General features: G+C 39.6%; 117 protein-coding genes and 1 tRNA gene (1 of these 118 running past the window's edge). 74 read left to right on the forward strand and 44 right to left on the reverse strand.

All coding sequences use genetic code 11. The features are described 5' to 3' along the window. Nucleotides 1–439: 439 nt before the first annotated feature. Nucleotides 440–1,078, reverse strand: a complete 639-nt coding sequence (locus ACE1TH_RS00005; protein WP_375078174.1) for a DedA family protein — start codon at nt 1,076–1,078, stop codon at nt 440–442. Between the two features lie 72 nt (nt 1,079–1,150). Beyond that, entirely contained in the window at nt 1,151–1,861 is a 711-nt protein-coding gene (locus ACE1TH_RS00010; RefSeq protein WP_099302062.1) for an MgtC/SapB family protein, read from the reverse strand. A 114-nt stretch (nt 1,862–1,975) separates the two neighbouring features. Between ACE1TH_RS00010 and ACE1TH_RS00015 the strand changes: the two genes are divergently transcribed. The 4 genes from ACE1TH_RS00015 (at nt 1,976) to ACE1TH_RS00030 (ending at nt 3,840) form a co-directional block, all read left to right on the forward strand. Next, a complete protein-coding gene (locus ACE1TH_RS00015; RefSeq protein ID WP_099302061.1) occupies nt 1,976–2,350 on the forward strand; it encodes a fluoride efflux transporter FluC in 375 nt (124 codons plus the stop codon). Further along, nucleotides 2,350–2,706, forward strand: coding sequence for a fluoride efflux transporter FluC (locus ACE1TH_RS00020; RefSeq protein WP_099302060.1), 357 nt, complete (start codon nt 2,350–2,352; stop codon nt 2,704–2,706). Before ACE1TH_RS00015 ends, ACE1TH_RS00020 begins: the two co-directional genes overlap by 1 nt. Nucleotides 2,707–2,782: 76 nt before the next feature. Further along, nucleotides 2,783–2,950 (forward strand): PLP-dependent transferase, encoded by a 168-nt coding sequence (locus ACE1TH_RS00025; RefSeq protein WP_306345943.1) that lies wholly within the window; start codon nt 2,783–2,785, stop codon nt 2,948–2,950. Nucleotides 2,951–3,012: 62 nt separating this feature from the next. Beyond that, a complete protein-coding gene (locus tag ACE1TH_RS00030; RefSeq protein WP_375078175.1) occupies nt 3,013–3,840 on the forward strand; it encodes a trans-sulfuration enzyme family protein in 828 nt (275 codons plus the stop codon). A 53-nt stretch (nt 3,841–3,893) separates the two neighbouring features. Here the strand turns inward: ACE1TH_RS00030 and ACE1TH_RS00035 are convergent, their stop codons facing one another. Further along, nucleotides 3,894–4,037, reverse strand: coding sequence for a hypothetical protein (locus tag ACE1TH_RS00035; protein WP_176554320.1), 144 nt, complete (start codon nt 4,035–4,037; stop codon nt 3,894–3,896). 204 nt (nt 4,038–4,241) lie between these two features. Between ACE1TH_RS00035 and ACE1TH_RS00040 the strand changes: the two genes are divergently transcribed. The 6 genes from ACE1TH_RS00040 (at nt 4,242) to tsaD (ending at nt 7,980) form a co-directional block, all read left to right on the forward strand. After that, nucleotides 4,242–4,315: transfer RNA gene (locus ACE1TH_RS00040), tRNA-Met, on the forward strand. Nucleotides 4,316–4,376: 61 nt separating this feature from the next. Next, entirely contained in the window at nt 4,377–5,351 is a 975-nt protein-coding gene (gene thiL / locus ACE1TH_RS00045; protein WP_375078176.1) for a thiamine-phosphate kinase, read from the forward strand. Between the two features lie 13 nt (nt 5,352–5,364). Beyond that, nucleotides 5,365–5,838, forward strand: a complete 474-nt coding sequence (gene tsaE / locus ACE1TH_RS00050) for a tRNA (adenosine(37)-N6)-threonylcarbamoyltransferase complex ATPase subunit type 1 TsaE (RefSeq protein WP_375078177.1) — start codon at nt 5,365–5,367, stop codon at nt 5,836–5,838. Further along, nucleotides 5,816–6,562 (forward strand): tRNA (adenosine(37)-N6)-threonylcarbamoyltransferase complex dimerization subunit type 1 TsaB, encoded by a 747-nt coding sequence (gene tsaB / locus ACE1TH_RS00055; RefSeq protein ID WP_099302057.1) that lies wholly within the window; start codon nt 5,816–5,818, stop codon nt 6,560–6,562. Before tsaE ends, tsaB begins: the two co-directional genes overlap by 23 nt. Then, nucleotides 6,516–6,986, forward strand: a complete 471-nt coding sequence (gene rimI / locus ACE1TH_RS00060; RefSeq protein WP_099302056.1) for a ribosomal protein S18-alanine N-acetyltransferase — start codon at nt 6,516–6,518, stop codon at nt 6,984–6,986. The genes tsaB and rimI overlap by 47 nt, the downstream gene beginning before the upstream one ends. Next, a complete protein-coding gene (gene tsaD / locus ACE1TH_RS00065) occupies nt 6,964–7,980 on the forward strand; it encodes a tRNA (adenosine(37)-N6)-threonylcarbamoyltransferase complex transferase subunit TsaD (protein WP_099302055.1) in 1,017 nt (338 codons plus the stop codon). The genes rimI and tsaD overlap by 23 nt, the downstream gene beginning before the upstream one ends. Nucleotides 7,981–8,010: 30 nt before the next feature. Here the strand turns inward: tsaD and ACE1TH_RS00070 are convergent, their stop codons facing one another. Beyond that, nucleotides 8,011–9,927: an ABC transporter ATP-binding protein gene (locus ACE1TH_RS00070; RefSeq protein WP_375078178.1), complete on the reverse strand. Its 1,917-nt coding sequence runs from the start codon at nt 9,925–9,927 to the stop codon at nt 8,011–8,013. Between the two features lie 169 nt (nt 9,928–10,096). Here ACE1TH_RS00070 and ACE1TH_RS00075 point away from each other — a divergent pair, with 169 nt between their 5' ends. The 7 genes from ACE1TH_RS00075 (at nt 10,097) to ACE1TH_RS00105 (ending at nt 15,254) form a co-directional block, all read left to right on the forward strand. Then, complete coding sequence (locus ACE1TH_RS00075) at nt 10,097–10,732, forward strand: redox-sensing transcriptional repressor Rex (protein WP_099302053.1); 636 nt, start codon at nt 10,097–10,099, stop codon at nt 10,730–10,732. Between the two features lie 18 nt (nt 10,733–10,750). Further along, nucleotides 10,751–10,939 (forward strand): twin-arginine translocase TatA/TatE family subunit, encoded by a 189-nt coding sequence (gene tatA, locus ACE1TH_RS00080; protein WP_035395357.1) that lies wholly within the window; start codon nt 10,751–10,753, stop codon nt 10,937–10,939. A gap of 7 nt (nt 10,940–10,946) precedes the next feature. Then, nucleotides 10,947–11,696, forward strand: coding sequence for a twin-arginine translocase subunit TatC (tatC, locus tag ACE1TH_RS00085; RefSeq protein WP_375078779.1), 750 nt, complete (start codon nt 10,947–10,949; stop codon nt 11,694–11,696). Nucleotides 11,697–11,939: 243 nt separating this feature from the next. Then, the gene (locus ACE1TH_RS00090) at nt 11,940–12,536 is read left to right on the forward strand and encodes an ABC transporter permease (protein ID WP_255223846.1); all 597 of its coding nucleotides are present in this window, start codon (nt 11,940–11,942) and stop codon (nt 12,534–12,536) included. A gap of 18 nt (nt 12,537–12,554) precedes the next feature. Continuing rightward, nucleotides 12,555–13,559, forward strand: coding sequence for an ABC transporter ATP-binding protein (locus tag ACE1TH_RS00095; RefSeq protein ID WP_099302052.1), 1,005 nt, complete (start codon nt 12,555–12,557; stop codon nt 13,557–13,559). Further along, complete coding sequence (locus ACE1TH_RS00100; protein WP_375078179.1) at nt 13,556–14,326, forward strand: ABC transporter permease; 771 nt, start codon at nt 13,556–13,558, stop codon at nt 14,324–14,326. Before ACE1TH_RS00095 ends, ACE1TH_RS00100 begins: the two co-directional genes overlap by 4 nt. 13 nt (nt 14,327–14,339) lie before the next feature. Next, nucleotides 14,340–15,254: an ABC transporter substrate-binding protein gene (locus ACE1TH_RS00105; RefSeq protein WP_099302050.1), complete on the forward strand. Its 915-nt coding sequence runs from the start codon at nt 14,340–14,342 to the stop codon at nt 15,252–15,254. A gap of 42 nt (nt 15,255–15,296) precedes the next feature. Here the strand turns inward: ACE1TH_RS00105 and ACE1TH_RS00110 are convergent, their stop codons facing one another. Continuing rightward, complete coding sequence (locus ACE1TH_RS00110; protein WP_099302049.1) at nt 15,297–15,476, reverse strand: DUF4305 domain-containing protein; 180 nt, start codon at nt 15,474–15,476, stop codon at nt 15,297–15,299. Beyond that, entirely contained in the window at nt 15,476–16,387 is a 912-nt protein-coding gene (locus ACE1TH_RS00115; protein WP_255301151.1) for a CPBP family intramembrane glutamic endopeptidase, read from the reverse strand. The genes ACE1TH_RS00110 and ACE1TH_RS00115 overlap by 1 nt, the downstream gene beginning before the upstream one ends. Nucleotides 16,388–16,614: 227 nt before the next feature. On the opposite strand from ACE1TH_RS00115, the gene groES reads away from it, so the two are divergent. The 3 genes from groES (at nt 16,615) to ACE1TH_RS00130 (ending at nt 19,131) form a co-directional block, all read left to right on the forward strand. Continuing rightward, nucleotides 16,615–16,899: a co-chaperone GroES gene (groES, locus tag ACE1TH_RS00120; RefSeq protein ID WP_099302048.1), complete on the forward strand. Its 285-nt coding sequence runs from the start codon at nt 16,615–16,617 to the stop codon at nt 16,897–16,899. A gap of 44 nt (nt 16,900–16,943) precedes the next feature. Beyond that, nucleotides 16,944–18,584 (forward strand): chaperonin GroEL, encoded by a 1,641-nt coding sequence (gene groL, locus ACE1TH_RS00125; RefSeq protein WP_099302047.1) that lies wholly within the window; start codon nt 16,944–16,946, stop codon nt 18,582–18,584. Nucleotides 18,585–18,774: 190 nt separating this feature from the next. Next, entirely contained in the window at nt 18,775–19,131 is a 357-nt protein-coding gene (locus tag ACE1TH_RS00130) for a hypothetical protein (RefSeq protein ID WP_099302046.1), read from the forward strand. An 89-nt stretch (nt 19,132–19,220) separates the two neighbouring features. Here ACE1TH_RS00130 and ACE1TH_RS00135 read toward each other — a convergent pair whose 3' ends face one another. Beyond that, nucleotides 19,221–19,895 (reverse strand): queuosine precursor transporter, encoded by a 675-nt coding sequence (locus tag ACE1TH_RS00135; RefSeq protein ID WP_255223842.1) that lies wholly within the window; start codon nt 19,893–19,895, stop codon nt 19,221–19,223. Nucleotides 19,896–20,057: 162 nt separating this feature from the next. Then, on the reverse strand, nt 20,058–20,876 hold the full coding sequence (locus tag ACE1TH_RS00140; RefSeq protein WP_099302044.1) for an alpha/beta fold hydrolase: 819 nt from the start codon (nt 20,874–20,876) through the stop codon (nt 20,058–20,060). Between the two features lie 146 nt (nt 20,877–21,022). Between ACE1TH_RS00140 and ACE1TH_RS00145 the strand changes: the two genes are divergently transcribed. After that, the gene (locus ACE1TH_RS00145) at nt 21,023–22,462 is read left to right on the forward strand and encodes a 4-hydroxyphenylacetate 3-hydroxylase family protein (RefSeq protein ID WP_375078180.1); all 1,440 of its coding nucleotides are present in this window, start codon (nt 21,023–21,025) and stop codon (nt 22,460–22,462) included. Here ACE1TH_RS00145 and moaC read toward each other — a convergent pair whose 3' ends face one another. The 3 genes from moaC to ACE1TH_RS00160 are packed head-to-tail and all read right to left on the reverse strand — an operon-like array spanning nt 22,463 to nt 24,028. Continuing rightward, nucleotides 22,463–22,975 carry a cyclic pyranopterin monophosphate synthase MoaC gene (moaC, locus tag ACE1TH_RS00150; protein WP_099302042.1) on the reverse strand — a complete coding sequence of 171 codons (513 nt, stop codon included), beginning with the start codon at nt 22,973–22,975 and terminating at the stop codon, nt 22,463–22,465. A 1-nt stretch (nt 22,976) separates the two neighbouring features. Next, nucleotides 22,977–23,543, reverse strand: coding sequence for a molybdenum cofactor guanylyltransferase (locus ACE1TH_RS00155; protein WP_099302041.1), 567 nt, complete (start codon nt 23,541–23,543; stop codon nt 22,977–22,979). Beyond that, nucleotides 23,540–24,028 (reverse strand): MogA/MoaB family molybdenum cofactor biosynthesis protein, encoded by a 489-nt coding sequence (locus ACE1TH_RS00160; protein ID WP_255223839.1) that lies wholly within the window; start codon nt 24,026–24,028, stop codon nt 23,540–23,542. Before ACE1TH_RS00160 ends, ACE1TH_RS00155 begins: the two co-directional genes overlap by 4 nt. 104 nt (nt 24,029–24,132) lie before the next feature. Here ACE1TH_RS00160 and moaA point away from each other — a divergent pair, with 104 nt between their 5' ends. From moaA to moaD, 5 genes are read left to right on the forward strand one after another with little or no spacing between them, the layout of a single operon-like run. Further along, the gene (gene moaA, locus ACE1TH_RS00165; RefSeq protein WP_255223838.1) at nt 24,133–25,146 is read left to right on the forward strand and encodes a GTP 3',8-cyclase MoaA; all 1,014 of its coding nucleotides are present in this window, start codon (nt 24,133–24,135) and stop codon (nt 25,144–25,146) included. Between the two features lie 16 nt (nt 25,147–25,162). Next, nucleotides 25,163–26,437 (forward strand): molybdopterin molybdotransferase MoeA, encoded by a 1,275-nt coding sequence (locus tag ACE1TH_RS00170; protein WP_099302038.1) that lies wholly within the window; start codon nt 25,163–25,165, stop codon nt 26,435–26,437. Nucleotides 26,438–26,481: 44 nt separating this feature from the next. Next, complete coding sequence (locus ACE1TH_RS00175; RefSeq protein WP_255225399.1) at nt 26,482–26,925, forward strand: molybdopterin-guanine dinucleotide biosynthesis protein B; 444 nt, start codon at nt 26,482–26,484, stop codon at nt 26,923–26,925. Then, complete coding sequence (locus ACE1TH_RS00180; protein ID WP_255223837.1) at nt 26,903–27,361, forward strand: molybdenum cofactor biosynthesis protein MoaE; 459 nt, start codon at nt 26,903–26,905, stop codon at nt 27,359–27,361. Before ACE1TH_RS00175 ends, ACE1TH_RS00180 begins: the two co-directional genes overlap by 23 nt. Next, on the forward strand, nt 27,358–27,597 hold the full coding sequence (gene moaD / locus ACE1TH_RS00185) for a molybdopterin converting factor subunit 1 (protein ID WP_255223836.1): 240 nt from the start codon (nt 27,358–27,360) through the stop codon (nt 27,595–27,597). The genes ACE1TH_RS00180 and moaD overlap by 4 nt, the downstream gene beginning before the upstream one ends. Nucleotides 27,598–27,753: 156 nt before the next feature. Here moaD and ACE1TH_RS00190 read toward each other — a convergent pair whose 3' ends face one another. Next, a complete protein-coding gene (locus ACE1TH_RS00190; RefSeq protein WP_375078181.1) occupies nt 27,754–28,563 on the reverse strand; it encodes a formate/nitrite transporter family protein in 810 nt (269 codons plus the stop codon). 169 nt (nt 28,564–28,732) lie between these two features. Here ACE1TH_RS00190 and fdhF point away from each other — a divergent pair, with 169 nt between their 5' ends. Genes fdhF through fdhD form a run of 3 tightly spaced genes read left to right on the forward strand, consistent with a single transcriptional unit; the run spans nt 28,733 to nt 33,126 of the window. Beyond that, nucleotides 28,733–31,687, forward strand: coding sequence for a formate dehydrogenase subunit alpha (gene fdhF, locus ACE1TH_RS00195; RefSeq protein WP_255223834.1), 2,955 nt, complete (start codon nt 28,733–28,735; stop codon nt 31,685–31,687). Next, complete coding sequence (locus ACE1TH_RS00200) at nt 31,680–32,324, forward strand: helical membrane plugin domain-containing protein (RefSeq protein WP_099302032.1); 645 nt, start codon at nt 31,680–31,682, stop codon at nt 32,322–32,324. Before fdhF ends, ACE1TH_RS00200 begins: the two co-directional genes overlap by 8 nt. A gap of 1 nt (nt 32,325) precedes the next feature. After that, a complete protein-coding gene (gene fdhD / locus ACE1TH_RS00205; RefSeq protein WP_375078182.1) occupies nt 32,326–33,126 on the forward strand; it encodes a formate dehydrogenase accessory sulfurtransferase FdhD in 801 nt (266 codons plus the stop codon). Nucleotides 33,127–33,137: 11 nt separating this feature from the next. Here the strand turns inward: fdhD and ACE1TH_RS00210 are convergent, their stop codons facing one another. From ACE1TH_RS00210 to ACE1TH_RS00235, 6 genes are all read right to left on the reverse strand, one after another. After that, nucleotides 33,138–33,692, reverse strand: a complete 555-nt coding sequence (locus tag ACE1TH_RS00210) for a hypothetical protein (protein WP_375078183.1) — start codon at nt 33,690–33,692, stop codon at nt 33,138–33,140. Between the two features lie 96 nt (nt 33,693–33,788). Then, on the reverse strand, nt 33,789–33,971 hold the full coding sequence (locus ACE1TH_RS00215) for a hypothetical protein (RefSeq protein ID WP_099302029.1): 183 nt from the start codon (nt 33,969–33,971) through the stop codon (nt 33,789–33,791). Between the two features lie 92 nt (nt 33,972–34,063). Further along, on the reverse strand, nt 34,064–34,228 hold the full coding sequence (locus ACE1TH_RS00220) for a hypothetical protein (RefSeq protein ID WP_176554319.1): 165 nt from the start codon (nt 34,226–34,228) through the stop codon (nt 34,064–34,066). Nucleotides 34,229–34,345: 117 nt separating this feature from the next. Beyond that, the gene (locus ACE1TH_RS00225) at nt 34,346–36,931 is read right to left on the reverse strand and encodes a YfhO family protein (RefSeq protein WP_375078184.1); all 2,586 of its coding nucleotides are present in this window, start codon (nt 36,929–36,931) and stop codon (nt 34,346–34,348) included. Next, complete coding sequence (locus tag ACE1TH_RS00230; RefSeq protein ID WP_099302027.1) at nt 36,921–37,340, reverse strand: GtrA family protein; 420 nt, start codon at nt 37,338–37,340, stop codon at nt 36,921–36,923. Before ACE1TH_RS00230 ends, ACE1TH_RS00225 begins: the two co-directional genes overlap by 11 nt. After that, nucleotides 37,324–38,280 carry a glycosyltransferase family 2 protein gene (locus ACE1TH_RS00235; RefSeq protein WP_375078185.1) on the reverse strand — a complete coding sequence of 319 codons (957 nt, stop codon included), beginning with the start codon at nt 38,278–38,280 and terminating at the stop codon, nt 37,324–37,326. The genes ACE1TH_RS00230 and ACE1TH_RS00235 overlap by 17 nt, the downstream gene beginning before the upstream one ends. A gap of 233 nt (nt 38,281–38,513) precedes the next feature. Between ACE1TH_RS00235 and ACE1TH_RS00240 the strand changes: the two genes are divergently transcribed. The 8 genes from ACE1TH_RS00240 to ACE1TH_RS00275 all read left to right on the forward strand — a co-directional run bounded on the left by ACE1TH_RS00240 (nt 38,514) and on the right by ACE1TH_RS00275 (nt 46,113). Further along, complete coding sequence (locus ACE1TH_RS00240) at nt 38,514–39,323, forward strand: DUF6612 family protein (protein ID WP_099302025.1); 810 nt, start codon at nt 38,514–38,516, stop codon at nt 39,321–39,323. A 365-nt stretch (nt 39,324–39,688) separates the two neighbouring features. Continuing rightward, nucleotides 39,689–40,564 (forward strand): ectoine/hydroxyectoine ABC transporter substrate-binding protein EhuB, encoded by an 876-nt coding sequence (gene ehuB, locus ACE1TH_RS00245; RefSeq protein ID WP_099302024.1) that lies wholly within the window; start codon nt 39,689–39,691, stop codon nt 40,562–40,564. Nucleotides 40,565–40,641: 77 nt separating this feature from the next. Continuing rightward, on the forward strand, nt 40,642–41,313 hold the full coding sequence (gene ehuC / locus ACE1TH_RS00250) for an ectoine/hydroxyectoine ABC transporter permease subunit EhuC (protein WP_099302023.1): 672 nt from the start codon (nt 40,642–40,644) through the stop codon (nt 41,311–41,313). After that, nucleotides 41,310–41,990: an ectoine/hydroxyectoine ABC transporter permease subunit EhuD gene (gene ehuD, locus ACE1TH_RS00255; RefSeq protein ID WP_255223830.1), complete on the forward strand. Its 681-nt coding sequence runs from the start codon at nt 41,310–41,312 to the stop codon at nt 41,988–41,990. The genes ehuC and ehuD overlap by 4 nt, the downstream gene beginning before the upstream one ends. A gap of 5 nt (nt 41,991–41,995) precedes the next feature. Further along, on the forward strand, nt 41,996–42,808 hold the full coding sequence (gene ehuA / locus ACE1TH_RS00260; protein ID WP_303709712.1) for an ectoine/hydroxyectoine ABC transporter ATP-binding protein EhuA: 813 nt from the start codon (nt 41,996–41,998) through the stop codon (nt 42,806–42,808). A 205-nt stretch (nt 42,809–43,013) separates the two neighbouring features. Further along, nucleotides 43,014–43,592 (forward strand): nitroreductase family protein, encoded by a 579-nt coding sequence (locus tag ACE1TH_RS00265; RefSeq protein WP_373454095.1) that lies wholly within the window; start codon nt 43,014–43,016, stop codon nt 43,590–43,592. 223 nt (nt 43,593–43,815) lie between these two features. Then, a complete protein-coding gene (locus ACE1TH_RS00270; RefSeq protein WP_255223828.1) occupies nt 43,816–45,789 on the forward strand; it encodes a penicillin-binding transpeptidase domain-containing protein in 1,974 nt (657 codons plus the stop codon). A gap of 75 nt (nt 45,790–45,864) precedes the next feature. After that, a complete protein-coding gene (locus ACE1TH_RS00275) occupies nt 45,865–46,113 on the forward strand; it encodes a spore coat protein (protein WP_099302018.1) in 249 nt (82 codons plus the stop codon). 41 nt (nt 46,114–46,154) lie between these two features. Here the strand turns inward: ACE1TH_RS00275 and ACE1TH_RS00280 are convergent, their stop codons facing one another. Together ACE1TH_RS00280 and ACE1TH_RS00285 are read right to left on the reverse strand one after the other, a co-directional pair. Then, complete coding sequence (locus ACE1TH_RS00280) at nt 46,155–46,427, reverse strand: hypothetical protein (protein ID WP_176554316.1); 273 nt, start codon at nt 46,425–46,427, stop codon at nt 46,155–46,157. A gap of 70 nt (nt 46,428–46,497) precedes the next feature. Beyond that, nucleotides 46,498–47,448 (reverse strand): metallophosphoesterase, encoded by a 951-nt coding sequence (locus tag ACE1TH_RS00285; RefSeq protein WP_099302016.1) that lies wholly within the window; start codon nt 47,446–47,448, stop codon nt 46,498–46,500. Between the two features lie 150 nt (nt 47,449–47,598). On the opposite strand from ACE1TH_RS00285, the gene ACE1TH_RS00290 reads away from it, so the two are divergent. The 6 genes from ACE1TH_RS00290 to ACE1TH_RS00315 all read left to right on the forward strand — a co-directional run bounded on the left by ACE1TH_RS00290 (nt 47,599) and on the right by ACE1TH_RS00315 (nt 57,260). Next, the gene (locus ACE1TH_RS00290; RefSeq protein ID WP_375078187.1) at nt 47,599–48,165 is read left to right on the forward strand and encodes a thioredoxin family protein; all 567 of its coding nucleotides are present in this window, start codon (nt 47,599–47,601) and stop codon (nt 48,163–48,165) included. A gap of 211 nt (nt 48,166–48,376) precedes the next feature. Beyond that, nucleotides 48,377–49,324: an AAA family ATPase gene (locus ACE1TH_RS00295; protein WP_255225398.1), complete on the forward strand. Its 948-nt coding sequence runs from the start codon at nt 48,377–48,379 to the stop codon at nt 49,322–49,324. A gap of 77 nt (nt 49,325–49,401) precedes the next feature. After that, nucleotides 49,402–50,496, forward strand: a complete 1,095-nt coding sequence (locus ACE1TH_RS00300) for a DUF58 domain-containing protein (protein ID WP_375078188.1) — start codon at nt 49,402–49,404, stop codon at nt 50,494–50,496. After that, entirely contained in the window at nt 50,486–52,666 is a 2,181-nt protein-coding gene (locus tag ACE1TH_RS00305) for a transglutaminase TgpA family protein (protein WP_375078190.1), read from the forward strand. The genes ACE1TH_RS00300 and ACE1TH_RS00305 overlap by 11 nt, the downstream gene beginning before the upstream one ends. A 201-nt stretch (nt 52,667–52,867) precedes the next feature. Further along, the gene (guaA, locus tag ACE1TH_RS00310) at nt 52,868–54,415 is read left to right on the forward strand and encodes a glutamine-hydrolyzing GMP synthase (protein ID WP_099302012.1); all 1,548 of its coding nucleotides are present in this window, start codon (nt 52,868–52,870) and stop codon (nt 54,413–54,415) included. 1,186 nt (nt 54,416–55,601) lie between these two features. Further along, nucleotides 55,602–57,260 carry an alpha-keto acid decarboxylase family protein gene (locus ACE1TH_RS00315; protein ID WP_255223822.1) on the forward strand — a complete coding sequence of 553 codons (1,659 nt, stop codon included), beginning with the start codon at nt 55,602–55,604 and terminating at the stop codon, nt 57,258–57,260. A 32-nt stretch (nt 57,261–57,292) separates the two neighbouring features. On the opposite strand, the gene ACE1TH_RS00320 is transcribed toward ACE1TH_RS00315, so the two are convergent. From ACE1TH_RS00320 to ACE1TH_RS00335, 4 genes are all read right to left on the reverse strand, one after another. Continuing rightward, on the reverse strand, nt 57,293–58,744 hold the full coding sequence (locus tag ACE1TH_RS00320) for a carbon starvation CstA family protein (RefSeq protein ID WP_375078191.1): 1,452 nt from the start codon (nt 58,742–58,744) through the stop codon (nt 57,293–57,295). A 139-nt stretch (nt 58,745–58,883) separates the two neighbouring features. Then, nucleotides 58,884–59,618: a LytR/AlgR family response regulator transcription factor gene (locus ACE1TH_RS00325; protein WP_375078192.1), complete on the reverse strand. Its 735-nt coding sequence runs from the start codon at nt 59,616–59,618 to the stop codon at nt 58,884–58,886. Continuing rightward, entirely contained in the window at nt 59,618–61,369 is a 1,752-nt protein-coding gene (locus ACE1TH_RS00330) for a LytS/YhcK type 5TM receptor domain-containing protein (RefSeq protein WP_375078193.1), read from the reverse strand. Before ACE1TH_RS00330 ends, ACE1TH_RS00325 begins: the two co-directional genes overlap by 1 nt. 138 nt (nt 61,370–61,507) lie before the next feature. Beyond that, nucleotides 61,508–61,756 (reverse strand): YuzB family protein, encoded by a 249-nt coding sequence (locus ACE1TH_RS00335; RefSeq protein WP_099302007.1) that lies wholly within the window; start codon nt 61,754–61,756, stop codon nt 61,508–61,510. Between the two features lie 179 nt (nt 61,757–61,935). On the opposite strand from ACE1TH_RS00335, the gene ACE1TH_RS00340 reads away from it, so the two are divergent. Both ACE1TH_RS00340 and ACE1TH_RS00345 read left to right on the forward strand, forming a co-directional pair. Then, nucleotides 61,936–62,898 (forward strand): Gfo/Idh/MocA family protein, encoded by a 963-nt coding sequence (locus tag ACE1TH_RS00340; protein ID WP_375078780.1) that lies wholly within the window; start codon nt 61,936–61,938, stop codon nt 62,896–62,898. A 62-nt stretch (nt 62,899–62,960) separates the two neighbouring features. Further along, nucleotides 62,961–63,143, forward strand: a complete 183-nt coding sequence (locus tag ACE1TH_RS00345) for a CsbD family protein (RefSeq protein ID WP_375078194.1) — start codon at nt 62,961–62,963, stop codon at nt 63,141–63,143. Nucleotides 63,144–63,239: 96 nt separating this feature from the next. On the opposite strand, the gene ACE1TH_RS00350 is transcribed toward ACE1TH_RS00345, so the two are convergent. Continuing rightward, a complete protein-coding gene (locus ACE1TH_RS00350; protein ID WP_375078781.1) occupies nt 63,240–63,599 on the reverse strand; it encodes an SCP2 sterol-binding domain-containing protein in 360 nt (119 codons plus the stop codon). A 211-nt stretch (nt 63,600–63,810) separates the two neighbouring features. Here ACE1TH_RS00350 and ACE1TH_RS00355 point away from each other — a divergent pair, with 211 nt between their 5' ends. The 4 genes from ACE1TH_RS00355 (at nt 63,811) to ACE1TH_RS00370 (ending at nt 67,601) form a co-directional block, all read left to right on the forward strand. After that, nucleotides 63,811–64,908, forward strand: coding sequence for a Gfo/Idh/MocA family protein (locus ACE1TH_RS00355; RefSeq protein WP_375078195.1), 1,098 nt, complete (start codon nt 63,811–63,813; stop codon nt 64,906–64,908). A 126-nt stretch (nt 64,909–65,034) separates the two neighbouring features. Further along, on the forward strand, nt 65,035–65,985 hold the full coding sequence (locus ACE1TH_RS00360; RefSeq protein ID WP_099302003.1) for a ribose-phosphate diphosphokinase: 951 nt from the start codon (nt 65,035–65,037) through the stop codon (nt 65,983–65,985). 39 nt (nt 65,986–66,024) lie between these two features. Further along, complete coding sequence (yidA, locus tag ACE1TH_RS00365; RefSeq protein ID WP_375078196.1) at nt 66,025–66,837, forward strand: sugar-phosphatase; 813 nt, start codon at nt 66,025–66,027, stop codon at nt 66,835–66,837. A 101-nt stretch (nt 66,838–66,938) separates the two neighbouring features. Further along, nucleotides 66,939–67,601, forward strand: coding sequence for a type 1 glutamine amidotransferase domain-containing protein (locus ACE1TH_RS00370; protein ID WP_099302001.1), 663 nt, complete (start codon nt 66,939–66,941; stop codon nt 67,599–67,601). Between the two features lie 41 nt (nt 67,602–67,642). On the opposite strand, the gene ACE1TH_RS00375 is transcribed toward ACE1TH_RS00370, so the two are convergent. Both ACE1TH_RS00375 and ACE1TH_RS00380 read right to left on the reverse strand, forming a co-directional pair. Then, the gene (locus ACE1TH_RS00375; RefSeq protein WP_099302000.1) at nt 67,643–68,491 is read right to left on the reverse strand and encodes a metallophosphoesterase; all 849 of its coding nucleotides are present in this window, start codon (nt 68,489–68,491) and stop codon (nt 67,643–67,645) included. 18 nt (nt 68,492–68,509) lie between these two features. After that, nucleotides 68,510–69,013 carry an Rrf2 family transcriptional regulator gene (locus ACE1TH_RS00380; RefSeq protein ID WP_099301999.1) on the reverse strand — a complete coding sequence of 168 codons (504 nt, stop codon included), beginning with the start codon at nt 69,011–69,013 and terminating at the stop codon, nt 68,510–68,512. A 102-nt stretch (nt 69,014–69,115) separates the two neighbouring features. Here ACE1TH_RS00380 and ACE1TH_RS00385 point away from each other — a divergent pair, with 102 nt between their 5' ends. Next, nucleotides 69,116–69,868, forward strand: coding sequence for an MBL fold metallo-hydrolase (locus ACE1TH_RS00385; RefSeq protein WP_375078197.1), 753 nt, complete (start codon nt 69,116–69,118; stop codon nt 69,866–69,868). Nucleotides 69,869–69,959: 91 nt separating this feature from the next. Here the strand turns inward: ACE1TH_RS00385 and ACE1TH_RS00390 are convergent, their stop codons facing one another. Genes ACE1TH_RS00390 through ACE1TH_RS00405 form a run of 4 tightly spaced genes read right to left on the reverse strand, consistent with a single transcriptional unit; the run spans nt 69,960 to nt 73,020 of the window. Further along, nucleotides 69,960–70,649: an ATP-binding cassette domain-containing protein gene (locus ACE1TH_RS00390; RefSeq protein WP_375078198.1), complete on the reverse strand. Its 690-nt coding sequence runs from the start codon at nt 70,647–70,649 to the stop codon at nt 69,960–69,962. After that, a complete protein-coding gene (locus ACE1TH_RS00395; RefSeq protein ID WP_099301996.1) occupies nt 70,636–71,022 on the reverse strand; it encodes a GntR family transcriptional regulator in 387 nt (128 codons plus the stop codon). Before ACE1TH_RS00395 ends, ACE1TH_RS00390 begins: the two co-directional genes overlap by 14 nt. A gap of 12 nt (nt 71,023–71,034) precedes the next feature. Further along, nucleotides 71,035–72,195, reverse strand: a complete 1,161-nt coding sequence (locus tag ACE1TH_RS00400; RefSeq protein WP_375078199.1) for a hypothetical protein — start codon at nt 72,193–72,195, stop codon at nt 71,035–71,037. Next, entirely contained in the window at nt 72,196–73,020 is an 825-nt protein-coding gene (locus ACE1TH_RS00405) for a hypothetical protein (RefSeq protein WP_375078200.1), read from the reverse strand. Between the two features lie 314 nt (nt 73,021–73,334). Between ACE1TH_RS00405 and ACE1TH_RS00410 the strand changes: the two genes are divergently transcribed. Continuing rightward, nucleotides 73,335–74,168, forward strand: coding sequence for an NYN domain-containing protein (locus tag ACE1TH_RS00410; RefSeq protein ID WP_099301993.1), 834 nt, complete (start codon nt 73,335–73,337; stop codon nt 74,166–74,168). 509 nt (nt 74,169–74,677) lie between these two features. On the opposite strand, the gene ACE1TH_RS00415 is transcribed toward ACE1TH_RS00410, so the two are convergent. The 8 genes from ACE1TH_RS00415 to ACE1TH_RS00450 all read right to left on the reverse strand — a co-directional run bounded on the left by ACE1TH_RS00415 (nt 74,678) and on the right by ACE1TH_RS00450 (nt 82,550). Continuing rightward, complete coding sequence (locus ACE1TH_RS00415) at nt 74,678–75,430, reverse strand: SDR family oxidoreductase (protein ID WP_099301992.1); 753 nt, start codon at nt 75,428–75,430, stop codon at nt 74,678–74,680. A gap of 90 nt (nt 75,431–75,520) precedes the next feature. Then, nucleotides 75,521–76,813: a glycoside hydrolase family 18 protein gene (locus tag ACE1TH_RS00420; RefSeq protein WP_375078201.1), complete on the reverse strand. Its 1,293-nt coding sequence runs from the start codon at nt 76,811–76,813 to the stop codon at nt 75,521–75,523. Between the two features lie 118 nt (nt 76,814–76,931). Then, nucleotides 76,932–77,123 carry an SE1832 family protein gene (locus ACE1TH_RS00425; protein WP_099301990.1) on the reverse strand — a complete coding sequence of 64 codons (192 nt, stop codon included), beginning with the start codon at nt 77,121–77,123 and terminating at the stop codon, nt 76,932–76,934. A 109-nt stretch (nt 77,124–77,232) separates the two neighbouring features. Beyond that, nucleotides 77,233–77,859: a hypothetical protein gene (locus tag ACE1TH_RS00430; protein ID WP_099301989.1), complete on the reverse strand. Its 627-nt coding sequence runs from the start codon at nt 77,857–77,859 to the stop codon at nt 77,233–77,235. Between the two features lie 175 nt (nt 77,860–78,034). Then, nucleotides 78,035–79,012, reverse strand: coding sequence for a class 1b ribonucleoside-diphosphate reductase subunit beta (nrdF, locus tag ACE1TH_RS00435; RefSeq protein ID WP_099301988.1), 978 nt, complete (start codon nt 79,010–79,012; stop codon nt 78,035–78,037). Between the two features lie 36 nt (nt 79,013–79,048). Further along, a complete protein-coding gene (gene nrdE / locus ACE1TH_RS00440; RefSeq protein ID WP_375078782.1) occupies nt 79,049–81,193 on the reverse strand; it encodes a class 1b ribonucleoside-diphosphate reductase subunit alpha in 2,145 nt (714 codons plus the stop codon). Further along, nucleotides 81,114–81,506 (reverse strand): class Ib ribonucleoside-diphosphate reductase assembly flavoprotein NrdI, encoded by a 393-nt coding sequence (nrdI, locus tag ACE1TH_RS00445; protein ID WP_099301758.1) that lies wholly within the window; start codon nt 81,504–81,506, stop codon nt 81,114–81,116. The genes nrdE and nrdI overlap by 80 nt, the downstream gene beginning before the upstream one ends. Before the next feature lie 258 nt (nt 81,507–81,764). Beyond that, nucleotides 81,765–82,550, reverse strand: a complete 786-nt coding sequence (locus ACE1TH_RS00450; protein ID WP_375078202.1) for an SGNH/GDSL hydrolase family protein — start codon at nt 82,548–82,550, stop codon at nt 81,765–81,767. Nucleotides 82,551–82,681: 131 nt separating this feature from the next. Here ACE1TH_RS00450 and ACE1TH_RS00455 point away from each other — a divergent pair, with 131 nt between their 5' ends. The 7 genes from ACE1TH_RS00455 (at nt 82,682) to ACE1TH_RS00485 (ending at nt 91,138) form a co-directional block, all read left to right on the forward strand. Continuing rightward, on the forward strand, nt 82,682–83,707 hold the full coding sequence (locus ACE1TH_RS00455) for a glycosyltransferase family 2 protein (protein WP_375078203.1): 1,026 nt from the start codon (nt 82,682–82,684) through the stop codon (nt 83,705–83,707). Between the two features lie 137 nt (nt 83,708–83,844). After that, a complete protein-coding gene (locus tag ACE1TH_RS00460; RefSeq protein ID WP_255223807.1) occupies nt 83,845–85,233 on the forward strand; it encodes a sugar transferase in 1,389 nt (462 codons plus the stop codon). A 70-nt stretch (nt 85,234–85,303) separates the two neighbouring features. After that, on the forward strand, nt 85,304–86,482 hold the full coding sequence (locus ACE1TH_RS00465) for a CDP-glycerol glycerophosphotransferase family protein (RefSeq protein WP_375078204.1): 1,179 nt from the start codon (nt 85,304–85,306) through the stop codon (nt 86,480–86,482). Between the two features lie 3 nt (nt 86,483–86,485). After that, nucleotides 86,486–87,274 carry a CDP-alcohol phosphatidyltransferase family protein gene (locus ACE1TH_RS00470; RefSeq protein WP_099301754.1) on the forward strand — a complete coding sequence of 263 codons (789 nt, stop codon included), beginning with the start codon at nt 86,486–86,488 and terminating at the stop codon, nt 87,272–87,274. A gap of 3 nt (nt 87,275–87,277) precedes the next feature. Next, a complete protein-coding gene (locus tag ACE1TH_RS00475; protein WP_099301753.1) occupies nt 87,278–89,062 on the forward strand; it encodes a CDP-glycerol glycerophosphotransferase family protein in 1,785 nt (594 codons plus the stop codon). A 22-nt stretch (nt 89,063–89,084) separates the two neighbouring features. After that, entirely contained in the window at nt 89,085–89,477 is a 393-nt protein-coding gene (gene tagD, locus ACE1TH_RS00480; protein ID WP_375078205.1) for a glycerol-3-phosphate cytidylyltransferase, read from the forward strand. Between the two features lie 59 nt (nt 89,478–89,536). Further along, nucleotides 89,537–91,138, forward strand: coding sequence for a glycosyltransferase (locus ACE1TH_RS00485; RefSeq protein ID WP_176554295.1), 1,602 nt, complete (start codon nt 89,537–89,539; stop codon nt 91,136–91,138). Between the two features lie 99 nt (nt 91,139–91,237). Here the strand turns inward: ACE1TH_RS00485 and ACE1TH_RS00490 are convergent, their stop codons facing one another. The 3 genes from ACE1TH_RS00490 to ACE1TH_RS00500 form a co-directional block, all read right to left on the reverse strand. Beyond that, a complete protein-coding gene (locus ACE1TH_RS00490) occupies nt 91,238–94,726 on the reverse strand; it encodes a CDP-glycerol glycerophosphotransferase family protein (protein WP_375078206.1) in 3,489 nt (1,162 codons plus the stop codon). A gap of 223 nt (nt 94,727–94,949) precedes the next feature. Beyond that, entirely contained in the window at nt 94,950–99,101 is a 4,152-nt protein-coding gene (locus tag ACE1TH_RS00495) for an SH3 domain-containing protein (RefSeq protein WP_375078207.1), read from the reverse strand. Between the two features lie 214 nt (nt 99,102–99,315). Continuing rightward, a complete protein-coding gene (locus ACE1TH_RS00500; RefSeq protein ID WP_375078208.1) occupies nt 99,316–100,356 on the reverse strand; it encodes an LCP family glycopolymer transferase in 1,041 nt (346 codons plus the stop codon). A 445-nt stretch (nt 100,357–100,801) separates the two neighbouring features. On the opposite strand from ACE1TH_RS00500, the gene ACE1TH_RS00505 reads away from it, so the two are divergent. Genes ACE1TH_RS00505 through ACE1TH_RS00530 form a run of 6 tightly spaced genes read left to right on the forward strand, consistent with a single transcriptional unit; the run spans nt 100,802 to nt 106,998 of the window. Further along, nucleotides 100,802–101,278: an Lrp/AsnC family transcriptional regulator gene (locus ACE1TH_RS00505; RefSeq protein WP_255223800.1), complete on the forward strand. Its 477-nt coding sequence runs from the start codon at nt 100,802–100,804 to the stop codon at nt 101,276–101,278. 34 nt (nt 101,279–101,312) lie between these two features. Continuing rightward, the gene (locus ACE1TH_RS00510; protein ID WP_099301745.1) at nt 101,313–102,335 is read left to right on the forward strand and encodes an ABC transporter ATP-binding protein; all 1,023 of its coding nucleotides are present in this window, start codon (nt 101,313–101,315) and stop codon (nt 102,333–102,335) included. Further along, nucleotides 102,322–103,254, forward strand: a complete 933-nt coding sequence (locus ACE1TH_RS00515) for an ABC transporter ATP-binding protein (protein WP_099301744.1) — start codon at nt 102,322–102,324, stop codon at nt 103,252–103,254. Before ACE1TH_RS00510 ends, ACE1TH_RS00515 begins: the two co-directional genes overlap by 14 nt. Before the next feature lie 4 nt (nt 103,255–103,258). Continuing rightward, nucleotides 103,259–104,221, forward strand: coding sequence for an oligopeptide ABC transporter permease (gene opp4B / locus ACE1TH_RS00520; RefSeq protein WP_099301743.1), 963 nt, complete (start codon nt 103,259–103,261; stop codon nt 104,219–104,221). Nucleotides 104,222–104,242: 21 nt separating this feature from the next. Then, nucleotides 104,243–105,145, forward strand: coding sequence for an ABC transporter permease (locus ACE1TH_RS00525; RefSeq protein WP_255301140.1), 903 nt, complete (start codon nt 104,243–104,245; stop codon nt 105,143–105,145). A gap of 17 nt (nt 105,146–105,162) precedes the next feature. Beyond that, nucleotides 105,163–106,998 (forward strand): ABC transporter substrate-binding protein, encoded by a 1,836-nt coding sequence (locus ACE1TH_RS00530; protein ID WP_375078209.1) that lies wholly within the window; start codon nt 105,163–105,165, stop codon nt 106,996–106,998. A gap of 45 nt (nt 106,999–107,043) precedes the next feature. On the opposite strand, the gene ACE1TH_RS00535 is transcribed toward ACE1TH_RS00530, so the two are convergent. Further along, nucleotides 107,044–107,646, reverse strand: coding sequence for a trimeric intracellular cation channel family protein (locus tag ACE1TH_RS00535; protein WP_099301741.1), 603 nt, complete (start codon nt 107,644–107,646; stop codon nt 107,044–107,046). Nucleotides 107,647–107,720: 74 nt separating this feature from the next. On the opposite strand from ACE1TH_RS00535, the gene ACE1TH_RS00540 reads away from it, so the two are divergent. Further along, nucleotides 107,721–108,338 carry a pyroglutamyl-peptidase I gene (locus tag ACE1TH_RS00540; protein ID WP_375078210.1) on the forward strand — a complete coding sequence of 206 codons (618 nt, stop codon included), beginning with the start codon at nt 107,721–107,723 and terminating at the stop codon, nt 108,336–108,338. Here ACE1TH_RS00540 and ACE1TH_RS00545 read toward each other — a convergent pair. After that, on the reverse strand, nt 108,311–108,949 hold the full coding sequence (locus ACE1TH_RS00545; protein ID WP_099301739.1) for a YigZ family protein: 639 nt from the start codon (nt 108,947–108,949) through the stop codon (nt 108,311–108,313). The two genes, ACE1TH_RS00540 and ACE1TH_RS00545, sit on opposite strands and share 28 nt — an antisense overlap. 242 nt (nt 108,950–109,191) lie before the next feature. On the opposite strand from ACE1TH_RS00545, the gene ACE1TH_RS00550 reads away from it, so the two are divergent. From ACE1TH_RS00550 to flgK, 9 genes are all read left to right on the forward strand, one after another. Next, on the forward strand, nt 109,192–110,322 hold the full coding sequence (locus tag ACE1TH_RS00550; protein ID WP_099301738.1) for a sensor histidine kinase: 1,131 nt from the start codon (nt 109,192–109,194) through the stop codon (nt 110,320–110,322). A 30-nt stretch (nt 110,323–110,352) separates the two neighbouring features. After that, nucleotides 110,353–111,060, forward strand: a complete 708-nt coding sequence (locus ACE1TH_RS00555; RefSeq protein WP_081762106.1) for a response regulator transcription factor — start codon at nt 110,353–110,355, stop codon at nt 111,058–111,060. A 110-nt stretch (nt 111,061–111,170) separates the two neighbouring features. After that, nucleotides 111,171–112,010: a DegV family protein gene (locus ACE1TH_RS00560; protein ID WP_099302165.1), complete on the forward strand. Its 840-nt coding sequence runs from the start codon at nt 111,171–111,173 to the stop codon at nt 112,008–112,010. A 22-nt stretch (nt 112,011–112,032) separates the two neighbouring features. Further along, the gene (locus ACE1TH_RS00565) at nt 112,033–113,388 is read left to right on the forward strand and encodes an ATP-dependent helicase ComFA (RefSeq protein WP_375078211.1); all 1,356 of its coding nucleotides are present in this window, start codon (nt 112,033–112,035) and stop codon (nt 113,386–113,388) included. Further along, complete coding sequence (locus ACE1TH_RS00570; RefSeq protein ID WP_375078212.1) at nt 113,385–114,092, forward strand: ComF family protein; 708 nt, start codon at nt 113,385–113,387, stop codon at nt 114,090–114,092. Before ACE1TH_RS00565 ends, ACE1TH_RS00570 begins: the two co-directional genes overlap by 4 nt. 14 nt (nt 114,093–114,106) lie before the next feature. Beyond that, nucleotides 114,107–114,529, forward strand: coding sequence for a hypothetical protein (locus ACE1TH_RS00575; protein ID WP_099301735.1), 423 nt, complete (start codon nt 114,107–114,109; stop codon nt 114,527–114,529). A 12-nt stretch (nt 114,530–114,541) separates the two neighbouring features. After that, nucleotides 114,542–114,805, forward strand: a complete 264-nt coding sequence (locus ACE1TH_RS00580) for a flagellar biosynthesis anti-sigma factor FlgM (RefSeq protein WP_099301734.1) — start codon at nt 114,542–114,544, stop codon at nt 114,803–114,805. Next, nucleotides 114,802–115,197 carry a flagellar export chaperone FlgN gene (gene flgN, locus ACE1TH_RS00585; RefSeq protein ID WP_099301733.1) on the forward strand — a complete coding sequence of 132 codons (396 nt, stop codon included), beginning with the start codon at nt 114,802–114,804 and terminating at the stop codon, nt 115,195–115,197. Before ACE1TH_RS00580 ends, flgN begins: the two co-directional genes overlap by 4 nt. A 12-nt stretch (nt 115,198–115,209) precedes the next feature. Continuing rightward, nucleotides 115,210–115,343 carry the beginning of a flagellar hook-associated protein FlgK gene (flgK, locus tag ACE1TH_RS00590; RefSeq protein WP_375078213.1) on the forward strand. Its footprint extends 1,222 nt past the window's final position, so the window shows 134 of its 1,356 coding nt (coding positions 1–134); its start codon is at nt 115,210–115,212; its stop codon lies off the right edge, out of view.

The raw sequence follows: 115,343 nt of genomic DNA on the forward strand, positions 1-115,343 counted from the left end.
GGCAAGCAGAGAGACACCTGAATAGGTGTCTTTTTTTGTATAGAGAGGCGCAAAAGAGCTGCGCTTCGAAGAAGCGAAATGAAGAAGCAAGCACTCAGATTGAACAAAGCACGAATCCAAATCCATCGTGTTCCCCTGTGAGACGAAAGGGTCGTTTTCGTAGAACGTCGTGAAGGACCCATCGTAAAAAGAACGTGTGAAGCATCCCCGTAGGAAACGACCCTGAAGCACGGAGTTATGAATTTCGTAAGACGACATGGAATGCATCCTTGAAACCGCTTCGTGCGAAACGTCCCCGTAGGAAATCATGACGGAGCCAAAGGACGTTGCCAGGCAAGCAGAAAGACACCTGAAAAGGTGTCTTTTTTTTGTATAGAGAGGCGCAAAAGAGCTGCGCTTCGAAGAAGCGAAATGAAGAAGCGGCTACTAATGCTTCCGTCTATGAGATTGGATGATCCTCCTTTTGAGGCTGCTTCTTGTTAGTATGCAAGATATGCTTGTAAACAAGGTATGAAATGAGAGCACTTAGCAAGATAAACGATAATACAGCCATGTAGCGCATTTTATGTGCATAGATGTCCTCCTGAATCAAGAGCCACTGACCTCCTAGACCATAGCCAATATAGATGAAAAGGATTGTCCACAGTCCACTCCCGATTCCTGTAATAAGGACATACGTCTTGTAATGAAAACGAGTGATACCAGACACATATCCAATTAAATGTCTGATGCCAGGAATAAAAAAGCCAATTAACAGCAGCCATTTCCCATGCTGAATAAATAAGTTATGAACATAAAGCTGTTTTTTAGTTGAAAAATAAAAACGAGGACCATACTTTTCTAAGAAAGGAGCGCCTAATGTAGTGCCTAAAACATACGAGACAGACATCCCGCTCAGTGATCCAATAAAACAAATAAATAGGATAGTACTTAAGTGAAAGTATTCAATGTACGATAAATACCCAAGCGTAATAAGTAATATTTCGTCAGGTATAGGAAAGCCAGCAATCCCTGCTACTAATGAAAAAAAGACGCCAACATAGCCATATTGGGTAATAAATTCCTTTAAAATATCCATCGTTTCATTCCTAATAAAAGACTTTACTTACAGGATATACAACGGTCTAAAAAGATTCTATCCATTTATAAACTATTTTTGTTCAATTGCGACAGTTTGTACGTGATCAATCTTTTTCACAATATCATACAGTTGTGTCATGTACATAGTGCGTGGAATGGATAAGAGAATGTCTAGTTGTTGTTTATTGTCGTCAATGTCTCTAATTTTTACATCATGGATAATAATGTTTTTTTCTTTTCGCTTCTTCCAACCTTTTTCTTTTCGCTGGATGCTTTTAATTAAGTGGGTAGAAGTGGCTTCTTCAGCCATTACTACTTTTAGTGAAACATCAATTTGACTGAGAGAAGTAGGGCCAATGATTTTTAATAATGCAGGAATAACGTTAACGGCAATCAATATTAGTAAGACTGACAAGAATGCCTCTATATAAAAACCGGCTCCGATGGCAATGCCAATTCCTGAAGCTGCCCAGATCATGGCGGCAGTAGTTAATCCAGATATGACGTCGTTGCTTCGTCTTAAAATTACGCCTGCACCGAGAAAACCAACGCCACTAACAATTTGTGCTGCTAATCGCATAGGATCCATAGCAAGTCGTGCATTCTCTGTGCTTGAGAAATAGAGGTACGCTTCAACTGAAACAATCGTAATTAAGCAGCTAGCTATACAGATGACCATACTTGTTTTTAAACCTAGTGGTTTATGTTTAATTTGACGATCAATACCAATTAAAAAGCCAGAGAATAAGGCAATACTTAATTTTAGTAACACAATTCCCAATGAAATCACACCTTTCTTTATAGTCTATTTTTCTAGATAAACAAGAATGCTTAAGATCTTGTGGAAAGCGACTGCTTATAGTAAAATCAGTTTAACATTTCTAGGGGGTGAATCATGCGTCCCTTTTATACATGGTTTGCCGTTACGGCTGGTGGGGCGTTAGGTGGTCTAACCCGATTTGGCCTTACATATATCTTTCCAGGCCATGAGTGGGTCGGAATTTTCATTGCAAATCTTACTGGTAGCTTTATGATGGGGCTAGCTGTTCAAGCATTTAATGAGCGAATAAACGTATCACAAACTGTGAAAAAAGGCATCACAGTCGGATTTATCGGCGGATTCACTACAATGTCAACGTTTATAGCTGATTTCTTCTCGTTACTTACTGAAAATTCTCTATTAGCTAGTGTATACCTTCTTTTATCCGTGTGTGGTGGTATTTTATTAGCCTGGTTCGGGATGCGTATAATGAGTAAGAGGGCGATGTAATGATGTTCACACTCCTTCTTATATCGGTTGGTGGAGGCACAGGAGCGTTTCTTCGCTATACAATCGGTGAGATTTTAGCAAAGCGATTTAACTGGCCAAGTTTTTTTACGGTTATAACATTCGTGAACATCGTTGGAAGTGCGTGTTTAGGTATTGCTGTTGGATTCTCGTTTAACGAAATATTGGAATCTTTCATCATTTATTTTCTCGGCGGGTTTACAACGTTTTCGACATTTAGTATAGAGGCGGTACAATGTTTTAAAGATGGACACGCATGGAGAGGACTTTTGTACATTGCGTTAACGATTGTCGGGTCTGGTGTTGGCTTTTGGTTAGGGATCAATTTTATGCTATAAGAGAGAAAGGGTTTTGCATTGTGGAGAGAAAAAGGCATTTTATACGAATTCAGTACATTTTTACGGGAATGAACATATGAAAAACAAAAGTAAGGCAAAACCTATTTATCAAACATCTGCATTTGTGTTTGAGAGTCTTGATGGTATGGCATCGTATTTTTCCGGGGAAAAGGAATATTTATACTCACGCTATGGAAATCCAAATACCGATGATCTCGGCAAAGGTGTAGCGCTGCTAGAATAAGCAGATGACGGCATTGCAACCTCTTCAGGAATGTCGGCCATATTATGTGCAGTATTGCCCGTTTGTCGATCAGGCGATCATATGGCGGGACATATTCGTTATTTGAACAAGAGCTAAAAAATATGGGAATTGAAGTGAGCTTTGTTGAACCTCATACAGATTGGCAAAAAGCGGTGAAAGAGAATACAAGAGCGCTTTTCTGTGAGTCCGTTACAAATCCACATGTTCGCGTCGAAAGCATTGAAACTATGGTGCAATTTGCGCAAGAAAATCATCTGCATGTGATCGTTGATAATACGTTTGCAACCCCTTATTTCGCAAAACCATTGACGCTTGGAGCTGACCTGGTTGTTCATAGTGCAACGAAATATTTAGGAGGGCATAGTGATGTTACAGCAGGAGTCGTTGTTGGGTGTGAGCCACTTATTTCAAGAGTAAAACAACTTGTGATTACGATGGGAACGACGTTAAGCCCTTTTGAAGCTTGGTTAACATGCAGAGGCTTAAAAACATTAGGTGTGAGAATGGAAAGACAGTCTAGCAATGCGGCAATGCTTGCTGATTATCTGAAAAAACAACCGAAAGTTCAGCACGTTAACTATTCAGAGTCCTTATCTTCATTCGGGAATGGTGCAATTGTAACCATTCGTTTAAAGCAAGAGGTTGATATTCACGCATTTTTCTCTGGCTTTTCTTTTGTGAAGATTGCACCGACTTTGGCAGGGGTTGAGACATCAATCTCTTATCCAGTTGGAACATCCCATCGTTCCGTTCCTATTGAGAAAAGAGAAGCACTTGGGATTATTTCGCAAGATGTTCGCATATCTGTAGGAATCGAGGATCATCGAGATATTATAAATGATTTTGTAGATGCGTTAAAGAAAGCATAAAAAAACACCACCAAGTAGTGTGTGTATGACTTGGTGGTGTCAATAATAAGCTATTAAGATTTTTGGTTTCCTATAATAATAGACTCAATAAATTGAGAAAATAAAGCTACGTCTGTCACGAGGAATGCAGGTAATAGTAGCATGCCTAGAAGTAACCCCACTGGCGCAAGAACCATTAATCGAAATGCTTTTTTCATACGAACATCTCCTCAAAGATAACTAGTCTGTGTTTATTTTTCATATCATACTCCTCTTTCACAAGATTGACAAGAAGTTTTTTTGAGAAAAAAACTTGTATCATTTAAAAATATATGGTATATTTATTTTTGTTGTTAGGAAAACTACTTAAAACAACGCATTGATCTTATTTTAAAAAATAGATCGTGGTAATTTTATAACGACGCGGGGTGGAGCAGTCTGGTAGCTCGTCGGGCTCATAACCCGAAGGTCGGTGGTTCAAATCCGCCCCCCGCAATACCAATGAACCGAGATGCCCTCTCGGTTTTTTTATTTATCTAGAGGGAAGTGTACAGACCATGAGAGATGAATTTTCCTTTATTACGAGCATTACACCGAATCATTATTTTCAGAAGCAGTTATCAATTGGAATTGGTGATGACGCAGCGGTGTACAAAACGTCAAATGAAACGGAACAAGTCGTGTGTGTCGATGCAATGGTGGAAGGGATTCATTTCCGTAAAGATACACTAAGTTCCTTTCAAATTGGCAGAAAAGCCTTAGCAATTAACATAAGTGATCTTGCTGCAATGGGCGCAACTCCAGCATATTATCTTGTTACACTTGCGATTCCTCGGACGTGGACAGATGAAGAGTTACAAGAAATTTATAGAGGAATGAATCAAATTGCCGCTAGCTATCAAATGGATTTAATTGGTGGCGACACGGTTTCGAGTGATTCACAATTAATGTTATCTGTCACGGCGATTGGGACAGTTAAAAAAGGTCAAGCGTTAAAGCGAAGCACAGCGAAACCAAATGACGTTGTATTCGTAACAGGCCCTCTTGGTCGTTCCGCAGCTGGATTGCATCTATTACAACAAAAAAATAATAAACCATTTACGAATGAAGAATTAGTGTGTATTCAAGTCCATCAGGAACCCGAACCTCAGGTGGATAGTGGCATGCTTTTTTCGCAAGTGAACAAACGGATCGCATTAAATGATATTAGTGATGGATTATCAAGTGAAGCGATGGAGTTAGCGGAGGCGAGTAAACAGCAAATTGTTATTGAACACTCAAAGCTGACGCCGGTTTTGCCGAGTATTGAGACAGCAAGTTTGGAGCGTAAGCTTGATTGGCTGTTTAACGGTGGAGAAGATTTTCAGCTAATCGGTGCTACGTCTCGAGAAACCTTTCAGCAGCTACAAAAAAGTGCTCAAAACGACTTGTTTGAGATAGGGTATGTCCGGTCCGGTTCCCCGAGTGTGTTTATGCGAAATGGCGAAACCGAGTCTTTAATTTCTAAAAGTGGCTATAATCATTTTAATTAGTGGAGTGTTCGTTATGCAATCGTATCAATTAAGATCATATTCAGTAGAAGAGACGTTACGATGGGCGTCTTCATTTTCAACTGTTTTATTACCGAGTGACTGCTTGTTACTTGATGGCGATTTGGGTGCTGGTAAGACACATTTTGTCAAAGGCTTAGGCAGTGGATTACATGTGAAGCAAATGATTACAAGTCCAACTTTTACGATTATTAAAGAGTATGAAGGAACGTTGCCTCTCTACCATATGGATGTTTATCGTGTTGGAGAAACAGCAGAAGAATTAGGACTAGAAGAGTATATAGAGGGGGAGGGTGTCACGGTTATCGAGTGGGCTCATTTGATTGCAGACATGCTTCCAACTACTTATTTTTCATTGAAGATAGAAAAAGTGAGTGAGACAGAGCGTGTGTTAACGTTTAAAGCAAAAGGAGCTTCACATGTAAAGCGTTTAGAGGAGTGGTTAAATGACAACGATATTGGGAATTGATACGTCCTCTTACCGTCTAGGCGTATCGGTTTGTAAAGATGGACAAGTAATTGCGGAATATTCAACGTGGTTAAAGAAAAACCATGCTTTGCGATTAATGCCAGCAGTTGAACATGTTTTACAAGATGTGGACCTAAAGCCAGCTGATTTGGATGCGATTGCTGTTGCAAAGGGGCCAGGTTCCTACACTGGTGTAAGAATGGCTGTGACCACTGCAAAGTCGTTGGCTTGGGCGTTGAAAATTCCGTTAATCCCGCTATCGACATTAGCCGTCATGGCAGAAGCTGGTCGATACTTTAATGGAATGATTGTTCCTCTTATTGATGCAAGAAGAGGGACTGTTTTTGCTGCGTGTTATCAAGCAACAGAAGACGGGACGATTTCTGCAAAAGAAGCTGAAAAACATCAATCGCTTGCAGATCTTTTAGAACAGCTGAAAACGATGAATCAACGTATTTTGTTTGTTGGTGAAGATGTGTCTCTACATCAAGAGGCAATTCAAGCTGAATTAGGAGACCAAGCGATGTTTACCCCTGGTGCTTTACCGAGTGCGCGTGCAGGTGCATTATGCCTTCTTGCTTTACGTCAAGAACCTGTGGAGAATGTTCATGCATTTACGCCAGATTATCACCGACTGCCTGAAGCGGAGGTGAACTGGCAGCATGAACAACAGCGAAATGAAACCGAACGTTCAAGTAAGGAGAATGGAGTTCGCAGATATTGACGACGTTCTTGTACTCGAACGCGAAGCTTTTACAACTCCGTGGACAAGAGAAGCGTTTGAAGCCGAATTAACAAGAAACAATTATGCTTATTATTTTGTACTTCAAGAAAATGAAGCGATTATTGGCTACTGCGGCTTGTGGAAAGTATTAGATGAAGCGCAAATTACAAACGTTGCCATTCTCGAAGCACGACGAGGACATTCTTATGGTGAATACTTATTACGCTCGATAATGGAGTGGTTAAAAATGGTTGAGGCAAAAACGCTCTCACTTGAGGTAAGAGCATCCAATGAAATTGCACAAGGACTTTACGAAAAACTGGGATTTTCAAAAGCTGGGATTCGAAAAAATTATTATGCAGATAATCAAGAAGATGCATGGGTAATGTGGGTGATGTTAAATGACAATCATATTAGCAATTGAAACAAGCTGTGATGAAACCGCTGCGGCAGTCATTCAAAACGGAGACACGGTTTTAGCAAATGTTGTCGCAACGCAAATGGAAAGTCACGCAAGATTCGGAGGCGTTGTTCCGGAGGTAGCTTCCAGGCATCATGTTGAATCGGTGACAGCCGTTGTGGAAGAAGCGATGGAGCAGGCGGATGTAGGATTTGCTGATTTAACAGCTGTAGCAGTGACGGAGGGGCCTGGACTTGTTGGTGCGTTACTCGTTGGAATTCATACCGCTAAAGCGATTGCGTTTGCGCATCAACTCCCGTTAATTGGCGTCCATCATATTGCAGGTCATATCTATGCAAATCAATTAGTACAGCCAATGGAATTTCCGCTTCTAGCACTGGTTGCCTCTGGCGGGCATACGGAACTCATTTTGATGGAAAAAGATGGTCAGTTTGAACAAATTGGTCAAACGCGGGATGATGCAGTAGGGGAAGCCTACGATAAAGCTGCACGTGCCATGAAACTTCCGTATCCTGGCGGGCCGAACGTAGAAAAACTTTCATTAGAAGCCACTGAAGAAATTGAGCTGCCAAGATCTTGGCTTGAAAAAGGTAGCTACGATTTTAGCTTTAGTGGGTTAAAATCAGCTGTCTTAAATCGAATTCATAACGATCAGCAAAAAGGGATCGAAACGAATGTAGCAGCGTTAGCAAAAGGGTTCCAGGAAAGCGTCGTTGATGTATTAGTAACACGTACGGTGGCGGCTTATGAGCAATATGAGCCTAAGCAAGTGTTAGTTGCAGGAGGAGTAGCTGCAAATAAAGGGTTACGTAAAGGGTTGGAAGAACGCTTGGCACAGCGCGTAGACCTTGTGATTCCACCACTGCATTTGTGTACAGATAATGCAGCGATGATTGGGGCGTGTGCTCACCAAATGTGGATAAACGGTGCAAAAGGCCAACTTAATATGAATGGACGACCAGGAATGCCGTTAACGTCATTTTCGCAGTCATTATAGAAAAAAGAGAGTAGCGGCTACTCTCTTTTTTTACTGCAACGATTCCCATTCTTCCATTAAAGCGTCCATCTTTTGTCCATTTGATGCAAGTTGGTCTTGGATCTCTTTTGCTTTAACGTGATCTGAATAGACGTCAGGTTCGAGCATCTGTGTCTCAAGTTCTTGATTTTCAAGCTCTAGAGATTCGATCTGCTCTTCAATTGCAAGGAGGCGCCTTTCCTTTTGACGCTCCAAACGTTTCAGTTCTTTATCTTGTTGATAATTGGTCTTATCTGTTTGTTCAGCATGTGTTGCTTCAATCGTTTTCGTCGTTTCGTCGTTAAGTGCAGCTCGTTCAGCCATTTCTTTTTTCTTGTCTGAGTAGTAGGTATAGTCACCGAGGTAGCTTGTTGTTACCCCATTTTCTAACTCGACAACACGTGACGCGATTCGGTTAATAAAATAACGATCGTGCGAAACGAACAAAATGGTACCTGGATAATCGATTAGTGCGGCTTCCAACACTTCTTTTGAATCAAGATCTAAATGGTTGGTCGGTTCATCAAGGATAAGAAGGTTCGCTTTTACCATCATTAACTTCGCTAAAGCCACTCTTGCTTTTTCACCACCACTTAAGGAAGAGACAATCTTCAAAACATCATCGCCACTAAATAAAAACAGCCCGAGTAAACTGCGAATCTCTTTTTCCACGGTCCCGGGAAACTCATCCCAAACTTCTTGGAGCACCGTTTTATTGCTTTGAAGTTTTGCATGCTCCTGATCGTAGTAGCCAACGGAAACATTGCTACCAAACAAAATTTGCCCACTAGTATAATCGATTTGTTCTGTAACAGCTTTTAAAAGGGTCGTTTTCCCTGTACCATTATCGCCTAATAAACAGACCGATTCGCCTCGTGTGAGCGCAAGATCCATATTCGAGAAAACGGTATGATCGTCGTACTTCACTTCCAGTTCACGTATCGTAAGCACGTCGTTCCCAGATTGACGAACAATATCGAACCCAAACGAAGCTGATTTTTCATTTCCTTGAGGGCGTTCAAGGCGATCCATCTTCTCCAATTGCTTTCTCCGACTCTGCGCTCGTTTTGTTGTGGAAGCCCGGACAAGGTTTTTTGCAACGAAGGTTTCAAGTTTTTCAATTTCTGCTTGTTGCTTTTCAAATTGCTTTAGCTCTTGTTCATAACGCTTTGCTTTTTCCTCAAGATAAAAGCTATAGTTGCCGTGAAATGTTGTTGTTTGATGGCGCGAAAGCTCAACGACTTTTGTCGTTAGACGATCAAGAAAATAGCGATCATGGGAAACGACTAAAAGTGAACCTGGGTAATTGTTCAAATAATTTTCTAACCATGTAAGTGTCACCATGTCTAAATGGTTTGTGGGCTCATCAAGAACAAGAAGAGCGGGTTTTGATAAAAGAAGTTTTCCTAGAGCAAGCCTTGTTTTTTGCCCGCCGGATAACGAAGAAATCGGTGTTTCATAATCAAATTGTTGAAAATGAAGACCAGAAAGAACCCCTCGAATATCGGCTTCATATTGATAGCCGCCTTGTTCTTTAAAATCATTTTGCATTTGATCATATTCTTGCAAAAGCTTTGTGTACGCATGATCAGGCAGTGGATCTGCCATTTGTTGTTCTAGAGACCGCAACTGTTTTTCCATTTTAATAAGTGGTTCAAAAACAGTTACCATCTCATCCCAAATGGTTTTCGTTGATTTTAAGTCCGTATGCTGTGAAAGGTAACCCAGTTCAACGTTTTTTGGAATGACAATGTCGCCTGAATCAATACCCATGTCTCCAACGATCATCTTTAATAACGTTGATTTACCAGCACCATTTCGTCCGACTAATGCAACTCGCTCATTGGACTGAACTTCTAGTTTAACGTTTTCTAAAATTGGCTCGGCGCCAAACGACTTTGAGACGTTCACACATTGTAATACAATCATTTTTAGTCAACCTTTACAAACAAATTTCTATACTGTCATCAGTTTACATCAAATGACAAACAAACAACAACAAATCATTCTATGGGAGCTCTTTCATTTTACGAAAAATGGTGTACAATAGAGGGGAAGCAAGTTGCGAATGTAGCTTGATGCTCGGAAAGGGGCGGACATGAAATCAGACCAACTAAAGATTCCTCAAGCAACAGCAAAACGCTTGCCGCTTTATTATCGGTTTCTAGAGAATCTTCACACATCAGGCAAGCAACGGGTTTCCTCAACAGAGTTGAGTCAAGCGCTTAAAGTAGACTCAGCAACGATTCGCAGAGATTTCTCATATTTTGGAGCGTTAGGAAAGAAGGGATATGGGTACAATGTACAATATCTTCTCTCTTTTTTTCGAGATACACTCGATCAAGATGAGAGAACGAATGTTATTCTTGTCGGCGTCGGAAATTTGGGAACAGCCTTACTACAGTATAATTTCTCTAAAAACAATAGTACAGTCATGACCCATGCTTTTGATGTAGATGAAAAGAAGATTGGCACATCGATTGGCGATGTACCTATTTATGACTGGAATAAGATTGATGAGATTGGAATGAACGATACAGCGATCGCTGTGTTAACCGTACCAGCATCACAAGCGCAAAATAGTGCGGACAAGCTCGTTGAAGCAGGCATTAGCGGCATACTTAATTTTACACCGGTACGACTCTCAGTACCTGAACATATTCGCGTTCACCATATTGATCTTGCAATTGAATTGCAAGCGCTTGTATATTTCTTGAAACACTATCCACTTTAAAAAGGGAGGCATACACACATGCCATTATCAGGAGGAAGTTTAATTATCATTGCGATTGTAGCATTGATTATTTTTGGTCCAAAGAAATTACCTGAGTTTGGAAAAGCTGCAGGTAGTACGTTGAAAGAATTCAAAAATGCAACAAAAGGTTTAGCCGATGATGACGAGGATAACAAGCCAGCAAATGTTCAAAAAGAAAAAGCATAAAAAGAATATTCCTCTATCAGATATGTCGATTATGGATCACGCAGTGGAATTAAGACGCAGGGTTCTCGTAATCCTCGTCTTTTTTGTAGTTGCGCTGATTGGCGGCTTTATGCTAGCCGTCCCGGTTATTTCTTACTTGCAAACTGCCCCTCAAGCAGTCGATATGCCGTTTCACGCTTTTCGATTAACGGATCCTTTAAGAATTTACGTTAATTTTGCGATGATTGTTGCGTTTGTGCTCGTTATACCTGTAATTCTTTATCAACTTTGGGCATTCGTTGCACCTGGTTTAAAAGAAGAAGAGCAAAAAGCGACGCTTGCATATATTCCGATCTCATTTTTTCTTTTACTTGCAGGGTTTGCATTCGCTTATTTTATATTAATCCCGTACGTTATGTCGTTTATGAGTACGATGGCAGATCGTTTGGACATTAACGAAATGTACGGCATTAACGAATATTTTTCGTTTTTGTTTCAATTAACGGTACCATTTGGTATTTTGTTTCAACTACCAGTTGTCGTGATGTTTTTTACACGAATTGGTCTCGTAACACCACAATTGTTAACGAAAATTAGAAAGTATGCGTACTTTGTCTTACTTATTATTGCAGGCTTAATTACACCTCCAGAACTGATGTCACATTTACTGGTTACATTACCGATGCTCATTTTGTATGAGATTAGTATCGCCATTTCACGTGCAACTTACCGTAAATATACGAGACCTTCACCAGAATCACATAGTGAAGCACAGTAATGAAGCTTGGACAAAAGACGGTTAATTCTACTAAGGATTAATCGTCTTTTTTCTGTGTTTGTTATAATCAACTGTTTTTTTGGGGGAGGTAAGAAAAGAATCGAGATTTGAAAAATTTTGTCTCTTTTTGTTTCATTTGCTTTATAATAGGGTACTGATAGTTTACATGAAAAGGAGGGGGCTCACCTGAGAGAATTTATTGAATTTGTGCAAATTAATTCGACAAGTATGTTTAACTCAACAATGGAACACATCATGCTTGTTGGCCTTGCCATCATGATCGCCATTGCCATTGGTGTGAGTGTTGGGATTTATTTAACAGTAAACGAAACATTAGCCGAAACGGTTTTAGCAGCAGCCTCAATTTTACTAACGATTCCAAGCCTTGCTCTATTTGGCATTATGATTCCGTTCTTTTCCATTATTGGACAAGGAATTGGATTCGTCCCCGCATTAACGGCTTTAGTACTATACTCGCTCCTACCTATTATCCGTAATACGTATACAGGAATTAAAAACGTTGACCCAAATATTATTGATGCAGCAAATGGTCTAGGGATGAAAAAAATGCAGCGATTGATAAGGGTTGAATTGCCTAATGGACTACCTGTTATTATGGCTGGCATACGTACAGCCGTTGTTCTTAATATTGGTATCGGCGTGATTGCGGCGTTTATTGGAGCAGGAGGATTAGGGTCATTTATTGTACAGGGAATTTCTCGTGGCGACATGTATTCCATTGTTGCTGGTGCTGTGCTCGTTTCGCTTTTAGCCATTATTGCAGATACGTTATTGCTGTTTATACAAAAGTGGCTGACACCTAAAGGAATAACAGAATAAGAAGGGGGATGAAATGAGATGATTTCATTTAAACACGTAACAAAATCTTATGATGGAAATAAAAAAGCGGTCAATGATGTTTCATTTGAAGTTGAAAGTGGTGAAATTGTTATATTCTTAGGCCCTTCTGGCTGTGGGAAAACAACACTTTTGCGGATGGTAAATAAATTGGTCCATTTAAGTTCAGGGGAGATTTATGTTGATGGGCAGTCTATATCTGAATTAGACAATATTGAATTACGCCGAAAGATTGGCTATGTTATTCAAAGTAATGGATTATTTCCTAATATGAATATTGAAGATAATGTAATGGTAGTGCCTGACTTATTAAAGTGGGGAAATAAAAAGAAAAAAGCTCGTTATGAAGAATTAATGAATTTAGTTGGACTCGATCCTAAGGAATTTCGAAAGCGTTATCCAGGAGAATTATCTGGAGGGCAACAACAGCGAGTTGGTGTCGCTCGGGCACTAGCGGCAGATCCACCACTTATGTTAATGGATGAACCATTTGGTGCACTAGATCCATTAATTCGTGAACATATTCAAGATGAATTTTTAGAAATACAAAGAAAAGTAAAAAAGACAATTTTGTTTGTTAGTCACGACATTGATGAAGCCATTCGAATGGCTGATAAGATCGTTTTAATGCGTGATGGTGAAATCATGCAGTACGGAACGCCTTCAGAGATTCTAATGAAGCCAAATAGTGAGTATGTGTCTGACTTTATCGGTAAAGACCGTGCCATTAAAATGCTGAGTCTTCATACGATTCAAGAGTTAAATGACGCTATTGGCTTATTAGCATGTAAAGAAGATATTGCCGATTCCAAGCAAATCCATTTACATGCAGACCTCAAAAATACGTTATCCATGTTATTAAATCAAGAAGCGGAACAAGTTTGTGTATACGATGATGAAAACAAAATACGTGGAGCCATTACGATCGATCTCGTGCAACAGTTTCTACACGTTAAACTAGGGAAGCAAAGAAATGCCGTTCATGAGGCGGTGGTTACAGGTTGAATAGCAAAGTGATCATCACGTATGTCGTTCGAATTTTTTTGTTTGCCATTGTTGCGGCTTTTATCTATTGGACCGCTTCACAAGGTTTATACGTCCATATTTTTGAATCAACGAATGAATTTCTTACCTTGTTAGGAGAACATGTAGCGCTCGTTCTAGTGTCCTCTTTATTAGCAGTCATTGTCGCGTTGCCACTTGCGGTTTTTGTAACAAGGCCGAAGTTTCGCAAAGCAGAGTGGATCACATCGAATATTGCTAATTTAGCGCAAACCATTCCGAGTTTAGCTGTTGTGGCGCTAATGATTGGGATTTTGGGGATTGGATTTGTTCCTGCCGTATTTGCGCTATTCATTTATTCGGTTCTACCGATCTTTCGTAATGCAGTAGCCGGATTTAGTTCTGTTAACCCAGATTTGATTAATGCAGGGAAAGGGATGGGAATGAAGCCAGTTGAAGTCTTTTTTAAAGTTGAAGTTCCTAACGCTGCATATGCCATCATTGGGGGATTACGAACAGCGATTGTCTTAAATGTAGGTACTGCGGCTTTTGCCTATTTTATCGGAGGCGGAGGTCTAGGATTATGGATCTTTACTGGGATTGAACTTTTTGATAATGCCTATTTAATTTCTGGTGCAGTGCCAGTGACATTACTCGCAATCTTCTTTGATTATGCACTTCGAGGGGTAGAGTATTGGCTAACACCGAAGGGCATGCGCTCATCAAAAAAACAAGTAAATACAAAAACAGCGGCTACTGCTACTGCATAAGGGAGGGAAAACCATGAAGACAATACGTCATTATGCGTTAGGTTCTGTAGCGGTTACTGGATTGGCACTAAGTGGATGTGGCTACCTAGGCTTTGGAGATAGTATTACCATCGGTGCAAAGTCTTTTACCGAGCAGTATATTTTATCAGAGATGACTTACTTCATCCTCGAAGATGCGGGTTATCAAGTTCGGCAAGTGGAAAACCTCGGAAGCAATGTATTACGATCAGCATTAGAAAATGGTCAAGTCGATATTACGTGGGAATATACTGGGACAGCGATAGCGACCTATTTAAATATGGAACCAATAACGGACCCAGAAGAAGCCTATGCAACCTTGCAAGAAGTGGATGTTGAAAACGGACTGCACTGGATGAATATTTCAGAAGTGAACAATACGTATGCACTCATTATGAATCGAACACAAGCTGAAGACCTTGGGATTGAATCGTTATCGGATTTAGCGGATTATGTGAATGAAAATCCCGGAGAAATTAGCATGGGAACCGATGCAGCTTTTGCGAATCGAGCTGATGGATTACCTGGTTTAGAAGAGGCATACGGATTTGAATTTGGTAGCGGTAATATTGAATACATGGATGCGGGATTATTATATGAAGCGCTGTATAATGAAGAATTGGAAGTGGCAATGGGTTATGAAACCGATGCGCGAATTGATGATTATGATCAAGTCATTTTAGAAGATGACGAGGTGTTTTTTGCCCCATATAACGCCGCTGTTCATATGCGATTAGATGTATTTGAGGAAAATCCAGAGATCGAAGAATTGTTAAGGCCACTAGCGGAGACGTTAGATAGTGAGATTATGCGTGGGTTGAATTATCAAGTTGATATCGAAAGGCAAAGTGTCGCCCTCGTTGCTCATGATTTTCTTGTTGAGGAAGGGTTCATCGAAGGAGACAAATAAAAAGAAGAACCACCTCTAGCAAATGCAGAGGTGGTTGTCTTTTTATTTTTGAGGTGGGTTTGGTGGTCGCCTTAATGCTTGCCAGCCTAAATAAAAATCAAGCGCCGCAATAAAAACAAGCACGATAGGGAAAAAGCCCCAGCCGTTTGTTTCAACTTGGATATACGTTAAGTAAACGAATAAAAGACCAAGTAAAATGTAAAAGAAGCCAAACATTCTCATTAAATCATCATTCCTAACATGTTATAAATAAAGCTTGCTACATCCATCATCTCATTAATGTCGTCAATAAGGAGAACCTGAACAATTACGACAAATGAATTCAACGCAATATGGGCGATAATAGGCACGATAATTCGTTTTGTTTTTACATACAGAAAGGCAAATGCAAAGCCCATAGCACCGTAAATTAAAATATGTTGAAAATCAAAATGAATCACAGCAAAGATAACTGAACTAATCAAGCCGGCGATCCAGAAATTTGTCCGAACATAGAGCCAACCGAATATCGCTTTACGAAAAACAAGCTCTTCAATTATCGGTCCAATCACAGCAATCACTATAATAAACGGCAGGAATTCTTGCGCAATGGCGACTAAGTCCGCCGTATTCTCCGATCCTTGATCAATTCCAAAAATAAGGGTTTGGATTAAACCGGCAACGATTTGAGTACCAAAGACAAGAAAAACACCAATAATTGACCATGATACGGTTTCAAGTGGCGTTATTTTTGTTCCTCGTAACCCACCACCGAGCTGCTCATCCCGACGCAAAATGAGTAAGATGGCAACAAGTCCAACAGAAAAAGATAAAATGGACGATACCCCTATAAGTAATGCCTCGTCCGTAACGCCAAAAAAAGATTGTAACACTGTTGAAGCTACGAGCGCTAAACCAGTTTGCATGACAATATAAGCAAAGACGACAAGCGCGTATCTCATTGTTAACGTATTGCGTATTAACATTCGTGCTGTTACGAGCGCAATACCAATTGTTAATACTACGGAAAGAATCATGGAAAGTCCGCTATTCATATTCAGGAAACCTTGTAATACAACAACAAGCGTAAATGCCACGGCGATTTGCATGATCACAAAAAACAAAATCCCAACGCCATTATAAATAATTTTCACAAGCGAACTCCTTTACACATGTAGTCAGTCTAAATTCCCACCCATCATATCATATTATTCGTCTCGTTTCAGTTTCAGACCCCTTAAGAAAAAAACTGTCCAAAAAAGTCAGGCTAACCTCTTGCAAAACAGGTGCAGAATGATTATCATAGGAATTGTGTTAGCACTCATCATAACCGAGTGCTAATAATAAACACTACATACGTCTTCAAAGGAGGGTGTTTTCCTTGTTAAAACCATTAGGAGATCGCATCATTATTGAGCAAATCCAATCAGAGGAAAAAACAGCGAGTGGGATTGTACTTCCTGACTCTGCACAAGAAAAGCCGCAAGAAGGCAAGGTCGTAGCTGTCGGTACAGGTCGTGTGACAGATAACGGCGAAAAAGTAGCGCTTGAAGTAAAAGAAGGCGATTCAATCATCTTCTCAAAATATGCTGGTACAGAAGTTAAGTATGAAGGTACGGACTATCTTATTCTTCGCGAAAGCGATGTTCTAGCAATTATTGGCTAATGAAGAACAAATAAATACGAACCAACATACAGGAGGCAGATACAATGGCTAAAGATATTAAGTTTAGTGAAGAAGCACGTCGCTCCATGCTTAAAGGTGTAGATACACTAGCAAACGCTGTAAAAGTAACGCTTGGACCAAAAGGTCGTAACGTTGTATTAGAAAAGAAATTCGGTTCACCTTTAATTACGAATGACGGTGTAACAATTGCAAAAGAAATTGAACTTGAAGATGCATTTGAAAACATGGGTGCTAAGCTTGTTGCTGAAGTTGCAAGCAAAACAAACGATATTGCTGGAGACGGTACAACAACAGCAACTGTACTTGCTCAAGCGATGATTCGTGAAGGGTTGAAAAACGTTACTTCTGGTGCGAATCCTATGGGCATCCGTAAAGGGATTGAAAAAGCGACAGCAGCTGCTGTATCAGAGCTAGCAAGCATTTCTAAGCCTATCGAGAGCAAAGAATCCATTGCGCAAGTAGCAGCGATTTCTTCTGCTGACGAAGAAGTTGGCCAAATCATTGCAGAAGCAATGGAGCGCGTTGGCAACGACGGTGTTATTACGATTGAAGAATCAAAAGGGTTCTCTACAGAGCTTGAAGTTGTGGAAGGAATGCAGTTTGATCGTGGATATGCATCACCCTATATGGTTTCTGATTCTGATAAGATGGAAGCGGTTCTTGATAACCCATATATCCTAATTACAGATAAGAAAATCTCAAACATTCAAGAAGTTCTTCCTGTTCTGGAGCAAGTGGTTCAGCAAAGTCGTCCAATCTTGATCATCGCTGAAGATGTTGAAGGGGAAGCTCTAGCAACACTTGTTGTAAACAAATTACGTGGAACATTTAATGCTGTTGCAGTAAAAGCACCTGGTTTCGGTGATCGTCGTAAAGCAATGCTTGAAGATATCGCGATCCTAACAGGTGGAGAAGTGATTACAGAAGATCTAGGTTTAGATCTTAAAGCAGCAACAATTGACTCTCTTGGTCGCGCAAACAAAGTGGTTGTGACGAAAGAAAACACAACAATTGTTGAAGGTTCTGGTAATCCTGAACAAATCTCAGCTCGTGTTGGCCAATTAAAAGGTCAAGTGGAAGAAACAACATCTGAGTTTGACAGAGAAAAACTACAAGAACGTCTTGCGAAACTTGCAGGCGGCGTAGCTGTTCTTAAAGTTGGAGCTGCAACTGAGACAGAAATGAAAGAAAAGAAACTTCGCATTGAAGATGCTCTAAACTCTACACGTGCAGCAGTTGAAGAAGGAATTGTTGCCGGTGGTGGTACAGCGCTTATCAATGTTATTCAAGCAGTTCGAGCAGTCGAAGCTTCAGGTGATGAAGCAACAGGTGTAAACATTGTTCTTCGCGCACTTGAAGAGCCAGTTCGCCAGATTGCACATAACGCTGGTCTTGAGGGATCAATCATTGTAGAAAAATTGAAGACTGAAGAAGTTGGAATTGGCTACAATGCTGCTACAGGCGAGTATGTAAATATGGTCGACACTGGTATTCTTGATCCAGTTAAAGTAACACGTTCTGCACTTCAAAATGCGGCAAGTGTATCAGCAATGTTCTTAACAACAGAAGCTGTAATCGCTGATAAGCCTGAGGAAAACGAAGGCGGCGGCATGCCTGATATGGGCGGAATGGGCGGAATGGGTGGTATGGGCGGCATGATGTAAATCATGCTTTCATGTGAAAGGTGTTAAAAGCTTTTCACACCCATTTCGAACAAATAACCTACTTTCTCAAGAGGAAGTAGGTTATTTTTGTTTGTTCACCAATTTAGAAGCGAAATTCATTTCAGTCCCTTTTTTTGCTTATTTCTTGTATACTTTTAGAGAGGATTAATATGTGGAAGGAGGACTTATCATGGATGATGAATTGCTACAAAAGTTTTGCGAGGAGCATATGTCTTCTTTACAAAAACGATTAAGAGAGATTTATACGATTGAGACACCCGAAGTAATAAAAGAGGAAGACACCGGCGAAACGATTAATGTAAACGATAAGTTATCGGAATATCGCTTTATTGAAGCGGTCTATGCCAATATTGAACAAAGTAATCAAACGGAGGGGGAAGTGTACCAGCACTATCAATCAGCTCTTGATAATTTACGAGCAAAGAAACATTTTTTAATGGAATTAAAAGAAGAAATCGAAGAAAAAAATGAAGCAGATATTACGAATACCAAAATTATGATTAATGCGTTTCATAAAGAAATGTAAATACCATAAAAAATCTGTAGGCGTGATACACGTATCACGCCTACAGGTTTTTATTATGTTCTATCGTTCGTTAAGTGGAAGTGAAGCCTTTAATCTTGTAATGGTTTTATACTGCGTGCCCAATAAATGAAGGGCATAGCTAATAGCGAGACGATAAATTTCATGATATACGTCGTTAATGCAATTTCAAACCATACGCCCATGGAATAGACTCCTAAAAAGGCGATTGCACAAAAGATGAGTGTATCTAGCGCTTGTCCAAAAATACTTGAGACGATATTCCGCAACCAAAGCATGTTTGGAAAAAGCTTTTTAAAGAAAGCGAAGATGTAAATATTAATATGATTACTAATAAGAAATGCTGTTAAGCTTCCTAGTGCCACTCGAAGTGCAAAATCAAAGATAAATGCAAGATGGTCATGTGCTAAGTCCTCGCCATGAGGTGGGAATAGCAAGACAAATTGCATGATGATCGTCGAGACAAGAAGCGTTGAAAAACCAAGCCAAACCGCTTTTTTAGCGATTGCTTTGCCGTATTTTTCATTAAGAAGGTCAGTAGCAAGGAAGGTTGTGGCGTACATCACGTTCCCCATGGTAACAATCAGACCAAAAAGCTCAATGGTCTTCAACACTTGTAAATTAGCTAAAATGGCGGCAAAGCCAATCCAGGTAATAATGCCTGTCTTGCCAAATAATTTATAAAATAATACAAGGAATGAAAAATTTGCGATCGCAAAAAGTAAACCAAGAATTTCTGTCGGCATAAAAAAAACTCCTCTAGTTTTGATAGCGCAGGAAGGTCACGAACTGCGTGTCAGGAATGTACCGAAAAACTTTACCACAAGCGAGAAGGTTTGTACAGTCTTACATAAAAGAAAACCCTAGAAAACAAGCGTACTTATTTTCTAGGATTCGTCTATTCGTTCTTATAATTTTACCGGTTCAGAAATAAACTGGATGAGCGTTTCATTAAACTTCTCTTGCTCATCATGAAAGAGGCTGTGACCACTTTCTTCGAACGGAATAATAGTGGCATCTTCAATGCCTTTTTCCATTTGCTCTGCTAGATCAAACGGACATATGCCATCGTTTCGTCCATGTAGAATAGCTGTTGGGACTGAAATGGCTGCTAAATCATCGCGCAAATCAGCATCCCGGAGAGTGCGAGCAGAAGCAATGGTGGCATGAGGTCCTGCTTGCATTCCTAGTGAATGGAACCAGCTATTGTAATGCGTGCTCGGTTCTTTTCCAAAGAATAGTCCGCCAAAGTCTTTTAGCATATCTGCTCGATCTGTATAGGCTCCATCAATAAGGCCATCTACATTTTCTTTTGGTAATCCATACTCAAAATCATCTCTTTGCGTAAACACCGGAGCAGCAGCTCCTAATAGTGCTAAGCGTGCAATTCCTTTTTCTCCATGTTTCGCCATGTAGCGAATGGCAATTGCTCCTCCCATGGAGAAACCGCAAAGCACAGCATCCTTTAAACCTAATGTGTCAATGACAACACGTAAATCATCTGCCATACGATCATAATCATAGCCGTGAGCTGGTTTATCCGATTGTCCATATCCTCTTAAATCTACACCAATAAAGCGAAATCCTTGTTCAGGTAGTGTAGCCATCTGGTGTTCAAACATCTTATGGTTGACAGGCCAGCCGTGTAAAAAGATAACAGGTTGTCCACTGCCAATATCTTCAACAAATAATGTCGTTCCATGTTCGACTTCAATTCGATGTGCCATTTTAAATCGCGCTCCTTTTATCTAGTAAATGTTCTTGTCTCTTGTGTACCCAAATGATTTCTTTTAAAACGATGAGAATTATTTTCTGACACACATTCTTAGGCAAATGTGCATAAGGTATAGCGAGAAATGAAGGAGTGTGAAAAATGACAATTGCGACTGGTGCTGAATTTTTAAAGCGGATGGAGCGTTTGAAGAGTGATGTATGGATGGACGGAGCGCGCATCGAGCATCCTTACACTGAGGTTGAACCTTTCCGTTCGGTCTTACGTGCCAAGAGCGCTCTGTATGACATGGTTCACGATGAACGGTATTCGACTATTTTACAAGCGAAGGATAAACAATCAAATTTCTCTTTTGAAATCCCACGTACAAAAGAAGATTTAATCAAACGAAGAAAAGCAACGCAGTTATGGGCAAATCAAACGTTAGGTGTTCTTGGCCGCTCTCCAGATTATGTGAATACGATGATTACCATTATGGCGGGAGCAAAAGACTTTTTTTCTGAGAATGATCCAGCATTTGGAGAGCATATTGACCGTATCTATAGACGAGCAAAAGAGCACGATTTAACTTTTACACATACTTTCGTAAACCCCTCCATTAGCAGAAAGCCTTTTTATCCTGATGGTGAGGGGAAAGAGCAAGCGATTGCAACAAAAATTGTGGAAGAGACGGAAGAAGGCATCATCATTGACGGGGCTCGGTTATTAGCCACTCAAGGTGGGATTACTGATGAATTGCTTGTTGTCCCTTCAGCTGCGTTTATTGATAGTGACTATTTATTTGGTTGTACGGTTCCATCCGATGCAAAAGGACTCACGTTTATTAATCGACCTGCTTACAAAAAGGAAAGTGTGTTCGATTCGCCTTTGAGCGCTCAGTATGAAGAAGGAGATGCGATTGTCGTATTTGACCACGTGTTTATTCCATGGGAGCGTGTTTTCTTATATCGAGATGAGTGGCTAATGAATGAGTTATTTATGAAAACAGGGGTTGAATCATTTTTATTATATCAAGCTGTTAATCGCCAAGTTGTCAAAACGGAGTGGGTGCTAGGGATTGCTCAAGCGTTAGTAGCAACATTTGATATCGAACGGCATCAGCATATTCAAGGAAAACTTTCAGAGATCATCATTGCATTAGAAGCAATGATGGGTTTTGTCTATTCCTCCGAGGCTCAGGCGGAGTTAAACGACTATGGCATCATGGTTCCTAAATTGGAAACGTTAAAAGCGTGTGCGTCTTATTATCAGTCAACCTACCCACGATTAATTGAAATTATTCAGCTTTTAGGAGCAAGTCATTTTATTGCCGCTCCAAGTGAAAAAGATTTCAACTCAGAAATTGCGCCTCAACTTGAACGATTTGTAAAAGGTGAATACGTAAGTGCTTACGATAAATTTCAGCTTATTCAACTTGCTAGAGATCTTTCGATTACTGAGTTTGGTAGTCGCCAACTGCTTTATGAACGATACTTTTACGGAGATCCGATTCGTGTACTCTCTTCTTTAAACGGGCTGTATCGCCCGAAAAAAGAAGCACTACAAGAAAGAGTTCATAGGTTTTTAAAGAGAGAGAAGTGATTATTCGCTTCTCTCTTTTTCTAGAAGTGGATGATAAAAATCACCGTTTTTGCCTCCGGTTTTTTCAACGAGCAGTGTCTCTTCAATGATCATACTTTTATCGACCGCTTTGCACATATCGTAGAATGTTAAAGCGGCAGCGCTGACGGCGGTAAGAGCCTCCATTTCGACACCAGTATTGCTTTTCACAGTAACTGTGGCATGAATGATGAGTACATAATCATTGGATTCTTCACGTTGGGAGAAAGAAAATGTTAAATCTGTTCCTTGAATCGTAATGGGGTGGCACATAGGAATCCAATCTGCTGTTTTTTTTGCTGCCATGATTCCGGCAACTTGGGCAACGGAAAGGGGATCGCCTTTTTTTAATCCTTCCTCGTGAATCGCCTGATACAAAGCAGGTGATAAGCGGACTTTTGTACGTGCTGTAGCTGTGCGAGCTGTTTCGTCTTTATCGGCGACGTTCACCATTTTTGCCCGGCCTTCATTATTAAAATGTGAAAAAGAAGTCATATTAGTCTCTCCAATCCGTTATACGGTTAATATTCTTAAAATAAGGTACGTCATCTGCAAAGTTGATTCGCTTTGTGTCAACAGTTGAGTAAAGGGCGCGCATACTTGAAAAGTCGGGTAGTAACCTTTCAATTGTTGAAAGACAGTTGACGCTATACAACCCGTGTAAAGGTTGGTCGAGTCCTCCATGAACTGGAAGGAGAACGTCAGAATCAGGATAGCGATTTAGTTGTTGTTGCATAAACACCGTAAATGATTCATCTATATAGGGTAAATCACCTGCTAATACTTGAACATGGGTAAAGTGATGCTGTTGAACATAGTGCAAGCCTGTGTATAGTGCTGAGAGTGGTCCCTCATGGGGCGTTTGTTCAATAATAAAAGGATTTTTTTTGTTAAAATAGGCTGCAAGCTGTTCGTTTGTTACAATGTAATAAGAAAGGGGTGCTTGTTGAAGCGCACGAACACTTTTCAAAACAAGTGGGGCCCCTTCGTAATCAGCAAATAATTTTTGCGTACCATACCGACTGGATTTTCCACCTGCTAGGACTAGACCGGCAATGTTCATTTTCTAAGTTCTCCTAATAGATGAGGAATCATCGGGATAATAAATTCCTCCATGCCGAGTTTAACTGCATTTGAAGAACCAGGTAAGGCGAATATCGCAGTGTTGTTTACCACCCCGGCAATGGCGTTGCTGAAAAGTCCTCTTACGCCAATTTGTTCAAAACTTCTTTGCCTAAATTGTTCACCAAAGCCATGTAATTCCTTATCAATGAAGCTTTTTATGGTAGCATGAGTGTTATCACGTTTGCTTATCCCGGTTCCGCCATTACAAATAATGACATCAATAGCGTGATTTTCTTCTAAGGAACGCAGATTTGACGTTAAAAGTTGCGGGTCATCGGGTATAAGAATATATGATGCAATTTTATGGTGATCTTCTAGCAATTGTTGAATAAGTTGACCACTTTTATCTTCTGTTTTTGAACGAGAGTCAGATAACGTTAAAATGGCAACAGTGGCGTGATTGACGTCATGTAAATGGTGCATAGCCTTCTATCCCTCTACTTTCTATATACATAATGAATAAATAACGAACGATCTAACTAATTTCTCTCACTCTATAGTAAGTGAGTAGAAAGGAGCAGTAAAGTATGAACATGAATGTTGAAGATCAATTAAGTAGACCGCTACGAGATTTACGTATTTCGATCATGGATAAATGTAATTTCCGGTGTACGTATTGTATGCCTAAAGAAATATTCGGTAAAGACTATGTTTTTATGAAAGAAGAAGAACTGCTAACGTTTGCGGAAATCGTTCAGACAGCAAAGCAATTCGCCGCTTTAGGTGTAAATAAGCTCCGAATAACAGGTGGAGAACCACTTCTTAGAAAAAATGTCGATGAACTTATACAAGAACTAAATCAAATTGAAGGCATTGACGACATTGCTTTAACGACGAACGGCGTGATGCTGCCTAAGTTAGCGAAGTCGTTAAAAGAAGCAGGGCTTAAGAGAGTGAATGTAAGTTTAGATGCTTTGGATACGACTGTTTTTCAAGAAATGAGCGGGCGTGCAACAAAAGCCGATGTGGTCCTTCGAGGCATTGATGCCGCACTTGAAGCAGGCCTTGGCGTGAAAGTAAACATGGTGGTTAAACGTGGGTTAAACGAGCAAGAAGTCGTGCCGATGGCGAGTTATTGTAAAGACAAAGGCATCATGCTGAGGTTCATTGAATTTATGGATGTGGGACAAACAAACGGCTGGGATTATTCAAAAGTAGTCTCGAAGAAAGAACTTCATACGCTCGTATCGGAGATTGCTCCACTAGAGCCTGTTGACGAATATTACTTTGGCGAAGTGGCTAGTCGTTATCAGTATGAAGGGTCTGACGTTCAAGTCGGATTTATTTCATCCGTAACAGAGACATTTTGTGGAACTTGTACGAGAGCGCGCCTTTCTGCTGATGGAAAAGTGTTTACTTGTTTGTTCTCTGAATCAGGAACCGATTTAAAAGAGGACCTACGAGCTGGTCAAACGGACTCGTTCATCAAAGAAAAAATAAAGAGAATTTGGGAAAATCGATCTGATCGATATTCAGAATTAAGAACCGCAGAATCATCTAAAAATAGGAAAAAAATTGAGATGTCTTATATAGGTGGATAGGAATGGAGGTGCCAGAATGGTAGAAAGAAGACAACCAATTCAAATTGATGAAGCCGTTGAGCATGTAATGGCCTATCCATTAGAAGTACGAACGGAAAAGGTGTCAATTGTTCAGAGTTACGGGAGAATGATAGCGGAAGACTTACGAGCAAGTCATCCTGTTCCTTCTTTTAATCGCTCGCCTTATGATGGCTTTGCTATTCGTTCTGCTGACACCGTTTCAGCCTCGCGGGAGACACCAGTCAGATTTCGTGTAATTGGAGAGATTGGTGCTGGTCAAGTGTTTCAATCAGAAATTGGCGACTATGAAGCTGTTCGAATTATGACTGGAGCCATGATTCCTGCCGGTTGCGATGCAGTCATTATGCTCGAGCTTGTTCAGGAAAAAAGCAGCAGCGAGATTGAAATTAAACGGCAAGTCAAGCATCATGACAATATTTCCTTTATAGGAGAAGACACTCAAGAAGGGGAAATGATTACAAAGGCAGGCAGTTTGATTCATCCGGGAATTATTGCTCAACTTGCTACCTTTGGAGTGGCTGACGTTTCAGTTGCAGCACAACCTGTTGTAGGCATTCTCGCAACTGGAAGTGAATTAGTAGACGTAAATGAACCGTTAGAACCAGGGAAAATTCGAAACAGTAATGCGTATATGGTTGCGGCACAAGTATTACGTGCTGGTGGTATTCCAGTCATGCTTGGACACGTTGAAGATAAAATAGAACCGTGTATGAAGATTATTCGTGAACAATTCCATAAAGTGGATCTCATGATTACAACAGGTGGCGCTTCTGTAGGGGATTTTGATTTAGTTCCTGAAATTGTGAAAGAATTAGAAGCGGAGACATTGTTTAATAAAGTAGCGATGCGGCCTGGTAGCGTCACAACCGTTGCTGCTACAAAAAGTGGGAAACTCTTGTTTGGTCTATCTGGGAATCCAGGGGCATGTTTTGTTGGCTTTGAACTATTTGCTCGCCCAGTCATTCGTCGTTCGCAACGAGCAAAAGCGCACCTTCCCTTAAGTAAAGGAACTCTAGGCGTTGATTTTCCTAAACCGAATCCGTTTACTAGACTCATTCGAGGTAAGTTGGAAGAAGGTACAGGAAACCATATTGTATACCCCTCTGGACTCGATAAATCCGGATCCGTCGTTTCGCTTGCAGAAGCTGACGTGCTCATTTTATTACCCGGTGGGACAAGAGGGTATAAAAGAGGGGACAAAGTCGACGTGTTGATTTTAGATAGCAATGAAGGAAGTGATTCCTCCTGGGAAACATTCTTCAAGTCGTAGGGTATAAGAATGCTGGCAAAACCACTTTTATTGAAAAGCTACTTATCGCTTTCCAACAGACACATTTAACTGTGGCGACGATTAAACATCATGGCCACGGCGGCGAACCTGATGGTATGACAGACAGTGCTCGCTTCATGCAAAAGGGTTCCGCCTCCTCCCTTGTTGAAGGCGATGGCGTGGTGCACCTTTCGACAAATGCCATCAATCCTTCCCTGGCCCATTTGATCGATGTTCAAACTTACTTATGTTGTCCAGATATAATTTTTATTGAAGGATGGAAGCAAGAAGCGTATCCAAAGGTGGTCTGTTTACGAGACGAGAGCGATTTGTCGTTACTTTCTTTAAGCAATATTTGCTGTGTTCTTTATCACACGTTAGACAACATAAAAAACGTACCATATCCAGTCTTTCAACGGGATGATCCAGCTGCCTTAACATACATAAAAGAGTATATAGAGAGAAATGAGGGAGAGTACCATGTATGAATTAACAAAGAATCCGATCCAAGTTCAAGACGTCATCGATAAAGTAATGGATCGAAATTGCGGTGCTGTTGCCACTTTTCTTGGAACTGTGCGTGAATTAACCCATGGAAAAAAAACAATTAGGCTTGAATACCATGCGTATGAAACGATGGCTACAAAAATGTTGCAAAAAATTGGGGAAGAAGTACAAAGCAAATGGCCTGGAACAAAAGTGGCTATTACCCATCGATTAGGAGTTTTGGAGATTAGCGAGATCGCCATTGTCATTGCTGTTAGCTCTCCTCATCGAAAAGCAGCATACGAAGGAAACGAGTATGCAATGGAGCGGATAAAAGAAATGGTGCCTATCTGGAAAAAAGAATACTGGGAAGATGGTTCAAAATGGATTGGCGATCAATTGGAGCAACAGTCTTATCAAACAGGAGGACCATTATGATTCAGCTGCTTTTATTTGCAGGTTTAGAAGAAAAAATAGGGCATAAAACGTTAGAGATCTCGTTTACAGGCAAAACGGTTGCTCAACTAAAAACGTATATAGAAGAGACGTACCAATTAGACCGAGGTTCTTTAAAAACGATGATGGTTGCAATTAATGAGGAATTCGCTACGAATGAAGAAACGTTAAAGTCAGCAGATACGGTGGCATTCATACCGCCAGTAAGCGGTGGCTAAAAGACGTTGTCGTAAAAGGAGGCTTGATGAGTGAAGGCGTAAGTCGCACTCATCAAGTTTTTTTCGCTCATTTACTGTAAATTCTCATATAAAGAAAAAGCATCCCTATAGTTATCTATAAAGGGACTATGTAGTAGAAGGAGCTACTTAGTCCTATTAACTACTTTTCTTTTCGAAATCTTCTTCTTGATATTCCTTCTTCGTATAGCTAATGGCAAAGTAGGTTCCAGCAACAAAGACAGCTCCACCAATAATATTACCAAGTGTTACAGGAATGAGGTTGTGAAAAAAGCCGTTTATCGTAACTGCCTCCGATCCACCGTGCATAAGAGCCATACCGAGTATAGACATATTCGCAACACTATGTTCAAAGCTAGCGGCAACGAAGGCGAAAATTAATACGAAAATTAAAAAGAGCTTTGCGATATCGCCTTCAGCTCGCAAGGATGTCCAAATGGCAAGACAGACAATCCAGTTACACAAAATCCCTCTAAAGAATAATTCAAGCATTGGTGCATTCATTTTGTTTGCGGCTAGAGTCATCATATAATCATCTGGGCCTACAGCAGCAAAAATTCCTGATAAGAAAACAAGGGCTGAAATGGCAAGTGCACCAATCAGATTTCCGAAGTAGCTCCACCCCCAAATAATAAGGGTTTGACGCCAATTCGTTACTTTAGAGAGCGAAGATGCCATAAAAATCATATTGTTACCTGTAAATAATTCCGATCCTGCCCAAAGAACAAGGGCTAAAGCAACACCGAAAGTTGCTCCTGTCATAATGCTAACAAATGGTGAATTGGCTTCATATAAAGGGTTTCCAACAGCAAAAAGCACAAGGGATCCAATTCCTACGTAAGCGCCTGCAAGAATCGAAGCAAGTAAATAACGAAATGGTGATTTTTGTAGCAAGCCATATTTATTTTTAGCTTGTTTGTTTAACGTATGTAATGTGTCTTTATACATAAACATCCTCCTTTACTATGTTACCGAATATACCCAAATATTCCTTAATTCAAACAGTTTTTTAGACCTAATCCTTCGATGTTTATTGATGGTAAGTTTAGGGAAAGGTAAAATTAACTAATCCATATGTTCTATGGGTAGTTTTATTTTCAAAAGGGAGGGAAAATAATTGGCTGAATTTTACGAGGTTACGTTAAATGGAAAAAAGAAAACGGTTCAAAAAGATTCTGTATTAAATACGATGAATGGCGAATCTGTTGATATTCCAAGTCTTTGTTATCATCCAAGCCTAGGGCCAATTGAAACCTGCGATACGTGTATTGTTAAGGTGAACGGCGAGTATGTGCGCTCATGTTCGACTGAAATTAAACCAGGTGATGTAGTAGAAACGAGAACCGACGATGTCCATGAAGCCCAGTTAATTGCAATGGACCGCATTTTAGGCAATCATGAATTATATTGTACCGTGTGTGATTTTAATAACGGCAACTGTGAGATACATAACGCTGTGAAAGAAATGAAGGTTACCCATCAAGAAACGGAGCATAGCTCCAAGGAAGCAGACGTGCAGCGAAACGAATTTTATCGATATGATCCAGACCAATGTATTTTATGCGGTAGATGTGTGGAAGCATGTCAAGATGTACAAGTTACAGAAACATTATCCATTGATTGGAACTTAGAAAGACCGAGAGTTATATGGGATAAAAATTCTCCTATAGATGAATCTTCTTGTGTAAACTGTGGCCACTGTTCCACTGTTTGTCCTTGCAACGCAATGATGGAAGTAGGAATGGAAGGCGAAGCAGGTTTTCTTACAGGCATACAAGATGATTCTATGAGACCGATGATCAATATTACAAAAAATGTAGAGACGGGTTATCAATCACTCATGACGATTTCTGATCTAGAGGCACAGTTACGTGAGTCTAGAATTGAAAAAACAAAAACGGTCTGTACGTATTGTGGTGTAGGGTGTTCCTTTGATGTTTGGACAAAAGATCGACAAATTTTAAAGGTTGAACCAAATGCTGAAGCACCTGCAAACGGCATTTCTACTTGCGTAAAAGGGAAATTCGGATGGGATTACGTAAATAGTGAAGAACGTATTACGAAACCACTTATCCGTGACGGAAACGAATTCCGTGAAGCTGAATGGGAAGAAGCGTTAGATTTAATTGCTTCTAAATTTAAAGAAGTACGAGAAGATAAAGGCGCGGATGCCCTTGCGTTTATTTCGTCTTCAAAATGTACAAACGAAGAATCGTATGTCATGCAAAAATTAGCCCGTGGCGTGATCGGAACGAATAATATCGACAACTGTTCTCGTTATTGTCAGTCACCAGCAACGATGGGACTTTGGCGTACAGTAGGATACGGTGGAGACTCAGGTAGCATTGAAGATATTGCGAATGCGGAGTTAATCATTTCAATTGGATCAAACACGGTTGAATCACACCCTGTTTTAGCGACGCGCGTAAAGCGTTCACAGAAATTAAATGGTCAAAAGGTTATCGTAGCAGATATTCGTAAGCATGAGCTAGCAGAGCGCGCTGATCTATTTGTACAACCTGCACCAGGAAGCGACCTTGTGTGGCTGTCAGCTGTAACAAAATACATCGTTGACCAAGGTTGGCATGACGTAGAATTTTTAGCGAATCATGTAAATGATGTGGACGAGTATTTAGCCAGTTTAGATGCGTATACGCTAGATTATGCAGCGGAAGTGACGGATTTAACGAAAGAGGAGCTTATTGCATTAGCAACATCTATTCATGAAGCAAAAACAACGTCTGTCCTTTGGGCAATGGGCGTTACGCAACATGGCGGTGGTTCAGATACGAGCACGGCTATTTCTAATCTACTTCTTGTTACTGGTAACTATATGAAACCAGGTGCAGGATCTTATCCTTTACGTGGACACAATAACGTACAAGGCGCAAGTGATTTTGGAAGTATGCCAGACCGTTTTCCAGGCTACCAGTATGTAACGGATGATGAGGTTCGTGAACGTTTCGAAAAAAATTGGGGCGTGAACTTGTCAGCAGAGCCAGGATTAAACAACCATGAAATGGTAGATGCGATGCATGATGGAAACCTAGATGTTCTTTACCTTAAAGGTGAAGACATGGGAATTGTTGATTCAAATATAAATTACGTGCAAGAAGGATTTGAAAAACTTAAGTTCTTCGTTGTTCAAGATCTTTTCTTTACGAAAACAGCTCAATATGCAGATGTGATCCTTCCAGCAAGCCCAAGTTTAGAAAAAGAAGGAACATTTACAAATACGGAGCGTCGTTTCCAACGTTTGTATCAAGTTCTTGAGCCACTAGGTGATTCAAAGCCTGACTGGGTGATTATTCAAGAGATTGCTAAGCGCATGGGTGCAAATTGGTCTTATACGCATCCGAGTGAGATTATGGATGAAGCGGCTTCGTTAACACCACTTTTTGCTGGTGTAAGCTACGATCGTTTAGAAGGCTACAATAGCTTGCAGTGGCCGGTTAAAGCAGATGGAACAGATACGCCGCTCTTGTTTACAGATGGATTTGCATTACCTGAAGGGAAAGCTCGATTATGGCCTGTTGAGTGGACAAAACCTCTTGAGTTTGAGGAAGAATACGACATTCATGTTAATAACGGTCGACTATTGGAGCATTTCCATGAAGGAAATATGACGTATAAGTCAAAAGCAATTAGTCGTAAAACGCCAAATGAATTTCTTGAAGTGTCACCGGAACTCGCGAAAGACCGGGGAATTGAAGATGGTACGAAAGTAAAACTAACTTCTCCATATGGACATATCTTTGTTCGTTGTATTGTGACGGATCGAGTGAAAGGGAAAGAAGTGTACCTACCGATGAATACGAGTGGTGAAGGAGCAATTAACTACTTAACAAGCTCCCACTCCGACAAAGATACGGATACCCCGGCCTACAAAGAGATTTCTGCGAAAATGGAAATTCTAGAGCCTAAAGGTGAAAGTCCATTACCGAGAATTAATCATCGGAACGGAAATCCACAGCCACAAATCGGCGTAAATGTGGAAGCGAAATGGGCGAGACGTGATTATATTTTCCCTGGTGACTTAGTTGAAGCGAGGAGGAAGGCAAAAAATGGCTAAAGCGGTAACTTCCATAAAACGAATGCCTGTTGATCCAGAAACGCAACGACAAAACGACTTGCAGGAATTGGAAAATGCTTTACTAGAGAACAAGGACGCCATTACGGACGTCCTTGGTCTTCTAAATAAATTTCATGATACAGAAGCGTTTAATATTGCACATTCTTTAATGGATCAAAAAAACCCATTGTTAAATCAACTTGTCAAAACGTTGGATGATCCGCATATTACGCAAGCATTAAAAAACTTGCTCGTTCTTGTTCAATCACTTGGTTCCATCAAGCTAGCAGATTTAGAACCGATGCTATTTAAAATAAACTCGGCTTTGCATCAAGTGGCTGATTATGAACATAACACGAATCAATCAAGCGCTGGTTACTTATTTAAATCAATGAAGGATCCAAAAACATTGGAAGGCGTGAATACACTTATTGCGTTGTTAAAAGGGATGGGTGAGGATCAAACCCAGTTTGAACATCATCAGCCGCAGTTCGAATTAACAACAATTGCAGATAAAACGTATCAAGAAAGCAGCCAAGAACGACATGACCAGCCCCAAGCGAGTGGAATAAATTGGCTTGCGATTGCTGCTGGTGCAGCTGCTTTTGCCATTCCATTTATGCTGAGAAAAAAGTAAGATGACATATTCTGTACAAACAGCAAGAGAGATTTTACGTTTTCGTAATGGTGTCGAGGAAACAATGATGGATACGGTTGCGACAGAGATTCCGATCACGGTGAAAATGAACGGTGAAGAAGTAGTTACGATGATTTCTTCACCAGATTATATTGAAGATATGGTCGTTGGTTATTTGATTTCTGAAGGTCTTGTTTCTTCTGTAAATAACATTGAACAAATTCGCTACGAAGCACCGAGAGGATTTGTCCATTTAACGGTTAATCAATCCATTAATCCTCTTCACCAACAGCTACAAACAAAACGATACTTAACTTCATGTTGCGGTATGAGTCGTCAAAGTTTTATTTTTGCTTCCGATGCGAAAACAACGAAAACGATGCATACCCGTTCTGTAACGATTACGCCAGAACAATGTCTTATGCTCATGCAAGAACTACAAGAAACAGCGAATACTTTCAAAGAAACAGGTGGCGTGCATAATGCGGCGCTTGCAACACAAGAAGGTATCGTGTTGATGAGGATGGACATTGGGAGGCATAATGCGCTCGATAAAATTTATGGTTACTGTTTGCGAAATCAAATCTCGTTAGATGATAAAGTGCTGCTTTTTAGCGGAAGGTTGTCTTCGGAGATTGTTTTAAAAGTGGCTAAGATCGGTTGTGAGATGATTCTATCTAAATCAGCTCCGACGAATCGAGCATTAGAAATAGCAGAAGAACTTCAAATTACGACGGTTGGATTTATTCGACAGCAATCTATGAATGTCTATACCATGCAAGAAAGAATAAAGAGAAGCTAGGCAATCCAAACCTAGCTTCTGTTTTTTATGTCATCTTTAGAAAAAACGGTTAGATAAGAGAGGAACCATAGTGCATGGCGCTGATGGTCTCTAGCAATAGAGGAATAGATATTACGTATTTGCGGATTTTCAGTATAACGTGTGGCTTCTTCAAGCAAGTGAGACTGAAATTGAGATTGTTCAAATGCCTTCTTTAGAGCGGGGGTATAGGCATTTCGGTTTAAAGACGCTTCACGAATCTCAGGGTCTTTATTTGCTTGTGAACGATAAATATGCAAAAGAGTTTGATAGTGTTTTTTGTGATCGTCAATAATATCACGTAGCGTTGATGCGGTTTGCTCAGTTGGAACTTTTTCAATCAAATATTCATAGTCGGTCACGGATTGATAGGAATGCTGAAGAAATTGTTGTAGTTGAAGTAGTTGATCTTCAGAAATAGGCGTTGGTTGCTTGGTCGGAGCTGGTTTGGCTATCCCTTGAGTTGGATTTTGTGGTGGCTGTCGATAAGGAGCTTGAGTTGGTTGGGGCGGCTCAAAGGACGGTGCTTTCTTTTTTTTGAATAGCAAAAGAACACCTCCAAGTGTCATCGTTACGTAGTCTTAATGAATAGTCTATGCTGTTAAAAAGAGAATATGAAAAGAACCGACTCAATGCTGAGCCGGTTATTCTTCACGATTTTTTCTAGGTTTCTTACTATAGAAACTAATCATTGTTCCAACGATAATTCCAACAACGATTCCAATTGGAATACTGTCAAAAACAATACTTGCGCCAACTGCGATTAGTAAGCCAAATATCATTCCGAATGCTTCATTAGGTGGCTTTTCGTTTGATTGATTGGACATGTTCGACCTCCGCCATAATATCTACTAAGAGTATTGTAGCGAACGAAATGACTTAGGTCAAAAAAGTTGAAGTAACTGGCTCGGGAAAGACGTTAATTATGCGCTTTACGAGGGCTAAACAATAATGAGAGGACCGATCCAAGGATAAGCAGGCTAAATACGATTGTTGGTGCGATGCTATCTAAAACACCAAAACCGATTAACACAATACCGAGCGCCAGAAGCAATGTTACATAGCTGATATACAAGAGTTTCATTCACAATCACCTCCGATTTTATTAATTTTTTAAATCCTATGAAAAATTAGAAATTCATCCGTTTCAATAGGTTTAAACTCCATAATAGCATGCATTGAGTGTAGGTGCAAGAAGAAATTATTTTCTTCTTGCATACACCCATATGAACGTTAGCAATAATCCGATGATTGATAATGCGAGGGTTGGTTTAAAGAAAGGTGGCAGATACGAAAATTGAATCGTATTTTGGCCTTCTTCAAGCTCCACACCGAGAAACGCATAGTTTACTTGTTCAACATCGACGGATTGCCCATTTCGTGTTACTTCCCAACCTTTTTCATAAGGAACTGGTAACATAAGCATCTGATCGTTGTCGGGATTGTCTAGTTCAATATCGACATGTCGTCCATCGACATCAACATCGATTGTTTCATCTTGTTGCTGTTGATTCTCCAGAAGGTCATAGTCCTCTGTGTAGAGGGCGAGGTGGTCTAATGTGTATTCACCTTCTGGCACTCTTAAGGAAATTGTTTCGTTTGCTTCTACACGTACCGTTAATTGATTGATGTCGGTTTTGTATATTGATTGAAGCGATTTTCGGTCTGTTTCAAATTCATTAATCGTTAAAGGAAACAGAGGGGCCGTTTTTGAATTGTTTAAAAGATAGAAGGAGAAGTAATCATCGACTTCATCTACACCACGTTCTCCAATTTCAATATCAATACCACCTGTGTCTTCTTCAACTGTAAGAATCCCGTTATCATACGATCCTCCAACTGCAGTAATGGTTGTGTCGTTGATTCGATCGTTTCGTTCCGCTTCAAAAGAAGTAGTCGCGTGCTCGTCTTCAACAATGACGCCATTTAGCATAGCGTGTTCTCTGTCCATGATGCTCAGCGATGCCATGTCTTCCTTGCTGTAAAGATTTGACGTTGTTCGTGCATAAGGCAGGATCAGTTCATTTCTGTACAAACGATAGTCTTCGTTCTCTTCGATTTCATAAAATCCATATGGAATAGGATCGGGATCTTCTTTTGAAACTAGTTTGTGTGAGACTTGATAAAGGCTATGCAAATTTGCACGATCGCCAAAGCCAGAATACCTGCTCACGCTTTCTCGATTCATATCAATTTGCAGGTCAGTGTAGTAAAAGAAAAGCAATTCACGATTTAACACGCTTGAGTATGCACTGACGCCGTTAAAGTCTTGAACCATAGGTGTATTGTTTCTAAAGTTCGTCACCCATTCAATTCGCGATAAAGGGTCCTGAACGTCGGCAGCTTCAATTAACTCTTTTTGTTTGGTGTGATTGTACGCATGACTTTGTAGAAATTCTTCTGAGGTTGCGCTTAAATCTCCTCGTTCGAACAACCATTCTTTTTGATAGGCATTCGTCACGCCAAGGTGGAGAACAATGGTCGTTACGACGAGCCCAAGCATGGTTGCTTTATAGTTGCCTTTTATGTGGAAGAATCCAAACAAGACTGTTACGATCGCCATAATCAACAGAATGATTGCTTGAAATGAAAGAAACGCATCTGAATCTGTCAATAAGCCAATCGTAAAAAGAACGCTGTAGACGAAAGTCGTCAGCATGAGCGCTTGACGCTTTTCTTTTTTAGGGATTTGGTGAAACTTGCTTAAGCCGATAGCGACAGCTGCCGCAAATGCAAATGCCCCCATGTATTGAAAACGATATTGCGGTGCCGAGAAACCGTTAAACATACTCCCGATCATTGGACTATAATGAAAGACGATAAAGACGAGAGAAAGAATTGTGAATAGAAGAAACGGTTTATAGCGATATAAACTTCTGCAACAAATCAACAAGATAAACAAAGCAGGAATTAAAAGATACCGGCTTGTAAAAAAGATTTCATCGTGAAAATGAAACCACTCAATCGATTGTTCAAAAGGAGGTCGTTGATTGTTTAAAAATCCATATACTGCTGGTACAAATGAAAAGGAACCAATAAAAAAGCCAAGAATGGTGGCTGGCAAGTATGTAAAAAATTGCTGTTTCATTGAAACTTCGTCACGCGAAAATTTTATAAGACTACGCAAAATCGCGTAAATGGCGATAAATAGAAAGTTCATGTAGGCGAAGTAAAAATTGTTAATAATGGAGATCGCGACTGCAAAGATAAACCACCAAGGCTTCTTCTCTCTGACGATTTTCTCTACCCCTAAAACAAGTAAAGGTAACCATAAGTAAGCATCGGCGAAAAACTCCCAAAACGATGCATGGCGAAAATACATGACACTTGCACCATACAAAACAGCGCCTAAAAACGCATAAAGGAAACGTATGTGAAAATAACGAAATACAAACGTGGTGATTACAATAACGACTGTTAGGCGGAAAATGTTAACGAATACTGCTGCATTTGCCCAAAAAAGAACGTCTCCAGGGTTTTGGAAAATGTGTAACCATTCTCCTAAGAAGACTAAGAGAAACGTAACAAAAAACACTGTGCTTGTTGAAAAGTAATAAGCAAGCTGACTAAAAATGCCGCCGCCAAGACCAAATTGATGAGAATAAAAGACCATTCCGTCGCTAAACGAGTTATATAGAAACTGTTTAAAAGGGAGCATCTGTGCAGTACCATCGTTTGGTCCGACCATGAATTGTCCATTTGTTAATTGATATAGAAAAAAACCATGGGCAAGAAAGGCAACAGCAATACTTGCACCAATTAGAAGTAGGGCTTTTTTAAGACTCATGTGTAACTCCATCTCGTTTTAAAATTTTTGCAGTAACAATATACGTAATAGGAACTGTAAGGAAAACTGCAAGTATTGGCGCAATAACTGGAGATAAACCAATTAATTCTACGAAAATAAACACGAGGGTTGTGGATACGGTAAAATTAACAACTTGAGTTAGTGGAAATTGCAAAAATGTCTTTAAAGATGGTCTCACGCCAAATGTGAAAAATACGTTTAAAAAGTAAGAAACAATCATTGATAAAACAAAGGCGGTAATATGGGCCACTAAATAAAAGAGTGCAAATACTTGGTGAAAAAGGAGGAAGAGGGAATAAAAGACAAGTGTATTTATCCCTCCTACAAAGGCGAAACGCATAAATTGATTTCGGTAGATTTTCTGACAAAAACTACTGAATGCGTTCATAACGTTTTCCTTTCGTTGCGTTTGCTTCTTTAATTAAATAGTGGGGGCGCTTCTTTGTTTCATTGTAAATTCGTCCAATGTACTCGCCAATAATGCCAAGAGAGACGAGTTGAATACCACCGAGAAAAAGAACGGCTGAAATAATGGTGAAGTAACCTGGAACATCAATGCCTGTCCGAATGATTTGGGTGAGCATAATGAAAATGTAAACAAGTGCAGCAAGTAAAATTGTACCACCCATATAAAAACAAATGCGAAGAGGTTTTAAATTAAACGAAATAATTCCATCAATCCCGTAATTAATTAACTTCGGTAAAGACCATTTCGAATCTCCGTTTTGGCGACTCACGTTTTCATAATGAACCACTTTTTGATCAAAACCAATCCATGAAAATAGCCCTTTTGAAAAGCGGTTTCCTTCACTTAAAATAAGGAGTGCGTCAACAGCTCGACGACTTAACAAACGAAAGTCACCAGCTCCATCTTCCAAACGGACATCCACTACTTTATTAATCATTTTGTAATACAATTTTGAGAGGGCTGTCTTAACAACATTGTCCCCTTTTCGGTTACGGCAAGCTATGACTTGATCGTATCCTTCTTCGTACCCGTCTAATAATTCATGAATCAATTCTACAGGGTGTTGTAAGTCAGCATCTATGACAATGACGCAGTTCCCTTTTGCGTGTTGAAAACCTGCTAATATTGCTGCTTCTTTCCCAAAATTTCGTGTGAACGAAATGTAGTTCACTTGCGGATGCCAAGTAGAAAGCCGTTGAAGCAGAGGGAGTGTAGAATCTGAACTACCGTCATCAATATAGATCACTTCATACCGATAATGGCTTTGATCAAGCACTTTTTTTAATGCAAAATAAAAAGGCTCAACGTTTTGTTCTTCATTAAACGAAGGAACAATAATAGATAGAAGTGGTTTGTTCATAAAAAATCCTCCATAAGCCAGTAATATTCCTATTATACCCCTTGTTGACAGACTTGAATCTTACGGTTGTTTTAAAGAAATATTGTAAATTATGGTTGATTCTCAAAAACATCTTAGCTGAAAGCTGAAATGACGGAAAGTATAAAAAAGTAGTGGAATGTGGTCAAGTCTTGCCAATCTCCTGCGTCTGTATGTTAGGGTGGCTTAGAAGTCAAAGTATAGAGGTGGAACCCATGAAAAAAACATCGTTTGTTCTTTTTTCTGGAATAGCCGCAATGGCTCTTGCAGGATGTCAAAGTGCAGAAGAGTCAAGTGAAAATATAGAAACAGTTCTTCAAGATTCACACGATACAATGTCTGAAACAACAAGCTATCAAATGGATACAAAAGCAGGGTCAGCTCAAAATGACCAGGGTTTAGAAACAACTACGAAGCTTGTTCGTGAACCGTTTACGTATTCTTCTGTGCAAACGATGAGTAACCCTGAAACAGATGAAACGCAGGAGACAATGATGTTCATCCAAGATGGTCAATATTACGAGCAAGATCCTATGCTCGAAGAATGGATAACTGTGCCAACTGAAGAGGCTGGTATGGATGATCCCGCTGCAATTCAGCCTGCGGAAGATCAATTAGAAGTGTTAGCGAATCATGCAGATAGTTTGAGCATGGAAGAAACCGATGAACATTATCAAATAACAGCCTCAGGAACAAGTGAAGAAGCGACGGAACTAGTGTTAGCGTTCATGAATCAAAACCCTGAAGAGCTTGATATTGAATTGAATGAGTTTAGTTACGAGATGCTAATTGAGAAAGATTCGATGTTGCAAGAGAGTAGCCAACTAAGTATTGACGGTGAATTAGTGGAGCAAGGACAACCGTTTTCTGAAGAAGTTGCATATGAATTTAGTCAGTTTAATGCACTAGAAGAAGCTGATGTAGATGAATCTGCAATGGAAGAGGCGATTTCCTTGGAAGAAGCTCAAGAACAAATGGCCGATATGCAAGCTGAAATGGAACAAGAAATGGAACAACAAGATTAAACCGATGTAAGAGTAAGGGGATGATCCCCTTACTCTTTTTTATAACTAAGTTTTCATGGAGAAAAGTCCTAGTAGCAAGGTTACAGGTGCAGGAATAATGGAAAAAAACCAAAAGCAAACGTTATTTTCCGAAAAATCGCTTATTTTTGAGCTATTTAGGCTTAATTTAATGAGAGAGTGGGTAAAGGGATATTAAGCCAAAAGGAGGGGATATTTGCGAAAAAAGTGATTTTTGTCAATCTTTTAAGTGTGCTATGATGATACTCATATTATACTTGGTCGCCAAAAAAGAGGTTGTTGGGAAACTTAGCGCTTTTATAACAGCTTGTTTTTTGTGTGACGATTCTAGAGGAGGAACATTTGAATTGAGAAAAATAGGAATATTCGGCGTGTTTTTCGTATCAACATTGGCACTTGCGGCATGTGGAGATGGTGATGATAACGGTGATGCAGGTGGAGACAATGGTGGAGACGGTGGCGGAATTGTAAGCGTTGGTGTTGCGAATGAAGAGCCATATGGTTACATTGACGTTGAAAACAACGAAGTGACAGGGGCCGCTCCTGAAATTGCTCGTGCTGTGTTGCAGAGCATCGGCTATGAAGATATAGAAGGAACGGTTAATGATTTCGGTGCACTCATTGAAGGTGTAAACAGTGGTTCTTTTGAAATGGCTACAGCAGCGATGGATGTTCAACCTCAGCGCTGTGATGCAGGGAATTTTGGTGATATTGAAATCCAGTATGGAGAAGGCATTGTCGTACAATCAGGCAATCCGCTCAATTTAAATAGCTATGAAGATATTGTTGATAACCCGGATGTGACTGTTGCCGTTATGTCAGGTGCTAATCAAATTGGCATGCTTGAAGATTTAGGCATTGATTCTGGACAGTTTATGCAAGGGTCAAGTATTGCGGATAACATTGCAGCGGTTGAGAACGGATCAGCAGATGTCATGGTGGCTACAGATGCAACAGCAAACTCGGCTGCCCAAAACAATGAATCTGGTCAAGTAGAATTCGTTGAGGACTTCGAACAGCCAATTATTGACGGAGAGCCTGTAACCGCATATGGAGCAGCTGTATTTGCAGATGACGAGTTAAGAGAAGCATACAATGAAGGACTTCAAGAATTAATTGAATCTGGCGAGCTTTTAACCATTATTGAAGAGTTCGGATTTACAGAAGCAAATTTACCACCAGATGATATTACAACAGAAGATCGATGTAATATGGATAGCTAATAAGAAATAGATGAGCGAAGCATGGTGCTGCATAGCCGTTAACCATGCTTTTTCTCGTAGAAAGAGAGGTGTATAAAATGTTTTCTAATTTTGGTACGTTTGTACCGTTTATTTTGCAAGGGTTAACGACGACGGTAATGGTCTTTCTTTATGGTGCTTTAATTGCTTATTCGATCGCCATCGTTGCTGGATTAATGCGAACGTCTCAGTACGGCGTTGTTAGAAGTATTGCCGCAGTCTTTGTTGAATTGTTTAGAGGCACATCGTTACTTGTACAAATGTTCTTTCTTTATTATGCCCTCCCTCAATTAATTGATGGGTTAAATATGAGCCTTATGCTTGCAGGTTCATTAGCGGTTGGCTTAAATTATGGAGCGTATGCATCAGAGGTGGTACGAAGTGCAATTAATTCGATTCATGTCGGGCAAACCGAAGCAGCTATTTCGTTAAATATGACAAGATTTCAGCGGTTGAGGCTCGTTATTTTACCACAAGCTTTCCGCTTGATGCTACCAGGGTTTGGGAATAACGCAATCGAATTATTGAAAGGGACATCATTAGTCTATTTTATCGGATTGGCCGATTTAACGTTTAACGCAAACGTACTTCGAGGCAGCAATACGGCGATTAGTAGCCAAGTGGAAATTTATACATACTTATTGTTTGCCTATTTCTTGCTGGCGTTACCACTTATTTTCTTAGCACGCTATTTAGAAAAGCGTGTTTCTAAAGGGGTGAGCACCTCATGAATGACGTTTGGGATTGGGAATTTGCGTTTGAGATCTTTCCAGAAATCTTGTCAGCTATTACCGTAACCATTTCTGTTACCGTGATTGCTTACTTAATCTCGTTAACAGTTGGCTTACTTTTTGCATTATTAAGGCGTTCAAAGATTAAACCTCTGTCATTACTTATTGGTGGCATTGTAGAGTTCATACGGGCTACGCCGCCGCTCGTACAATTGTTTTTTGTGTTTTATACAACACCATTAACTGGATTTCAAACAGGGGTTGTCGTTCTTGGTATTCATTATGCAACCTATGTTTCAGAAATTTATCGCTCCGGGATTGAAGCTGTTCCGAAGAGCCAATGGGAAGCTGGCCAGGCGTTAAACTTTTCTAAAGCACAAATGTGGAGAAAAATTATCTTGCCGCAAGCCGTGCCTCCAGTCATTCCGATGCTTGGAAATTACTTAATTGTCTTATTTAAAGAGACACCGCTACTACTTGGTGTATTTGTAATGGAAATGATGTCAACAGCTCGAGCAATTGGTTCGCAAACGTATAGTTTTGTAGAGCCAATTACAATCGTAGGACTCCTTTTCCTTCTATTAAGTTACCCATCTGCGTTGCTGATTCGTTACTTAGAGAGGAAAGTAGGAAACTTACACGGGAACAAAGTTGAGACACGGGGGGTCAAAACATGAGTGAAATGGTGAAAGACGAAGTGGAACAACGAGATGAGCATGGGAACAAGGATGAAATCATTGTTCGGTATCGTGATGTAAAAAAAGCATTTGGCGATACAATTGTACTAAATGAACTAAATATCGACGTCAAAAAAGGTGAAAAAATAGCGTTAATAGGTCCGTCTGGATCAGGGAAAACGACGATTATTCGAATGCTTATGACGTTAGAACAACCGACAGAAGGAACGATTGAAGTGGACGGCGAAATGCTTTGGCATAAAGAGGTTGATGGAAAACTTGTCCCAGCTGATGAAAAGCATTTACGAAAAGTTAGAGGCAATATAGGGATGGTATTTCAACAGTACAATTTGTTTCCGCATATGACGATTATGAAAAATTGCACGGAAGCCCCGATTCATGTATTAGGACTTAGCAAGCAAGAGGCACAGGATCGAGCAAAAAAAATGCTCGCAAAGGTTGGATTGGAAGACAAAATGAATATGTACCCATCGCAATTATCAGGTGGTCAACAGCAAAGAGTTGCCATTGCTCGCTCTTTAGTGATGCAGCCAAAGGTCATGTTGTTTGATGAGGTTACAGCGGCGCTTGATCCAGAGCTTGTTGGTGAAGTATTAGAAGTCATTCGTGATATTGCAGCAGAGGGAGAAACGACGATGATGCTCATTACTCATGAAATGGATTTTGCTGTGGATGTGGCAGATCGAGTTTTCTTTTTAGATGCGGGAAAAATTGCGGAACAAGGAACGCCTGATGAAGTGATAAAAAATCCAAAGACGGATCGATTAAAATCGTTCTTAGGTCGTTTTCATTCTTGATGAAAAGCAAACTGTTGTTCATACGGAGCGACAGTTTCTCTTCTAAACCGTAAGGAAATACAAGGTTAAAGAACGTTACGCCTCTGCGAGATGCAAAGAAAATGGAGGGAGCAACACTTTCTAATAACGGCTAATTGAAAATGAGAATCATTCCTTGCTTTCATAACATGCATTCGCTAAACTAAATGTAATGTTAGCTAAAAGGATGATGGATATGACGAATCAAGCACATATAATTGACACAATCATAAAAGAAAGACGATCAATAAAAAAATTTAAGTCAGATGCTTTATCAACGGACGAGATCATTGAGCTTCTAGAGGTTGCTAAGTGGGCACCTAATCATAAATTAACGGAGCCTTGGCGATTTTTACTTTTTGCGGAAGAAGGGAAAGAGACGTTCATTCAAGCTTATACGAAATCGCAAATGGGAGCAGACCAAACTGTACCTGAAAAAGCGCAAAAGAAGGCAGCGTACTTCAGGCAAATACCAATTCATCTTGTGGTCGTAATGCCTGAACATCCTCGTCAAAAAACGTGGGATGAAGACTATGGTGCGGTTAGTGCCATGATTCAAAACTTCCAGCTTGCAGCTTGGGCGAGGGGGATTGGAATGATCTGGCGGACGAATGACTGGATTTATGATCCGATTTTTAGAGAGGCGATTGGTGTGAAAGATGGCGAAAAAATTATTGGAACGTTGATGATTGGGTATGCGGACTTTATCCCAGAAGCAAAAGAACGGACAAGTATAAAAGAAAAATTAACGATCATCAACGAGTAGAGAATTAGACGAGAATACGACTGATCCGGTTTAAGGGTCGGTCGTATTTTTCGTTTATGAAATTCGAATAGACGCCACGGTTTGTGCTGGAAGTAATAGTGAACATTTTATCAATCTAATGCCTCCTCTTTTCGTGAAAGGAAAACGGTTCATTCCCCTTCATGAGTGTGATAAAGTGAATGTAAAGAAAATGAAATCTAGTTGTAAAAGGGGATTGGATGGATTGAAGAAACCTAGCGTGTTTATTACTTTTTCAATTGTTGGCTTATTTTTAGCGGCATGTTCAACCGCAACGCCAGAAGACTCAATTGAAGCATATATTGAAAATTGGGAAGATCGTAATTACGAAGCCATGTATCAGATGTTAACGAACGATGCTCAGGAAGCGATAACAGAAGAGGCGTTTGTAGAACGCTATGAAAATATTTATGATGGGCTGGTCAATGATTTTTCAGTCGAGGCTTCCTATCCTGAAGAATTCTCAGGTGAAAATGAAGAGTCCATTTCTATAAATGTTGCGATGAATACACTTGTGGGTCCATACGAGTTTGAAGCTTCTCTTCCGCTTGTATTAAATCAAGAAGAGGAGGAGGTATGGGAAGTTCACTGGGACCATCATTTGATTTTTCCTCAATTAAGTGAAGATGACACGGTCGATTATCGATCGTATGCACAACAACGGGGAGAAATTTTTGATCAAGAGGGTCAAGGGTTAGCACTTAATGGACAAGTTGTGGATTTGGCTATCGTTCCAAACCGGTTTGAAAACGAGGAAGAAGAAATAGCGGAATTAGCTGAACGATTGAACCGGTCTGAAGATTCGATTCGACAAATCCTCGAACAAGGTTGGGTCCAAGAAGATAGCCTTGTCATTATTGGTCAACTACCAGAGTCGGAATTAGAGATGGTGACAGACATTCACGAAGATGTACCTGGCTTTACGTATCAAATGGGCGAGGGGCGTGTGTACCCGTTTGGAGAAGCGGCGGCTCATTTAATTGGCTACATTCGCCCAATTTCAGCTGAACAACTAGAGGAGTTGGCAGAGGAAGGCTATAATCAGCAATCTCTAATCGGTCAGACTGGTTTAGAGCGCATAAAAGAAGAACAGTTAAGAGGTACGCCTGGAGGAAAAATCTTTATCGTTGGACCTGATGGAGAGGAAAAAGATACGCTTGTGGAACAAGAGGCAGTTGATGGGGAAAACGTACATTTAACCATTAATATGGACATTCAAGAAGCATTAATGAGCGAGCTAGATGGGGAACCCGGTACGGCTGTGGCGCTTCATCCGCAAACAGGAGAAACACTAGCTCTAGTAAGTTCACCAAGCTATGATCCAAATCTTATGACAGTAGGCCTATCTAGTTTTCAACGCGAAGAGTTAGAAGAGGATGAAGCTGAACCTTTATTAAATCGGTTTTATAACCGTTTTTCTCCTGGTTCTACAATGAAAGCAGTAACAGCGGCTATTGGTCTTGAAAATGATACGTTAAACCCTGAAGATACTGTGGATGTTTCTGGACATGAATGGCAGCCAGATGACTCGGATTGGGGAAGCTATCATGTCCGTCGTGTCACCGATCCAAATGGTGCTGTAGATTTATTTGATGCGATGGCTTATTCTGACAATATTTATTTTGCTCAAGCAGCATTAGCACTAGGAGAAGAGCAGATTCAAGCTGGAGCGGAATTATTTGGATTTGGGGAAACGTTTGAGTATGAGTATCCTCTGCAAACCTCGTTGCTGACGGGAGAGAACGGATTTCAATCAGAAATACAGTTAGCGGATACAGGATATGGGCAAGGGGAAATTTTAGTGAATCCGGTTCATTTAGCTTCGATGTTTACGACATTCGTTAATGAAGGCACAATGATAAAACCAGTATTAGATCAAGACGAGGAAACGGATCAAGTTGCTCTAGAGCCAGTTTCAACGGAAACAGCCAATCTCGTAGATGAAACATTAGAAAACGTCGTATCAAGTGAAAATGGAACGGCAGGTTCGTTGCAAAGAGATGGGCATTCGATTGCTGCAAAGACTGGAACTGCTGAGGTTGGAGAAGATACATTAGGTTGGGTCGTTAGTTATGATCGAGACGATCCGAGCTTGTTGCTTGCGGTTATGCAAGATGGGGTTGGCAGTGGAGATGTCTTACCAATAATTGATCACATCTATGATCAATTTCTCGATTAATTTATTGCATTCGCTCCGCACATGCCTGTTTACCGACGCATAGTATACCTCATAACAAGCTAGGAGGTTTGAAACATGCAACCACCCTATAGGTATGTAAGAAACATGCCGCACGACTACCGTAGACCATATGGATATGGCTATGGAAGAAGACCAAGACCTTTTTACGGAGGCGGAAATGCATTATTAGGTGGCTTTGTTGGGGGTTTAGGCGGTGCTTTAGTGGCGCCATACCTTTTTGGCGGACCTGGGTACGGATATGGGTACGGTGGTGGTTACCCGCCATATGGGTACCCACCTTATGGTGGCGGATACTACTATTAAAAGAAAAAAAAAGACAACAGCAAAAGCTGTTGTCTTTTCGTTTAACAAGGTTTACCGCCGCCCGGGCCGTAACCTCCAGCACCAAAGCCGCCACCGTAGCCGCCGCCATAGAAACCCGCACCACCAATGATGATGATTAGAATAAATAGCACAACGACGATACCGATCGCCCAGCCACCACCGTAGCCGCCACCGCCATAGCCTCCTGGACCGTAACCGCCTGGACCAGGACCATAGCCATAACCTCCACAATGTGGCGGAGGACAACACGGATTGCCGTAACCAGCTTGATAATAGCTCATATTAAGCACCACCTTTCTTGGTTAGTACACAATATGGCTGTACACGAAGAAAGGTGAAGCGCGAACGCAAAATGGGCTAAAGTTAGAACGTTAATGGAAAATGAAAACTCATTGGGATCTTTTGAAATTCTTCATCTTCCAGTAAATGCTCATTTGTATATGGAGAATACGTCCGAATTTCTACTGAGGACGTATTTGGGTGAAAGGTTAAAATACGCATAAAACCATTTCCTCCCTTTTCATAACTTTGATAGTCAGATAATAATTGCACAACGATCCGTTCATTAATTCCATCTCCGTCTTGATCTAACCGATCAAATCGTTGGGCATGACCATGATAGTGTCCGCTTAAAACGAGTTGAACATTTTCATGTGGAACGACAAGTTTTTCAAACAAAAGATTTCCGTCCTTTGAGCGTTGGCCGTCCACTTGTAAATAACGGTGGGTTGCTAAAATAACAGTATGGTCAGGGTGGTCGCTCAACACGTCTTCTGCCCAATTTAAGGTTTCTTGGTTCCAACCAAAGCCTAAATATAAGATAAGCAATTTATGTCGATTTACGACAATCGTATCATAGTGTGCTTCGTTATCTTTGTAAGAGTCTTTAAATGCTTTCGAGTTTTTGAACCGTTCATCCCCAAAATACGATTTAAACATTTTATAGTTTCGATCATTATGCCCGATGTCATGATTTCCTGCTAGCACACCATAAGGAATGTTTGCTTCATCTAATTTTTTCATTGCGACATCGGCTTGAACCCATTCAAATTCATTATTCATTCTGTCTACAATGTCACCTGTATGTATGACATATTTGATCGATTCATCCTTCGCATGTTCTGCAATCCATGATGTCATATGATCGTAAATATAAGGATATTTTTGTGAATAGTATTGGGTGTCTGACATCCAGACAAAAGAGAATGATTTGTCATTTTTTGCATCAACTGGATGAGAAGACTGAAAGAAAATCAAAACGGCGAACATTGTAATAAATAAAGACCATGTTTTCTTTTTTAAATTGTACTTCATTTAATCACTCCCTCATTCTGATAGTGTGTCATTTGAAGGGAATTTTATGTAGTTGATTTGGAAAAGTGTCGTAAGCTAATTTGCGGAGTTGGATCCACACATTATGGTAAACTATAAGGAATGATGGTGTTAAAAAAGGAGACAACAGATATGCATTTAAAAAAATGGTTTGATAAAGGGATGACCACGCAAGAATATATAGAATCTATGCAGGTAAACCAAGAATCACTGCTTTCAATTTTTCATGGTTATCAACTTAGTCAAGAAGCAAAACAAGTGACACAGGCTTCAGTAGGTAAAGGGATAAAAGCAGTTGTACTCACAGCAGATTGGTGTGGCGATGCGATGGTGAATATTCCTGTATTCCTGAAATTGACACAAAATAGCTTAATGGAATGCCGATTTCTTATTAGAGATGAGAATTTAGAGCTTATGGATCAGTATTTAACAAATGGACGAGCTCGTTCAATTCCAATCATTCTTTTTATGGACGAAAATGGAGAGGAACTTGCAAAATGGGGACCGAGGGCACAAGAAATTGAGGAAGTCGTTTCAAGTTATAAAACGTCTTTACCTGAAAAAGATGCACCGACGTATGAAAAAGAATTTAAAGAAACATTCCTCCCAAAAATGCATCAATTATTCAAAGAAAAATCAACGTGGACAGCTGTTGAAAAAGATCTATTAACGGTGTTCAAAACGTTTCCTTCGCTTTAGCAGAGGAAGGGCATTGGAATATTAGACTGTTAGTATACTGAAGAGCCTTTGTACGTTTTGAGTCAAAGGCTTTTTTTATAAAAAATACGCTGAAGGAAGTTGGCTTTTTTATTTATAAAGCGACTGTTAATAAGTAAGATAGAGATGTTACAATATGGAAAAGTACAGATTTAGGGGGATTTAAGCGTTGGAGACCACTTTACATTCGCATATGTTAACGATAGATAAAATAATCGAAAATGTAGAAACTGTCATGATAGGGAAACGAAAAGAGATAAAACTTTCACTCGTTGCGTTGTTAGCGGGTGGTCATGTTTTGCTAGAAGATGTTCCTGGAGTAGGGAAAACCGTCTTCGTTCGAGCCATGGCTAAAACCATCGGAGGTTCGTTCAAACGCATACAATTTACGCCCGATTTGCTTCCTTCAGACGTAACAGGTGTTGCGATTTATAATCAAAAAACTCAATTATTTGAATTTAAAGCAGGCCCAATAATCGCAAATGTCGTACTAGCCGATGAGATCAATCGTACCTCGCCTAAAACACAGTCAGCGTTACTCGAAGCTTTAGAAGAGGGGAATGTTACAGTTGATGGCGAAACGATGCAGATTCATGCGCCATTTTTTGTGCTAGCAACACAGAACCCGATCGAATATGCAGGGACGTTTCCATTACCAGAGGCTCAGCTTGATCGATTTCTAATCAAAATCAACTTAGGGTATCCGTCAGTGAAAGAAGAACTTGAGTTATTAAATCGAGTGGAGAAAGAACACCCGATTCACTCAATTTCGAATGTGATTGAGTTAGAAGAAGTGATTACACTACAAAAAGTTGCGAGAAACATCTATATTAATGAAGCTGTTAAAACGTATATCGTCAATTTGATTCATGCGACAAGAATGAGTAAAGCGATTGAATTAGGTGCAAGTCCAAGGGCGACGATTGCCCTCATGCGAGCAAGTCAAGCAAATGCGTTAATAAATGGAAAAGACTTCGTGACCCCTGATGATGTGAAAGAAATTGCGTCTTCTGTGTTAAGTCATCGGATACGACTGACAAATGAATCTTTACTAAAAGAAAAGAAAGTGGAAGAAGTGATCGAGAGCATTCTTGCACATATTCGCGTACCAGTAATGGATAAGAAGGACAATTTTAAATGAATACATCCACGATAAAGCAGGCGAGTCGATTTGTTTTAAGGTGGCTCATAGTCATAATAATCTTCTCACTTTCTTTTATGTTTGCCATGTTTCAAGGTGGATTTGTTAGTTGGTTTCTTTTCTACGGGCTGGTGTTTGTCTTTCTTTTTTCCTGTATGATTCCGTTTCTATCCGTCATTGGCTTAAAGATAGATCGAACGTTGCGAAACAATAGCATTGAAGTAGGGGAAGTTGTAACCGTAGAAGTAACATTGTCCAAGCCTGCTTACATTCCGTTTTTCTATTACCAACTTATAGACCGCACGCCAGAAACATTTATATCCGAAAAAAATGAGCAACTTTTTTCATTTTCGTTTGATAATCGATTTACGCTTTCTTATGATGCAAAGGGGTTGCAAAGAGGGGTGTATCAGTTCAATCAAGCAAGTGTGTATGCCAATGATTTATTCGGTTTAATCTGGGTGAAGCGGTCACTGCAAGTGAATACCGAAGTCGTTGTTTCGCCACCTTTCTATAAAATTGCCAACAAACATGAATTATTTGCTTATTCTAGTCAAGCGAAGCATGTTCGAAAAGGGTTAAATGAAGATTTGATTTCAAGTATTAGACATTATGCTGCAGGTGACCGATTAAGTAAAATTGACTGGAAACGTTCAGCAGGTGTAAGTGGTCTGTTGACGAAAGAATTTGAAACGGAAGAAGATAAAGGCGTGACTGTTGTGCATTTTGCAACAAGCGATGATGCATTTGCCGACCCTCTACAATACGAGGAGAGTATTAAAGATGCGGCGTCGATAACGTCTACGCTCATTCAAGACCGTATACATACAACCTTGTTTGTTTATAACGATGAGTGGGTCCGCAAAGAGCTCACACAAAAAAATTGGAAGCATGCGTTACGGCTATTTGCCATGATTAATCCGGTTCCACAAACGAAGGCAGAATGGGCATTTCCTGAAAAAGATGGGCTTTGTTTCTTCATCACGCCGCGTTTGTCTAAGTCGATTCTTCATATGATTCGCACTACGGCTATGAATCGCATAAACGTTTATCTTGTAGCAACCGAAGCATTAACACAAGAACAGTTCCTCGAAGTTCGTAAAGCTGGAGGACATGTGTTTATCCCCCATCAACATCATGATCGTTTAAGGGGTGAAAAAAGTGAGTCATAACAATTATGCGTTACGTGATTATTTTTTATATGGGCTAGGATTTATTTTATTACTCGAATGGCTTTATCCAGTTCCTTACATTACGAGTGGTGGAAGCGTCTCGGCATTTATTGTTATTGCGGCGCTGTTTTTTATTATTACGCTTTTAAAACTACCGATTATTCTCTCTTTTCTACTAAGAGTCGTTGTTACCATTGGTGCGTTATTTTGGCTCTTTCCTTCTAGCCAAGAGGTTCAAGAGTCTTGGTTTTCCCTAGTGGTACAGGATTTTTTTGATAATTTGATTTACATTCTCGCAGGTAATGTTTTAGAGCTCTCAGAATTATTTCGTACGTTTCTATTTATTGTTTTATTGTCTATCTTAAGTTACTTGCTTCATTATTGGATCGTTCATGTTAGAAGGATCTTGCTGTTTTTAATTGTAAGCGTCGTATATGTAGGGGCGATTGATTCATTCACAGATTATAGTGGGGAAGCATCCATTGTTCGTTTATTTATCATTGGAATGATCCTTGTAGTGACGCTTCGTTTATTAAAAAATGGAGAAAAAAATGGAAGCTTTTCTTTTTTGAAAATAGGAAAAGTCATGGCTTTTATCAGCGTATTTATTCTAACGGCTGCTTCTTTAAGTTTTGCGATGCCAAAACCTGAGCCACAATGGTCAGACCCTGTTCCTTTTCTTGAAACTGTATTTGGTTTTTCAAGTGGAGGTACACCGATTCAACGCATTGGCTATAGTGAAGATGACAGTATGCTAGGTGGTGGGTTTGTTCAAGACGATACTCCTGTTTTTGAAGCAACCATAGAGCAGGGAGAGTACTGGAAAGGCGAAACGAAAAATTATTACACTGGGTCTGGTTGGGATTTATCAATCGATGAAACAAATGAGAGACATGTATCTCCACCTATACAGTCTGACGAACTTGAAGCAGTAGAGCGAGAAGAAAAAGTAGCACAGCTGCAGTTTTATGGAGAAGGAGAGCAACGTTTTAATCATTTCTTTTATCCAGGTGAGTTACTCTCAGACGAAATTGAAAATGTCCATACGGAACAAGTCGAACCGGTAGTTATTCACCCGGTATCAAATCAAGCGACTTTTTTAAATGGACAAGTCCCGCCTAATCAGTATGAGTTAGCCTACTTTGAGCAAACGTTCCAAATAGCTGGATTGAAAGAAGATGGGGAAGGGTTTTCGGACCTTGAAATGGATGCGTATACTCAGCTCCCTGAAGCGTTGCCTGATCGCGTACAAGAGCTTGCCGAGGAACTAACGACAACAAGTGAGACGGTCTATGATCAGGTGAGGGCGATTGAACGTTATTTGCGTGGTCCTGAGTTTCAATATGAAACAGAAGATGTTCCGGTGCCCGGTGCTAACCAAGACTATGTGGACCAATTTTTATTTGAGACGCAAAGAGGCTATTGTGATAATTTTTCAACGGCGATGGCAGTGATGCTCCGAACCCTTGATATTCCAACAAGGTGGGTAAAAGGGTTTACGGAAGGTGAGCTTCTCGAAACAAATGAAGACAATCAATCGTTTTTAATTTCAAACAAAAACGCGCATTCATGGGTGGAAGTTTATTTTCCGAGTGCTGGATGGGTATCGTTTGAACCAACGCCTAGTTTTTCTGGCTTTAATTATGAACAAGAACAATTGGATCTTGAAAATAATGATTTAGAGGAAATTCCGACACCAGAAGAGCAAGAGGACCTTGAGCTTCCTGAAGAAGAAGCGCAGGTTGAAGAAACAGAAGAAGGAACAAATGACGAGGCAGCTTCAAATGAGCAGCAATCATATGGCTGGCTTATTGGAACAAGTATTGGTTTATTGATTATTCTCAGTACGCTGGTGTTTGTCTTCCGAAAAAGATTAAGCACAACCTATGTCAATCGGAAACAACGATCTGCTCAGTCAGTAGAAGATTACGCACGATCCTTTGAGCATTTGCTTTGGTTGTTACGATTGTATGGTGTGAAACGAAAAGAAAACCAAACGATACGTGAGTACGCTCGATACGTAGAAAAAGAATTAGCGCTTCAAGACAGTCCGATGGTGGAGTTGGCAGAAACGTACGAGCAATTTCTATATAGCGACAACAAACACCAGTTAAATAAGCAGAAATTTGATGAAAATTGGAAAAAGATGCTGAAACAAATCACTTCTTGACCTGCGGAATACTTGCTTGTTATGATTAAACTTGAATGAATACTATTTAATTATGCACATACTAAAAAGAGTTTGAAAGCTAGCGCGAAAGTAGGGCTACAATTCAATGGAATGTTCATTGTTTTTGTAGCCGTTTTGTTTGCTTGAGATGCTTCATAACTTTTTAAATAAAGGAAGAAAACAGGATAAAGGGTGAATAAGATGCAAGTGACGAATCATGAAACAATTGTTGTTCTTGATTTCGGAGGGCAGTATAATCAATTGATTACACGTCGTATCCGCGACTTAGGCGTGTATAGTGAGCTACACTCTCACAAAACTACGGCCGAAGAAATTAAAGCATTAAATCCAATTGGGATTATTTTCTCTGGTGGACCAAACAGTGCATACGTAGAAGGAGCACCTTCTTGTGATCCAGCTATCTATGATTTAGGTATTCCGATCTTAGGAATATGTTATGGTGTTCAGCTGATGACCCACCATTTTGGCGGGAAAGTTGAAAAAGCATCCCACCGTGAGTATGGGAAAGCTGTGTTACATGTAGAAAATCAATCTGACTTATTTAAAGGTTTGCCGATTGAGCAAACGGTTTGGATGAGTCATGGTGATAAAATTATTGCGCCACCAGAAGGTTTTACGGTTGACGGTTCAAACCCATCTTGCCCAGTAGCTGCAATGAGCGATGAGTCAAGAAAATTCTATGGTGTTCAGTTCCACCCAGAAGTACGTCATTCTGAATTCGGAAATGAATTGCTAAAGAACTTTGCATTCACAATTTGTGGATCTAAAGGCGATTGGTCAATGGAGAATTTCATTGAAGAAGAAATCAAAAAAATTCGTGAGCAAGTTGGCGATCGTCACGTTTTATGCGCGTTAAGCGGTGGCGTTGATTCTTCTGTCGTGGCTGTTTTAATTCATAAAGCAATTGGTGACCAACTAACGTGTATGTTTATTGATCATGGATTACTACGTAAAGATGAAGCTGAGAGTGTCATGGAGACATTCAGTGAAGGCTTCAATATGAATGTCGTCAAAATTGATGCAGCTGATCGCTTCTTAGGAAAACTTAAAGGTGTAACAGACCCTGAGCAAAAGCGTAAAATCATCGGGAATGAATTTATTTACGTGTTTGACGAGGAAGCAGCGAAATTAAAAGATAAGAAAATGGACTTCCTTGCTCAAGGAACTCTTTATACAGATATTATTGAGTCTGGTACAGATACAGCCCAAACGATTAAATCGCATCACAATGTTGGCGGTTTACCGGAAGATATGAGCTTTGAATTAATCGAGCCATTAAATGCTTTATTTAAAGATGAAGTACGTGCGCTTGGTTCTGAGCTTGGTATAGCAGACGAAATTGTTTGGCGTCAACCTTTCCCTGGACCAGGTTTAGGCATTCGTGTACTAGGTGAAATTACTGATGAAAAGCTAACCATCGTTCGCGAAAGTGATGCAATTTTACGTGAAGAAATTAAGAAAGCTGGACTTGAGCGTGAAATTTGGCAGTACTTTACTGCGCTTCCAAACATGCGAAGTGTAGGCGTAATGGGCGATGCTCGTACGTATGATTATACTGTAGGTATTCGCGCTGTAACATCGATTGACGGTATGACGTCTGATTGGGCACGTATCCCTTGGGATGTGTTAGAGATTATCTCTACTCGTATTGTTAACGAAGTTGCGCACGTCAACCGCATCGTGTACGATGTGACGAGCAAGCCACCATCCACAATCGAGTGGGAGTAAGACGTTTCTGAGAATTGACTGAAACGCTGGGTACAAGCGGAAACCAACGTTTGAAATTATTAAGCTCTCTACAAAGATTGTCGGAAACAATTGAAGCCATCTTCTCTTTTCAATCGAGAAGGTGGCTTTTTTGTTATTGAAGTTATTTATAGGATTGTCTCCACCTTGATCTTCTCTAAAATACGTAACCGGAGGGAGCTTTTAACATAATATACATGTCTGCAAGTAACGTGTCCTGCTTAAAGGGCAAAAAAATAAGTAGGCCATGCCTACTTATATCACTTCAATTCCCCAAACATCATTGTCTAAGAGAATGAGATCTAAATTTAATTTTTTACTTCTAGTTCCGCAGAAGCTAAATCATTAAACGATTTTATGTTGCGATTGATGGTTTTAGCGTTTTCTGCTCTACCATTAACGTACCGAACTACTTTGTAAATAAGGCACTCTCCTTAATTAGCCTAGCTTTAGGCTTACGAACAAGTGTCTCATAGATAACGGCAAATAGATAGGGGGTGTAACATATTTACATACCCTCACACCTTTCAAGCTAAACAATAATTTTAAGCTGACGTTTACATTCTAGCTTTAAAGTTGAGCCCTAGGGACCATCAGTTGGTTTTAGGGCTCTTTTTCATACGGCGTAACGTATAAGGTTAAATAAATGGTCAATGAGGAAAGACCAATGAGTGTAAGAACATGCTTGGAGGGGGAGAGCACATACAACACTTATATAAACGGGGTTAAGGCCTTAGTTAAGAGAGACTATGGCGCGAGGATTGTGCGGTTAATTAGGCACTCACCTCCTTTCAATGATTTACAAAAGACGATAAAGGGACGTTTGACCAGGGGGGTGGGGACAGAGTAATAGAAGGGTGTTTTGTCTAATGAAGTAGAGCCATGTAGGAATTTTGTAGTAATTAATTTTGCAATTAGATAATTCTTCATAACTTTTTGAATTCCTTCTATAAAAAGGAAAAAAATTAAATAATTTTAATTAGGTCATAGGGACTGTTTTCGGCCGTTTTATTTTTATGGCGATTTTAAATGGTGATGAGGTACGTAACGATCATTTATGCAAATAGCTAGTTGATTGTTTTATAAACGATTTATCTCGTTTAAGCGGGTGTGTGATTTGAATTTAAGGGTATACGTTTTGTATAGACGTTTGAAAGGAGAGGTTTGAATGGCTTCAGATCAGACAGAAACAATTGGGGACTATTTATATGAAGCATTGCGAAAGGAAGGGATAAAAGACGTATTCGGCGTTCCTGGTGATTATAATTTTGCATTACTCGATACATTAGAACGAACAGACGGGTTACGCTTTATTCATAATCGAAATGAATTAAATGCAGGTTATGCCGCGGACGGATATGCCCGTCTGCATGGAATTTCCGCACTTGTTACGGCGTTCGGTGTTGGGGAACTTAGCGCGGCAAACGCAATTGCAGGGGCGAATTGCGAAAATATCCCGATTATTCATATTGTTGGTGCGCCGGATCGCGATAAACAAGCAAAAGGTTTACAAGTTCACCATACATTAATGAATGGAGACTTTGGCATATTTAAACGCATGTTCGCAGAAATTTCAGCATACTCGACCGTTGTCACGCCGAGTAATGCAAGAACGGAAATAACAAAAGCGATTCAACTAGCAAAAGATTATCAGAAACCGGTTTATTTGATGATTGCGGATGATCTGACAAATGAATCAATACTAGAAGAAGAGACGAACTCGATTGAGGCTTTTGAAACCGATCAACAAACCCTTGCTCAAGCAATTCGTCACCTTGATGTAAAGTTGAAAGAGAGCAAAAACCCAGTCTTGCTTGTTGATACGAAAGTAAAGAGTTTTGAATTAGAAAAGATGATTCAAACCGTTACGAAAACGTTCCATATTCCAGTAGCCAGTATGATGTATGGAAAAGGATCGGTAGACGAAAGTTTAGAAGAATACATCGGATTGTACGCAGGAGATTTTGGCAGCCATGAAGTGAGAGACATAGTCGAGCAATCTGATTGCGTCATTGGTGTCGGTCTCGTATGGGCAGATACGAACACCGCAAATTTCACTGCATCCATACAAAAAGAACAGCTTATAGACATTCAGCCTCACTACGTAAGAGTCGAGCATGCGACTTATGAACAGGTAAAAGCGTATGATGTACTGAAACAAATCGGCCAGCTTGATTTATCAAAAAATGAATCGTATCAAAGGACGATTTCTTTCCCATATGGAAGCGGTGAGGAGGTGGAGGACGGACCACTACGTGCAAAACAGTATTACCCGATGTTGCAAGACTTTATTAAAGAAGAGGATGTCGTTGTAGTCGAAACGGGTACGTTTTTTTATGGAATGTCTCAAGCCCGCATGAAAAAAGGGGTTAGCTACTTAAAGCAAGGCGGCTGGCAATCGATTGGGTTTGCAACGGCGGCAGCATTCGGAGCGAGTATTGCAGCACCAAGCCGTCGAACTCTTCTTTTTACAGGAGATGGTTCGCTACAGCTAACTGCTCAAGAAATCAGTTCAATGCTTTATTACGATTGTAAGCCAATTATTTTTATCTTAAATAATCAGGGCTACACAATTGAAAAATATTTAAATACGGAAACGAAAGAGCAAGACTACAATGAGATTCCACAGTGGAATTATGAAGCGCTTCTTGAAGGCTTTGGCGGAGGCGCAAGCAGCTTCACAGCGAAAACAACGACGGAACTAAAAGAAGTTCTTCAAAAAGTAAACGAAGTTGATCAACTTTGCGTGGTAGAATTAGTTGTTGATGATCCAATGGATGCACCAGACTATGTAAAACAAATTCGAGCATTTAAAAAAGAAGAGTAGCGCTAACGTGAGCGTTACTCTTCTTTATCGAATTATGCGCTTTGTTTCCAGTCAGATACATCGTCTTCTAAAGGATGATTGCTTGCTCGACGTTTGCTAGCAGCCCTGAAGAAGAGTACGGTTAACAACACGGTAAAGAGAATACTAATAATGACAGAGACTTGCATTGGTAAATTAAAGCCAATCGGTGCGTTCATAATATAAGCGGTAGCCGTTACACTCATAAACCAAGCTGGAATAATCGCGATCCAGTAGTTTCGGCGAGCGATATATAAGAACATTGCCCCGATCCAAAGTGCAATAACAGCTGTAGATTGGTTTGCCCAGTTAAAATACTGCCATAACATGGTGAAGTCAACAGTTGTTAAGAAAATGGACACAATGAACAATGGTGCCGCGATCCAAATCCGGTTCATTATTTTTGCTTGTGGTACTTTAATATAGTCAGCAATAATCATTCGAGCACTACGGAAAGCCGTATCTCCAGACGTAATTGGAAGAATGATTACACCGAGAATCGCTAGTGTACCAACAACTGGTCCAAGCATAGCTGTAGAGATTTCTGATACAATTCCACCAGTACCAATGGTGTTGATCAATTCATTCAAACTAACAGGGCCGTCAAATAAACTCATTGCCGCAGCTGCCCAAATCATTGCGATCATACCTTCAGCAATCATCATGCCATAAAAAATTCGACGGCCTTGGCTTTCGTTTTGTGTAGTTCTTGAAATAATTGGCGATTGCGTTGCATGGAATCCGGATAATGCGCCACATGAGATTGTTAAAAATAATAGTGGGAAAATCGCTGCTCCAGCAGGGTGCGTATTTTCAAGCGATAATTCTGGAATGGGTGCTTGATGCCAAACAAGAGCAACACCAATACCGACAGTACTAAACAATAATAAAGCGCCGATATAAGGATAAATATTTCCGATAATCTTGTTAATCGGTAGAACCGTTGCTAATAAGAAATAAATAAAGATAAGTACAACAAAAATGATAACAGGAACTGAACCATTGACTAAGTCATAAAGTAAGTCTGCTGGTGATGCAACGAATACAGTACCAACAAGAAGTAAAAGTAAGATTGAGAAAGCATTTACAACGTGTTTCATTGCTTTTCCTAAAAATCGCCCTGCAAGTTCTGGTAAATGGGCGCCACCGTTTCGAATCGAAATCATACCTGTTAAATAGTCATGTACAGCTCCTGCAAATATACAGCCTAGTACAATCCAGATAAAGGCAACTGGGCCATAAAGCGCACCCATAATCGGACCGAAAATGGGACCGACACCTGCAATACTAATAAGTTGAATTAAGGCATTTTTATTTTTACCCATCGGCAAGTAGTCAACGCCATCAGCTTGTGTATAGGCTGGTGTAGGACGGTCTGCTTTTGGTTGAAAGACTTTTTCTACAAATTTGCCGTACGTAAAATAACCAACAAATAGTAAGACTAAAGCAATTAAAAAAGTAATCATATACGTTCTCCCCTCGCATGATGTGTATGCGGTTTCATGAAGAAAGTATATACAATTTCATGATCGAAATGACGTTTTTTGTCGTGAGATGTCAAAAAATGAAGATAAGACGTAGAAAAGTAGAGCCAAGTGGTTGGCTCTACAATTCAATCATTTTTCGCAATGATTTAACATAATTACGACTCACTGGTATTTGTTCTTGCATGCCATTTAACGAGAGTTGGTAAGCGCCATTAAACCAAGCGTTCATTTCTGTTATATAAGCAGTATTAACTAAGTAACTTTTATGGACGCGGAAGAAGGAATACGGTGTTAAACGGTATTCTAATTCTTTTAACGTCAATTTTGTTTCAAACACATTTTGGTTCGTTACCATTTTTGTGTTCTTCTCATCCCGATAAGCGTAAAGAATCGCTTCAGGATCAAGAAAGTGAATCGTGTCATCCTTTTCAACGGCCAGCTTGCCTATGGGACTTGTCTTCTCTTGTAAGGATTTAGCCTGTAGTGCTTCTTCAACTTGAGTAATGGTTTCAGCTAGCTGGACTTCGTTAATAGGTTTAACGAGATACCCTTTAGCTTGTAGCTGAAACGCATCAACGGCAAATTGTGGATACGCCGTTGCAAAAACGAGATATGGAGGGTTTTTCATTTGTTTCATAATCGTAGCGACTTCTTTTCCATTCATTTCCGGCATTTCAATATCTAGAAAAAGTAAATCAGGTTGGAGCTCCATGACTTTTGCGATGGCTTCCTGTCCTGATTGTGCTTCTCCCACAACGACGATAGCTGGGAATAGCCGAAGTAAGTAAATCAATTCTTCTCGTCCATATTTTTCGTCGTCCACAATAAGCGTACGTATTTCTGTATTTGGCATTAGGAAAGATTCTCCTTTCTAGTTGTTTTGGGAATATAAAATTCGACGGTTGTTCCACTGCCAGGCTTCGTAAAAAATTGGAGAGAAGAGCGTTCACCGAACATCATTTGCAAACGTTTATTGCTGTTGTAGATTCCAATTCCTGTACTTGATTCAGTTTGTTGACCGTGCTCGTGAATATTAACGTCATCAAGCTGAAAACCAGCACCATTATCTCGAACACGTAAACCGACGTCTCGACCATGGTCAAATACTTCAATAGAAAGCTGGCAGTTCGTTCCTTTATGACGAAATCCATGCTTCACTGCATTTTCAACTAAGGGTTGTAACGTTAACGGTGGAATCTCTGTTGATAAAAACGGTTGATCAATCGAATAGGTGACGGTCAAACGGTCTTCAAATCGTACTTCTTCAATCGATAAATAAGCTTGAATATGATGCAGCTCTTCTTTTAAAGTATGTGATTTAATAGTAGTAGCGGACACATTCTGTCGTAAGAATTGCGACAATGAATGAAGCATGGTTCGTGCTTTAGCTGGATCCAAACGTATAAGGGAAATAACCGTATTTAACGTATTAAACAAAAAATGTGGGCTAATTTGAGCTTGCAACGCATTCACTTCAGCATCTTTAGCGAGCTGATAAGCACGATCCGCTTCCGCTAATTCAAGCTGACTACTTAATAAGTTTGTAAGTCCAGACAACATCTCCGTTTCAAGTGCGGTAATCTCTTTTTTAGAATGAAAGTAAAATTTTAATGTACCAACGACCTCATCTCGTATAATGAGAGGTGCGATAACCGCAGCCCCTAAAGGACAGTTGTCTTCTTTGCAATGGATCTCGTCATCTCCTGCAATACTCATTCGCTTCTGTTGAATAACATCTGATGTTAAACGCGTTTGAATATGGCTATTTGCTTTATGGTGGTCCGCTCCGACACCTATATGAGCTAAAATTAGGTTCTTGTCGGTGATGGCAATCGCACATGCATTCAGCTCTTTATAAAGGATCTTACACACTTTATACGCAGACTCGTGGCTCAAACCGTGCTTCAAATAAACGAGAGTTTGTTCAGCAATTCTTAAGCTTTTCTGTGCTTGTAACGCACCTGCTTTTTGTTCCTCTTTTGCGACGCTTTGAATAATGAGAAAGAATAGTGCACAGCCGATGCCATTGGCAATAATCATTGGGAATCCAATCAACTGTACAAGTTCTAATGCTTGAGATGTCGGCGTCGCTAGTAAAGCGATCAACCCCATTTGCATGGTTTCAGCTAGTGCGCCAAGAATCATGATTTGTACAGGCTGATGAATAGCACGAGGATTTTTTTTGCGATAAAAAGCTGCGAAAACACCAGCAAGAATGGAGGCAATTCCACAGGCATACGCCGTGAATCCACCTAAAAGCATTCGATGAATCCCAGAAATAAGGCCAGCGCCTAAGCCAACTTTATAGCCGCCAAAAAGGCCAGCTAGCATGACCCCGATCACACGAAAGTTCGCAATCGCTTCGTCATCGGAAATGGAAAACGTGATACGTTGAAGCGCAAGCGTTTCAGGTTGAAACGTCACGCCTGAATAGGTGCCAATAATCCCAAAAAGACCAAAAAAGAGAATGGCTGTTGTTTGTTGTTTTGTAGTTAATTTACGGGAAGAGGCCATCTTCCGAAAAAAACGGAACCGTGTTGCGATAAACGCTAACATGACAATAAGACCTAATCGTTCTAACATGAGAAGCAGTAACTCGAACATATGTATTCTCCTATATCTCTTTCAATCGACTCCATTAGTATTTCCTTAACACAAAAATTTAGCCGATTATCTGTAAGCCCTTTCGCTTACACCCGTTAAAAAACGCCACAACGTGTGACGTTAAGAAAAGTTGCTATATCAAAGCTCATATAAAGCGAGTTCTAATTCAATACGGTGTTTTATTTTAGCGACACACTCTTCTGCTGTTTTTCCGTAAATTCGTGTACCGTTCACCATTGCGTACGGTCGAACTGCACAAAGTCCGCAGAACGAAAGGCATTCATTCTCCATCACAGCCACTTCAGGATATTCTGCTTCAAGCATTTCCTCTAAATCGACGCGACTCATTAGGTTTCCATCACAGACTTCGACAACAATTATGCCCATGTTTTCCACCCTTTCTGATGATATTTATAACGTATAAAGAAGTCAATAGTTCATTATATCGGAACAACGATGGAAATTCTAGTAGGAGAGTAGAGGGAGTTTTTGAGAATGAGGGAAGTCGTTGTGGCTTGACAGCTTTTGTAGAATAGAATTAGGACTGAATAAGGGAGTTGAATATGTTGGAAGATTTTAATTGGGGTATTCTTGGCCTCGGTACCATTGCCCATGATTTCGCAGAAGCACTAAACCAGCATCATGGAAACGTATATGCAGTGGGTTCTCGCTCTCAGGAGAAAGCTGAAGCATTCGCAAAGCCTTACGCTGGAGCTAAAGCTTACGGAAACTATGAGCAATTGTTGCAAGATAAGCGAGTTGATATTATCTATGTAGCGACACCGCACGTCAATCACTACGAATATATAAAACAAGCGTTGAGCAATGGAAAGCACGTACTTTGCGAAAAAGCCATTACAGTAAATGCTACTGAACTAAATGAGTTAGTCGCACTAGCGAAAGAGAAACAGCTTATTTTAATGGAGGCAATGACGATTTTTCACATGCCGTTGTACCATAAATTAAAAGGGATGATGACGGTCGATCAGCTAGGAGCTGTGAAAACAATCAACGTGACGTTTGGTAGCTACAAACCTTACGATGTAAAGAATCGCTTTTTTAATCCTGAATTAGCTGGTGGAGCATTATTAGATATTGGTACGTATGCCCTTTCGTTTGCACGTTATTTTATGTCTGAGCAACCAAATCAAGTGCTCACAACGATGAAAGGATCAAGTTCATCGGTAGATGAGCAATCGGCGATTTTACTCAGAACGAGTCAGGATGAAATGGCGACAATCTCACTCGCGTTCCGAGCAAAAATGCCGAAAAGAGGAATGGTTGCATGTGAAAATGGGTTTGTGACGGTAGATGATTTTCCTAGAGCTCAAGAAGCGACCATTCATTGGTTAGATGGGCGAACAGAAGTGATAAAAATGAACGATTCAAATGCCCTTATTAATGAAATCATTGCTATGGAAGAAACCATATCGGGTAATGACCGTGCTTACTTGAATGTAACAGAAGACGTTATGAAAGTAATGGACGAGGTTCGGTCCCAGTGGGAAAAAGAGCGTAGCACTAAATAAAGGTTTGAAGAGTTGGTAAAACGTCTATATACATAGTACAGAAACAAAAGGAGGCGTTTTACATGAGTAGTAACGGAGCTGGAGATAAAGCAAAAGGTGCAGGTAACAAAGCAAAAGGTGCAGTTAAAGATGCAGTAGGAAATGTAACAAATAATAAAAAAATGCAAGCTGATGGTAAGAAAGATAAAGTAAAAGGCGAAACACAAGACGCTAAAGGCGATGTGAAAAACAAAGCGAACGACTAAAGTGTGTCTTAAAAGGTGAATGTAAAAAAATCTTCATGAACGCTTGTTCATGAAGATTTTTTATGTGTGTGATAGATGGGTGCCATCATCAAACTTTTATTGTGCAGAGTCTGTATAATGCTTGACGATTTCATGAAGTTTTAGAGCATGACGAACGTCTCCATCTACTTTTAATTGTCCTGTCATGTAAGCAACGGTCGGATTCCATGTACCTTCTAATAATTTGTGCAAGTTGCTTTCGCTCATTTTTAAAACACAGGCTTCCTCATTATAAGGAGGTTCTTTATCCACTTGTACAGTTCCGTCGGCAAATTGGACACCGTATCGAGCCTGTGGCTTTAACTCAAATTGATAGTGTCGGTTTAAGTCAGTAATTTTGTCTGGGTTTTCGTTCATTTTATGTGCGAGTTGGAGTAATTTTTCTTCAGTCGAAATGTTATTCGCCCCTTTATGAATGAGTACTCATTCAATTATAGCCTATTTTCATTTTGCTGGAAAGAATAAGTGTGGAATTTTTTAGATTGCCTTATAGCCGTGTAGAAGCAATCGAGTAAAGTTTTGATAGACCATAAAAAATTTGTAGGTGCTTGCGCTTACTATCTTAATGCATCATAATGAAAGCGCTATTAACTTGCGACTTAGACACTAAGACATGGGAGAGGGTAATTTGGAGACTGTAAGAGCTGGAATTATTGGCTGTGGAAACATTAGTGATATTTATTTTCAATTAAATCAGCGCTTTGATGGAATAAACGTGATTGCTTGTACAGATGTCAATATGGCTCAAGCTACGAAGAAAGCGGATCAATACAAAGATGTTGAAGCTTTATCAATGGATGATTTTTTTAAAGATGATCGAATTGAAGTAGTCATTAACTTAACCGTTCCAACCGCTCATTATGTTGTACATAAGCGTGCATTAGAATCGGGGAAACACTCTTACGGGGAAAAACCGCTAGCGTTAACGTTAGAAGAAGCACAGGAACTCCGTCAACTCGCCAAGAAGAAAAAGCTCTATTTAGGGGCAGCACCAGATACATTTTTAGGAGGGGGATTACAAACTGCGAAAAAGCTTATTGAGGATGGTTGGATTGGAAAGCCGGTGTCAGCGAACGGATTTATGATGAGCCATGGACCAGAAGATTGGCATCCAAATCCGGAGTTTTTTTATAAAGAAGGTGCGGGACCGTTATTTGACATGGGTCCTTACTATTTAACAGCCTTAATTTCTCTTTTGGGTCCAATGAAGCGACTCACGTCTTCGGCTGGAAAAGCTTACGATCAGCGTCAGATTACCTCAGCAGCTAAGTACGGAGAGTTGATCGACGTTGATGTAGCAACTCATATAGCTGGTGTTATTGATCTTGAAAATGGCGCAATTGCTACTTTACTTACAAGTTTTGATGTGTGGGGTTCTAATGCGCCGAATCTAGAAATTCACGGCACACTAGGCTCACTTCTTTTACCTGATCCGAATACATTTGGAGGTCCGCTTTTATATAAGAGGCAAGGTGAGTTAGCTTTCAAAGAAGTGACGCTTACATATGGGTTTCAAGAAAATAGTAGAGGGCTCGGAGTGCTAGATATGGTTATGGCCATCAAAGAGAAGCGCCTACATCGCGCAAATGATGCACTAGCTTATCATGTGCTAGAAGCGATGTATGGAATGCTCGAGGCGTCGGAAAGCGGGCGTCATTATCAAATGGCAAGCACCTGTGAACAGCCTTCTATCCTTCCATTAACGATGACGGCACGAGGATTTTAATGTGTGAAAGTGTTCTTCTCTTTGAAATTGGGAGGAGCACTTTTTTTATTCGGGGACAACACTTTGTATAAACGGCAAAAGTAAGCTACAATAAAAGCAATTTGATTAAAGCGAGGAGGCGTTGACGTGAGTTACGAATTAGACGAGAAGTTTAAACTTTTTACCCTGCACTCAAACCCTTTGTTAACAAAAGAAGTTGCGGATCGACTTGGGTGTTCAATCGGCCAATGTACAGTCAATCGATTTAGTGATGGAGAAGTTAAAATACATATTCAAGAAAGTGTTCGTGGGGCAAAAGTATTTGTCGTGCAGTCAACCGCTCAGCCTGGAAATGAACATGTTGTAGAACTATTAATCATGATTGATGCGTTAAAACGAGCGTCAGCACGTGAGATTAATGTTGTCATTCCTTACTATGGGTATGCAAGACAAGATCGAAAAGCCCGCTCAAGAGAACCGATTGCGGCCAAACTCATTGCAAACCTACTTGAAGCTGCTGGCGCTGACCGAATGGTAACGGTAGACCTTCATGCACCGCAAATACAAGGATTTTTTAATCTTCCTGTTGACCCACTGCAGGGATTGCCGCTTCTTGCGCAACATTATGTGAACAAAAATTTGGAAAATCCTGTAGTCGTTGCACCGAATACATCTGGGTTGGGAAGAGCGAGAAAGCTAGCTGAATACATTGATGCACCAATCGCATTTGTCGACAAGCGCCACCCGGAACCTGGTTTTCCACAAGCGATTGAAATTGTTGGGGATGTAAAAGGAATGAATGCGATTATTATTGATGATCTTATTGATACAGCAGCAACCGTTACATTAGCAGCAACTGCACTTGTGGAACATGGTGCACAGGACGTATATACATGCTGCACGCATCCTGTGTTAACAGGACCAGCAATTGAACGGTTACGGATTGCACCAATTAAAGAAATTGTTGTAACGAATACCATTGAAATGCCTGACGATAAGAAGCTTGATAACATGACAATTTTATCGATGGCCGATTTGCTTGCCGATGCAATTTATCGAATCTATAAAGAACAATCGGTTAGTAAATTGTTTAAATAACTGTCGAATGTGTGGGTTTTAAAGGAGTGGAAGAAAGAAATGTATAAATTAATAGCCATAGATATGGATGGAACATTATTAAATGATCAGCATCATGTAACACCGGGAGTGAAAGAAGCTCTTCAACAAGCAAAGGCGGAAGGAGCGACGGTCGTTCTTTGTACAGGCAGACCGTTAGGCGGTGTGACCCGGTATTTACTTGAGCTTGAATTAACGACGGAAGATGATTACGTCATTGCTTATAATGGTGCCCTTGTTCAAAATACGCACACGAATGAGAATGTGGTTTCGTTAACGCTTGGCTATCAAGACTTACTCGACTTATCGAATGTTGCCGCTGATTTACAAACGCCGATGCATTTTTTTGATCAACAAAAACTGTATACCTTCGATAAAGATGTCTCTCCTTATACGGTCTATGAATCATACGTGACGCAAGTTCCGTTAAGTTTTCGAACGAAAGATGAGTTCGATGAAGACATCGTCTTGCCGAAAATTATGTTTATTGACGATCCGGAAAAGCTTGAAAAAACAAAAGCTTCCATTCCGAATCATATAAAAGAACGTTATGAAATGGTCCAAAGCGCCCCGTTCTTTTTAGAAATTCTTCATAAAAAAGCAAGCAAAGGAAATGCCGTGAAACATTTAGCCGAAAAGCTCGGGATTGCTCAAGAAGAAGTCATGTGTATTGGAGATAACGGCAATGACTTATCAATGATTCAATACGCTGGGTGTGGAGTGGCGATGGAAAATGCTATTCCAGCATTAAAGGAAGCTGCTGACTTTATTACAAAATCAAATAATGAAGATGGTGTGGCTTACGCAATTCAAACGAAAATACGAAAGTCATAGCAACAGGAAAAACATTGCAGTAGTCGCAATGTTTTTTCTTGTTTAAAGGGAAAAGCCATAGGGAAGAAGAGGAGTAGCATAAAAATAAGGGAGAGATCAACATGAGTACAAAACATTTATTAATGGTTGTAACAAACGGTGAAAGAATGAATAATCAAGGGTTCGCTGGTATTTGGTTATCAGAGTTTACAGAGCCATATGAAGAATTTACAAAAGCAGGCTATCAAGTAACGGTTGCTAGTCCAAAAGGTGGAGAGTCTCCAATCGACGATGCAAGCTTAGATAACGGTGAAATCCCAGAGAAATGGCACGAATTAGCAGAGCTCTTAAAACGGACAATCCCCTTATCTGAAATAGAATCAGCTAGTTACGACGGTGTGTTCATGCCTGGTGGTCACGGAGCAATGTTTGATTTAGCAGATAATGAAGAGTTACAGCAAATCTTGCGTGATTTCCATGCGGCAGATAAAGGCATTGGTGCCGTTTGTCACGGTCCTGCTGCATTAACAGGTGTACTGTTAGAAAACGGAGAATTTCTTGTTGCGAATCGCAAAGTTGCCGCATTCACGAATACGGAAGAAGAAGGCGTTGAATTAGTGAATCAAATGCCGTTCCTACTTGAAACACGCTTACGTAAAGAAGGCGCAATCTTTGTTGGAAAAGGCGACTGGGAAGAAAACGTCTATGCGGATGGAAAACTTGTTACGGGTCAAAATCCACAGTCATCCATTGAAACAGCAAAACAATTTATTCAAGCACTATAATCGGAAAGCACACGCCCGCGGCGTGTGCTTTTATAGTTTCATTAGGCTGGTGGAGGAATGAGATCAATTCGAATGACTTCAGGTCGATTAAATACACGTAGTGGGAAAAGGCTATTGCCAAGCCCTCTGCTAACGATCATTTTTGTATCCTGCTCCTCATACATGCCTTCACTGTAATCTGGAAAAAGGCCTTGTCCTGGAGCAAGAATGCCTCCAATAAGTGGAAGGCGAATTTGGCCGCCATGGGCATGACCGGACAAGACAAGGTCAAGATTCGCTTCTTGATAAGTAGAAAACATTTCAGGTCGGTGAGCAAGTAAAACGGTATACAATTCTTGAGAAGCTGAAACATTTGCTTCTTGTAATGAAGATGCGGTTACATCTATTGGATCCGCATTAGGCGAGCGGTCAGGGTCATCAATTCCGACCAGTTGAAAGGTGAAATCATCTACTACCACATTTACAGCTTCGTTACGAAGGACGTGGACCCCCAAGTTCGTCAAGGTTTCGCTTAATTCATCTACGAGATCTAAACGCCATTCATGATTACCTGTTACATAATAGGTCGGTGCAATCTCGACAAGATCTTCCATTAACTGAACTCCTTCCCCTTGATTCGACGTATAAGAGTCAATTAAATCACCAGTCATAAAAATCATATCAGGAGACTGGGCATTCACCATGTTTAACAAGCGTTCATTGCGATCGCCGAATTCGGCTGAATGGAGGTCAGATAAATGAACCATTGTGATACCATCATGCTCCAATGGTAAGTGTTCGACTTCAATGGTATGGTTGTTCTCAACGAGCTGGTGATTCTGTGCATAGAAAAAATAAATCGCTGCGATGAATGCAACAATTAAAACGAGAACGGTTTTTCGACTAAACAACAGAACGACTCCTTTTCTTTACGACTCATTCTTTAACTTTTGAATATCTGTTTGTCCAAAAGCATCGTTCCAGTCGACAAGCTGAATCGTATCTCGACTTAATGTTGAAAGAATGGCTTCTTTTAACGTGACATTCTGTAACGATTGATAATAAGCTTCTTGGGCATCAGAAAAGATTGCCTCGAGTTGTTGTGAACCGACTCGAGCGGCATCCGTTTCTGGAAAAACCCGTTCAATCAGCCCTTCTGTTTTCAAAAAAGAACCGCCACCTTCAATAGCTCGGACAATGTCGAGCATATGAATGGATTCAGCCGGTCGAGCGAGCGAGAAGCCACCACTATTTCCTGGTGTACTCGTAATAAGTTCATGGACCACTAATTTTCGCATCACCTTTTTTAAGTAAGACGGGGACACATCTAAACGTGTTGAAATTGTATCGCTTTTCACATATTGTTGATTTGACTGTGTGGCGAGCATAACAAGTATGCAAACGGCCTGCTCGACACCACTTTTTACTTTCATCGTTCAATCGCACCCTTTTAATAAATTGCTGTTTGTTTTACTATAAAGTCAACGAGACAGCAACGCAAATGGTTTTTTACAAACAAGAAGGGAGAACCTCTAATGACAAATGAACCAATCATACATAGTCCACTTACTTTTATCGGATGTGGCAGTGCTTTTCATACGGAGCTAGGTAACAATGGAGGTTTTTTTTATCACGAACAAGAATTATGTATGTTCGACTGTGGAAGTGCAACGTTTGAGCGCTTAATGCGTTTTCGAGTACTAGAAGGAGTTGAGCGAATGACGGTTGTCTTAACACATACGCACCCTGATCACATTGGCTCATTAGGTGATTTTATTTTCTATTCGTATATAAAAGTGCAGCCTGCCTTTACAGCGAAGCTACGACTAAAAGCACCCCGATCGCTACTAGATCATGCTAAACAGATTCTAACCGGGATGGGTGTGGAAGAAGGACAAGTAATATGGGAAGCTGTAGAGGAAAATGCAACATTTGGTCCTTATCAGTTAAAGCCGATAAAAGCCGAGCATGCCACACATCTAGAATGTTACGCGTATGAATGTGTGCATGAAGCAAAAAACGAGCATTTTTATTATAGTGGGGACGGCAAAAGCATTCCTACATTCGTATTAGAAAAAATAAGTCAACAGTTTTACCATACAGTGTATCAAGACACCTCTTATTTAGACTATCCAGGAAATGTTCATTTATCGCTAAAGAAATTAGAGGAGATCATTTCTGAAGATCAACGCGTGTTTGTTTGCTGCATGCATTTGGATGAGACGTTTCCGATACAGGCAGTAAAGGAAAAGGGCTTTCGTGTGGCGACTGACTACGTCGTACAATAAGAGCACTCCTTCCACGTAGTAGCTTTTTAAAGAACGGATCTTCATGAATGATTCATTTTCACTCATGAAGGTCGTTTTGTCGGCTGCTGTTTCACATCACGTACACATCACGCATGACATCTTCAATTGATTTACCTTCTTCGAAACGCGCATCTTCCGTATAAAATTCTTTTATGGTTGTTCCATCTTTTAATAGAATGGCTTTGTCAATTAAATGTTCGATGTCACGAATTTCATGGGTGGTTATTAAAATGCCCTTATCTTCAAGAAAGCCGCTTGCAAATAACGACGCGATTTCCTCACGGCTAAACAGATCAATTCCTGAAAATGGTTCATCCATAATGACATAACTCGCATCAACCGATAAGCCTAATAGTAGATTAACTTTCGCTAAACTTCCTTTTGATAATTGACTTATTTTTTGTTTCGAATCAATCTTAAAGAAAGTAAGCAGCTCTTCGCATCGGTGGTCGTTCCAATTTGTATAGAAATCTTTCATAAACAAAATTCCTTCGTGAATCGTGAAACTAGGGGACATTGGCAAAAGATCAGGGATGAATATAACCTCTTTTTGCTTAGATGCATTCATCGTCGTGCCGTCAATAGTAATGTGTCCAGATTTAATGGGGAGTAGGTTTGCGATCGCTTTTAACATGGTTGTTTTGCCAACCCCATTAATGCCAATTAAGCATGTGATCTCACCTTTTTTTGCAGTGAATGTGACATTCTTACAAATCGACTTACGCCCAAACGAAAGGGATACGTTTTCAACGCTTATCATAAGAGTCGGCTCCTTTCTCATACCTTGTTCGTATCATGGCAAGTAACTCTTCAAGGGGAACATTGATTGTTTTCATTGAATCGAGAAAAAAATCAACAGACTCTTGAATGAGTTCGGCACGTACTTGATTGACGATTGTTGGGTCTTGCGTAATTCGACTTGGTTTATTCCGTTCCGTTTCAATCAATTGTTGTTCCTCCATTTCTTTGTAGGCACGCTGGGCTGTGTTTGGATTAATATTTAGTAAGGCCCCAAGCTCACGACGGGACGGAATTTCTTGTCCTGCTTGTAAATGACCTAACGCAATTTGTTCTTTAAAATAACGAATGACTTGTATATAGACGGGTTCTCTGGTGTTAAAGTGAATAGTCATGATTCCCTCCTTTTATTCATTCGCTTGCATGGATGTAATTCGAAACAAGCCATGTTCCTCTTTTACTAGTAATGACGCTGAAAGAAGCTGGTATTGTTCAGGAACATGATACATATCAAGTTGATAGCCGGTATCATCTCGATGAAGCAACGTTAATTGATCGCTCGCATAAGAAAACTGGACTGTATCTCGTAAAGAGGGCAATTCTACTTTAATCACTTCATCATTTATCACACCAGTCTCGTCCATGTGAATCGTGTGTAAATTTGCTTTTCCAGTTGTTTTAGAAAGATCCAAAAGGTGAAACCCATCAGAAAATGTGGAAACGAGTGTGTGTTGATAGTCTGGAGATTGCTCAACTGTTTGATTTTCTTGTGTATCAAAATGATAGATGCTGTAGCCAGCAGTTCGGTCAGAGGATTCGTATGTATAAAGAGCAATCGGTTTCTCTGGATGAAAGGTAATGGTGTTAGGGTTATACATCGAATCACTTAGCATATCATCTCCGTTTCTACCTGTAGCAGTAGTTGGCGCAGTAAGCTTTGTTTCATGTACAACTTCATTTGTTGTTAAATCGATTTCGTAGGTTGTAAGATAACCTGGAAACTCTTCATTGCTATAATAATCGCCACTGAATAGAAGCAAGCGATTTTCATGGATCGTGCCATTAAGAATCGATAGATACTCGTCTGCAGATTCTAGATGGAGTCGCTTTGATTCGTCCCCGTCTTTTGCCTTACTGTGAATAAGTAAATCATACTGATAGATTCCATTCTGATAAACCTCTTCAACCCCAACTGCAGCAAGGAATTGGTCGTTCTCTAGTACCAATCGACGCTCTAACGGCTTCCTACGGAAAAAGGAACGATCCTCATACATCATTTGATTCTTTTTCGCCGAGTCCATAGAGGGTTCAAGCAGGGGGCGAGTGTGGCTATGTTCTATGGAAGAGCCGTTAGCCTGAAATGTATAAAAGCTAGTTGTCTCTACACTTTCTGCGTGTCCCTCAAACGAAACTTGGTTAAAGAAATGTTGATCTCCTTCCGTTACTTCCCACTTAAACGGATGTTTAATGAGTCGGTGTTCGTATGCTTGCACGCTATAGACAGTGGTAATGGTAGCAACGATGAACACTAGGAACAAACCGAAAAAGACATAGCGCTTTTTATTCATTTACACCAGCACCTTCCGTTTTAATAAAAATAGACTGAGTAAAGTCGAGATAATTGTTGTTAAGACGAGCGTAAGTGCCAAAATAAACAAAACTTCTCGCTCAAATAAATGAAGTTGAACGGAAAGGTACGTACCGAAACCGTTTAAGGCAATGGACCAACTTGCGAAAATAACGCCTAAAAAGACGCCTTTAACACGGAAGGATCGCTCCAATAGAATCATTACAAATAAAACGGTTAAAAAAGTGAAGCCAGCTCCGTAGATGAGCAAGAAATTCGTGAATGTCGATGGTAAAAGGACTGAAAAAAAACGTTCATAAGCTATAATCGCTTGAATAGAAAAGTCATCAGTCTGTAGAAATTCACTTGGAACCGTTAGGTAGACAAGTCCTATGCCTGCTAGAAGAATAAAAAATTGTAACACAATGAGTCCTAATACAAGAGAGAAAATCGTAAATAACTTTGAAAAGTAAAGGGAAGAACGGTTAATGGGAAGTGTAAATAAGCGCTGTGCCATGGCATATTTCCCAACCCAGTCTCGGTACCAGATTAAACAACTATAAAGAAGTAAAGCTGCTATGGAAATCATAATGGACGCGATAACTGGAAAGCCATGAAAAGGTTGAAAAAAGGAGACGCCATATTCTTGTGCAATCTGCAGGTAACTTCTGCCGCTAATACGTGCATTTTCCATATAGATTGAAGCGATTTGATAGGAGCCGTACCAAATAGAAAGAAGTTGCACGACCAAAATGCCAATAGCAAGAGCAAGGTAAAGCTTCCAAATTCTTCTGTACTCAAAAAGCATTAACTTTACAATAGACATAAAATTCCCCCTGTATGTATTAAGTAGTTCATACACTTTATGAGTGTATTATATGCATCATACACTTCGGGTGTCAATTGATATTTTCATACAAATAAGAATATTTTCCTGTTTTTTTGGAAAAGAGCGGGTTTATTTGCCCAATGTAAAATATCGAAATTCATATATGCAAGGTTTAAATTTTATCGTACACTTAGGTTATTCTAAAATAGAAATCGAGCATATTCGTGACAAGCCATGTGCCTCATGGAAATGAATAGGAGGAAGACCACTTTTTGAGGGCAACGTACGATCGTTAAAAGGTGGTTAGTAGAATGAGTAGAGCACAGAGAGACAGCGCGTTTAAAACAGGGGACCATGATAACATTGCCATCTTTGTTGATTATGACAACGTGTATTGGACATTGATGAATCGGTACAATCATAATCCTAATCATGAGAGTGAAGAAAAGAATCTATTCTATTCGTTATGGAACCGGTATGGACAGGATCAAGTTCGAACATTTCGTGCTTATGCAGATTTCCAGCGAATTCGTTCAAGCTTAACGGATTTACAAAAGCAACGTGTTCAAATTCGACATGTGTATTCAAATGATAAAGAAGGAGATTCACGAAAGAACTCTTCTGATATTGAACTATGTATCGATGCAATTGAAATGACGTATAAAGATGAAAATATTTCCTGCTATGTCTTTGTTACCGCAGATAGCGATATGGTTCCAATTATGAGCCGTTTAATGTATAAAGGAAAACGTGTTGAACTTTATTATTTATCAGAAGCGGCGCCTAAGCATACTGATATTACAAATTACTCTCATTACAGTGAGGATTTAAGAGAATTTTTACATTTAGAAGTGAAAGAATATCATTTAGAATCGTATAAAATGGATGCATTACGCTTTATTGATGATTGGGAAGATCGGTTTGGAACGGAAAATGAATTGTATTTAGGGGCTCCGTGGCTTAGAAATCAGTTTTCAGTGAAGTTTGGAATTCCAGCAAATTCAGCAAGTGAGCTGATTGATTTATTAAAAGTGGAGAAATTAATTGGGTCAGAGAATAAAGAGTTAAAAAACGGAGATGTCAAACCGAGTATTGCGTTAACAGAAGAAGGACGCAATTGGTTAGCGCCCTTATCTAAAACGTAAGGTATAAATGATAGGTTTGTCGAATCTTAAGGGTTGACTTGTAGATAAGTCTCTCATATGATAGGGATAGACAAATGATTCGTTACAATTCGATAAAACATTTATGCGTTAGACAAATTCGTTAAAAGAGGCGGGGATATACCTTGTCTCTTTTTGTATATTTATCGAACGTCCGAATGTATTCATACTTTTCCCCGTTTGTATAAGAACCAAACCTTCTTTTTATTAATTTTTTTATAATATTGAATGAACCCGATTGGTTCAACCTTTTAAATGTATACATACACTATAGAAAAAGACCGTTGATTGCATGAACGGTCCTTTTTTCGTCAAAGCTAGAAGAAAACAAATCCAAATGAGGGATTCTGTTATGTATAGTACACGTTTTTTGGTGGGTTTGTGTTGGGGTGTTTTATTAAGTATTCCAATGTGGTTAGGGTTAATTGTCTTAGTCATGCTCATTATACGCTAGTAGACGAGGCAACACATCTAGATGTGTTGCTTTTTCGCTATAAAAGGGTTTGTCCAGCATCAATAACAATCTCCGTACCGCTTATATGTTTTGCTTCATTGGTTGAAAGGAAGTAGACGGTTTGAGCAATTTCAATTGGATCGGCAGCAGAAGTAGGGAACGAGTCTACTTTTTTATGAAAGGAAAGGCTCTCGAGCTCAGTGTCCTCTCGATAAGTGCGCTCGTCAATGTTTGTCTTTATAGCTCCTGGTAGAATTGTATTAACGCGTATGTGGTAATGAGACAGCTCTAGTGCGGCCATCTTCCCAAAGGCGACGATTCCGGCCTTTGACGCGCTATAGGCAGACATGCCAATATTTGAAAACGTTCTAGTGCCGTTTACGGAACTTGTCAACACAATACTTCCACCATGTTTCTTCATAAAGGGAATGGCATATTTAACTGTTAAAAATGTACCTCGCAAATTTGTATGGATGGTTTTATCCCAATCGTCTGGATCAAAAGCTTCAATTGACGTGACTTTTCCATTTATGCCGGCATTGGCAAACAGGGTCGAGATTGTAGATACAGAGGATGAAAGGTCTGTGAAAATACGCTTCATTTCCTCTTTATTCGCAACGTTACCTTGAAAAATCTGAATCGTGTGTTCGGGGTATTGCTGTTTCAGCTTTTCTAGCGCTTCTCCATCCATATCAATTAATGCCACTGGGATATGATGCTTAATGAACAAGTGAGCTGTTGCTAAGCCGATTCCAGAAGCAGCTCCAGTAATGACAGCAGTGTCTTTCATTCAAATCACCTACTTCATATTTTATTCTTTTTGGATTCCCGATTTAAGCGAAATGAAACGAAAAAGCTCCCCTTTTTATTGTAAGGGGAGTTAAGCACGCTTCCGAATGGTAAATTGGTCATTCAACAAAAGCCAGTTCTGTGGAAACGCTAAGCCGAGTTTCCAATAACTAATCCCCCTTAATTGATAAGTTCGGATGAGGGAAAACTTTGCGTTAATGGATCGGGCATCTTCAAACCAGACTTCATGGGTTGCGCCTGACTCATCAATATAAAAAAAGAAGGGTGCTTGCGCTTCTTCATCATATTGAATAGCGGCATTATTTTCTCTAGCTAGCGTAATGGCTTGTTGAGGGCTAACCGCTCTTGCATAGTCGCCGCCAGGTTCAAATGGAAGTGTCCAATCATAGCCATAGAGATTTTGACCGAGCATAATCTTCTCTGAAGGCATCTCAGATAACGCATATTCGACGACATCGGTAACGGGTCCAATCGGTGAAACGGCTAAGGGAGGTCCTCCAGAATAGCCCCACTCGTACGTCATCAGCACAACAAAATCGACAATCTCGCCATGTGCGCGATAATCATGCGCTTCGTACCATTGACCAGACTGCTCGGCACTCGTTTTAGGAGCAAGCGCTGTTGAAACTAGAAGTCCTTGTGGATGGAGTTGTTCCACAGCTTTTCGTAAAAATTGATTGTACGGCTCGCGCATGGTTGGCGGCAAAAATTCAAAATCAAAATGAACATCGGAAAACCGACCGACACGATTTGCTTCAGCAATGATGGAACGAAGTAGCTCATTTTGAAGTGCTTCATCTTCAAGAACAGCTTGACCGAGCTCTCCACTAAAAGCCCCTTCTTCTAAATTGGTTATGACCATCATTAGCGATGCCCCGTCTGCTGCTGCAATATCGGGTAACGGACCAAGCGTAAGCTCACCGAGTGTTCCATCACGATTAATTTGATAGCTAAAAGGGGCTAAATAAGTCAGGGAAGAGGAATGCTTCCGAGCTTCTTCGATAAGGGCGTCGGTCAAATTATTGTTGATTGGCTCGATATAAGCGTTACTTTCAATCTCGACTTTTGGTACGGGCGGAAAGTAAAGCCTTTGACCGGGCAAAAGGGGTTGATTGGGATTGAGTTGGTTAATTTGGATGATTTGCTCAACCGATACGCCGTAGCGTGCAGCAAGAATCGATAAGGTATCACCAGATTGAACAAAGTAATATCTACCTTCAATGGGGATAACCAACGTTTGTCCAATGACTAACGCGTTTGGTGCATCTAACTCATTAGCGTTAATAATTTCCTCTGGCGCAAGATTGTAAGCTTGTGCAATACCGTAAAGGGATTCACCTTGTTGAATAACGTGAATTTGCATAGGAACCTCCTATCGTTAATCGTTGATACTATTAAAGGTATGCATAAAGGGGCGAGTGCATGAAAAAAAGCAAAGAGTTTTCACTCTTTGCTCCTTAGGATCTTAATTATAGTTGAATTTACTTTTCTGTTAGTGCTTCGCGAAGTTGACCTCGCACGTTAGCAATTTCGGCTTCGAGGGAATCAAGTTGCTCCATTGCCTTGGCCACATTTCCGCCTGTCGATTCAATTTTTTCTACATCGCCCTGTAGACGAACAAAATCGCTTTTTAACTCAGCTAGCTCCTGTTCCAATTCTTTCACAGTTTTCATGTGTATGCCCCCTTAGTTTGTTTGAATGTACCAAATCCATTTACCCATGACAAGGAATCCGTCTTTTGTACGGTTAGTATCTATAGAAAAAGACTTCATGATTGTACAATCATGAAGCTTTTTTTAAAATATCAATAACGAATTGCGACCATGTTTCTAAGCGTTCAAACGTTTCTGTTTCACTCAATTGGTCAACAGACAACCACATTCCAGAAAGTTGGTTTGTTTCTTTTACCGTTACCGTCGCTTCCTCAGCTAAATCTAGAACGGATAAGATGCCAATATGAACACGACCGACATCGTTTTCATCGTCGTTAATGAGGCCGATTGTTTTCGTGCCTTTAATAAAGGAAGGGTCGAAGTTTAATTCTTCATGAAGTTCTCGCTCCGTATTGGTTTCGAGCATCTCTTTAAAATCAGAAGAGGAGGTTGCGTTCATATGTCCGCCAAAACCAATTGATAGCTTCTGATGTAATCTAGATTCGCCGCCACCCTTTAATCGTTCATATGCGTAAATGTCATTCCCTTTACGGATTACCACGTAAGGAATGGGTTGTTTATAGGTCTCATCTTCTTCTGCATTGCCTCGTCTCATCTCACTAAAATGGCGATTAATACGATTCATGATCGTTGCAACGCGCTCGTGATTGCTTACAACACCTTGAAAGGTGAGTGATTCATCATGAAAAACGTGTTTTCTTGGTGCTACAACAATCATTTCATCCATTTTGCCCATGTTTCGTACCTCCTTGTTCAAAACGCTTAACCTCTCTATTATCGTATAGGGTTTGTACAGACGCAAGCAAAAAAGAGGTGTAGCTATAGGGTATAGCAGTAAAAAAGTGCGAACGAGGGGGGCTTTTACAAGTACCACCTGTCGCACTTCTTTCTTGAGTATTCGTTCGCTACTTTTATTTTTCTGCAAAAAAGAAATCATCATCTCTTAAAGGTTCAACGGTCGCTTTTTTATAGCCGTTTCCTTTCATAGAGAAGAAATCATGTGATTTTGTTTTTGTATTTAATCCATTTAATACAATAGGATTAATCTCTTCATCTTCAAAATACGGATCAAACCCAAGATTCATGAGTGCTTTATTGGCATTATAACGAATAAATTTCTTCACATCATGGGATAAACCAACCGGATCATATAATTCTTCTGTATAGGTAAGCTCATTTTTATAGAGATCTTTAAGCAGATCTAGTGAAAATTCTCTTAGCTCAGCTTGTTTTTCGGTTGTTTGTTTGTTGTAAATTTCTTGAGCAAGTAAGCCGACATATACACCGTGAATGGCTTCATCACGTAGAATCAAATTAATGATTTCTCCGCTCTGCATAAGCTTCCCTTGTCCATAAAAATAAAGAGGGTAGTAGAAGCCACTGTAAAATAAGAAGCTTTCTAAATAAACAGACGCGACCATCGCTTTAAATAATGAAATGTCGTCTCCTTTTTGAATGCCTTTGTAAAGGGATACAACCATATCAGCTTTTTTCTGAAGGCGCGGATTTTCTTTTACCCATTCAAAAACATCGTTGATCTGCTCGCTCGTTGCAAGTGTAATAAAGATGTTGGAGTAAGATTTTGCGTGCACAGCATTTTCCATCATCGCCATGAAATTTAAAACCGCTTTTCGCTGGTGTCCTTCAACGTGCTCTGCGACGATCGGCATGCCGGTGTTTCCTTGTTCTGTATCTAAAAGGGTTAGTCCAGCTAATACTTTCATATACGTATCTTTTTCATTAGCAGACAAGTACTTCCACGTAAGAAGATCGCCATTTAAGGCGACTTCTTCAGGAAGCCAAAATTGTTTTACGTTTTGGTTGTAGAACATTTGTGTAAAATCATCTTCGTGTTTCGACCAGTTGGCTGCGTCATAAACGTGTGTCATTAAAAACTCTCCTTTTATCTTGTTGCACGATTAAACTTAGACAACGCAAGAGAGACAGTCATCTTGGCCCGTGTCTTTTGTACGCGCATAATAGATCGTTTTGACGCCTTTATGGTGAGCGTATAGATCAATGCGGTTTAAATCTCTTGTTGTCATTGTGTCTTTTAAGAATAGCGTAAAACTAATTCCTTGGTCGATATGTTGCTGAATCGTTCCAATCATATCCACAACGTTGAACATATCCATGTCGTATGCTTCTTTAAAGAAGAACCAGTTGTTTGCCGTTAAACCAGGCATTGGATAATACGTTTTTGAATTTCCGTACGTACGCTCTTCAATTCGTTCCATAATCGGCATGACGCTAGCCGTTGCTGACTGAACGTACGAGATAGAACCAGTTGGAGCAATGGCCAAGCGATAGCTATGATAAAGACCGTGCTCACTTACGAATGCTTGTAGTTCTTTCCAATCTTCCATTGTTGGAAGGTGCATACCTTCAAATAATGCCGCAACTTTATCAAATTCAGGTGTGAAATCAGTCGTCACATACTGGGTGAAATATTCACCAGTTGCATACGTACTCTCATCGTAGCGGTAATACGTTTCACCACGATCGCGGGCAATTTCTGCTGAACGTTTTATAGAATAATAGTTCATTGCCATGAAGAAGCTATTGGCAAAATCACGTGCTTCAGGGCTTTCGTACGCAATATGTTGTTCTGCAAGAAAACCATGTAGATTCATCGCACCAAGGCCGATTGATTTCATTTTTTCATTTGCATTGCGAACAGCAGGTGCGTTTGTAATGTTCGTTGACTCGGATACTCGTGTTAAAGCATCGGTAGCGAGGGCAACAGTCTGTTCGAGCGATTTATTTTTCATGACGTTCATAATATTAATGGAGCCAAGGTTACAAGAAATATCGAGCCCGATTTCATCATCTTGATTGTAATCGTTGTAGGTAGATACTTGAGAAGCCTGTAAAATCTCAGAGCAAAGGTTCGAGAATTTCACGTTGCTAATGTGATTGTTCGCATGAGCTTTGTTCACATTATCTGCGAACATGATATAAGGATAACCAGATTCTGAACGAAGGATTGCTAGCTTTTGGAACAAACGACGCGGGTTGATTTTCTCTTTTCGAACACGCGGATCATCCACTAACGTTTCGTACATCTCTTCCATATTCATTTCATCAAGATGCATCCCGTACGCTTTGTAAACAGTATGCGGGTAGAAAAGATAAGCATCTTTGTCTTCACGCATAAGCTCGATAAATTTGTCTGGGATGACGACACCAATCGAGAGTGTTTTCACACGAACGTCTTCATCCGCAGAGATTTTTCTCGTATCAAGAAAATCGTTAATATCCGCATGGAAAATGTTGAGGTACGCTGCACCTGAACCTTGACGCTGTCCCATTTGATCCGCATAACGGAAGGCATTATCTAAAAGCTTCATCACGCCAACAACACCTTTTGTCGCGTTGGCTACATCTTTAATCGCTTCGCCTTTTGCACGCAGTTTAGAAAGGTTTAGCGCAACACCACCGCCAAGCTTTGATAGCTGCATGGAAATATCAACAGCACGGCTAATGTCATTTAGTGAGTCATTTACTTCTAATAAGAAACAAGAAACAAGCTCTCCACGACGTTTACGCCCTGCGTTTAAAAATGTTGGCGTGGCAGGTTGGAACTCTTGAGAAATCATCGCTTGAACAAGGGCTTTGGCTTTCGTGACATCGCCTTTACCAAAAAAGAGAGCAACGATGGCAACGCGGTCTTCATAACGTTCCAAGATTTTGCTTTTATCGTTCGTTTTTAATGCATAGTCATTATAAAATTTAAAGGCAGACATAAAAGAAGGAAAGCGGAATTTTTTATTATACGCAACGTTCATCACTTCTTTAATTTCTTCCATCGTATATAGCTCGAGAAGCTCTTCCTCGTAGTAATCATTTTCAACGAGGTACTCCATTTTTTCTTCTAAATCATGAAAGAACACGGTATTTTGATTAACATGGTCAACAAAATAACTATGTACGGCTTCTTTATCTTTATCAAACTGATAAGAGCCGTCTTTTGCAATCATGAGCTCGTTGTTAAGCTGAACCCACTTGGGTACTGTGTTTTGCGTTAGTGTTGTCAATGGAATGAGCCTCCTGTGTAAAGTGTGCAACATCGGTGGATGTTCCACTTAGTTCAAATTTATGAAGAATCGGTACGTGGTACGTGCTAGCAATTGTGTCGGCGCTTCTCGCAAATCGATCTCCCCAGATACGATTTCCACTCGCGGCTACACCTACTAGCCATCTATGGTTTGTTTCTAAGAAATGACGAGTCTTAGGAGACAAATCACCAAACCCTGTCGTGTACGTAATAAGGATGAATGGCTCGTCCACGACTAACGACTCTGTAATCTGTTCACAGTCAAACGATAATTTTTGAGTGAAACGCTTGACATTTCCAGTTCTAGAATCAAAATATATTTTCATTAGTGAGCATCTCCAATAGATTGTTCTATATCTCTAATACCACATATGGTAGACGATAAACGTAAATAAATCAATATATTGATTTTATCCCCAGCCTGTGGGAAAGTGGGAAAAACACGCTTGTTTCAACTCTTTCTTTGTGGATAATCGATTTTCAACGTTTTTTCGACAAACAAAAAGCGTTCTACGTTTTGTAGAACGCTGTCCATTATAACGGAAATTTACATGATTAACAGATAAAATTTTGAACACATAAGCTTATGAATCGATAAAAAATTCTAGAAATGCATCGGCCCAAATTTGCTGCCCCTCATCATTTGGTCGAAGGTTTTGAATAACCGTCTCTAATTCGGCTCCCGTCGGCCACTCTTGCCAATGATCAACGTATTCTCCTGGCAATGAATCCGCTTGTTCATCAAGAACTTGTTTTCGTTCTAGATAATGTAAGGCATTAGGAAAAGGATTAGAAGGAACGACAATGATTTCAATATCTGGTAGTTCATTTTCCATATGTGTCAAAAAGGTAGCTAAATTTTCAACAGATTCTTCTTCGGTGAACGGAAGGTAGTATTGATTATCATTCAATGAGAACGATTCAACAATTAGCAGGGTTGGTTCAGCTGCGATAATGGCCGAAGCCGCATCATCGATTAAAGAAGACGTTATCGTTTCTTCACTAAATGTTAAAACGTCATAGCCCATTTCGGTGGGGGCAATGGCCTCAAGAGTTTCATCCATGACAATAGATGGCCAAGTAAGGTCACTTTCCGTGCTTTCAAACGCGTTAGATCCAACAAATACAAGATGTTGATCTGAGGGAGGCTCTGAATCAAAATAGGCTCCTAACCAGCCAGAAGAATAGACATCTTCAAGGTCCGACTCATTTATGACTTCTTCTTCAGTGGTTATTTCCGATTGATGAGTGGTACTAGTTGTTGTTGCATCTTCAGCAATAGAAGAAATTTGCTGCTGGTAATACAAATAGCTTACGATAATTCCTGTTACACTAAAAACAATAACAAGAGGGAAAATTGCTTTTTTCAACATCATTCCGTCCTTTCTTGACAATTATCTACAATCTATTATAGTCATGGTTGGTACACATAGAAAGAATTTTTTAATCAAATCGTGAATATAACCAATTGCCTTGCTAGGCTTAGAACAAGGAGAACCCTATGTTAAATAATGAAACGTTACACATAAGCGTGTTGCTCGTCATTCGAAATGAAGAGCGCTATATCGCCTCATTAATTGAAAATCTCCTCAAGCAAAAAAGGGAAGGGTATACGTTTGAACTAATCATTGTCGACGGAGAATCTACAGACAAGACATTAGATCGTGTAAATGAGTACGTGGCTAGCGGACACGCAATTAAAGTAGTAACCAATCCAAAGAAAACATTACCTACAGGTTGGAATATTGGAATTAAGGAAGCGAGCGGTGCCTACATTTTGCGTGTAGATGGGCATACTTCCGTCCCTAACGACTTTCTTCAACAGTATGTAGACTGCATTAAACAGCAGCCGAATGCAGACGTTGTCGGCGGGATTATTCAATCACGAGGTGTTGGAAAACAAGGGAAAGTAAATGAGTATGTCTATTCCCATCCATTTGGTGTCGGCAATTCAAAATTTCGCACATTGGAGGGGAAAGATTGGAAAGGGTACGTTGATACGGTACCATACGGCGCCTATAAACGCTCTGTTTTTACGGATGTGGGATTGTTTGACGAGCGATTAAAGCGAAATGAAGATATTGAATTTCATAAACGAATGCGTGATTTGGGGAAGACCTTTTATTTGTCGACAACGATACAATCAACGTATTATGTGCGCCCAACATTGAAGGGCTTGATTGATAAATCATTAGGCGATGGGAAATGGAATATGATTGCCAACGCCGCTACACCAGGTGCGCTAGGGTTAAGGCATCGAATTCCGCTGCTTGCTTTTATAACAGGCCTTCTCTTATTGATTGCCTCCTTTTTTAGTACGACCATGCTCCTTTTGTTTAGCGGCATCGTTTTGATTTATGTTGTTTTAAACGCCACCGTCTCTTATCAATGTGCAAAAGAAAATGGAATTTCACTTTGGCTTCCGTGTATCGGCACGTTTTTTATCTTACATTTCGTACGCGGGTTCGCTTCCTTTCAAGCATATTTCTCGCGCCCTTATTGGCATATTAAGCGAACAAATCAATAAATCGACTATGAAAAAATATGTGAAGAATGCGGCCTCTATGGTATTTTATAAAACCTTCTTTTGACAAAAGACATTCGATCGTTCTTATGCTAAAATGAAGCTTAGTTTAAAATTCTATGAATCTAGGAGTTAAGACGATGCCAAATATGATACCAAACCGCGCGACACGAGCGCTTACAATGGTCGTCGATTTACTTTTAATTGTATTATCATACGGACTTGCTTTTCTTCTTTTTAATGACCAAATGACTCCTAAAAACTACGATGCTTTCTTAGGGATTTTACCTTGGATTATTGTAATAAGCATTTTATTTCTAGGCATATATGAACTTGATCGATTGGTACAATACGACGTGTGGGATATCGTACGAAAGCTTGCAATTGCCGTCACATTCATCTTATTAATAACAATGACTGTGTCTTTCTTCTTCCGAGAATTTGCGATGCCAAGGTCGGTCCTTCTTTCTGCACACGGATTTGCATTTCTTTCTTTATTTATTTGGAAGTCAGCCTACACGAAATATAGCCAGCTGTCGCGAAAAGGGAAAGTCATGTTTATTGGGACGGAAAAAGAATTCGAAGAGATGGAAGACAGTTTAGCTTCCTTCCTTTCAAAAAGTAGCTACGTAAGATGGTACGACAAAAAAGAATCGCTTGCGCAATTAAGAACGCAAATTAATCAATTCAACGTTGTCTTCATCGGCTCCGAGCTAGATGAAGAAAAAAAAGATCGCCTAATGTTTCACGCAATGAAAAACAAAAAGCTGGTCTACGTCGTTCCTAAAGTGAACGACATGTTGCTAATGAATACGTCGGTTACCACCATGGACGATACGATGGTGATGCAAGTAAAACCATTTACACTTTCATTAACACAACTACTTGTTAAACGTGGCGTAGACATCGCCGCTGCTGTTGTGATGATTGTTGCAACGTTACCAGTCATGCTCGTAACCGCTCTTGCCATTAAGCTTGAAGATCGCGGTCCAATTTTCTTTAAACAAGAACGTGTAGGGAAAAATCATAAACCATTTAACATCTTAAAATTTCGTTCCATGGTTATTGACGCAGAGTCGAAAACCGGACCAATCCTCGCGAAATCTAATGATGACCGCATCACGAAGATGGGGAAATTTATTCGTAAAACGAGAATTGATGAATTGCCACAGTTGATTAACGTTGTAAAAGGCGATATGTCGCTTGTTGGTCCAAGACCAGAGCGAGAGTTTTTCACAAAGCAGTTCCAACGTGAGAACAAATGGTTCAACTACCGACACGCAGTAAAGCCAGGCATAACTGGCTATGCACAAGTCATGGGGAAATATACGACAGATGCGGATAAAAAACTTAAATTTGATTTACACTATATTCGAAATTACTCCTTCTGGTTGGATTTAACGATTCTGATGCAAACAATTTTGGTTGTGATTAATAAAGCAAAATCAGAAGGCGAAACGAATACAAGCAAAAATAAAAAAGCGGACAAGAAAGTTTCTTACTACACAAAGAAGCAACAGAGCCACTAAAGAAATGTGAATTCCCCACATCACAAATGGTATGTGGGGAATCTGTTTTATGAAGGGATAAATGAACAAAATGGTGAAAAAACTCAAGAAAATGAATCTTGTAAAATGGGTTTCAAGGTCACTACTTTCGCTCTTGGCAATGTTACCAGTTCGGAAAAAACTTGTTTTATTTGAAAGTTTTTCGGGTAAACAATATAGTTGTAATCCGAGAGCGATTTATGAACACATGGTGGCAGAAAATCCTGATTTTGACTTGATTTGGAGCGTTAATAAGAGAAATGTTAAGCATTTTGAAGAAAATGATGTTCCTTACGTGAAACGATTAAGCTTTAAATGGTTTTTAATTATGGCTAGAGCGAAATATTGGGTTTCAAATAGTAGAATGCCTAATTGGGTGAAAAAGCCAAACCATACCATTTACCTTCAAACCTGGCACGGAACACCGTTAAAAAAGCTAGTTGCTGATATGGAAGAAGTTAAAATGCCTGGTGTAAATAAAGATGAATACATAAGAAACTTTCATAAAGAAGTGGCTCAATGGGATTATTTAATTTCTCCAAACCACTATTCAACAGAAATTTTCAAAAGAGCGTTTGATTTTAAAAATAAATTACTTGAAACGGGTTATCCAAGGAATGATGCGTTAGTAAATCATAATCATGCTGCGGCAATAAAAAAAATAAAAGAGAAGTTTTCGATACCTGAGAGTAAAAAAGTCATTTTATATGCACCAACTTGGAGAGATCATCATAACAGTGGTCCTGGTGACTATCATTTTGATTTACAGTTAGACCTTAAACAATTACAGGCATCACTTGGTCAAGAGTATATGGTCTTGTTAAGACTCCACTCTTTTATTTCAAAGAAATTAGTGTTAGACGTTGATAAGAGTTTTGCTATAGATGTCTCAAATTATTATGATATTAACGAGCTGTATTTAATATCGGATCTATTAATAACCGATTATTCTTCAGTATTTTTTGATTATGCCATTCTGAAAAGACCGATTTTATTTTTCACTTATGATTTAGAGGAGTATCGTGATGATATTAGAGGCTTTTATTTTTCACTTGAAACAGAAGCGCCTGGACCGTTAGTAAAAACAACTTCTGATCTTATTAAAGAAATACAGTCTCTTAAAAATCCAATTAATTCTTATGAAGCATTTAGGAAGAAATTTCTCTCCTTAGAGGATGGATATGCGAGTAAGCGGGTAGTAAATGAAGTATTTAACATGAAGGGTGAATAATGCATGGAAGAAGCAAGGATCGCTAGCACTTGGTTCGATTCTAAAAGAATTAAGGAGTTACGAATTCAGTCGCAAGCGTATAGTTCTAAGGAAGATCTATGGTCTTGGTACGTATTAAGAAGAATTTCTATCTTCGTTACGTTATTTTGTTTGAAAGTGAAGGCGACACCCAACGCAATAAGTTGGTTAAGTGCCTTTTTCGTTATGTTGTCGGGTTTTTTTGTTATACAAGCTACTCCCTTAGGATTTATTTTTGCCTTTTTAAGTTATAATCTTGGTTATTTACTTGATTGCGTGGATGGTGAAGTAGCAAGGTTAACGAAAAATACTTCAAGCAAAGGGTATTTCATTGATCTTCTTATTCAAGGAGCAACGCTGCCGGTTTATCTTTCAATTTTATTCGCCTTATTAAATATGTTTGGACTCATTCAGCTTACATTTTGGACTAGTATCATTATCTATTTTATGATTTGTATTATTATAAGTGCATTGTTTGTACCAATTGCATATCAACTAACTGATTTAAATTCACGAGTAGGTGATCGTGTAAGAGATCCAGTAAATAAAATACGAACGAAATCAATTGTGTTTGAAGTGATGGGATTTATTCTTGGTTTACCAGGTTTCTTCTTTATCATCTTATTGTTAACAGGTTTAGAAATTCTTTTTAATGTATCAGTGATAAATACCTTTATCATTTTATATTTGGCCATAATGGTTCTTAAAGTCCTTGCCAGGTTTGTTATTACGGTAAAAAGCTTTGAAGATCGACAGTCAGAGGTGCATGAATAACTTATGAGAGAGAATATTGAAGAACATCGTCTTGAACAAAAAGAATTAAAGCAAAACTATCCTGCTTATTTCTCTTTAAAACGTTTCAACAAAAAAAAGAATAAGGTTACGATAAAGGTAGTAGGAGGTTTGAATTCAAGAGACCCCCTCGATGTTCAATCAATTCGTCTAGTACATAGACAAGAACCGACTACATTTTACGACTTTCCAACGAGGGTAAAAAGTCGGAGTAACCAAGTATTTGCCATATCCAGTGTTGTTGATCTCGACGATATTGCTTTAAAGCCGTTTTATTGGGATTTTTATATCGTTTTCGCGCTTCCGGATAATACTATAAGAGAAGAGCGAGTTGTATCAGATAACTATGTGATTTCAAAAAAACTGAAGCATGGTGTGTTTTCTCAAACAGAAGTGGATCATGAGGGTTATATGTGTTATCCCTACGCTACTGTAAATGGTGGGATCAGTCTAACTTACCGAAAGATAGGAGAATATGAAAAAGCAAGCTATAAATTTAAAGAATATGCTGCTTTTTTTTATTACCACTGTTTTTATAAGTTCTTCAAAAAACGAGTTTGGATCATCCATGAAAAATATGCTGAAACTGCACAAGATAACTCTTTTTATTTCTTTAAATACTGCTATGAAAATCATAAAAACAAGCGAGTCTATTATGTGATAAAAGAAGATAGCCCGGATAATAAAAACTTGGTAAATTTTGAAGATAGAACACTTACGTTCATGTCTTTCAAACATTTATTATTATTATTATCAGCAGAAGTAATCATTTCTTCTGAGGCAAAAGGCCATGGTTATGCGTGGAGAGTATCTCAAGGACCAGTTCGTTCAGTCCTTAATAACAAAAAATATATTTTTCTGCAACACGGAGTTCTTGGACTGAAAAAAGTAGATAACACCTTTAATTATAACACTGGTAATTCAGCAGAACTTTTTGTTGTATCTTCTGAATACGAGAAGAAGATCGTTGAAGAATATTTTGGCTACCCAGAGGACCATATAATCGTAACCGGGTTGGCGCGTTGGGACGAGTTGAATGATCGCTCATCTGAAGTTCGTGATAAAGAAATTTTGCTCATGCCAACTTGGCGTAATTGGTTAGAAGAAGTGGAAGAAGATGAATTCGTTCTTTCTGACTATTATAAGGCTTACTCTGAATTGCTTCAATCACACGAGCTTATCGTATTTTTGGAAGCAAATAACTGTATTCTAAACTTTTATGTGCACCCAAAATTTATGACATATGTACAAAATTTTGTTAGCTCAAATAAAAGGATTAATGTTTTTCAATTTGGTGAAGAAAATTTAAATACGCTAATCATGCGATCAAGTCTTATGATTACTGATTATTCTAGTGTTGCTTGGGAAAGTTATAGGCAAGGGAAACCGGTTCTCTTCTATCAATTTGATCGACAAAAGTATGAACAATACCAAGGCTCGTATATGGATTTGGAAACCGAATTATTTGGGGATGTATCAAAAAATACAAACGAGCTTTTAGCGGGTCTGCAATTCTATATAGAAAATGGCTTTAAGGAAAAGCCGATTTTTAAACAAAAGCGTGAGCAATACTTTGCTTATCTTGATAATTGTAATAGCCACCGCATTTATAGTCATATAGAGGAAAAAGAACAAGAAATAATTAAAAACCGTAATTGGAAAAGAACATTAAAAAATAGTGATTTATTAACGATTGGATGGAGAAGGTTTAAACGCTATCCGTTTATATCAAAAATAGGTGAACGACTACTTAAAAATAAAAATGATTAGTAAGACTTCTAGGAGGGTTAACGTGAAAAGGGTAATTACTTATGGAACGTACGATTTACTTCACTGGGGACATATACAACTTCTTAGAAGAGCAAAAGAGCTAGGAGACTATCTCATTGTCGCCATATCGACTGATGAATTTAATGAGCTAAAAAAGAAGCAAGCGTACCATAGCTTTGAAAATCGAAAAGTGATTCTCGAATCTATTCGTTTTGTGGACTTAGTCATTCCTGAGGAAAATTGGGAACAAAAAAAGAAAGACATATTGAAATATGAAGTTGATATTTTTGTAATGGGTGATGATTGGAAGGGAGAATTTGATGACTTGAAAGAATATTGCGACGTTATTTACCTTCCGAGAACTGAAGGAATCTCCACCTCTGAAATTAAAGAAGATCTTTCAACTGGACGATGAACACACTCATAAACTAGCTAGATGTCCAACAATACAATAAACAAAAGAGGAGAATGTTTATGAATGCAGCGCCGTCGAATGAACTATACTTTATCATTAACAAATTTGTTGAAAACATTGCAGGACTTAACCAAGCCATGTTGCAAAGAACAAGATTGCTAAAAAAACATTATGATAAAGATAGTAACATTATTACGTTAGACTATCAGCCAGCTTTTAATAATAATGTTGAGGGTTGGTTATTACGAACGAATAAAATTGAACAAGGGACAAAAATTATTAATCTGTATGAGTATCTGCGAGAAGCAAATTATGACTCGTTAGAGGAGAAGAATCATCCAGTTTCAGAAGAAGGTCTAAATGTTAGTAAGAGAGGGAACAGCTATCGCTTTTTTGATAATGGGTTATACATTAAATATAAGAAATATAGCGATGAGAACAAGGATAAATTAGAAAAAATTGATTATTTTAATGAAAATCGCTATTGCACACGTTCGGATGAATTTGATCATTACGGCTATTTAGCAAGAACCAGTTACTACAATTACTTTACTAGAGAACCCAATCAAGAATTATACTACCGAACAGATGGAACCTGTTATTTATCAAAATGGTACGAGTTACGAGACGGGGAAAACAAAGTGATTCGCATGCAGATGTTTGATCGTGCTGGTGAGGTAACGGAAGTTTTTCATTCTGAAAAAGATTTAAAAAATTATTTTCTAAAAAATCTATTTGCACCTCTTGATGAGCAACCCATTGTCGTTGCAGAAGCAAGATCTGCAGATAAAGTAATTAGGAAATTTAATGAAGTAGAGATTATAAAAGCAAATATTATTCATACGAACCACCTAAAGGAACCATATCAATTTGACTCGGACATTAATGATGGACACACTAGTATTTTTGACCACTGGGATAAAGTTAATAACCTTGTTGTCTTAACAGATGCTCAGAAAAAAGATATCGAAAAAAGAGTAAACACAGCTGGTAAAAACATAACCGTTATCCCGCATGCAATTGACCGTGAGCCAGTTCAAGATCAAGAAATCTTAAGAAAGAAAAATAATAAGAAAATCGTCATGATTGCAAGACTTGCATATCAAAAACATGTTAGTGAAGCCGTACAAGCTATGAATCTTGTTGTGAAAGAGCATCCTGACGCCATTCTCGAAATTTATGGGCACGGAAAGCATGAAGAGTCATTACAAAATCTCATAACTAAATTGGATTTAAATAAGCATGTTACAATAAAAGGCTATACAAAAGTAGCGCATGAAAAATTCCAAGAGGCTGGTATGTCTTTATTAACAAGTCGGTACGAGGGATTCGGTTTAGTTTTACTTGAAAGTCTAATTAATTATTGTCCAGTTGTAAGTTACGATATTAAGTATGGTCCAAGTGATATTATCCAAGATGGGTATAATGGCTTGTTGGTAAAGGAAAGAAAACATGAGCAGTTAGCAAAATCAATTATCCATCTAATGAATAATGATGATTTATTACGGAACATGCAAGAACATGCTGTAAGTCAAAAAAGCTTAGGCAAATTTTCTACAAAAACGTTTGCTGATAACTGGATGACATTCTTTAATGAAATTTCGGGCAAACAGATAACGGAGAAAAAACGAGGCATAATGAGCTTTTTAAGCCGAAATTAATAGAAATTTAAATAGAAAAAAGCACCTCCAATTTCGTACAGGAAGTACATACGAATAGAGGTGCTTCTTTTTATTAGATCCATGTTATCGAAAGAAGGATTAAGTAAACTTCTTTTTTAAGCGCATTAATCTTTTACCTGTTGCATACGTGAAGCGATTGCTTTTTAATTTTCCTTTCAGCACAGCTTTGAAAGTCTTCTTTTTCTTTTTATGTCGTTTGACAAGTTCATCTTCGTTTTGAATAAGTTCCTGATAGATACGTTCGCTATTATTATTATCAATGTAAGCAAAATAATCATCTCTTTGCTTTGCGTACTCTTCTTTTTCTTTGAAGCCATTATGAACATAATGAGAGATCGTTGATATTAAAGTATCTGGATCGAAAACTCGATCACCAAACAGTCCTTCATTCATATCAATATAACTACCTGTTAACCTCTCGTAGTCATGAATATCAAATTGATAAAAAATAACAGGCTTCCCTAAGTAGTAAAATTCCCAAGCGACACTTGAGTAATCTGTAAGCAGTAAGGATGAACGCATCAATAATTCATTAACAGGTTCTTCTCCGAAAGAAATAATGCGCACCCGTTCATTTAAAGCTGTAAAGCGATGGATGTATTCTTTAAACTTAGGGTGAATAAAGAAATTTAAAGTTAGATCAAATTCATCTAACATTTTAGCTAGTTCTGGTGAGTTTAACAAAGCCATGTAATTTTTATAATATGGCGTTTCGATAAATTCATCCTCAGGCACTTCATCTAGCCAGCCTCTCCAAGTAGGCATGAGGAAGATTGCCTTAGACTCCGGTAGATGAGACTTATCGTTTAGATGATCCCAACGAGGGAAACCAGTAACCATGATGTCTTGCTCTTTATAGCCTAATCCATCCATAATGACTTTCTTTTCAAAATCAGACGTAGTCACATACATTGTGGCACCGCCTGGCGATTCTTTCCGCAAAATACTATCGTTTAATTTTAAAGCTGTTACGCCATGCTGCAAGAAAACGAAAGGTTTATTATTTAGAATCTCTTTCACTTTACCTTTTTGGTGCCTCCACGTATAAAGATGTCCTCTAGTTTCTGATGCGACGAGTAGCTTCGCCCCGCACATGTAGAGTAGATGTTTAATGCTCATGAATGGAATCACTCGATCACTCATGGCTTTAACATTGGCATAGTCTGGTGAATCTTTCTTAATCACATAATAAATGTTCTTATCATAGTGGTTTTCGTAGCAATACTTAAAGAAATAATAAGAGTTGTCTTGAGCAGACTCTGAATTTTTTTCATACACTAACCAGTAACGTTTGTTCTTCAGAATTGGTTTTAATAAAACATACAATGGATAAGCGACTAATTCATTTAATCGATCTTGCTTCTTTTCATCTGCGGACATTTGACGAAATGCTAAAAATAACACGTTTGATGGTGTGATATAAGGATAAATGACTGCGTGTTGGTCATTATCAAAATAGTTGTAGCTGATCACACTATTGTTTATTTTTTTCTTGAGTTTAGACGAGCCAGTCTCTAGTCTTTTATAAACAGTATCGTTCCCAATTTTTAAAGTCACAAAAAATTCGTAGTAGAAAGGTTTAAGTCTGAAATCTTCAAAGTTTAGATTGAATGCCACATTAACCCAGCCATCTTCATGTTTTGAAGACTCTACTGCATAAGCGATAGAGTGTTCTTGGTGTTCAACTTTTGAACGTAGTTTTATTGTCAACGATTGAACTGTGAAGGCCTCCACATTTGGAACTTTAATACTGAAATGACCTGACATCCGTTCATTTTTCATTTTTAAGTTCTTTAGTTTGGTTTTTGGCTTGTACTTTTCGTTTCCGAAAAAACGCTCATCTCTGCTGACTGCCGATATAGCATTGTTGGCATTCAAGTAGCTAGATACAACATAGTGGTTTACTGCTTCACCTAACTCAATGGGCTGAACATTTGCTTGAGAGAAATACCTTTTAAAGCTAGGGTTCACTCTTTCAGTATAAAGACCAACCTGACCAATCAACGGCGTGTTTGAGTAATAAACGGCTGCATATAAATCCCATCTAGATTTCTGATCATGGAGTTTAGTCATAAATTCCTGGACATTTAATGAAATACGACCGTCTTCGGAAATAGCACTTCTAATCATATACTTTTCTTTAGTCGAACGCTCTTCAAAATAAAAACGGTGATCGACTTGATTCGTAAACCATTCATTTAAGAAGTAGAAAGAAAAGGTATTTTCATGATAGCTTAAATCCTTGATATCATGAAGCTCGGTATGAATAAAGGATGGTGCTTCAACGTAGTTTGCGTTTTGGTTCATAATGAAGATTATTTCTTTATTCTTTGAAAAGAACACTTTTGCCTTACTGTAATAGCCAATCTCTCTTTGATTTGAGAGTTCGTCTTTAGGGTATAAAGAAAAACGATGAATAGCTGGCACATCTTCTTCTGAAGTAAAAGAAAGATTATCTTCCTGAGAGGAAGTTAGTACAAGGTGCCACTTACTCCATCCCTGTTTTTGAGCTAAAAATCCGGCTAAATTGATGCTTAACATACCAAAGCCTTCTTCTTTTATGAACTCATTTATATCCGCATATTCTTTTGTATTTTCGTTCTGTAAATAGTAATTATAACGATCCATCTTAATTGTTTTATCCAGAAATTGTATAAAGAGTTTTTGATCATGCACATAGACATTTTCTAGTAGGATCGAATCATTTAAATGTAGTTGCTCATGTAATTCAGCAAAAGCCCCCGGCTCTTGGAAAAGTTGGATAAGCAACGCGCATGTGTTTGATACTGAGAGTTTGACGAAGCGCGTTTCATTCAGTTTATGTTCAATAGACTCTAATTGATTCACTATCAGAAGTTCTTGTTTATAATATGTCCGCCCAATAACCGTTATAAATAATAAACGATATGTACTGTTAACATTAAGGTCAGATAGATCAGCAGAACAAGTTGTTGTCGCGCCATTTTTCTCAATTTGATGAGGAATAACGGTTTGTTCACTTGTTAACATATCCTCACAAACAAGGTACCTATAGCCATTTTCTTTTAAAGTAAGGCTTGATACGTCAAATAAAAGGTTATTCCCTTGAAAATGTTGCTTCTTTGTTACGATGCTTTCAGGCTGCACTGTAAATAAATTCTCGATACATTGAGGTGCAGAGCCAGTTAGAATAGATAATTCGTTGTCTCTTGTAATATAAGGGAGAGAAACATTTTGATCATCTAAAGGATAAAGATTAATACTATGTTTCGCTGCTTTCTTTTTAACTGGTGGGTTTTCCATCTTTAAGCGCAAGAAATTTTTTGAAGGCGCTTTTATACACACATCATGTATTTCTTTATTCATTTCTCCAATATTGAATGGAATCGAAGAAAATGACAACTTCACTTCAGTTATGTCTCCAAAAGATCGACTGACTTCTGTTGATGTAACAGTACATGAAAGTAGTTCTTTCGAATGACGATTAATTAAGCATAGTTCCCAATTTGAAGGGAGGGATTCTGTAGGAATTGAAAGTGATAAATTTCCTTTGTTAAATGTATATTTGAGGAGCTGAATGGTTTGCATAGGTATTTCCTTTCTATGTGCAACTTCTAAGACACTTCATCATTTTATCATGTCTAATTTTAGTATAAAAGTTTTTTATGTGGAGTCTTTTTAAGAAAGCCTATTAGGGACAGCAAATAAAAAATCTTTAAAAATTATGCTTGATAGTAGTATAGACAAAAAGTAAAAAACAACTACTTAAAAAGCTTGTCAACACTGTTGACAAGCTTAAAACTAAATTTGATTAAAAAGTAATGGATTTGCTTTCGATCCAACCTTCTTGATTGTTAACTTTAACTTTAATAAATCCAGATTTCTTTTCAAGAATTTCAACCTCTTGTCCCTCTGATAACTGAAGCACAGCATTACTTTCGACATCAGCATCTAAAAATAGGGTAGTTTGGCTAACAATTTTTTTACGTTTAGATTCAGGTTCAATCAATGTCTCCTCAGAAGCGCTAGTCTCAGCAACAGAAGAATCAGTGCTACCCTCATCCTCAGCAACCTCATCAGAAGAATCTTCTTGTTCGTCAGAAGGAGAGGACTCAATAGTAGAATCGGTATTTCTCTTGTCCTCAACAACTTCATCGGAAGAGTCTAGGTCGTCAGAAGGAGAAGCCTCAACAGGAGAATCGGAGCTCACTTCATCCTCAGCAACTACATCAGAAGAATCTTCTTGGTCGTCAGAAGGAGAAGCCTCAACAGGAGAATTGGAGCTCACTTCATCCTCAACAACTACATCGGAAGAATCTTCTTGGTCGTCAGAAGGAGAAGCCTCAACAGGAGAATCGGAGCTCACTTCATCCTCAGCAACTACATCAGAAGAATCTTCTTGATCGTCAGAAGGAGAAGCCTCAACAGGAGAATCGGAGCTCACTTCATCCTCAGCAACTACATCAGAAGAATCTTCTTGATCGTCAGAAGGAGAGGACTCAACAGGAGAATCGGTGATCACTTCATCCTCAGTAACTTCATCAGAAGAATCTTCTTGGTCGTCAGAAGGAGAAGCCTCAACAGGAGAATCGGTATTTCCCTCATCCTCAACAACTTCATCAGAAGAATCTTCTTGATCGTCAGAAGGAGAGGACTCAACAAGAGAATCGGTATTTCCCTCATCCTCAACAACTTCATCGGAAGAAACATCTTGGTCGTCAGTGATAGGTTGTTCTTGAATAAACATTGGTCCCATTAGTGAGCGAGACATTGCTTGTATGCTAGGTGCTGCTTTTCTTTCCGTAACATATTGTGCAGAAACCCAACCTGTTTGTGAACCGACTTTAACTTGATGCCAGCCACTCACTGTCTTCAAAATTTCAACCGCTTGTCCTTTGTTTAACGTCGTTAGAACGCGATGAGACGTGCCTGCGCCAGAACGAAGGTTTACGCGAGCCGTTGTTTCACCAGCTTTGGATACAGTAGTCTCTTGAGACGGAGACGCTTTATCCATTGAGAGAAAATCAGAAGAAACCCAACCCGTTTGATTGCCAGCCTTGACTTGATACCAGTTGCCTTGTTTCTGAAGAAGCTCAAGTTTTTGTCCAACAGGTAGCGTCGTTAAAACACGATGGGATGTGCCCGCACCAGAACGAAGATTTAAGCGAGCTGTCGTTGTAGCGGACCCAAGAGAAGGGTTGCTGTTATCGACGTTTTCACCTGAAGTCGAAACGAATTCAGAAGAAACCCAACCTGTTTGATTGCCAGCCTTGACTTGATACCAGTTGCCTTGTTTCTGAAGAAGCTCAAGTTTCTGTCCAACAGGTAACGTTGTTAAAACACGATGAGACGTGCCCGCACCAGAGCGAAGATTTAAGCGAGCCGTCGTCGTTGCAGAACCAAGAGAAGGGTTGCTGTTATCGACATTGTTTCCGCTGCTAGTTTGAACAAATTCAGAAGAGACCCAGCCTGTTTGGTTGCCAGCTTTGACCTGATACCAATTGCCTTGTTTCTGAAGAAGCTCAAGTTTCTGTCCAACAGGTAACGTTGTTAAAACACGATGAGACGTGCCTGCGCCAGAGCGAAGATTTAAGCGAGCCGTCGTCGTTGCAGAACCAAGAGAAGGGTTGCTGTTATCGACGTTTTCACCTGAAGTTGAAACGAATTCAGAAGAGACCCAGCCTGTTTGGTTGCCAGCTTTGACTTGGTACCAGTTGCCTTGTTTCTGAAGAAGCTCAAGTTTCTGTCCAACAGGTAGCGTCGTTAAAACACGATGCGATGTGCCCGCACCAGAGCGAAGATTTAAGCGAGCTGTTGTTGTAGCGGACCCAAGAGAAGGGTTACTATTATCGACATTGTTTCCGCCGCTCGTTTGAACAAACTCAGAAGAGACCCAGCCCGTTTGGTTGCCAGCTTTCACTTGATACCAGTTGCCTTGTTTCTGAAGAAGCTCGAGTTTCTGTCCAACAGGTAGCGTTGTTAAAACACGATGCGATGTGCCCGCACCAGAACGAAGATTTAAGCGAGCTGTTGTTGTAGCGGACCCAAGAGAAGGGTTACTATTATCGACATTGTTTCCGCCGCTCGTTTGAACAAACTCAGAAGAGACCCAGCCCGTTTGGTTGCCAGCTTTCACTTGATACCAGTTGCCTTGTTTCTGAAGAAGCTCGAGTTTCTGTCCAACAGGTAGCGTTGTTAAAACACGATGCGATGTGCCCGCACCAGAACGAAGATTTAAGCGAGCTGTCGTAGTAGCGGACCCAAGAGAAGGGTTGCTGTCCCCAACGTTTTCGTTTGAAGTCGAAACGAACTCAGAAGAAACCCAGCCCGTTTGATTGCCAGCCTTCACTTGATACCAGTTGCCTTGTTTCTGAAGAAGCTCAAGCTTCTGTCCAACAGGTAGCGTCGTTAGCACACGATGAGACGTGCCTGCGCCAGAACGAAGGTTTAAGCGAGCTGTCGTAGTAGCGGACCCAAGAGAAGGGTTGCCGTCCCCAACGTTTTCACCTGAAGTTGAAACAAACTCAGAAGAAACCCAACCCGTTTGATTGCCAGCCTTGACTTGATACCAGTTGCCTTGTTTCTGGAGAAGCTCGAGTTTCTGCCCAACAGGTAGCGTCGTTAAAACACGATGAGACGTGCCCGCACCAGAGCGAAGATTTAAGCGAGCTGTCGTTGTAGCGGACCCAAGAGAAGGGTTGCTGTCCCCAACGTTTTCATTTGAAGTTGAAACGAACTCGGAAGAAACCCACCCTGTTTGAAAGCCAACACGCACAAAGTACCAGTTTCCTTCTTGTTTAACAATTTGTAGGGTTTGTCCTTTTGACAAGGTTGTTCGAATCGAACTAGATGTATTTGGCTGGCTACGAAGATTCAAGCGAGCAGTTGTTTTTCCTTCTGCGATAACGTCTTCATCAATTTCGTCAATTTGGTCTTCGCTGTCTTTTCCGATTGATAAAAATTGTTCGGATACATAGCCTTCCACATTGCCAGCTTTAATTTTGTACCATTGACCAGACTTTGCGATAAGATCAATTTTTTGGTCTTTATTTAACGTTGTAACAATGGAATGACTTGTTCCAGGACCTGTTCGTACATTTAAACGAGCGGTTGTCGTTCCGTATGTATTTGGTGGTAATGGTTCTAATTCATTGTCGCTTGGTTGGTTGCCACCGGGTTGGTTATTATAGACAGGTAATGAAAACTGTAAATTATAATTGTCAACCATCCCATATAGATTCGCCATTTGATGGGTTTGTTTAACCGCCCAGCCTACATCGGTAGCGTACTGGTGCGTCCCTGGAGTAGAGGGGTTCCAACGCATTTTGTATAATGTGGTTTGACCGCGACCGAAATAATTATTAGATACAAAGCGAGAACCACCAATAATGGCATCTTCAGGCGTAAACCAACCTTGGTTATAAGCATAACGAGCGCCAGCTTGAACAGCATTGCCATCAAAGGCACCGATTCCGTACATATTGTAAACGGTTCTTCCGTTGTACTGGACGCCCCGTGCTAATTGCGAGCCGCCATTTCCTGTTTCCAATAGGGCATGGGAGATCAGGTAAATTTCATTCACGCCATGCAACTTACTCGCATTTATAAAAGTTTGCCCATGGCCAGACAAGATACCTTTATTGGACAAAAGTTGTGAATTGATTGCTTGTGCACTTAAACCAGCACTAGAGGTCAAATCAAGGAATTGTAGATAAGAGGATGTTCCTTGACTGAAATTGCTTGGATTCATGTAGTACGCAACATCATTTCTAGATGCATTTTGCCAGCGCCCATTTTTGTCCGTTTGAGGGGGAGCAGAAAGCCCCATTTGCCGATCGACCGCGTCACTGAATGAAATAGGGTAATGATTCTCGACAACGTTGTAAGAGTTGGCCAACGTTGTTTGAAGAGGCAGAGCCGTTGCGATGAGCGTTAGTGCGGAGGCTGAGCCACTTGTGATCAAAATCTTCTTCTTTATGATAAACACCTCCAAAAATTTGTACCTCAACTATATTATCGAATGAAAAGTTTCATATATTAATAGAGTCGAAGTATTTTTTGCAATATCTCGTCGAATACAGAGATATCCTGAAACTATACCTCTTATTATAAAGAATAAAACCTAGTTACGAAGTCCTGTTTTTGAAATTTCGACAAAAAAAAGACTAGACGAAGGTCTAGTCTAACGAATCGCTTGTTGATGTCTCTAATGTTGAATCATTTTCTACCGGGAGTTCTAAATGTTCTCTTAATGTATGCTGTAATTCTAGTAACTCTTCTTCTACTGCGTCCTCATACCAAATATTATTTCCATAAATATCTTGGCGCATATGACCATCAGTTTGAAGCTGCAATGTTTCGATAGAATCAATTGATGAAGCATAGCCGTGTAACGAGACGATATTACCGAACGTTAAGTCCATCTGTAGATTGTTGCCAATCGCATCAAAGAAATCATTAAAACGTGTGATGCTAGAAAGTGAAGCTGTACGGTCGATGATCGATTCAATTACTTGTTGCTGGCGAATTCCTCGACCTTTATCGCCACCACCTTCAGCAGATTTTCGTTCTCTCGCATAAGCTAAAGCCATTTCTCCATCCATATGAGTAGGACCCTTTGTGAAATCAAAATCAACATCTCGGCTTTTTTCATTAAAGTTAAACTCGTAAGTGACATCCACTTCAATGCCATCAAGTGCATCAATGATGTCAACGAGGCCGTCAAAACGAGCTAAGCCGTAGTGATCGATTGGAATATCTAGTAAATTCTCGACCGTATCAATGGCCATGTCAATCCCACCAAAAGCATGAGCATGATTGATCTTATCGTAAAAAGGTCCCTCAGTGTACCCAATAATTTCTGTATACGTATCGCGAGGTATACTTGTTAATTTAATTGAACGATCTCCTTTGTTAAATGTTGCAACAATCATAGTATCCGTTCGTTCACCACCACTGTCGCCATCTCGGAAATCACTTCCTAGAATGAGCATAGAAAAGTTATCTTTCCCAACATCAACAGGTTGAACGCGCAACTCTGATTTATCACCACGATTTAATCCTTGATAAGCACTTGCTGCGGTATCATTCAATTGATTAACAATATACCAAGCCCCTGTACCAACTGCGAGTAAGCCAACAAGGGCTGTAAACAGAGCAGTTTTTAGTACAAGTCTCTTCTTCTTTTGTTTTCGGCGACGTTTACGTGTTTCCTCCATTACGCCAATCCCTCTTTTCAGTTCGTTTATATAAAATGAATTTCTCTTATCCCAAATTAAAATTATATCATAAACGTTACGCAAAAATGTTACTCAATTAAAGAAAAAAACCGTCAGATTTTCTAACAAGTTCTACCAAGGATGTTGCAGAATTTGTCAGTATAATAAATGGGGAAACCAATAGCTAGTAGTATTAAAGAAAAAAGCGGAAAAATAAGAATATACATTATTCTAGAATATGGTATACTGATTGGACGAAAATATCGAAAATTAAGTAAAACTTTAAATGAAAGTCACATTTATCTAAAATTTTTATTGCTTTACCTGAATCAGTCTTATATACTAACAATAACTTTTACGAAAAAATGAATAAATCAGAACTTTCAATAATGAATTCGTAGAATGAAGTTTACATTCATGTTGGGAAATAAGAGAGTGATACCAAATGGAGAAACTTGACGCATTAGATTTTAAAATATTGGATTTATACCAAAAAGACGGAAAATTCACTTACAGTCAAATCGCTAGGCAACTCAACGTTAGTGAAGGTACGGTAAGGCAACGATCAAAAAGAATGGTACATAACGGTGTGTTTGATTTTATTATTAAAATTGATCCAAGCAAACTAGGCTTATCGGTAAAGGCAATTATCGGTGTAAGTGTTGCAGTAGGCAAACAAGACGAGGTTGGGAAATGGCTCGCATCGTTTCCAGAAATTTTATGTGTAGATTCTGTTTCCGGCTATCATCATTTCATTGTACAAGCATATTTTAATAGCAACGAGCATCTCATTGATTTTATTAACGGAACATTAACAAAATCACCTGCTATCTTAACGATGGACGTAAGTATTCAATTAAAAGGATACAAAGACTCGATAGATTACTTGTTAACGAGTAAAGACGGGAAATCAATTATCTAAACGAAACAACAAATGACCGAGTAGGGTGGGCATAATGGAAAATAACAGATTATTAGAAATTAAGGGATTAAAAACATCATTCCGTATAAAAGATGACTATTACGCAGCGGTAGACAACGTATCTCTTGATGTAAATAAAAATGAAGTCCTTGGAATCGTCGGTGAGTCAGGATCAGGTAAGAGTGCACTCGCTTTTTCAATCATGGGTTTACATCCAAAGATGAATTCAAAAATAGAAGGCGAAATGAATTTTCATGGTGAAAACTTAGCGAATTTACCCGAGAGAAAAATGCAAAAATTACGCGGAAATGCAATGGGGATGATTTTTCAGGATCCAATGTCCGCACTAAATCCTTTGTTAACAATTGGCGACCAAATTAGCGAAAGTCTATATCTACATACAAATTTGTTAAAAAATAAACGTAAAGAAAAAACGATTGAACTCTTAAATAAAGTAGGTATCCCCAGAGCGGAGTCGATTTATGATCAATTTCCACACGAATTGTCAGGAGGTATGCGGCAACGTGTTGTCATTGCCATTGCCATTTCTTGTGATCCAGAATTTTTAATAGCCGATGAACCTACAACAGCACTTGATGTAACGATTCAGCTACAAATTTTAAACTTAATTCGAGATTTAAAGAACGATTTAAATACAGGCGTGATTTTAATCACGCATGATTTGGGTGTTGTGGCTGAAATGGCTGATCGTGTAGCTGTTATGTATGCTGGCCAAATTGTTGAGATTGCGCCAGTTATTGAGTTATTTAAAAACCCTAAGCATCCATACACACGATCACTTTTACAATCAAATCCAACACAAAATCAAGCAAAGTCAAAACTACATGTTATTCAAGGTGTTGTTCCTTCACTCGTCAACCTACCACGGGAAGGATGTCGTTTTAAAGAAAGAATTCCATGGATAAGTGAGGCAGCTCATGAAGAAAATCCAGAATTACATGAAATAGCTCCCGGACATTTTGTTCGCTGCTCATGCTACAAAGAATTTCATTTTCCAACTAAAGAAGAGGAGGCAGTGGGCGATGGCGTTTCTTGAAATAGAGGATCTGAAAGTTCATTTTCCAATAAAAGGTGGAATCTTAAGAAGAACAATCGGTCAAGTAAAGGCAGTTGACGGTGTAAGTTTAAAATTAGAACAAGGTTTAACTTACGGACTTGTAGGTGAATCAGGTTCAGGGAAAACAACAACTGGTCGAGCTGTCATTGGCCTTAATGATATTTCTGAAGGAAAAGTCATGTTTGATGGTGTCGATATTACGAAAAAGAAGAAAGAGAATTATAAGTTGAGACAAAATATTCAAATGGTTTTTCAAGATCCATACTCTTCATTAAATGGAAAGAAGCGAATTCTTGATATTATTGCTGAGCCATTTCGAAATCATCGGAACATGACGAAAGCAGAAGAGATGGTCGCTGTAGAAGAGCTTTTAGAGCAAGTGGGTATTAGTAAAGACAGTATTTTTAAATATCCGCATGAATTTTCAGGTGGACAGCGTCAAAGACTCGGAATAGCACGAGCCATTGCTTTAAAACCAAAGCTCATTATCGCTGATGAACCTGTGTCAGCATTAGATGTATCCGTTCAGGCACAAGTGTTGAATTTTATGCAAGAGATCCAAAAAGAATTAAATTTAACGTATTTATTTATTAGTCATGATTTAGGTATCATCCGCCACATCTGTGACCGAATTGGAATTATGTACAAAGGTCGCTTTGTTGAAGAAGGTACACCGGAGGATATCTTTAATAACCCACAACATATCTATACAAAGCGTTTAGTATCGGCAATCCCAGATATTGATCCAACTAACCGAGAAAGCAAAGTTAACTTACGTGACAAAATTGATCGTGAGTTTGGAGTGAGTCAAGAAAACTATTTCGATCGAGATGGCCTTGCTTTTCAATTAAAGTCGATTTCGAGCACACATTCCGTGGCTTTGCCTGAGAGAGGTTAGAAATATGATTAAATTTATTATACGTCGCTTAATCATTGCTATACCACAGTTATTCGTTTTATCACTATTTATCTACTTTTTAACGAGTTTAATGCCAGGGGATGCTTTTTCAGGGATGATTGATCCTGATGTGGATCCCGCGCAACTTGAACGTTTACGAGATATGTACGGCTTAAATGATCCTTGGTATCAACAATATTGGCGCTGGATTACGAGCTTTATCCAAGGTGATTTAGGTTTCTCTATTCGATATTCTCAACCTGTAGCTGATGTCATTGGAGATCGCTTGGCTAATACGCTGTTATTAGGCGTATTCACACTATTAATCTCCTATTTACTAGCCATTCCTTTTGGAATTATTAGTGGCCGATTTAATGATAGTTGGGCAGATAAAGCAATCACTGGTTTTACATATGTAGGGTTTGCTGCTCCAACGTTTATTTTTGGTCTTATTATGTTGTTCGTTTTTGGCTTTAATTTAGGATGGTTCCCTACGCAGGGAAGTGCTGCTGCTGGTACAGTTCCAGGAACGTTAGATTATTACATAAGTAAAGTCTATCACTTGCTTCTTCCATCCATCTCACTCGCTTTATTAACGATTGCTGGTACAGTTCAATATTTGCGAAGTGAAGTGATTGATACAAAGCATAAAGAATTTGTGCAAACAGCAAGGGCAAAAGGTGCAAATGAGAACAGGATGTACAACAAGCATATTTTACGTAACTCCTTACTGCCTATCGCTGCTTTTTTCGGCTACGAAATTATCGGTGTTATAACGGGTGCTGTCTTTATTGAACGAGTCTTTGCTTTTCCGGGAATGGGAAACTTGTTAATTACGTCGATTACGAACCGAGATTTTAGTATTGTATCATCACTTCTGCTAATTTTCGGATTAGCAACAATTATTGGAACAGTGTTATCAGATATTATTTTAGGAATTGTAGATCCTAGGATACGAATCAAATAATAGAAAAGCGGGGAAAACGTTTTGGAACAACCTAACTTACAAAAACAAACCGCTAATATTCAAAAAAGTCCATCTGCTATTAGTGTGATCTTTCGAGAGTTAATGCGGGATAAACTTGCAATGACTTCATTAATAATTCTTTTTTTATTAACAGTTCCAGTGATTATTTATTCGTTAATCTTGGATCAATCAGAGGTAGTAAGAGTTGATTTATTTAACTTATTTAATGAGCCGTCGGCTGAGTACTGGCTTGGTACGGATCATGGCGGTCGAGACGTATTTGGGCAACTAATGATCGGCGCAAGAAATTCTATCTTCATCGGTGTAGCCATAACGGTTGTCTCGACAATTATTGGTGTAGGTATTGGATTAATTTCTGGTTTTTATGGCGGGAACGTTGATAATTTCATTATGAGAATTGTTGATATGTTCTTTATCTTACCAACAACACTAATCATTATTGCTGTCGTGGCAATTCGCCCTGGCTATACAATGGTTGAATTTTGCTTAATTTTCATAGTCTTTTCGTGGATGGGGACATGCCGACTTGTTCGGTCAAAGGCACTCCAAGAAGCTTCACTAGAATATGTACACGCAGCGAAGACGTTAGGAACGCCGAATATAAAAATTATATTTAGTCATGTCTTACCTAATGTTATCTCAATCATTATTGTGAATTTTACGCTTTCACTAGCGGCGAATATTGGAATTGAATCTGGATTATCGTTTTTAGGGTTTGGGTTTCCTGAAACGACACCTAGTTTAGGGACACTTGTTAGTTATTCAACAAACCCACAAATTTTTGAGCTTCGCCCATGGATTTGGTTACCTGCAGCAGTACTTATTTTTGTATTGATGCTGTGTATAAATAATGTCGGTCAAGCGCTTAAGCGTGCAGCTGACGCAAAACAAAGAAGAGGATAAAAAGGGAGGATTTAATTATGAAGAAATTTTTAAAGCCAAAATACTATTTGGCTCCAACGCTAGTTGCGGCACTTGCACTTGCTGCTTGTAGTGATAATGGAGATGGTGGCTCTTCAGAAGGAACAGGTGGCGGAGATAGTGGCAATGGGGGAGAAACAGATGACCTCATTTATAATGAAGATGGTATTTACTCAATTGATGATTTTGAGCCAACGAAAGGCGAAGAAGGCGAAGCAATCGATGGTGGGACACTTAGCGTGGCCTCTGTAAGTAGTGCTGAATTTGAAGGAACGCTAAACCCTGTGTTTTATATGTCGGGTTTTGATGCGGATGTAATTGAAATCTTTCATAATTATATATTTACATGGGATGAAGCTTTTAACTATACGGACGATGGAATTGGGCAGATTGAATGGTCAGATGATTATTTATCGGCAACGGTGACCATTCGTGACGACGTGACGTGGCATGACGGAGAACCATTAACCATTGATGATTGGACATATGCTTATGAAATCATAGCGCACCCTGATTACACTGGACAACGTTATGGGTCAAATATTGCCGTTATTGAAGGAGTTACCGAGTATCAAGCAGGCGAGGCAGACGAAATTAGTGGTTTTAATATTGTCGATGACCACACGGTGGAAGTGACATTTGCAACGGCTTCTCCAGCAACACTGGCTGGTGGACTATGGTCTTACCCGTATCCAAGACATGTGTGGGAAGATATTCCGGTTGATGAACAAGCAGAACATGAAAATACCCGTGTAAATCCTATTGGGATTGGACCTTTTAAAGTTGAAAGCATTGTACCAGGAGAGTCAGTCACGTATTCAGCATATGAAGATTATTGGCAAGGAGCGCCACAACTTGATGGCATTGATTTCCAGGTTTACAACCCAGATGTTATCGGACAAGCGATGCAGAGTGGAGCGGTTGATTTAGTGTTGAATTATCCACAGACACAATTTGCCGACCATGCTCATATGACAAATCTCGATTGGGTTGGCCGTATTGATCGATCATTTAGCTACATTGGCTTTAAGTTAGGAACATGGGAAGACGGGGAAAATGTACCAGATCCAGATGCAAAAATGGCAGATCCAGATTTACGCCGTGCAATGGCAATGGCCATTGATAACGATACGTTAGGGATTGAAATGTACAACGGCCTTCGTTATGCGGCAAATACGATTATTCCACCATATCACGCGCTTTATCATGATGAAACAAATGAAGGCATTCCGTTTGACGTTGATGCCGCAAACCAATTGTTAGATGATGCTGGCTACGAGTATATTGGTGACTTTCGTGGAACGCCTGATGGTGATGATTTAACGATTTCATTTGCTGCAATGTCAGGTGATGCAACGGCAGAAGCGGTGACGCAGTTCCAAATTCAAAGCTGGGAAGAAATCGGTTTAAATGTTGAAATGCTTGAAGGGCAAACCCATGAATTTAACTCGTTCTATGATCGTGTAGAAGAAGATGATCCTGAGATCGATGTATATACTGCCGCTTGGGGTGTTGGTTCAAATGTAGATCCAGATGGACTTTGGGGACCGACTTCACCAAGCAACTACACAAGATACACAGATGAAACAGCTCAAGACATTATTGAAAGAGGGCAGTCCGTTGAAGCGTTTGATGTTGATTATCGCCAAGACGTTTACAACGAATGGCAAGAATATTTCAATGAAGTTGCTCCTGCGGTAGCGCAACAATACCGAATTGCTCCAACGCCAATGAACCAGCGAGTAAATGGTTATAGCATTGAAGTTGGAAACAATGACTATGGCTACCATACAATTTATCTGTCTGAGGAAACGCCTGCTGTTCATGGTGAATAAGAACAGGATTGAAGCCCTAATCTCTAACGAGAGTAGGGCTTTTCTTTATATCCGCTTATCCACCTGAGGCAAGCGCCATTTATAATGAACCGTAAGCATACGCATAACAATAATCATTACGAATAATACATATTGCATAATCGGATGGTCGAAGCCGAGTCCGATAATAATACCGCCCATTAGGGCCCAGCCTGCGTAAATGTCACTGTGAAGCACCATTGGCTTTCTTCCAGCCAGGACATCACGGAGGATACCGCCTCCTACTCCTGTTAGTACGGCAGCGAGCATCATCGCAAAAATGGATTCGTTTGCGGTTTTGGCGAAAAGGGCGCCTTGTATCGCAAAAGCGGATAGGCCGACTGCGTCAAAGAAGACGCCCCAGCGATCCCAAAGTTTAAATAAAAAAGCGGGTAGGAAGAATAGTGTGGTAATAAGCAAAAACGTAATAATAAATAAAGACGTCTGACTCCAAAAAGCTGAAACGGGTATGCCGACGACGATGTTTCGAATCATCCCACCACCAAAGGCAGTGATAAAGGCGAGTGTATAAACGCCGAATAAATCATATTTTTCTTCAAACGCGACAATTGCGCCAGATAAGGCAAATGCAATTGTGCCAATAATCGTAAAGATTTCCCAAGTATCCAATGAACGTCCCTCATTCTTATGTTGTCATATGATATGATAGTGACATTAATCAGGAAAGTAAAGGGGTTTTTAGGATGAAACCAATCATTTTAACGGGATTTGAGCCTTTCCTTGACCATGAAGCAAATCCAAGTCAGTGGGTAGTAGGGGAGTTAGATGGAAAGGTGATTAATGGCGTGACCATAAAGGGAGAAGTTCTGCCTGTTTCATTTAACCGAGCCAGTGAAACATTGGCACGCATCGTTGAGGAAACGGATCCTGCGGCTGTTGTCATGCTAGGGTTGGCAGGGAATCGGACAGCGATCTCTCTTGAACGAGTTGCGATTAATATTATGGATGATCCGGGAGATAATGATGGGGTTCAAAGGAGAGATTGCTTTATAAAAGAAGAAGGAGCGGCTGCGTATTTTTCAACGTTGCCTTTACGAGAAATGGAAGCGGCGATTCTTCCGTATGATGCGAGTGTGTATGTATCGAATACAGCTGGTACCTATGTGTGTAATGCGTTGATGTACGGAACGCTTCACGAGATGAATCGAAAGAATGAAACAGTCCCTGCTGGTTTTATCCATATTCCGTTTACGAATGAAATCAAACAAGGTATGCCCCTATCCAATGATCAGCTTCTGAAAGCGATAGAGGCATCGATTCATGCATTAGTTTCTCACGTATCAGCGTCTGTTTCTAAATAGACGCTTTTTCCTTGTTTGGTTTCGCTTTGCCCGTTTGTTAATTCCGTCATCCATTCGAGATAGGCGTCAACATTGTTTGCTTCAACATATACATGGATGGTAACAAGGTCTGCGTATGTGATCTCTTTTAATTGGTAAAGAGACTGTCGAATTTCATTTTCAATTTTTCCGAGCCATGTATAATCAATGGTTGTTTCCATTATATAGCAAAGGGTGCGATTCACAACGCCAACGTGATTTAAGCCTTCACTTACGGAACTACCATATGCACGAATGAGTCCACCTGCTCCTAATTTAATCCCGCCAAAGTAACGAGTCACGACGACAGCCGTGTCTTTAAGTTTTCTTTTCTTTAAGACTTCTAGCATAGGTACACCGGCTGTTCCACTAGGCTCTCCGTCATCGTTTGCTTTTTGGATAAGATCTTGTTCACCAATTAGATAAGCAGAGCAATTATGCGTGGCATTCCAGTGCTCTTTTTTGATTTCTTGAATAAAGTCAAGCGCTTCTTGTTCTGTTTTTGTCCGTTTAAAATGAGCAATAAATCGCGATTTTTGAATGACGATTTCGTGATTGCCACGCTCTTTAACCGTTTTATAGTTCTCTAGCAATGGGTTCCCTCCATTATAATTTTTATATTTTTACATATTGGCGAAACCGTGATGTAATACTGGTCTGATAGTATAGGCGATATTCTCTACTACAGAGAAAAAGATCCCGTTCTTTTACGATATTCGTCTTTCTTTCTCCATCGGATAGTGTAAGATAAGAATAACGGAAAGTGGCTTAATTTAAAAGCGGAAGGCTTGAGCTAACCTACACCATTGTTTTAATAAAAAAGTGGGGATTTGAAATGGAAGAAGTAAAAGTTCTGAATCAGATTATTTCTCAGACTATAGATACAGTTTCAACAAGTAGAGAAAAGATTTTTGAGATTGGCGAACGATCTAGAAATGAACATGCCTATTTAAGCAAAGAGCTTGAGCAGACAAAGCAGAAAGTTGTCGAAGTCATTGACAAAGTGGACAAGTCCTCTTTACATGCAAGGCATGCAAGAAATCGCTTAGCAAAAGTAAGCAAAGAATTTCAAAGCTACACGAACGAAGAAGTGAGGGTAGCGTATGAGCAAGCTAGTGAATTTCAAGTCGAAATGGCCGTTCTGCAACAAGAAGAAAAGCTATTGCGAACAAGAAGAGATGACATTGAACGTCGCTTAAAGAATTTACAAGATACGATAAGTCGTGCGGAACAGCTATCTGTCCAGATGTCGGTTGTGTTTGATTTTCTGTCGAGCGATTTAAAAAAAGTTGGAGAAATTATTGAAGATGCAAAGGAAAAGCAATCATTTGGGTTGAAGATTATAGAAGCTCAGGAGGAAGAAAGAGGTCGATTATCCCGTGAAATTCATGACGGACCGGCGCAAATGATGGCGAACGTTATGCTACATTCAGAATTAATCGAACGAATCTACCAAGAAAAGGGCATTCATGAAGCATTAAAAGAAATTCGCGGTTTACGAAAAATGGTCCGATCTTCATTAGCTGAAGTAAGAAGAATTATTTATGACTTACGTCCGATGGCGCTTGAGGATTTAGGCTTAATCCCGACGCTTAGAAAATATTTAGAGAATATTGAAGAGCGACATGGATTAACGGTTCATTTTAAACATTTAGGCATTGAAACTCGACTTGAACAACACTTTGAGATAGCTGTTTTTCGACTTATTCAAGAAGCCGTTCAAAACGCGATTAAACATGCAAACCCAACTGAGGTACTAGTGAAAATTGAAATGAAACGAAACAACGTAATGGTGGTCATAAAAGATGATGGCGTTGGGTTTAACCCTTCGACTAAAAAAGACTCTTCGTTTGGCATTATTGGCATGAAAGAAAGAGTGAATATGTTAAATGGCGCCATTACGATTCAATCGGAAATAGAACAGGGAACAAATATTTTAATTCAACTACCTGTAACAACAGTCTAATAACGTAGTAGTTTACGAGAGGTGAATCCAATGATAGTACAAGAAACGGATGAAATAAGAATCGTGATTATAGATGATCACCCATTGTTTAGAGAAGGAGTAAAACGAATCTTATCAATGGAACAAAATTTTAATGTTGTAGCGGATGGAGAAGATGGATCACAGGTCATTGATCTTGTTCGTAACCATCGACCAGATGTGATTTTAATGGATATTAATATGCCCAAACTTAACGGTGTGGAAGCAACGAAAGAGCTTGTGAAAGTGTTTCCGAAAGTAAAGGTACTGATCTTATCGATTCATGACGATGAGTCTTACGTGTCGCACGTATTGCGCACCGGTGCATCCGGCTATCTGTTAAAAGAAATGGATGCAGAGTCACTTGTAGAAGCTGTCAAAGTTGTGGCGACAGGTGGTGCTTACATTCACCCGAAAGTAACGTCAAATTTAATTAAAGAATACCGTCGTTTGGCCAAACAGGATGAGAAGCACCAAGATTCAGTAGGCTATAGGGAAGTCGAATATCGTAAGCCATTGCACATTTTGACAAGACGTGAATGTGAAGTGCTTCAACTCATGACAGACGGTCAAAATAACCGTGCTATTGGCGAATCCTTGTATATAAGTGAAAAAACGGTAAAAAACCATGTAAGTAATATTTTGCAGAAGATGAATGTAAATGACCGAACACAAGCGGTTGTTGAAGCAATTAAAAAAGGATACGTCATTGTTCGCTAAGAAACGATATTATTTCTCGGGAAATTCTTCGGTTATTTCTTGAATATCAGATCTATTTCCGCTAAATTTAAGTGGAGTGACTGACTGTAGAAAAGCGAGGAACAAATATGATAAAGACCGCAGTAATTACGGACACGACGGCCTATTTACAAAAAGAGACGATTGAAGCGCTTCAAATTCATACCGTTCCATTAAGCGTAAATTTTTCAGATGGCTCATTTCGAGAAGGAATTGACCTTACTACTGAAGAATTTTATCAAAAGCTGGGAGAAGAAGAGGCATTGCCAACAACGTCACAACCGGCAATAGGAGAATTTGTCGAGCTCTTTGATCGTCTTGAGCAAGAAGGGTACACAGATGTCGTTTGCATACATCTTTCTGCCAAGATAAGTGGTACTTTGCAAACGGCATTATCTGCTGGTGAAATGAAAGAAAACCTAACCGTCTATGGCTTTGACTCCAAAATCAGTTGTTCTCCACAAGGTTTCTACGTACGTTCAGCTGCGAAATTAGCGCTAGAAGGTAGCAGCGGCTCTGATATTATTCAGTATTTAACTACGCAGCAAGAGCAAGTACGTGCCTACTTCATGGTACATGATTTAAATCATTTACGAAGAGGCGGACGATTGAGTGGAGCTCAAGCTGTATTTGGAAGTTTATTACAGATCAAACCAATTTTGCATTTTGAAGATGGGCAAATTATGCCTTTTGAAAAAGTCCGTACGGAAAAAAAGGCTTTAAACCGCATTTTAGATTTGCTTTTTGCAGATTTACAAAAAGGCAACGTAAGCGAGATCGCTGTAATCCATGCGAATCGGCCTGAAGGTGCAGACATGTTAAAAGAAAAAATTCTCTCAGCTTACCCTCATGCTGATATTGAAATAAGCTATTTTGGACCAGTAATTGGTACGCATCTTGGACCAAGTAGTTTAGGTATCGGCTGGTGTTAATCCATGTCGAGGAGGTAGAGTGTTGACAAGCGATGACGTTCAAAAGATTAGACTGTTTTTGTACGATCGATGTATGTTATCGAGCGAATGGCCATTTTCGAATGAATTACTCATTCAAGCAATTGAAAAAGAAGTCATTCAGTCAGAACCAACATTAGTGCAAGAAAATGGTCAATGGACATGTAAACGGTGCGGAAATGAGAAACAAACGCTTTTTTACGCGCACTATTGTTATCATTGCCAGTCGCTTTGTACCTATTGTCGACATTGTATTGAGATGGGAAAAGCTTCTTCCTGTACACAGCTTCTTACTTGTAGCGCTACACAGTTACGTTACAAGCCGCAAGAAAATAGCTGTCGTTGGGAAGGAGTACTTTCTTTTCACCAAGAACAAGCAAGCATTCAGCTTATAAAAGCTGTTGAACAGCAAAATCAAACCCATTTAGTTTGGGCTGTATGTGGCGCTGGAAAAACGGAAATTCTATTCCCAATGATTGAAAAAAGCCTGCAACTCGGGATGCGCATTGGAATCGCGACACCGCGAACCGATGTGGTGAAAGAATTAAGCCCACGCTTAAAGGAAGCGTTTCCATCGATTAAGCAATCCAGCCTCTATGCAGGAAGTCGTCAAAAGAACCCCCTTGCTCAACTCGTTATCGCAACCACCCACCAATTGCTTCGCTATCATCACGCTTTTGATGTGCTTATTATTGATGAAGTGGATGCATTCCCCTATACGTATGACCGCTCCCTACATTATGCAAGTTCTCGTGCTAAAAAACCTCATGCAACCACAATCTTCTTAAGTGCTACACCGTCAAAACGAATGTTAAATACTCCTTCTATAACAGTGACAAAGATTCCCGTTCGATTTCATGGGAAACCAATTCCTCAACCGCGTTTTCAATGGATTGGCAATTGGCAGCGTCGATTCAATAAAGGTAGTCTTCCTCCTATTGTCCATCAATGGCTTATGAAGCATGACGATAAACCTTTATTACTATTTTTCCCATCAATTGAGATGTTAAAGAAATGCTCTTCCATTCTCCATAGTCTTCGTATTAAACATGAGTTTGTTTATGCAGGAGCCACTGAACGTCATAAGCATGTTCAAGCATTTCGCGAAGGAAAGACAAACTTGCTTTTAACGACAACCATTTTAGAGAGAGGTGTGACAGTGGAAAATTTACAAGTAGCTGTTATCGGTGCGGAACAACCGATTTTTGATGAAGCGTGTCTCGTTCAAATTGCAGGGAGAGTGGGTAGAAAACAAGCTTTTCCCGATGGCGATGTGGTTTATTGGCACTATGGCGTGACGCATTCAATGATGAAAGCGAAGCGCCACATTCGGCAAATGAACAATGAGGGGAAGAAATGAGTACCTGTTTATCCTGTCATTCACCTTTTTTTCAAGAAGTATCGATTCAATCACTATTTTCTTTAAAACAGTCACCGCTTTGCATGAAGTGTTCAAGCCAATTAATGCTTTGCCAGGACGGGTGTATCAGGTGTGGGAAGCCAACGCGCTTTGGTTCATTTATAGAGGAGGAGTGTCGTGATTGTATTTGGTGGAGGAAACTTCTCGGACAAGATGTTCTTCAACGCAATCAATCCCTTTATGAGTACAATGATTTTTTGAAAACATTGCTTTCGACATATAAATTTAGAGGTGACGTAGCAATTGGGCATATTTTCACAGAGTCATTGCTGAAGATTATTAGCGAACACGATCAACAATTCGTTGTTACGACGGTTCCTCTTTCGCCTTTAAGAATGAAAGAGAGGGGATTTAACCAAGCAGATGAACTTTTAAAAAGAGGACAAATACACCACTGTTTAATGAGGATTTCAACAGACGATAACAGAAAACAGAGTAAAAAGACCCGGTATGAGAGAATCAATTTATACCAACACAATCCTTTTTCACCTATTCCAGAAGAAAAGTCGTATATTAAAGGTAAAAAATATTTAATTATAGACGATATATATACTACAGGAGTAACTGTACGGATGGCGGCAAAAGCCCTGCTCGAATCAGGTGCTGAGTCCGTTTCCTCCTTAACAGTTGCTAGAGCGATTTAAGGTAGGGGATTAGTGTGAGCGAACTAGCAAATTGTATGAATTGTGGAGCACTCTTTGTTAAAGTTAATCAAACAATTTGTGTAGAGTGTCAGTCGGAAGAAGAGCAGTGGTTACAAGTCATTAGTGATTATTTGAGGCAGCACGAGGATCAACGATTTACGCAACACCTGCTCATGGAGAAAACAAAGATTCCATTTAAATTTTTGCAATCGCTGATTCGCTCCGGCAGATTAAAATTATCAAGATTTCCTAATTTAGAGCATTACTGCGAACGTTGTAACGAACTAACGCAAGAAGAGCGCTTTTGTCATACATGTTTAAGTGAATTAAAAAAGGAATTAAGTGAATACGAACAACAAAAGCATAGTCAACAACAGCTTAGTGGTGAACGTATACGTAATAAACCGTTAAACCATACTTTACAAAATAACTGTTAATGGAGGTCGCTTATGAAAATCCATTCTTCGCAATATATTGGTGCAAGTGAACCATATAAAAATCAAATGAAGGCAACCAATAAAGCAGAACCTAAAAACGATAAGGTTGAAATTTCAAAAGAAGCATTGGAATTAAGTGCTCAATCGAATAAAGCGAAAGAAACTCGTTTACAAGAGTTAAAAGAAAAAATTCAAAATGGAACATATGAAATGCAGCCAGAAAAAACGGCTCAAGCCATTTTAACTGCGTGGAAAGGTGCGGAAAATCCTAAATGAGTGAAGCCCTAGTTAATCAAATGATTGATGTACAAGATACGCTAGTTGAACTGGCTATTCAAAAGGAACAAGCTTTAATTAATAACGAACTTGAGTCGTTACAAATGATCGTTAGAAAAGAATCGACTCTTGTAACAAAAGCAAATGCATTAGAAGAAAAAATGCGGTCAGAAGTTGATTTGACTGATTACACGCTTAAGCCGCAAAAAGAACGATTGGTTACAGTGTTGCTGGATTTAAAAAAGCAAAACGAACGAAATACGTTGCTATTGAATGACTCGCTTGCATTTGTAAGGGGTTCACTGCAATTGTTCCAGAATGATCGATCGGTTTATACAAAGGAAGCAAAATCAAAGGCTGAAACCTTATCAATCTTTGATTCAAGAGCGTAAGGGGGTGTCTACTTGTCGACTTTTTTAGGAATGGAAACGATGAGAAGAGCGGTTGCGGCAAATCAAACAGCGTTACAGACGGTGGGGAACAATATAGCGAATGCTGGTACACCAGGATATTCGCGGCAAAGAGTGAACATGCATGC

The sequence above is a fragment of the Shouchella sp. JSM 1781072 genome (assembly GCF_041949915.1).
Lineage (GTDB): Bacteria > Bacillota > Bacilli > Bacillales > Bacillaceae_D > Shouchella.

Excerpts from the sequence above, each read along its gene's own strand:
- nrdI (WP_099301758.1), bottom strand. The coding sequence starts at position 81,506 with ATGAAAATATATTTTGATTCTAGAACTGGAAATGTCAAGCGTTTCACT.
- ACE1TH_RS00295 (WP_255225398.1), top strand. The coding sequence starts at position 48,377 with ATGTTAACGATAGATAAAATAATCGAAAATGTAGAAACTGTCATGATA.
- ACE1TH_RS00285 (WP_099302016.1), bottom strand. The coding sequence starts at position 47,448 with ATGAAGTACAATTTAAAAAAGAAAACATGGTCTTTATTTATTACAATG.
- ACE1TH_RS00500 (WP_375078208.1), bottom strand. The coding sequence starts at position 100,356 with ATGGAGGAAACACGTAAACGTCGCCGAAAACAAAAGAAGAAGAGACTT.
- ACE1TH_RS00130 (WP_099302046.1), top strand. The coding sequence starts at position 18,775 with ATGGATGATGAATTGCTACAAAAGTTTTGCGAGGAGCATATGTCTTCT.
- fdhD (WP_375078182.1), top strand. The coding sequence starts at position 32,326 with ATGACATATTCTGTACAAACAGCAAGAGAGATTTTACGTTTTCGTAAT.
- ACE1TH_RS00485 (WP_176554295.1), top strand. The coding sequence starts at position 89,537 with ATGAATGCAGCGCCGTCGAATGAACTATACTTTATCATTAACAAATTT.
- ACE1TH_RS00345 (WP_375078194.1), top strand. The coding sequence starts at position 62,961 with ATGAGTAGTAACGGAGCTGGAGATAAAGCAAAAGGTGCAGGTAACAAA.
- ACE1TH_RS00070 (WP_375078178.1), bottom strand. The coding sequence starts at position 9,927 with ATGATTGTATTACAATGTGTGAACGTCTCAAAGTCGTTTGGCGCCGAG.
- moaA (WP_255223838.1), top strand. The coding sequence starts at position 24,133 with ATGAACATGAATGTTGAAGATCAATTAAGTAGACCGCTACGAGATTTA.
- ACE1TH_RS00405 (WP_375078200.1), bottom strand. The coding sequence starts at position 73,020 with ATGTCTATTGTAAAGTTAATGCTTTTTGAGTACAGAAGAATTTGGAAG.
- ACE1TH_RS00460 (WP_255223807.1), top strand. The coding sequence starts at position 83,845 with ATGCCAAATATGATACCAAACCGCGCGACACGAGCGCTTACAATGGTC.
- ACE1TH_RS00240 (WP_099302025.1), top strand. The coding sequence starts at position 38,514 with ATGAAAAAAACATCGTTTGTTCTTTTTTCTGGAATAGCCGCAATGGCT.
- ACE1TH_RS00570 (WP_375078212.1), top strand. The coding sequence starts at position 113,385 with ATGAGTACCTGTTTATCCTGTCATTCACCTTTTTTTCAAGAAGTATCG.
- tsaE (WP_375078177.1), top strand. The coding sequence starts at position 5,365 with ATGCAATCGTATCAATTAAGATCATATTCAGTAGAAGAGACGTTACGA.
- moaD (WP_255223836.1), top strand. The coding sequence starts at position 27,358 with ATGATTCAGCTGCTTTTATTTGCAGGTTTAGAAGAAAAAATAGGGCAT.
- ACE1TH_RS00415 (WP_099301992.1), bottom strand. The coding sequence starts at position 75,430 with ATGAAAGACACTGCTGTCATTACTGGAGCTGCTTCTGGAATCGGCTTA.
- groL (WP_099302047.1), top strand. The coding sequence starts at position 16,944 with ATGGCTAAAGATATTAAGTTTAGTGAAGAAGCACGTCGCTCCATGCTT.
- ACE1TH_RS00300 (WP_375078188.1), top strand. The coding sequence starts at position 49,402 with ATGTTTGCCATGTTTCAAGGTGGATTTGTTAGTTGGTTTCTTTTCTAC.
- ACE1TH_RS00075 (WP_099302053.1), top strand. The coding sequence starts at position 10,097 with ATGAAATCAGACCAACTAAAGATTCCTCAAGCAACAGCAAAACGCTTG.
- ACE1TH_RS00380 (WP_099301999.1), bottom strand. The coding sequence starts at position 69,013 with ATGAAAGTAAAAAGTGGTGTCGAGCAGGCCGTTTGCATACTTGTTATG.
- ACE1TH_RS00160 (WP_255223839.1), bottom strand. The coding sequence starts at position 24,028 with ATGCACCATTTACATGACGTCAATCACGCCACTGTTGCCATTTTAACG.
- ACE1TH_RS00095 (WP_099302052.1), top strand. The coding sequence starts at position 12,555 with ATGATTTCATTTAAACACGTAACAAAATCTTATGATGGAAATAAAAAA.
- ACE1TH_RS00400 (WP_375078199.1), bottom strand. The coding sequence starts at position 72,195 with ATGAATAAAAAGCGCTATGTCTTTTTCGGTTTGTTCCTAGTGTTCATC.
- ACE1TH_RS00490 (WP_375078206.1), bottom strand. The coding sequence starts at position 94,726 with ATGCAAACCATTCAGCTCCTCAAATATACATTTAACAAAGGAAATTTA.
- ACE1TH_RS00320 (WP_375078191.1), bottom strand. The coding sequence starts at position 58,744 with ATGATTACTTTTTTAATTGCTTTAGTCTTACTATTTGTTGGTTATTTT.
- ACE1TH_RS00510 (WP_099301745.1), top strand. The coding sequence starts at position 101,313 with ATGGAAAATAACAGATTATTAGAAATTAAGGGATTAAAAACATCATTC.
- ACE1TH_RS00170 (WP_099302038.1), top strand. The coding sequence starts at position 25,163 with ATGGTAGAAAGAAGACAACCAATTCAAATTGATGAAGCCGTTGAGCAT.
- ACE1TH_RS00425 (WP_099301990.1), bottom strand. The coding sequence starts at position 77,123 with ATGAAAACTGTGAAAGAATTGGAACAGGAGCTAGCTGAGTTAAAAAGC.
- ACE1TH_RS00230 (WP_099302027.1), bottom strand. The coding sequence starts at position 37,340 with ATGAACGCATTCAGTAGTTTTTGTCAGAAAATCTACCGAAATCAATTT.
- rimI (WP_099302056.1), top strand. The coding sequence starts at position 6,516 with ATGAAACCGAACGTTCAAGTAAGGAGAATGGAGTTCGCAGATATTGAC.
- ACE1TH_RS00315 (WP_255223822.1), top strand. The coding sequence starts at position 55,602 with ATGGCTTCAGATCAGACAGAAACAATTGGGGACTATTTATATGAAGCA.
- ACE1TH_RS00180 (WP_255223837.1), top strand. The coding sequence starts at position 26,903 with ATGAGGGAGAGTACCATGTATGAATTAACAAAGAATCCGATCCAAGTT.
- opp4B (WP_099301743.1), top strand. The coding sequence starts at position 103,259 with ATGATTAAATTTATTATACGTCGCTTAATCATTGCTATACCACAGTTA.
- moaC (WP_099302042.1), bottom strand. The coding sequence starts at position 22,975 with ATGACTTCTTTTTCACATTTTAATAATGAAGGCCGGGCAAAAATGGTG.
- ACE1TH_RS00025 (WP_306345943.1), top strand. The coding sequence starts at position 2,783 with ATGAAAAACAAAAGTAAGGCAAAACCTATTTATCAAACATCTGCATTT.
- ACE1TH_RS00105 (WP_099302050.1), top strand. The coding sequence starts at position 14,340 with ATGAAGACAATACGTCATTATGCGTTAGGTTCTGTAGCGGTTACTGGA.
- ACE1TH_RS00475 (WP_099301753.1), top strand. The coding sequence starts at position 87,278 with ATGAGAGAGAATATTGAAGAACATCGTCTTGAACAAAAAGAATTAAAG.
- ACE1TH_RS00530 (WP_375078209.1), top strand. The coding sequence starts at position 105,163 with ATGAAGAAATTTTTAAAGCCAAAATACTATTTGGCTCCAACGCTAGTT.
- ACE1TH_RS00505 (WP_255223800.1), top strand. The coding sequence starts at position 100,802 with ATGGAGAAACTTGACGCATTAGATTTTAAAATATTGGATTTATACCAA.
- ACE1TH_RS00135 (WP_255223842.1), bottom strand. The coding sequence starts at position 19,895 with ATGCCGACAGAAATTCTTGGTTTACTTTTTGCGATCGCAAATTTTTCA.
- ACE1TH_RS00110 (WP_099302049.1), bottom strand. The coding sequence starts at position 15,476 with ATGAGAATGTTTGGCTTCTTTTACATTTTACTTGGTCTTTTATTCGTT.
- ACE1TH_RS00265 (WP_373454095.1), top strand. The coding sequence starts at position 43,014 with ATGATGGATATGACGAATCAAGCACATATAATTGACACAATCATAAAA.
- ACE1TH_RS00390 (WP_375078198.1), bottom strand. The coding sequence starts at position 70,649 with ATGATAAGCGTTGAAAACGTATCCCTTTCGTTTGGGCGTAAGTCGATT.
- guaA (WP_099302012.1), top strand. The coding sequence starts at position 52,868 with ATGCAAGTGACGAATCATGAAACAATTGTTGTTCTTGATTTCGGAGGG.
- tsaB (WP_099302057.1), top strand. The coding sequence starts at position 5,816 with ATGACAACGATATTGGGAATTGATACGTCCTCTTACCGTCTAGGCGTA.
- ACE1TH_RS00215 (WP_099302029.1), bottom strand. The coding sequence starts at position 33,971 with ATGTCCAATCAATCAAACGAAAAGCCACCTAATGAAGCATTCGGAATG.
- ACE1TH_RS00020 (WP_099302060.1), top strand. The coding sequence starts at position 2,350 with ATGATGTTCACACTCCTTCTTATATCGGTTGGTGGAGGCACAGGAGCG.
- ACE1TH_RS00580 (WP_099301734.1), top strand. The coding sequence starts at position 114,542 with ATGAAAATCCATTCTTCGCAATATATTGGTGCAAGTGAACCATATAAA.
- ACE1TH_RS00455 (WP_375078203.1), top strand. The coding sequence starts at position 82,682 with ATGTTAAATAATGAAACGTTACACATAAGCGTGTTGCTCGTCATTCGA.
- thiL (WP_375078176.1), top strand. The coding sequence starts at position 4,377 with ATGAGAGATGAATTTTCCTTTATTACGAGCATTACACCGAATCATTAT.
- ehuA (WP_303709712.1), top strand. The coding sequence starts at position 41,996 with ATGGTGAAAGACGAAGTGGAACAACGAGATGAGCATGGGAACAAGGAT.
- ACE1TH_RS00275 (WP_099302018.1), top strand. The coding sequence starts at position 45,865 with ATGCAACCACCCTATAGGTATGTAAGAAACATGCCGCACGACTACCGT.
- ehuC (WP_099302023.1), top strand. The coding sequence starts at position 40,642 with ATGTTTTCTAATTTTGGTACGTTTGTACCGTTTATTTTGCAAGGGTTA.
- ACE1TH_RS00005 (WP_375078174.1), bottom strand. The coding sequence starts at position 1,078 with ATGGATATTTTAAAGGAATTTATTACCCAATATGGCTATGTTGGCGTC.
- ACE1TH_RS00015 (WP_099302061.1), top strand. The coding sequence starts at position 1,976 with ATGCGTCCCTTTTATACATGGTTTGCCGTTACGGCTGGTGGGGCGTTA.
- ACE1TH_RS00225 (WP_375078184.1), bottom strand. The coding sequence starts at position 36,931 with ATGAGTCTTAAAAAAGCCCTACTTCTAATTGGTGCAAGTATTGCTGTT.
- yidA (WP_375078196.1), top strand. The coding sequence starts at position 66,025 with ATGTATAAATTAATAGCCATAGATATGGATGGAACATTATTAAATGAT.
- ehuD (WP_255223830.1), top strand. The coding sequence starts at position 41,310 with ATGAATGACGTTTGGGATTGGGAATTTGCGTTTGAGATCTTTCCAGAA.
- ACE1TH_RS00410 (WP_099301993.1), top strand. The coding sequence starts at position 73,335 with ATGAGTAGAGCACAGAGAGACAGCGCGTTTAAAACAGGGGACCATGAT.
- tatA (WP_035395357.1), top strand. The coding sequence starts at position 10,751 with ATGCCATTATCAGGAGGAAGTTTAATTATCATTGCGATTGTAGCATTG.
- ACE1TH_RS00550 (WP_099301738.1), top strand. The coding sequence starts at position 109,192 with ATGGAAGAAGTAAAAGTTCTGAATCAGATTATTTCTCAGACTATAGAT.
- ACE1TH_RS00395 (WP_099301996.1), bottom strand. The coding sequence starts at position 71,022 with ATGACTATTCACTTTAACACCAGAGAACCCGTCTATATACAAGTCATT.
- ACE1TH_RS00430 (WP_099301989.1), bottom strand. The coding sequence starts at position 77,859 with ATGGGCAAAATGGATGAAATGATTGTTGTAGCACCAAGAAAACACGTT.
- nrdF (WP_099301988.1), bottom strand. The coding sequence starts at position 79,012 with ATGACACACGTTTATGACGCAGCCAACTGGTCGAAACACGAAGATGAT.
- ACE1TH_RS00420 (WP_375078201.1), bottom strand. The coding sequence starts at position 76,813 with ATGCAAATTCACGTTATTCAACAAGGTGAATCCCTTTACGGTATTGCA.
- ACE1TH_RS00540 (WP_375078210.1), top strand. The coding sequence starts at position 107,721 with ATGAAACCAATCATTTTAACGGGATTTGAGCCTTTCCTTGACCATGAA.
- ACE1TH_RS00465 (WP_375078204.1), top strand. The coding sequence starts at position 85,304 with ATGGTGAAAAAACTCAAGAAAATGAATCTTGTAAAATGGGTTTCAAGG.
- ACE1TH_RS00370 (WP_099302001.1), top strand. The coding sequence starts at position 66,939 with ATGAGTACAAAACATTTATTAATGGTTGTAACAAACGGTGAAAGAATG.
- ACE1TH_RS00290 (WP_375078187.1), top strand. The coding sequence starts at position 47,599 with ATGCATTTAAAAAAATGGTTTGATAAAGGGATGACCACGCAAGAATAT.
- ACE1TH_RS00515 (WP_099301744.1), top strand. The coding sequence starts at position 102,322 with ATGGCGTTTCTTGAAATAGAGGATCTGAAAGTTCATTTTCCAATAAAA.
- ACE1TH_RS00190 (WP_375078181.1), bottom strand. The coding sequence starts at position 28,563 with ATGTATAAAGACACATTACATACGTTAAACAAACAAGCTAAAAATAAA.
- ACE1TH_RS00200 (WP_099302032.1), top strand. The coding sequence starts at position 31,680 with ATGGCTAAAGCGGTAACTTCCATAAAACGAATGCCTGTTGATCCAGAA.
- ACE1TH_RS00090 (WP_255223846.1), top strand. The coding sequence starts at position 11,940 with ATGGAACACATCATGCTTGTTGGCCTTGCCATCATGATCGCCATTGCC.
- flgN (WP_099301733.1), top strand. The coding sequence starts at position 114,802 with ATGAGTGAAGCCCTAGTTAATCAAATGATTGATGTACAAGATACGCTA.
- ACE1TH_RS00140 (WP_099302044.1), bottom strand. The coding sequence starts at position 20,876 with ATGGCACATCGAATTGAAGTCGAACATGGAACGACATTATTTGTTGAA.
- ACE1TH_RS00235 (WP_375078185.1), bottom strand. The coding sequence starts at position 38,280 with ATGAACAAACCACTTCTATCTATTATTGTTCCTTCGTTTAATGAAGAA.
- ACE1TH_RS00385 (WP_375078197.1), top strand. The coding sequence starts at position 69,116 with ATGACAAATGAACCAATCATACATAGTCCACTTACTTTTATCGGATGT.
- ACE1TH_RS00155 (WP_099302041.1), bottom strand. The coding sequence starts at position 23,543 with ATGAACATTGCCGGTCTAGTCCTAGCAGGTGGAAAATCCAGTCGGTAT.
- ACE1TH_RS00035 (WP_176554320.1), bottom strand. The coding sequence starts at position 4,037 with ATGAAAAAAGCATTTCGATTAATGGTTCTTGCGCCAGTGGGGTTACTT.
- ACE1TH_RS00555 (WP_081762106.1), top strand. The coding sequence starts at position 110,353 with ATGATAGTACAAGAAACGGATGAAATAAGAATCGTGATTATAGATGAT.
- ACE1TH_RS00220 (WP_176554319.1), bottom strand. The coding sequence starts at position 34,228 with ATGAAACTCTTGTATATCAGCTATGTAACATTGCTTCTGGCGCTCGGT.
- ACE1TH_RS00335 (WP_099302007.1), bottom strand. The coding sequence starts at position 61,756 with ATGGGCATAATTGTTGTCGAAGTCTGTGATGGAAACCTAATGAGTCGC.
- ACE1TH_RS00325 (WP_375078192.1), bottom strand. The coding sequence starts at position 59,618 with ATGCCAAATACAGAAATACGTACGCTTATTGTGGACGACGAAAAATAT.
- ACE1TH_RS00145 (WP_375078180.1), top strand. The coding sequence starts at position 21,023 with ATGACAATTGCGACTGGTGCTGAATTTTTAAAGCGGATGGAGCGTTTG.
- nrdE (WP_375078782.1), bottom strand. The coding sequence starts at position 81,193 with ATGTTGCACACTTTACACAGGAGGCTCATTCCATTGACAACACTAACG.
- ACE1TH_RS00470 (WP_099301754.1), top strand. The coding sequence starts at position 86,486 with ATGGAAGAAGCAAGGATCGCTAGCACTTGGTTCGATTCTAAAAGAATT.
- tsaD (WP_099302055.1), top strand. The coding sequence starts at position 6,964 with ATGACAATCATATTAGCAATTGAAACAAGCTGTGATGAAACCGCTGCG.
- ACE1TH_RS00330 (WP_375078193.1), bottom strand. The coding sequence starts at position 61,369 with ATGTTCGAGTTACTGCTTCTCATGTTAGAACGATTAGGTCTTATTGTC.